Source organism: Pseudomonas sp. Irchel s3a12 (genome assembly GCF_900187485.1).
Lineage (GTDB): Bacteria > Pseudomonadota > Gammaproteobacteria > Pseudomonadales > Pseudomonadaceae > Aquipseudomonas > Aquipseudomonas neuropathica.
The window spans coordinates 227,813-342,595 of record NZ_FYDN01000003.1 but is presented as its reverse complement, the minus strand read 5'-3'; the positions used below and the strand labels follow the sequence as shown (position 1 = coordinate 342,595).

105 protein-coding genes and 1 pseudogene (2 of these 106 only partly in view) are annotated in these 114,783 nt (G+C 59.2%); 69 read left to right on the top strand and 37 right to left on the bottom strand.

Annotated elements, in window-relative coordinates; genetic code table 11:
• Positions 1-190: the 3' portion of a zinc ABC transporter substrate-binding protein ZnuA gene (locus CKW14_RS07755; RefSeq protein WP_095049677.1), read on the top strand. Its footprint begins 731 nt before the window's first position; 190 of the gene's 921 nt are visible here — the last part of the coding sequence; its start codon lies beyond the left edge, outside the window; its stop codon occupies positions 188-190.
• An 83-nt stretch (positions 191-273) separates the two neighbouring features.
• Here the strand turns inward: CKW14_RS07755 and CKW14_RS07750 are convergent, their stop codons facing one another.
• Together CKW14_RS07750 and CKW14_RS07745 are read right to left on the bottom strand one after the other, a co-directional pair.
• Positions 274-1,227: a homoserine kinase gene (locus tag CKW14_RS07750; RefSeq protein WP_095049538.1), complete on the bottom strand. Its 954-nt coding sequence runs from the start codon at positions 1,225-1,227 to the stop codon at positions 274-276.
• Between the two features lie 54 nt (positions 1,228-1,281).
• The gene (locus tag CKW14_RS07745; protein WP_064389732.1) at positions 1,282-1,572 is read right to left on the bottom strand and encodes a DUF2782 domain-containing protein; all 291 of its coding nucleotides are present in this window, start codon (positions 1,570-1,572) and stop codon (positions 1,282-1,284) included.
• 74 nt (positions 1,573-1,646) lie between these two features.
• Here CKW14_RS07745 and polA point away from each other — a divergent pair, with 74 nt between their 5' ends.
• Positions 1,647-4,451, top strand: a complete 2,805-nt coding sequence (polA, locus tag CKW14_RS07740; RefSeq protein WP_095049539.1) for a DNA polymerase I — start codon at positions 1,647-1,649, stop codon at positions 4,449-4,451.
• A 411-nt stretch (positions 4,452-4,862) separates the two neighbouring features.
• Here the strand turns inward: polA and yihA are convergent, their stop codons facing one another.
• On the bottom strand, positions 4,863-5,504 hold the full coding sequence (gene yihA / locus CKW14_RS07735; RefSeq protein ID WP_007911767.1) for a ribosome biogenesis GTP-binding protein YihA/YsxC: 642 nt from the start codon (positions 5,502-5,504) through the stop codon (positions 4,863-4,865).
• 191 nt (positions 5,505-5,695) lie between these two features.
• Between yihA and CKW14_RS07730 the strand changes: the two genes are divergently transcribed.
• From CKW14_RS07730 to CKW14_RS07700, 7 genes are all read left to right on the top strand, one after another.
• Complete coding sequence (locus tag CKW14_RS07730) at positions 5,696-6,001, top strand: cytochrome c5 family protein (RefSeq protein WP_095049540.1); 306 nt, start codon at positions 5,696-5,698, stop codon at positions 5,999-6,001.
• 30 nt (positions 6,002-6,031) lie between these two features.
• On the top strand, positions 6,032-6,643 hold the full coding sequence (locus CKW14_RS07725; protein WP_016986443.1) for a cytochrome c: 612 nt from the start codon (positions 6,032-6,034) through the stop codon (positions 6,641-6,643).
• A 187-nt stretch (positions 6,644-6,830) separates the two neighbouring features.
• On the top strand, positions 6,831-7,472 hold the full coding sequence (locus tag CKW14_RS07720) for a thiol:disulfide interchange protein DsbA/DsbL (RefSeq protein ID WP_095049541.1): 642 nt from the start codon (positions 6,831-6,833) through the stop codon (positions 7,470-7,472).
• A 14-nt stretch (positions 7,473-7,486) separates the two neighbouring features.
• A complete protein-coding gene (locus tag CKW14_RS07715) occupies positions 7,487-8,365 on the top strand; it encodes an endonuclease/exonuclease/phosphatase family protein (RefSeq protein WP_007911779.1) in 879 nt (292 codons plus the stop codon).
• Positions 8,362-10,440 (top strand): diguanylate cyclase, encoded by a 2,079-nt coding sequence (locus CKW14_RS07710; RefSeq protein WP_095125095.1) that lies wholly within the window; start codon positions 8,362-8,364, stop codon positions 10,438-10,440. The genes CKW14_RS07715 and CKW14_RS07710 overlap by 4 nt, the downstream gene beginning before the upstream one ends.
• 101 nt (positions 10,441-10,541) lie before the next feature.
• The gene (locus CKW14_RS07705) at positions 10,542-11,324 is read left to right on the top strand and encodes an N-acetylmuramoyl-L-alanine amidase (RefSeq protein WP_095049543.1); all 783 of its coding nucleotides are present in this window, start codon (positions 10,542-10,544) and stop codon (positions 11,322-11,324) included.
• A 76-nt stretch (positions 11,325-11,400) separates the two neighbouring features.
• Complete coding sequence (locus tag CKW14_RS07700; RefSeq protein WP_176471263.1) at positions 11,401-13,014, top strand: EAL domain-containing protein; 1,614 nt, start codon at positions 11,401-11,403, stop codon at positions 13,012-13,014.
• Here CKW14_RS07700 and CKW14_RS07695 read toward each other — a convergent pair.
• The gene (locus CKW14_RS07695) at positions 13,011-14,801 is read right to left on the bottom strand and encodes a KinB sensor domain-containing domain (protein WP_095125094.1); all 1,791 of its coding nucleotides are present in this window, start codon (positions 14,799-14,801) and stop codon (positions 13,011-13,013) included. The two genes, CKW14_RS07700 and CKW14_RS07695, sit on opposite strands and share 4 nt — an antisense overlap.
• 10 nt (positions 14,802-14,811) lie before the next feature.
• Positions 14,812-16,158 carry a sigma-54-dependent response regulator transcription factor AlgB gene (gene algB, locus CKW14_RS07690; RefSeq protein WP_095049546.1) on the bottom strand — a complete coding sequence of 449 codons (1,347 nt, stop codon included), beginning with the start codon at positions 16,156-16,158 and terminating at the stop codon, positions 14,812-14,814.
• A gap of 427 nt (positions 16,159-16,585) precedes the next feature.
• Here algB and CKW14_RS07685 point away from each other — a divergent pair, with 427 nt between their 5' ends.
• From CKW14_RS07685 to CKW14_RS07660, 5 genes are all read left to right on the top strand, one after another.
• The gene (locus CKW14_RS07685; RefSeq protein WP_093429512.1) at positions 16,586-16,870 is read left to right on the top strand and encodes a hypothetical protein; all 285 of its coding nucleotides are present in this window, start codon (positions 16,586-16,588) and stop codon (positions 16,868-16,870) included.
• Positions 16,871-16,942: 72 nt separating this feature from the next.
• Entirely contained in the window at positions 16,943-17,107 is a 165-nt protein-coding gene (locus CKW14_RS07680) for a DUF1328 domain-containing protein (RefSeq protein ID WP_003177151.1), read from the top strand.
• 2 nt (positions 17,108-17,109) lie between these two features.
• Entirely contained in the window at positions 17,110-17,574 is a 465-nt protein-coding gene (locus CKW14_RS07675; protein WP_095049547.1) for an inhibitor of vertebrate lysozyme family protein, read from the top strand.
• Between the two features lie 702 nt (positions 17,575-18,276).
• Positions 18,277-19,608, top strand: coding sequence for a glutamate/aspartate:proton symporter GltP (gene gltP, locus CKW14_RS07665; protein ID WP_034152229.1), 1,332 nt, complete (start codon positions 18,277-18,279; stop codon positions 19,606-19,608).
• A 217-nt stretch (positions 19,609-19,825) separates the two neighbouring features.
• A complete protein-coding gene (locus CKW14_RS07660; protein ID WP_095049548.1) occupies positions 19,826-21,055 on the top strand; it encodes a nucleoside recognition domain-containing protein in 1,230 nt (409 codons plus the stop codon).
• Between the two features lie 121 nt (positions 21,056-21,176).
• Here the strand turns inward: CKW14_RS07660 and CKW14_RS07655 are convergent, their stop codons facing one another.
• From CKW14_RS07655 to CKW14_RS07615, 9 genes are all read right to left on the bottom strand, one after another.
• Positions 21,177-21,800 carry an ABC-type transport auxiliary lipoprotein family protein gene (locus CKW14_RS07655; RefSeq protein ID WP_095049549.1) on the bottom strand — a complete coding sequence of 208 codons (624 nt, stop codon included), beginning with the start codon at positions 21,798-21,800 and terminating at the stop codon, positions 21,177-21,179.
• The gene (locus CKW14_RS07650; RefSeq protein ID WP_095049550.1) at positions 21,797-22,735 is read right to left on the bottom strand and encodes an MlaD family protein; all 939 of its coding nucleotides are present in this window, start codon (positions 22,733-22,735) and stop codon (positions 21,797-21,799) included. The genes CKW14_RS07655 and CKW14_RS07650 overlap by 4 nt, the downstream gene beginning before the upstream one ends.
• A 1-nt stretch (position 22,736) precedes the next feature.
• Positions 22,737-23,540, bottom strand: a complete 804-nt coding sequence (locus tag CKW14_RS07645; protein ID WP_095049551.1) for an ABC transporter ATP-binding protein — start codon at positions 23,538-23,540, stop codon at positions 22,737-22,739.
• Complete coding sequence (locus CKW14_RS07640) at positions 23,537-24,685, bottom strand: ABC transporter permease (RefSeq protein WP_095125093.1); 1,149 nt, start codon at positions 24,683-24,685, stop codon at positions 23,537-23,539. The genes CKW14_RS07645 and CKW14_RS07640 overlap by 4 nt, the downstream gene beginning before the upstream one ends.
• Before the next feature lie 54 nt (positions 24,686-24,739).
• Complete coding sequence (locus CKW14_RS07635) at positions 24,740-25,768, bottom strand: DUF5924 family protein (protein ID WP_095049553.1); 1,029 nt, start codon at positions 25,766-25,768, stop codon at positions 24,740-24,742.
• 178 nt (positions 25,769-25,946) lie between these two features.
• Entirely contained in the window at positions 25,947-27,338 is a 1,392-nt protein-coding gene (locus tag CKW14_RS07630; RefSeq protein ID WP_095125092.1) for a pitrilysin family protein, read from the bottom strand.
• 170 nt (positions 27,339-27,508) lie between these two features.
• Positions 27,509-29,167 (bottom strand): Na/Pi cotransporter family protein, encoded by a 1,659-nt coding sequence (locus CKW14_RS07625; protein ID WP_095125091.1) that lies wholly within the window; start codon positions 29,165-29,167, stop codon positions 27,509-27,511.
• Between the two features lie 433 nt (positions 29,168-29,600).
• Positions 29,601-30,368 (bottom strand): TerC family protein, encoded by a 768-nt coding sequence (locus CKW14_RS07620; protein WP_007911817.1) that lies wholly within the window; start codon positions 30,366-30,368, stop codon positions 29,601-29,603.
• Positions 30,369-30,453: 85 nt separating this feature from the next.
• Positions 30,454-31,761, bottom strand: coding sequence for a CitMHS family transporter (locus CKW14_RS07615; protein WP_095049556.1), 1,308 nt, complete (start codon positions 31,759-31,761; stop codon positions 30,454-30,456).
• Between the two features lie 322 nt (positions 31,762-32,083).
• On the opposite strand from CKW14_RS07615, the gene CKW14_RS07610 reads away from it, so the two are divergent.
• Positions 32,084-32,485 carry a GFA family protein gene (locus CKW14_RS07610; RefSeq protein WP_095125090.1) on the top strand — a complete coding sequence of 134 codons (402 nt, stop codon included), beginning with the start codon at positions 32,084-32,086 and terminating at the stop codon, positions 32,483-32,485.
• Here CKW14_RS07610 and CKW14_RS07605 read toward each other — a convergent pair whose 3' ends face one another.
• Complete coding sequence (locus tag CKW14_RS07605; protein WP_095049558.1) at positions 32,486-32,812, bottom strand: DOPA 4,5-dioxygenase family protein; 327 nt, start codon at positions 32,810-32,812, stop codon at positions 32,486-32,488.
• An 83-nt stretch (positions 32,813-32,895) separates the two neighbouring features.
• Between CKW14_RS07605 and CKW14_RS07600 the strand changes: the two genes are divergently transcribed.
• The gene (locus CKW14_RS07600) at positions 32,896-33,561 is read left to right on the top strand and encodes an NAD(P)-dependent oxidoreductase (protein ID WP_095049559.1); all 666 of its coding nucleotides are present in this window, start codon (positions 32,896-32,898) and stop codon (positions 33,559-33,561) included.
• An 81-nt stretch (positions 33,562-33,642) separates the two neighbouring features.
• On the opposite strand, the gene CKW14_RS07595 is transcribed toward CKW14_RS07600, so the two are convergent.
• Positions 33,643-34,593 carry a LysR family transcriptional regulator gene (locus CKW14_RS07595; RefSeq protein ID WP_095125089.1) on the bottom strand — a complete coding sequence of 317 codons (951 nt, stop codon included), beginning with the start codon at positions 34,591-34,593 and terminating at the stop codon, positions 33,643-33,645.
• 114 nt (positions 34,594-34,707) lie between these two features.
• Between CKW14_RS07595 and betC the strand changes: the two genes are divergently transcribed.
• From betC to CKW14_RS07580, 3 genes are all read left to right on the top strand, one after another.
• Positions 34,708-36,222, top strand: coding sequence for a choline-sulfatase (gene betC, locus CKW14_RS07590; protein WP_095049561.1), 1,515 nt, complete (start codon positions 34,708-34,710; stop codon positions 36,220-36,222).
• A 16-nt stretch (positions 36,223-36,238) separates the two neighbouring features.
• Positions 36,239-37,159, top strand: coding sequence for a choline ABC transporter substrate-binding protein (choX, locus tag CKW14_RS07585; protein WP_095049562.1), 921 nt, complete (start codon positions 36,239-36,241; stop codon positions 37,157-37,159).
• A gap of 255 nt (positions 37,160-37,414) precedes the next feature.
• The gene (locus CKW14_RS07580; protein ID WP_095125088.1) at positions 37,415-38,983 is read left to right on the top strand and encodes a SulP family inorganic anion transporter; all 1,569 of its coding nucleotides are present in this window, start codon (positions 37,415-37,417) and stop codon (positions 38,981-38,983) included.
• A 116-nt stretch (positions 38,984-39,099) separates the two neighbouring features.
• Here CKW14_RS07580 and aroE read toward each other — a convergent pair whose 3' ends face one another.
• Both aroE and hemF read right to left on the bottom strand, forming a co-directional pair.
• Entirely contained in the window at positions 39,100-39,921 is an 822-nt protein-coding gene (gene aroE / locus CKW14_RS07575; protein WP_095125087.1) for a shikimate dehydrogenase, read from the bottom strand.
• A 9-nt stretch (positions 39,922-39,930) separates the two neighbouring features.
• Positions 39,931-40,845: an oxygen-dependent coproporphyrinogen oxidase gene (gene hemF / locus CKW14_RS07570; protein ID WP_095049565.1), complete on the bottom strand. Its 915-nt coding sequence runs from the start codon at positions 40,843-40,845 to the stop codon at positions 39,931-39,933.
• A 150-nt stretch (positions 40,846-40,995) separates the two neighbouring features.
• Here hemF and CKW14_RS07565 point away from each other — a divergent pair, with 150 nt between their 5' ends.
• A complete protein-coding gene (locus CKW14_RS07565; RefSeq protein WP_095049566.1) occupies positions 40,996-41,973 on the top strand; it encodes an NADPH:quinone reductase in 978 nt (325 codons plus the stop codon).
• Between the two features lie 64 nt (positions 41,974-42,037).
• Here CKW14_RS07565 and CKW14_RS07560 read toward each other — a convergent pair whose 3' ends face one another.
• The 4 genes from CKW14_RS07560 to CKW14_RS07545 all read right to left on the bottom strand — a co-directional run bounded on the left by CKW14_RS07560 (position 42,038) and on the right by CKW14_RS07545 (position 45,772).
• Positions 42,038-42,712 (bottom strand): hypothetical protein, encoded by a 675-nt coding sequence (locus tag CKW14_RS07560; RefSeq protein WP_095049567.1) that lies wholly within the window; start codon positions 42,710-42,712, stop codon positions 42,038-42,040.
• A gap of 240 nt (positions 42,713-42,952) precedes the next feature.
• A complete protein-coding gene (locus tag CKW14_RS07555) occupies positions 42,953-43,510 on the bottom strand; it encodes an L-threonylcarbamoyladenylate synthase (RefSeq protein ID WP_093429535.1) in 558 nt (185 codons plus the stop codon).
• 55 nt (positions 43,511-43,565) lie between these two features.
• Entirely contained in the window at positions 43,566-44,666 is a 1,101-nt protein-coding gene (gene dprA, locus CKW14_RS07550) for a DNA-processing protein DprA (RefSeq protein WP_095049568.1), read from the bottom strand.
• Between the two features lie 80 nt (positions 44,667-44,746).
• The gene (locus CKW14_RS07545) at positions 44,747-45,772 is read right to left on the bottom strand and encodes a LysM peptidoglycan-binding domain-containing protein (RefSeq protein ID WP_095049569.1); all 1,026 of its coding nucleotides are present in this window, start codon (positions 45,770-45,772) and stop codon (positions 44,747-44,749) included.
• Between the two features lie 160 nt (positions 45,773-45,932).
• On the opposite strand from CKW14_RS07545, the gene def reads away from it, so the two are divergent.
• The 5 genes from def to CKW14_RS07520 all read left to right on the top strand — a co-directional run bounded on the left by def (position 45,933) and on the right by CKW14_RS07520 (position 50,609).
• Positions 45,933-46,439 (top strand): peptide deformylase, encoded by a 507-nt coding sequence (gene def, locus CKW14_RS07540; RefSeq protein ID WP_016984087.1) that lies wholly within the window; start codon positions 45,933-45,935, stop codon positions 46,437-46,439.
• Positions 46,440-46,496: 57 nt separating this feature from the next.
• The gene (gene fmt, locus CKW14_RS07535; protein WP_095049570.1) at positions 46,497-47,456 is read left to right on the top strand and encodes a methionyl-tRNA formyltransferase; all 960 of its coding nucleotides are present in this window, start codon (positions 46,497-46,499) and stop codon (positions 47,454-47,456) included.
• Complete coding sequence (rsmB, locus tag CKW14_RS07530; RefSeq protein ID WP_095049571.1) at positions 47,453-48,763, top strand: 16S rRNA (cytosine(967)-C(5))-methyltransferase RsmB; 1,311 nt, start codon at positions 47,453-47,455, stop codon at positions 48,761-48,763. The genes fmt and rsmB overlap by 4 nt, the downstream gene beginning before the upstream one ends.
• A gap of 22 nt (positions 48,764-48,785) precedes the next feature.
• Entirely contained in the window at positions 48,786-50,162 is a 1,377-nt protein-coding gene (gene trkA / locus CKW14_RS07525) for a Trk system potassium transporter TrkA (protein WP_064389689.1), read from the top strand.
• A 132-nt stretch (positions 50,163-50,294) separates the two neighbouring features.
• A complete protein-coding gene (locus CKW14_RS07520) occupies positions 50,295-50,609 on the top strand; it encodes a tetratricopeptide repeat protein (RefSeq protein WP_095049572.1) in 315 nt (104 codons plus the stop codon).
• Position 50,610: 1 nt separating this feature from the next.
• Here the strand turns inward: CKW14_RS07520 and CKW14_RS07515 are convergent, their stop codons facing one another.
• The 3 genes from CKW14_RS07515 to CKW14_RS07505 form a co-directional block, all read right to left on the bottom strand.
• Positions 50,611-50,850: a PilZ domain-containing protein gene (locus tag CKW14_RS07515; RefSeq protein ID WP_095049573.1), complete on the bottom strand. Its 240-nt coding sequence runs from the start codon at positions 50,848-50,850 to the stop codon at positions 50,611-50,613.
• Positions 50,851-50,923: 73 nt separating this feature from the next.
• Complete coding sequence (locus CKW14_RS07510) at positions 50,924-51,811, bottom strand: lysophospholipid acyltransferase (protein WP_095049574.1); 888 nt, start codon at positions 51,809-51,811, stop codon at positions 50,924-50,926.
• 40 nt (positions 51,812-51,851) lie between these two features.
• Positions 51,852-52,409, bottom strand: a complete 558-nt coding sequence (locus CKW14_RS07505) for a DNA-3-methyladenine glycosylase I (RefSeq protein WP_095049575.1) — start codon at positions 52,407-52,409, stop codon at positions 51,852-51,854.
• An 81-nt stretch (positions 52,410-52,490) separates the two neighbouring features.
• Here CKW14_RS07505 and glyQ point away from each other — a divergent pair, with 81 nt between their 5' ends.
• From glyQ to CKW14_RS07485, 4 genes are all read left to right on the top strand, one after another.
• Positions 52,491-53,444 carry a glycine--tRNA ligase subunit alpha gene (gene glyQ / locus CKW14_RS07500; RefSeq protein WP_003187265.1) on the top strand — a complete coding sequence of 318 codons (954 nt, stop codon included), beginning with the start codon at positions 52,491-52,493 and terminating at the stop codon, positions 53,442-53,444.
• Positions 53,441-55,495, top strand: coding sequence for a glycine--tRNA ligase subunit beta (glyS, locus tag CKW14_RS07495; protein WP_095049576.1), 2,055 nt, complete (start codon positions 53,441-53,443; stop codon positions 55,493-55,495). Before glyQ ends, glyS begins: the two co-directional genes overlap by 4 nt.
• Before the next feature lie 4 nt (positions 55,496-55,499).
• Positions 55,500-56,039, top strand: coding sequence for a D-glycero-beta-D-manno-heptose 1,7-bisphosphate 7-phosphatase (gene gmhB / locus CKW14_RS07490; RefSeq protein ID WP_176471260.1), 540 nt, complete (start codon positions 55,500-55,502; stop codon positions 56,037-56,039).
• An 83-nt stretch (positions 56,040-56,122) separates the two neighbouring features.
• Positions 56,123-56,902 (top strand): 1-acyl-sn-glycerol-3-phosphate acyltransferase, encoded by a 780-nt coding sequence (locus CKW14_RS07485; RefSeq protein ID WP_095049578.1) that lies wholly within the window; start codon positions 56,123-56,125, stop codon positions 56,900-56,902.
• Positions 56,903-57,070: 168 nt separating this feature from the next.
• Here the strand turns inward: CKW14_RS07485 and CKW14_RS07480 are convergent, their stop codons facing one another.
• Positions 57,071-58,603 (bottom strand): HAMP domain-containing sensor histidine kinase, encoded by a 1,533-nt coding sequence (locus tag CKW14_RS07480; RefSeq protein ID WP_095125086.1) that lies wholly within the window; start codon positions 58,601-58,603, stop codon positions 57,071-57,073.
• A gap of 169 nt (positions 58,604-58,772) precedes the next feature.
• Here CKW14_RS07480 and CKW14_RS07475 point away from each other — a divergent pair, with 169 nt between their 5' ends.
• Positions 58,773-59,492, top strand: coding sequence for a response regulator transcription factor (locus CKW14_RS07475; protein ID WP_034152192.1), 720 nt, complete (start codon positions 58,773-58,775; stop codon positions 59,490-59,492).
• 134 nt (positions 59,493-59,626) lie between these two features.
• Here CKW14_RS07475 and gyrB read toward each other — a convergent pair whose 3' ends face one another.
• The 4 genes from gyrB to dnaA are packed head-to-tail and all read right to left on the bottom strand — an operon-like array spanning position 59,627 to position 65,840.
• Positions 59,627-62,044, bottom strand: coding sequence for a DNA topoisomerase (ATP-hydrolyzing) subunit B (gene gyrB / locus CKW14_RS07470; protein WP_093429549.1), 2,418 nt, complete (start codon positions 62,042-62,044; stop codon positions 59,627-59,629).
• Between the two features lie 5 nt (positions 62,045-62,049).
• The gene (gene recF / locus CKW14_RS07465; protein ID WP_038359568.1) at positions 62,050-63,153 is read right to left on the bottom strand and encodes a DNA replication/repair protein RecF; all 1,104 of its coding nucleotides are present in this window, start codon (positions 63,151-63,153) and stop codon (positions 62,050-62,052) included.
• 14 nt (positions 63,154-63,167) lie between these two features.
• Complete coding sequence (gene dnaN / locus CKW14_RS07460) at positions 63,168-64,271, bottom strand: DNA polymerase III subunit beta (RefSeq protein ID WP_095125085.1); 1,104 nt, start codon at positions 64,269-64,271, stop codon at positions 63,168-63,170.
• Positions 64,272-64,310: 39 nt separating this feature from the next.
• Positions 64,311-65,840 (bottom strand): chromosomal replication initiator protein DnaA, encoded by a 1,530-nt coding sequence (gene dnaA / locus CKW14_RS07455; RefSeq protein WP_095125084.1) that lies wholly within the window; start codon positions 65,838-65,840, stop codon positions 64,311-64,313.
• Between the two features lie 566 nt (positions 65,841-66,406).
• Here dnaA and rpmH point away from each other — a divergent pair.
• The 24 genes from rpmH to CKW14_RS07330 all read left to right on the top strand — a co-directional run bounded on the left by rpmH (position 66,407) and on the right by CKW14_RS07330 (position 90,458).
• Positions 66,407-66,541, top strand: a complete 135-nt coding sequence (gene rpmH, locus CKW14_RS07450) for a 50S ribosomal protein L34 (protein ID WP_003213577.1) — start codon at positions 66,407-66,409, stop codon at positions 66,539-66,541.
• Positions 66,542-66,557: 16 nt separating this feature from the next.
• Complete coding sequence (gene rnpA / locus CKW14_RS07445; RefSeq protein ID WP_016984072.1) at positions 66,558-66,959, top strand: ribonuclease P protein component; 402 nt, start codon at positions 66,558-66,560, stop codon at positions 66,957-66,959.
• A complete protein-coding gene (gene yidD, locus CKW14_RS07440) occupies positions 66,952-67,197 on the top strand; it encodes a membrane protein insertion efficiency factor YidD (protein WP_010465488.1) in 246 nt (81 codons plus the stop codon). The genes rnpA and yidD overlap by 8 nt, the downstream gene beginning before the upstream one ends.
• A gap of 2 nt (positions 67,198-67,199) precedes the next feature.
• Positions 67,200-68,882 carry a membrane protein insertase YidC gene (yidC, locus tag CKW14_RS07435; RefSeq protein WP_095049582.1) on the top strand — a complete coding sequence of 561 codons (1,683 nt, stop codon included), beginning with the start codon at positions 67,200-67,202 and terminating at the stop codon, positions 68,880-68,882.
• 81 nt (positions 68,883-68,963) lie between these two features.
• Positions 68,964-70,334 carry a tRNA uridine-5-carboxymethylaminomethyl(34) synthesis GTPase MnmE gene (gene mnmE, locus CKW14_RS07430; protein WP_093429551.1) on the top strand — a complete coding sequence of 457 codons (1,371 nt, stop codon included), beginning with the start codon at positions 68,964-68,966 and terminating at the stop codon, positions 70,332-70,334.
• Positions 70,335-70,886: 552 nt separating this feature from the next.
• Positions 70,887-72,785 (top strand): tRNA uridine-5-carboxymethylaminomethyl(34) synthesis enzyme MnmG, encoded by a 1,899-nt coding sequence (gene mnmG, locus CKW14_RS07420; RefSeq protein WP_095125083.1) that lies wholly within the window; start codon positions 70,887-70,889, stop codon positions 72,783-72,785.
• Positions 72,782-73,426: a 16S rRNA (guanine(527)-N(7))-methyltransferase RsmG gene (gene rsmG / locus CKW14_RS07415; protein ID WP_064116544.1), complete on the top strand. Its 645-nt coding sequence runs from the start codon at positions 72,782-72,784 to the stop codon at positions 73,424-73,426. Before mnmG ends, rsmG begins: the two co-directional genes overlap by 4 nt.
• A gap of 18 nt (positions 73,427-73,444) precedes the next feature.
• The gene (locus tag CKW14_RS07410) at positions 73,445-74,242 is read left to right on the top strand and encodes a ParA family protein (protein ID WP_008084406.1); all 798 of its coding nucleotides are present in this window, start codon (positions 73,445-73,447) and stop codon (positions 74,240-74,242) included.
• Positions 74,243-74,251: 9 nt separating this feature from the next.
• Positions 74,252-75,124, top strand: coding sequence for a ParB/RepB/Spo0J family partition protein (locus tag CKW14_RS07405; RefSeq protein WP_095125082.1), 873 nt, complete (start codon positions 74,252-74,254; stop codon positions 75,122-75,124).
• Between the two features lie 148 nt (positions 75,125-75,272).
• Positions 75,273-75,680 (top strand): F0F1 ATP synthase subunit I, encoded by a 408-nt coding sequence (locus CKW14_RS07400; protein WP_003229783.1) that lies wholly within the window; start codon positions 75,273-75,275, stop codon positions 75,678-75,680.
• A 16-nt stretch (positions 75,681-75,696) separates the two neighbouring features.
• On the top strand, positions 75,697-76,566 hold the full coding sequence (gene atpB / locus CKW14_RS07395) for a F0F1 ATP synthase subunit A (protein ID WP_007911917.1): 870 nt from the start codon (positions 75,697-75,699) through the stop codon (positions 76,564-76,566).
• Between the two features lie 133 nt (positions 76,567-76,699).
• The gene (atpE, locus tag CKW14_RS07390) at positions 76,700-76,957 is read left to right on the top strand and encodes a F0F1 ATP synthase subunit C (protein ID WP_003097235.1); all 258 of its coding nucleotides are present in this window, start codon (positions 76,700-76,702) and stop codon (positions 76,955-76,957) included.
• Positions 76,958-77,016: 59 nt separating this feature from the next.
• Complete coding sequence (locus CKW14_RS07385) at positions 77,017-77,487, top strand: F0F1 ATP synthase subunit B (RefSeq protein WP_003229781.1); 471 nt, start codon at positions 77,017-77,019, stop codon at positions 77,485-77,487.
• Between the two features lie 12 nt (positions 77,488-77,499).
• Positions 77,500-78,036 (top strand): F0F1 ATP synthase subunit delta, encoded by a 537-nt coding sequence (locus CKW14_RS07380; protein WP_007911956.1) that lies wholly within the window; start codon positions 77,500-77,502, stop codon positions 78,034-78,036.
• A 21-nt stretch (positions 78,037-78,057) separates the two neighbouring features.
• Positions 78,058-79,602: a F0F1 ATP synthase subunit alpha gene (gene atpA, locus CKW14_RS07375; RefSeq protein ID WP_016984064.1), complete on the top strand. Its 1,545-nt coding sequence runs from the start codon at positions 78,058-78,060 to the stop codon at positions 79,600-79,602.
• Between the two features lie 50 nt (positions 79,603-79,652).
• Entirely contained in the window at positions 79,653-80,513 is an 861-nt protein-coding gene (gene atpG, locus CKW14_RS07370) for a F0F1 ATP synthase subunit gamma (RefSeq protein WP_007911960.1), read from the top strand.
• A 27-nt stretch (positions 80,514-80,540) separates the two neighbouring features.
• Positions 80,541-81,920, top strand: a complete 1,380-nt coding sequence (gene atpD, locus CKW14_RS07365) for a F0F1 ATP synthase subunit beta (protein ID WP_007911961.1) — start codon at positions 80,541-80,543, stop codon at positions 81,918-81,920.
• 45 nt (positions 81,921-81,965) lie between these two features.
• A complete protein-coding gene (locus tag CKW14_RS07360; RefSeq protein ID WP_007954164.1) occupies positions 81,966-82,391 on the top strand; it encodes a F0F1 ATP synthase subunit epsilon in 426 nt (141 codons plus the stop codon).
• A 118-nt stretch (positions 82,392-82,509) separates the two neighbouring features.
• Positions 82,510-83,877 carry a bifunctional UDP-N-acetylglucosamine diphosphorylase/glucosamine-1-phosphate N-acetyltransferase GlmU gene (gene glmU / locus CKW14_RS07355; protein WP_095125081.1) on the top strand — a complete coding sequence of 456 codons (1,368 nt, stop codon included), beginning with the start codon at positions 82,510-82,512 and terminating at the stop codon, positions 83,875-83,877.
• Between the two features lie 160 nt (positions 83,878-84,037).
• Complete coding sequence (locus CKW14_RS07350) at positions 84,038-84,814, top strand: DeoR/GlpR family DNA-binding transcription regulator (RefSeq protein ID WP_007911964.1); 777 nt, start codon at positions 84,038-84,040, stop codon at positions 84,812-84,814.
• Between the two features lie 2 nt (positions 84,815-84,816).
• Entirely contained in the window at positions 84,817-86,649 is a 1,833-nt protein-coding gene (glmS, locus tag CKW14_RS07345) for a glutamine--fructose-6-phosphate transaminase (isomerizing) (RefSeq protein WP_095049585.1), read from the top strand.
• Positions 86,650-86,723: 74 nt separating this feature from the next.
• A complete protein-coding gene (locus CKW14_RS07340) occupies positions 86,724-87,650 on the top strand; it encodes a LysR family transcriptional regulator (RefSeq protein ID WP_093429557.1) in 927 nt (308 codons plus the stop codon).
• A 105-nt stretch (positions 87,651-87,755) separates the two neighbouring features.
• Positions 87,756-88,382, top strand: a complete 627-nt coding sequence (locus tag CKW14_RS07335) for a glutathione S-transferase family protein (protein ID WP_095125080.1) — start codon at positions 87,756-87,758, stop codon at positions 88,380-88,382.
• Positions 88,383-88,427: 45 nt separating this feature from the next.
• A complete protein-coding gene (locus CKW14_RS07330; protein WP_095125079.1) occupies positions 88,428-90,458 on the top strand; it encodes a pyridoxamine 5'-phosphate oxidase family protein in 2,031 nt (676 codons plus the stop codon).
• A 209-nt stretch (positions 90,459-90,667) separates the two neighbouring features.
• Here the strand turns inward: CKW14_RS07330 and CKW14_RS07325 are convergent, their stop codons facing one another.
• The 5 genes and pseudogenes from CKW14_RS07325 to CKW14_RS30385 form a co-directional block, all read right to left on the bottom strand.
• Positions 90,668-92,032, bottom strand: coding sequence for a glycosyltransferase family 1 protein (locus CKW14_RS07325; RefSeq protein ID WP_095049588.1), 1,365 nt, complete (start codon positions 92,030-92,032; stop codon positions 90,668-90,670).
• A complete protein-coding gene (locus tag CKW14_RS07320) occupies positions 92,029-93,282 on the bottom strand; it encodes an ABC transporter ATP-binding protein (protein ID WP_095049589.1) in 1,254 nt (417 codons plus the stop codon). Before CKW14_RS07320 ends, CKW14_RS07325 begins: the two co-directional genes overlap by 4 nt.
• On the bottom strand, positions 93,282-94,079 hold the full coding sequence (locus CKW14_RS07315; protein ID WP_095049590.1) for an ABC transporter permease: 798 nt from the start codon (positions 94,077-94,079) through the stop codon (positions 93,282-93,284). The genes CKW14_RS07320 and CKW14_RS07315 overlap by 1 nt, the downstream gene beginning before the upstream one ends.
• Positions 94,080-94,238, bottom strand: a complete 159-nt coding sequence (locus CKW14_RS30390) for a hypothetical protein (RefSeq protein ID WP_371857735.1) — start codon at positions 94,236-94,238, stop codon at positions 94,080-94,082. It lies immediately after the preceding gene.
• A gap of 24 nt (positions 94,239-94,262) precedes the next feature.
• Positions 94,263-94,583 (bottom strand): annotated as a pseudogene (locus CKW14_RS30385) (NAD-dependent epimerase/dehydratase family protein); the annotation flags it as partial.
• Between the two features lie 415 nt (positions 94,584-94,998).
• Here CKW14_RS30385 and CKW14_RS07305 point away from each other — a divergent pair.
• From CKW14_RS07305 to CKW14_RS07280, 6 genes are all read left to right on the top strand, one after another.
• Positions 94,999-96,579 carry a glycosyltransferase gene (locus CKW14_RS07305; RefSeq protein WP_256587188.1) on the top strand — a complete coding sequence of 527 codons (1,581 nt, stop codon included), beginning with the start codon at positions 94,999-95,001 and terminating at the stop codon, positions 96,577-96,579.
• Positions 96,573-97,877 (top strand): glycosyltransferase, encoded by a 1,305-nt coding sequence (locus tag CKW14_RS07300; RefSeq protein ID WP_095049593.1) that lies wholly within the window; start codon positions 96,573-96,575, stop codon positions 97,875-97,877. Before CKW14_RS07305 ends, CKW14_RS07300 begins: the two co-directional genes overlap by 7 nt.
• Positions 97,874-98,803, top strand: coding sequence for a class I SAM-dependent methyltransferase (locus tag CKW14_RS07295; RefSeq protein WP_095049594.1), 930 nt, complete (start codon positions 97,874-97,876; stop codon positions 98,801-98,803). The genes CKW14_RS07300 and CKW14_RS07295 overlap by 4 nt, the downstream gene beginning before the upstream one ends.
• Complete coding sequence (locus CKW14_RS07290) at positions 98,793-99,944, top strand: acyltransferase (protein ID WP_095125077.1); 1,152 nt, start codon at positions 98,793-98,795, stop codon at positions 99,942-99,944. Before CKW14_RS07295 ends, CKW14_RS07290 begins: the two co-directional genes overlap by 11 nt.
• 143 nt (positions 99,945-100,087) lie before the next feature.
• Positions 100,088-101,272 carry a DUF3142 domain-containing protein gene (locus CKW14_RS07285; RefSeq protein WP_095125076.1) on the top strand — a complete coding sequence of 395 codons (1,185 nt, stop codon included), beginning with the start codon at positions 100,088-100,090 and terminating at the stop codon, positions 101,270-101,272.
• The gene (locus CKW14_RS07280; protein ID WP_095125075.1) at positions 101,259-103,397 is read left to right on the top strand and encodes a hypothetical protein; all 2,139 of its coding nucleotides are present in this window, start codon (positions 101,259-101,261) and stop codon (positions 103,395-103,397) included. Before CKW14_RS07285 ends, CKW14_RS07280 begins: the two co-directional genes overlap by 14 nt.
• On the opposite strand, the gene CKW14_RS07275 is transcribed toward CKW14_RS07280, so the two are convergent.
• Complete coding sequence (locus CKW14_RS07275) at positions 103,394-104,023, bottom strand: LysE family translocator (protein WP_095125074.1); 630 nt, start codon at positions 104,021-104,023, stop codon at positions 103,394-103,396. The two genes, CKW14_RS07280 and CKW14_RS07275, sit on opposite strands and share 4 nt — an antisense overlap.
• 144 nt (positions 104,024-104,167) lie before the next feature.
• Between CKW14_RS07275 and CKW14_RS07270 the strand changes: the two genes are divergently transcribed.
• Complete coding sequence (locus CKW14_RS07270; protein WP_095049599.1) at positions 104,168-104,641, top strand: Lrp/AsnC family transcriptional regulator; 474 nt, start codon at positions 104,168-104,170, stop codon at positions 104,639-104,641.
• A 132-nt stretch (positions 104,642-104,773) separates the two neighbouring features.
• Here the strand turns inward: CKW14_RS07270 and lpdA are convergent, their stop codons facing one another.
• Complete coding sequence (lpdA, locus tag CKW14_RS07265; protein ID WP_095049600.1) at positions 104,774-106,174, bottom strand: dihydrolipoyl dehydrogenase; 1,401 nt, start codon at positions 106,172-106,174, stop codon at positions 104,774-104,776.
• A 210-nt stretch (positions 106,175-106,384) separates the two neighbouring features.
• On the opposite strand from lpdA, the gene hflK (CKW14_RS07260) reads away from it, so the two are divergent.
• The 8 genes from hflK (CKW14_RS07260) to cfaB all read left to right on the top strand — a co-directional run.
• A complete protein-coding gene (hflK, locus tag CKW14_RS07260) occupies positions 106,385-108,346 on the top strand; it encodes a protease modulator HflK (RefSeq protein WP_095125073.1) in 1,962 nt (653 codons plus the stop codon).
• Entirely contained in the window at positions 108,343-109,389 is a 1,047-nt protein-coding gene (hflC, locus tag CKW14_RS07255) for a protease modulator HflC (protein WP_095049602.1), read from the top strand. Before hflK (CKW14_RS07260) ends, hflC begins: the two co-directional genes overlap by 4 nt.
• Entirely contained in the window at positions 109,386-110,435 is a 1,050-nt protein-coding gene (hflK, locus tag CKW14_RS07250; RefSeq protein ID WP_095125072.1) for a protease modulator HflK, read from the top strand. Before hflC ends, hflK (CKW14_RS07250) begins: the two co-directional genes overlap by 4 nt.
• On the top strand, positions 110,432-112,339 hold the full coding sequence (locus CKW14_RS07245; RefSeq protein WP_095125071.1) for a heavy metal translocating P-type ATPase: 1,908 nt from the start codon (positions 110,432-110,434) through the stop codon (positions 112,337-112,339). Before hflK (CKW14_RS07250) ends, CKW14_RS07245 begins: the two co-directional genes overlap by 4 nt.
• A gap of 110 nt (positions 112,340-112,449) precedes the next feature.
• A complete protein-coding gene (locus tag CKW14_RS07240; protein ID WP_095049605.1) occupies positions 112,450-112,701 on the top strand; it encodes a hypothetical protein in 252 nt (83 codons plus the stop codon).
• Between the two features lie 65 nt (positions 112,702-112,766).
• Positions 112,767-113,612 (top strand): DUF692 domain-containing protein, encoded by an 846-nt coding sequence (locus CKW14_RS07235; RefSeq protein WP_095125070.1) that lies wholly within the window; start codon positions 112,767-112,769, stop codon positions 113,610-113,612.
• Entirely contained in the window at positions 113,603-114,391 is a 789-nt protein-coding gene (locus CKW14_RS07230) for a DNA-binding domain-containing protein (protein WP_095125069.1), read from the top strand. Before CKW14_RS07235 ends, CKW14_RS07230 begins: the two co-directional genes overlap by 10 nt.
• Positions 114,392-114,476: 85 nt before the next feature.
• Positions 114,477-114,783: the beginning of a C17 cyclopropane fatty acid synthase CfaB gene (gene cfaB / locus CKW14_RS07225; RefSeq protein WP_095125068.1), read on the top strand. It continues 881 nt past the right edge of the window; only the first 307 of its 1,188 coding nucleotides appear in the window; it begins with the start codon at positions 114,477-114,479; the stop codon falls past the right edge of the window.

The following is a 114,783-nucleotide window of genomic DNA, read 5'->3' as shown; positions in this document are numbered from 1 at the left end:
GGGCAAGACCTGTGTGTTCAGTGAGCCGCCATTGCGTCCGCGTCTGGCCGAAACCCTGGTGGCGGGTTTGCCGGTGAAACTGGCTGAGCTGGATGCGTTGGGCGGGTACACCCCGGCGACGGCTCAGGGCTATGAGCAAGTGCTAGAGAAGTTGGGCAATGATCTGGCGGGATGCCTGGAATCTCTGTAGCCGCATAGAAAAAGATCGCAGCCTTCGGCAGCTCCTACAGGTAATCCCATGTAGGAGCTGCCGAAGGCTGCGATCTTTTGATATTAAAGCGCGAAAGGCAAAGGTGTATTGACCTGCTGCCGCTGCGCCAACCGCTGTTCAAACTCTTTCGGATCGTGAATCAACACGTCCTGCCCGGCGAACTGCTCCGCCGCGATCAACCGCGACAGCCAGAACCGCACACAGGCTACACGCAGCATCGTCGGCCACAACTCAGCCTCCGCCGCCGTGAACGGTCGCAACGCCGCATAGGCGCCGAGAAACGCGCGGGCACGCGGCCCGTCGATTAAACCGTCCTCGTCCGAGCACCAGTCATTCAAGGCGATCGCCACGTCATAGAGCATCGGCCCTGAGCAGGCGTTGTAGAAGTCGATCAAACCGGTCAGGTGCGTGCCTTCGAACATCGCGTTATCGCGAAACAGGTCGGCGTGGATGTTGGCGCGAGGCAGCGCAAGAATCTTGTCTTTGCGCTCGGTGATCTCGTTCAACGCCTTTTGCAGCAGCGCACGCGGCTCATCGCTCAGGTGCGAAAGAAACTCCGTGCCCTCTTCCAGCATCCAGTCCAGACCACGGTCGGTCTTGCGCTTGATCATGCGCTCGTCCTGGGTCGCCAGGTGCAGGTGCGCCTGCAACTCGCCGACCTGCGCGCAATGCTGAGCATTAGCGACCTTGATGTGCTTACCGGAAAGGCGCGGTTGCAGCAGTGCCGGTTTGCCTTTCAGCTCACGCAGCGCCACGCCGTCGGTGGTGCGAAGTGCGTACGGCACCGGCAGATCGGCTTCATGGAGCACATCGAGCAGGTCGATGAAAAACGGCATCTCCTGCACCGGGCCGCGCTCGACCAGGGTCAGGACGAATTCGCCCTGCTCCAGGCTGATAAAGAAATTGGTGTTTTCGCTGCCGGCGGCGATCCCCTGGAAATCAAGCAGACGGCCAAGCCCGTAAGGGGCGAGAAAGGTTTCCAGCTCGGGCCGAGCCAGGGGAGTGAACACAGACATGTTTTAACTGCCAGTACGGGCGCCGCCAGTCGCGGCGCCGGGTGAATTAAAAATCTACTTCCATTCGAAAATCTTCCACGACGGAATCAGCATATCCGGCTGATCCGAGCGAATGAAGTTTGCATCCGTCCCGTCTGCACGCACCAGAAAGTACGGCGGCGCGCCCTTCGGCGTGACTTTGATCGCGTACAGGAAGCCGTTTTGCCGGTACTCCTGAATCGTCTTGTCGCCTTCCGTGCGAATGGTTACTTCAGGATCCCCTGACGGCGCATCATCCGCCGCCATCGCGGCCAACGGTGAGGCAGCAATCAGACCGACCAGCAGCAAGCGATTTAACGTACGCATGATAACCTTGTCCCTTTGTCGTCAACGGTCCCGCTATTCTAGCGCCGGACCCGCCGAAAAGGTTGATCCTGCTCATGAGCCAAGCCCCCCTCGTCCTGGTGGACGGTTCGTCTTACCTGTACCGCGCGTTTCACGCGCTGCCACCACTGACCACCTCCAAAGGCCTGCCGACCGGTGCGGTCAAAGGCGTGCTGAACATGCTCAAGAGTCTGCGCAAGCAGTACCCGGACAGCCCGTTCGCCGTGGTGTTCGACGCCAAGGGCGGGACATTTCGCGATGAAATGTACGCCGAATACAAAGCCAATCGCCCGAGCATGCCCGACGACATGCGCGTGCAGATCGAGCCGCTGCACCAGAGCGTGATCGCCCTCGGTTTCCCGCTGCTGTGCGTGGAAGGCGTCGAGGCTGACGACGTGATCGGCACCCTGGCGCGCAGCAGCGCGGCGGCGGATCGCCCGGTGATCATCTCCACCGGCGACAAGGACATGGCGCAACTGGTCGATGGCCACATTACTTTGGTCAACACCATGTCCGGTAGCTCGATGGACGTGGAGGGCGTTAAGGAGAAATTCGGCGTCGCTCCGGAGCAGATCATCGATTATCTGGCGCTGATGGGCGATTCGTCCGACAACATTCCGGGCGTTCCCGGCATCGGCCCGAAGACTGCGTCCGGCCTGTTGGTCGGCGTCAACGGCGGCCTCACCGAGCTGTACGCCAATCTCGACATCGTGCCGACCCTGCCGATTCGCGGCGCCAAGACCCTGCCGGCCAAGCTTGAAGAGCACAAGGAGATGGCGTTCCTCTCCTATCAACTGGCGACCATCAAGGTCGACGTGCCGCTGGACGTCGAACTCGACGACCTGCAGATGGGCGCCGAAGACCCGGCCAAGCTCTACGAGCTGTACTCGCTGCTGGAATTCAAAAGCTGGATCAATGATCTCGATCGCGACGCCAAACGTCTGGAACTGAGCGCAGCCAGCGAACCTGCGCTGGCCGGCGATCTGTTCAGCGCACCAGCGGAAGAAGCGCCTGTCGCTCCCGCCGAAGCTGCCTACGAAACCATCCTTGATCAGGCGCGCTTCGACGTCTGGCTGGAAAAACTCAACAACGCCAAGCTGTTCGCCTTCGACACCGAAACCACCGGCATCGACGCGCAGCAAGCGCAGCTGGTCGGCCTGTCGTTCGCCGTGCAGGCCAACGAAGCCGCGTACATTCCGCTGACTCACTCCTACATCGGCGTGCCGGAACAGCTGGATCGCGACACCGTGCTGCGCGCACTCAAGCCGATTCTCGAAGACCCGAGCAAGCTGAAGGTCGGCCAGCACGCCAAGTTCGATATGAATATTCTGGCCAACTGTGCCATCGGCGGCGATCAGAGCCAAGGCATCAACGTGCGCGGCATCGCCTTCGACACGATGCTTGAGTCCTACGTGCTCAACTCCACCGCCACCCGCCACGACATGGACAGCCTCGCGCAGAAGTACTTGGATCACACCACCGTGAGCTTCCAGGACATCGCCGGCAAAGGCGCCAAGCAGCTGACTTTCGACCAGATCGCTTTGGAACAGGCCGGGCCGTACGCCGCCGAAGACGCTGATATCACCCTGCGCCTGCACCAGACGCTGTTCGAAAAACTCAGCGCCATCCCGAGTCTGGCCAGCGTTTTGACCGACATCGAGATTCCGCTGGTGCCGGTACTGGCGCGCATCGAACGCCAAGGCGCGTTCGTTGATGCCGAACTGCTCGGCATTCAGAGCATCGAACTGGGCAACAAAATGGTCGCACTTGAGCGCGAAGCGTTCGAGATCGCCGGGGAAGAATTCAACCTTGGCTCGCCGAAGCAGTTGGGCGTGATTCTCTACGAGAAACTCGGCCTGCCAGTATTGAAGAAGACCGCCAAGGGCCAACCGTCCACCGCTGAAGAAGTGCTAGCGAAGCTCGCTGAAGACGATCACCGCTTGCCGAAGGTGCTGATGGAGCACCGGTCGATGAGCAAGCTGAAAAGCACCTACACCGATCGCCTGCCGGAGCAGATCAATCCGCGCACCGGGCGTGTCCACACCTCGTATCACCAGGCTGTGGCATCGACCGGGCGTTTGTCCTCGAGCGATCCAAACCTGCAGAATATCCCGGTGCGCACCGCGGAAGGCCGGCGCATCCGTCAGGCGTTCGTCGCGCCAAAGGGCTACAAACTGCTGGCGGCGGACTATTCGCAGATCGAACTGCGGATCATGGCGCACCTGTCCAAGGACGAAGGCCTGATGAATGCCTTCCGCAACAATCTGGACGTGCACACCGCCACCGCTGCCGAAGTGTTCAAGGTCGAACTCAACGAAGTGACCTCCGACCAGCGCCGTGGCGCCAAGGCGATCAACTTCGGCCTGATCTACGGCATGGGCGCACAGAAGCTCGGCAAGGACATCGGCGTCGACACCAAGACCGCCAAGGCTTATATCGACACCTACTTCGCCCGTTATCCGGGGGTTCGCGAATACATGGATCGCACCCGCGCACAGGCGGCGGATCAGGGTTATGTCGAGACCTTCTTCGGTCGTCGTCTGTACCTGCCAGAAATCAACTCGAACAAGCCGCAGGAACGTGCCGCTGCCGAGCGCACAGCGATCAACGCGCCGATGCAGGGCACGGCTGCCGACATCATCAAGAAAGCCATGGTGGCGGTGGATAACTGGTTGGCGACATCCGGGCTGGACGCCAAAGTCATCCTGCAGGTGCACGATGAACTGGTGCTGGAGGTTCGTGAGGATCTGGTCGAACAAGTCAGTGCCGAGATTCGCGTGCACATGAGCGAGGCGGCGAAACTGGATGTGCCGCTGCTGGTCGAAGTGGGTGTGGGCAACAATTGGGATGAGGCTCACTGAGGCTTTTGAACACGGTTTGCCGCGACCTGTTGTCGCGGCAGCGCCAGTAAAACCTGCTTATTTCGAAAAGCGCTTGGGATTATTCCAAAGCTTTTTGAAAAAAATCTGAACTAATCTGGAAGGACACCACTCAGAGATACTGAATGGCTGGTGAAGCCCTTCGATGCTCCTATGTTGTGTTAAGTGTTGGCAGATATCTGAACCCCGCCCTAGCGGTTCGGAACTTAAACCCCGGAACTTCTCCCTCCCCAATGAAGTCCGGGGCTTTTTTTGCCCGAAAATTGGCTGTGGCACGCTCAGACTGCGTTGAAAGCACAGCTAAAAATGCTCATTTAGGTAACCTAAACTCCGCTTTTTAGCTGTGCTTTCGCCTTGCCTGAGCGCACCACAGCCAATTTTCTAATCCCTGTTTTACTCAGCCGCCTCGGCGCCTTTGTCTGCCAGTTCCATCCAGCCGGCCAGTACAGTGTAGGCCTCTTCCAGGCCCATGCGTTTTGGCGCCGAGAACAGCTGGATGGTGACCAGGTCGCCCCAACCCTTGCGGATTTCCGACTGCACTTTGAGCAGGGTGTTCTTGGCTGCGCCGTAGGTCAGCTTGTCGGCCTTGGTCAGCAGGATGTGCATTGGCATGCCGGCCGCAACGGCCCAGTCGAGCATCAGCAGGTCGAAGTCGGTCATTGGATGACGGATGTCCATCATCAGAATCAGCCCCTTCAAACTCTCGCGGCCACCGAGGTAAGCCTCGAGGTGACGCTGCCAGTGCATCTTCAGCGGGATCGGTACTTTTGCGTAACCGTAGCCCGGCAGGTCGACCAGACGACGATCTTCGTCTAGCTTGAAGAAGTTCAACAGCTGTGTGCGACCTGGGGTTTTCGAGGTGCGCGCCAGACTGGCGTGAGTCAAAGTGTTCAGTGCGCTGGATTTGCCGGCGTTGGAACGACCGGCGAACGCTACTTCGAAGCCTTCGTCGTCAGGGCATTGATCGACTTTGGCGGCACTGAGCATAAACGTGGACTGTTGGCACAGGCCGAGGATGGGATTCTTGAGTTGCATGGGATTTCCGATGTGGGCGGCGCCGGGATTGGGCGCGGAACGCGGTGTCGCTTCCGTTTCAGTGACGCCAGTATATAATGCCGCAGATTTTGTGTGTGCTTTGTCCCAGCGTAGGATGAAGTTCACGAGAGCGACAGACCTTGATTGCGCATTAGAACGCAGAACGCTCTCAACCCTGAAAAGGTCGTTTTATGACGAAATGGCTGCTGGCTGCCGGAGTCTTGATGCCGCTTTACAGCGCACAGGCTACACAGGATCCGGAAGCTGTGTACAACCGTGTTTGTGGTGCCTGTCATTCCGGCCAACTACCCATGGCGCCCGAAAGAGGCGATCAGGAAGCTTGGACGCCGAGGTTGGCGAAAGGTATGGAGACGCTGGTGCAACACGTGACCCAGGGTTTCAAGGCGATGCCGCCGCGTGGTTTGTGCATGGACTGCAGTGCCGAGGATTACCAAGCCATCATCCTGTGGATGAGCGCGAGTAAGCCCGGTCCATAACTTAACCCTTAGCCGTAGTTGGATTAGCTGATGAACAAATTGATCGTGAGTCTGCTGTTGACCGTGGGAATCTCAGGCTTCGCCCATGCTGCCGGTGATGCCGCAGCAGGCCAGGCAAAAGCCGCCGTATGCGGAGCCTGCCATGGCCCGGACGGGAACAGCATGGCGCCAAACTTTCCGAAACTGGCCGGTCAAGGTGAACGCTACCTGACCAAGCAATTGCACGACATCAAGTCGGGCAAGCGCACCGTTCTGGAAATGACCGGATTGCTGACCAACTTGAGCGATCAGGACCTGGCCGACATCGCCGCCTACTTCGCCAGCCAGAAAGGCAGCGTCGGCGCCGCCGATCCGAAGATCGTCGCTCGCGGTGAGGCCCTGTTCCGTGGCGGCAACCTGGCCAAGGGCCTGCCAGCTTGCACCGGCTGTCACTCACCGAACGGCGCTGGCAACGCCGCGGCAGGCTTCCCGCACCTGGGTGGCCAACACGCTCAATACATCGCCAAGCAACTGACCGATTTCCGCAAGGAAGAAGGCGGCCGCAACAACGACGGCGACACCATGACCATGCAGACCATCGCCAAGCGCCTGAGCGACGAAGATATTGCTGCGGTCTCCAGCTACATTCAAGGTCTGCACTAAGCGCATTTGGCAGCGATAGATCTCGCGCAACGTTAACGCTCGATTAATCCGTCGCAGCAAGTATAAAAAGGGTGGCTTTGGCCGCCCTTTTTTGTGGCCGCTGCCGTTACACTACAGAACTCATGCCCGCCAGGATCTGTCTGAAAACAGGTCGCGCGAGGCGACCCAAATTGTCCAGGAGTAAAGCATGCGTAATCTGATCATCAGCGCCGCCCTCGTCGCTGCCAGCCTGTTCGGCGTGACCGCTCAAGCAGCCGAAACCCCTGCCGCACCGTATGTCGAACTGGCCAATCCGGTGCCGGTGGCAGAGCCTGGCAAGATCGAAGTGGTCGAGCTGTTCTGGTACGGCTGCCCGCACTGCTACGCCTTTGAGCCGGTGATCAACCCGTGGGTTGAAAAACTGCCATCCGACGTCAACTTCGTGCGTATTCCGGCGATGTTCGGCGGCCCATGGGACGCTCACGGCCAGATGTTCCTGACCCTCGAAGCCATGGGTGTCGAGCACAAGGTTCACAGCGCCGTGTTCAACGCAATCCAGAAAGAACACAAGAAGCTGACCGACAAGAACGACATGGCTGACTTCCTCGCCACTCAAGGCGTGGACAAGGACAAGTTCCTCGCCACCTTCGACTCGTTCGCCATCAAAGGCCAGATCGTCAAGGCCCGTGAACTGGCCAAGAAGTATGAAATCACTGGCGTGCCAACCATGATCGTCAACGGCAAGTACCGCTTTGACATCGGCTCTGCCGGTGGTGCCGAACAAGCGCTGCAACTGGCTGACCAACTGGTCGCCAAAGAGCGAGCGGCAACCAAGGCTGCAGCCAACTAAGCGCCGCCCCCGCCATGCGCCGCTGGAAGTCTGAACGCATCGTTGGCCTGCATGATCCGCAGGTCAACGAGCATCACCTGGAGTCCACGGGCCTGCCCGCAGACCAACGTCTGCGCCTGCTCAGTTTCAATATCCAGGTGGGCATCAGCACCGAGCGCTATCGGCATTACCTGACCCGTAGCTGGCAGCACCTGCTGCCGCACAACGGTCGCTCAGGCAATCTGCAAAAGATCGGCGACTTGCTCGGCGACTTCGATCTGGTCGCCTTGCAGGAAGCCGATGGCGGCAGCCTGCGTTCGGGCTACGTCAATCAGGTCGAACACCTTGCCCAGCTCGGCGCCTTCCCTTACTGGTATCAACAACTCAATCGCAATCTCGGCCGACTGGCCCAGCACAGCAACGGCGTGCTGAGTCGTCTGAAACCGTCGGCGATTGAAGATCACCCGCTGCCAGGCCCGAAAGGTCGTGGCGCGATTCTGCTGCGCTTCGGCGAAGGTCCGGAGGCGTTAGTGGTGGTGATGATGCACCTGGCCCTTGGCGCGCGAACCCGCAGCCTGCAACTGGCCTATATTCGTGAGCTGATCGGCGGTTACAAACACCAAGTGTTGATGGGCGACATGAACACCCATGCCAGCGATCTGCTGCAACATTCTCCGTTACGCGATCTCGGCCTGCTGGCCCCGCAGGTGGAAGCGACATTCCCCAGCTGGCGTCCTCAGCGTTGCCTTGATCATATTTTGCTCAGCCCGACCCTGACGCTGGAAAAGGTCGAAGTGCTGGCACAACCGATTTCCGATCACCTGCCGGTCGCGGTAGAGATTCGTCTGCCGGGTTCGCTCACGGCCGATGCATTGCCCGCGTTGAGTCCTGCCCCTCGCGGAACCCCTGAATGAGCGACGACGCCCAGCGCTGGAAAGAGAAGTACCTCAAAAGCATCGAACAGCAAGACAAGCTTGAGCGGCGCTGGGCCGCCAGGCTCGACTTGCTGCGGCGCGGTCTGGTGCGCAGCACACTAGCGGCTGAAGGCACCGATAAAGTCGTCGATCAGTGCATGAAAGAGATGCGCGACGTGGTGCGCACCGACGACATGGACGCCGGCCTCGCCGCCCTGTTGCCGCGCTTGGAAAAAGCCGTGCTCGATTCCGAGCAGCGCCGCGAAACCCGCATCGATCAAGTCAGTACCGCGCTGACATCGCTGGTCACTCAGTTGCAGGCTTTGCCGTTGCCGCGTGAAGTCGCTCAGCCACTGAAGAAATTCGCCAAACAACTGGATAGCCGCGTCGGTTCGGCGCGGGAAATGCCACTGTTGCTGAGTGAACTCAGCGGCTTGCAGGGCAAGGCTTTGAGTCAGCTGGAAACGCCAGCCGAACCGGGACGCCCAGGATTGTTGCAGCGTTTGTTTGGTAGCCGTGACAGCGAAGAAGCGCTAGCGACACAATCCCCCGCGCAGGTTCCAGCCTCGCCGCCAGAGCAACCACTGGCTGCACCGTCAACCACAGCGGAAACCGCACAGCTCGCGCCTGTCGCGGCGGCTGAGCCGGTACCGGCAGCGCCTGCCAGCAAAGCACTTGCGCCTGTTGTCGAACCACCCACGCCAGCCGCTCCAGCCCAGTTGGAACCGGCAAATGTAGTGGCCTTCGTACCGCCAACGGTCATCAGCGAAGTTATCAGTGAACCGCTCGAACCGGAGGCAGAGCGCTTCGAGCCCGAGCCTGTTTTCGCCCCGGCTTCAGCGCCGGCTCAAGCGCCGATCACCGCTGAGGCGGTCAATCCCGATGAACTGATCCACCCCGGTGATCCATCACCACCGATCATCGACAGCCTGCCCCTGCCCGAACCGATTGCTCAGGCGCTGGCCGCCATCGACCCGGAACAGCCCGAGCACGACATCCTGTTCGCCCTGCCGGACACCCCGGAGCCGTCTTACAGTTCCGTGGCCAAGCACATCGAAGACACCCTGATCGGGCTGCTCGACGACCTGACTCTGCCGGAACGCCACCGCCCGCAAGCCGAAGCCATGCGTGAGCGGCTAAAACACGGTTTGAACTGGTACGAACTGATCCCTATTCTCGACGATCTTGCAACGTTGATGCTGGCGATCACCGACAGCGGCCAGCACGAATTCGAAGCCTATCTGCAACAGCTCAATGAACGCCTCGAAGCGTTTCAGAGCAATCTGCAAGCCGCCAGCGAGGGCCATGCCGACAACAGCTCGGCGGCGAAAGCCATGGACACGCAGATCCGTGAGCAAGTCGACGGCCTGCAGACCAGCGTGCAGGAAGCTGCGGATCTGGAAGACCTCAAGCACGTGCTGGAAAATCATCTTGAAGGCCTGCTCGGCACCATGGACCAGCATCAGAAGCAGCGCGACGCCCGCGAGCAGGAAGTCGCCACGCGGCTGAAAAGCCTGTCCGAACGCGTGGCGCATATGGAGCAGGAAGCCCAGGGTTTCCGCGAACATCTTGAAGTACAACGGCAGAAAGCACTGATCGACCCGCTCACCGGCCTGCCGAACCGCGCCGCGTGGAGCGAACGCCTTGAGCATGAAATCAAACAGTGGCAACTGCACGGCAACACGCTGAGCCTGGCCATGCTCGACCTCGATCACTTCAAGCGGATCAATGACAACTACGGCCATCTGGCCGGCGACAAGGTGCTGAAAATCATCGCCACCGTACTGCGCAAGCGTCTGCGCGGCACCGATTTCATCGCCCGTTTCGGCGGTGAGGAGTTCGTTCTGTTGATGCCGGCGACGCCGCCAGCGGTCGGCGCAAAACTGCTGGAAACCCTGCGCGCCGCTATCGAAGCCTGCCCGTTCCACTTCAAGGGTGAACGAGTGACCATCACCATCTCCATGGGACTGGCGACATTCCGTGCCGGAGAACACAGCGATCTTGTATTGAAGAGAGCCGATCAGGCGTTATACCGAGCGAAAAATGCGGGGCGCAACAGGGTCGAGCTGGGCTGAGCAAATTGTTCCATTTTGTTTAAATCCGCCCACTGACCGTCGAGACGCGAGGCAGTACGTTACACTGTTGCATTACTGTCTTGCGTGTACTGCCTTCTGCCATGAAATTCTTTACCCTCCTCGCTTCGCTGCTCGTTCTGGCCGGTTGTGCCAGCGGCCCGCGCTACAACACCAGCCATCCTTCGGCCAATTACGACAGCCGCATTCAGTTTGTGGTTGTGCATTACACGTCGGCCTCGCTGGAGCGCTCGCTGCAACTGCTGACCCATGGCGAAGTCAGCAGCCATTACCTAATCGGCGACGACAAGAGCGGCACCATCTACAAGCTAATGGACGAAAACCAGCGCGCCTGGCACGCCGGCGAAAGCCAATGGCAGGGCCGTACCTGGCTAAACTCAAGCTCGATCGGTATCGAAATCGTCAATCCGGGCTTCAAGGACACCCCGACCGGCCGTCTGTGGTATCCGTACAGCGAAGCGCAGATTCAATCGTTGATCGTCCTGCTCAAGGACATCAGCAAGCGCAACGGCATCAGTCCGCGCCACATCATTGGCCATAGCGACATCGCGCCATTGCGCAAACTCGATCCGGGCCCTTTGTTCCCGTGGAAACGTCTCGCCGCCGAAGGCTTGGGCGTATGGCCGAACGAACAGGCAGTAGCGCGCCAGCAAATGCTGTTCAACAGCAGCGAACTGCCGAGCATCAGCTGGTTCCAGGCACAGTTGGCGCACTTGGGTTATGACACACCGCAGACCGGTGAGCTGGACGTTGCCACACGCCACGTCCTCGCCGCCTTCCAGATGCACTTCCGCCCTTCGCGCTTCGACGGCACGCCGGATGCACAAACGGCAGCGTTGTTGCTGGTACTCAATCAGACAAAATAATGACGCCCGCCCGACGGTCAGGGCGAAATTGCAATCAGCAGCTATAACTCATTGGTAATTCTTCGGATATTCCATGATGGTTGCTACCCGAGAGACGCTGCGTAGCTGGTTTTATCGCCCCTGGTTTTTGGCGATGATCGCGGCTGTCCTCAGTGCCTGCCTGCTGATCGCCGGCGGTATGTTCGTGGCGATGCGTCAGGTCGAGCAAAACGAAAGCCAACAAATGAACGCACAAGGCGAACGTTTCCTGGCCCGCCTCGAACAATTGTTTGGCCAGTTGCGTGAAAGTCTCGATGACCTGGAAGCGCAGCCCTTGCGCAGTTGTGACGATGAAATGATCGCCACCCTGCAGCAAGTCACCTTCAACTATCGCTTCGTCTATGAAGCGGCTTACATGGACGCTTCGCGGATCTGCTCCAACCGTCCGCGCCAGGAAGGCCTGTCGGTGGTCCGCGCGCCAGACATCAAAGGCCCGACCTACAGCTATTGGCTGAACACCACCACCGAACCTGATGAAAACCGCGCGGCGCTGATGCTGGGGCGCGGCAATTTCCGCGTGGCCACCTCGCGCGGGCATCTGACCGACATGGTCGATTTGTCCCCCGGCAGCAGCCTGCTGGTGGTGCTCGATCATGGCACCCGTGCTATCCCGGTGCTTGGCACGGCGCAAGCCTGGCCACCCACGGAACACTGGCCACCGAAAAGTCGCGATGCCCTGCAAGTTACGCAAACCCGGCTGATCTACCGCATGCCCACGGATAATCCGGAGTATCAGTTGGTCCTGATCACACCCAGAACCGGCATGCACATTCCGGCTGTCTGGTGGTGGATCATCCCGGCGTGTCTGCTGCTCGGCGCCTTTGTCGGATTTTTCGTGTTCTTACTGGTGCGCCAGCGTCAGTCTCTGGATGCCGAACTACACGGTGCAATTCGCCGTGGCGAGCTGCAGGTGCTCTATCAACCGATCTTCGACCTCGACAGCCGCAACTGCGTCGGTGCCGAGGCCCTGCTGCGCTGGCGCCGCCCCGACGGTACGCTGACCAGCCCTGACCTGTTCATCCCCATGGCAGAAAACACCGGGCAGATCCGGCAGATGACCGACTTCGTCCTGCAGCGCCTGCTGGAGCAACTGGGCCAGTTGCTGCGCGCCAATCCGCAGCTATACATCTCGGTCAACCTGGCAGCCTGCGACGTGATGGTGCCACGCATCGGCCAGGTCATGGCGCGGCTGCTCACACTGCATCGCGTGGCGGCGCGGCAGATTGCCTTCGAGGTCACCGAACGTGGCTTGATTGATGTGGTGGTGGCACGGGAAAACCTGCAAGCGCTGCGCGATGTTGGCCATCAGGTGCTGATCGACGATTTCGGCACCGGCTATTGCAGCCTCGCCTACTTGCAAACCTTGCCAGTGGACTGCTTGAAGATCGACAAAGCATTCATTGATGCACTGGGCCATGACGCGGCCAGCAGCGGCGTCGCCCCGCACATCATTCACATGGCCCAGGCGCTGGATTTGAAGGTGATTGCCGAAGGCATCGAGCTCGAATCCCAAGCGCAATTGCTCAGCAGTGAAGGGGTGAAATTCGGTCAGGGCTGGTTGTTCGCCCATGCGCTGAGCGCGGTGCAATTCATCGAACTGATTACCCGTGGCCGGCGCCTTGCCGGTCGACGCATGGATGATGAAGCCTAGACAGCGAGCGCCATATAAAACTGCGTGCCCTGCCCCGGCCGTGAGTAAACGCCCATGCGTCCACCATGCAACTGGACGATTTCCTTGCACAACGCCAAGCCCAAACCGGCACCGCCCTTCTTGCGCCCTACCTGCACGAAAGGTTCGAAGATCCGCCCCTGCTGGCCGTAGGCAATGCCTTCGCCGTTGTCTTCGACGCTGATAATCAGCCGCTCGCCATGCCGACGTGCCTGCAAGCGGATCTGACCGTCGCGGGCGGTATGGCGCAAGGCGTTGTCGATCAGGTTATCCAGCACACGATCGAGCTGTGCCTGATCGGCCTGCAAACGTGGCAACGGTCCCTGCACTTCGACATGCAGGGCGATGCCCTTGGCCGCCGCCGAATCGGCAAAGCGCAGTTGCGCCTGCTCCAGCAAATCCTCGATGGAGCATGGTGCCAGCGTGAGTTTCTGCAGGCCATTCTGATAACGCGAGAAGTTGAGCAAGTCGTTTATCAACTGCATCAAGCGCTGCATCTCTTCGTTCACGGTGTCGAGCAAATCGGCTTCGCGCGATTCCGGGGCGTACTTCGCTCGTTCGCGGAACAGCCCGAAGGCCATGTGCATGCCGGTGACCGGCGTGCGCAGCTCATGGGAAGCGCGCAACACGAATTCGCTGCGCACCCGCTCGAAGGCGCGTTGCTCGGTCACGTCATGCAAGACCATCACCGCGCCAAGGATATGCCCCTGCGTGTGGCTGACCGGCGTCAGGCTGTAGGTCAGCAAACGAGATTCGCCGTCGACCTCGATGCTCAGGTCTTCCGGTGCGCGCTCAAGCGAGCCACCGCGCAACACCAGTTGCAACTGCGCATCCAGCTCCGGCCGCTCCAGCGCGGTGCCCAAGCCTTGGCCGAGGCGATCATCTTCCCAACCCAACTGGCGCTGAGCCACCGGATTGAGGTGTTCCAGATGCCCCTGGCGGTCGATCATCAGCAAGCCGTCGTCGATACTGTCGAGCACCGCTTGCAGCCGCTGCTGACCGGCGAACAATTCGTCGACGTTGGTCGCCTGATGTTCCCGCAGGGCCTCAGCCATCAGGCCGAAACGCTTGGTCAGCAGGTTCATTTCCATCGCGGAGGAAATCGGCAGGGTCACTTCAAAATTGCCTTGGCCGATATTGTCCGCCGCCTGCGCCAGCGCCTCGATCGGCGCGCCGAAACGCCGGGCAATCCCGTGGGCCGTGATGAAGCCGATGATCAACACCGCCAGCCCGACAAATCCCAGCAGACCGGCGATCAACAATGCCCGGTCGCGCGCTTGATGCTGAACCGCGTTAATGTTGTCCAGTGCATGCTTGTGTTCAGTGATCAAACCGTTGCGCAGCGTGTTGAAGCGCTCTCGGAGGTTGGCGTTGCTGCTCAACGCAGCCGCCGGATCACGGGGCACATCAAAGGCCTGAAGAAAACTCAGGTAATCAGCCTTGGCCTGACTGAAACCATACTGGCGGCCATCGCCAATGTGCTCTTGGGCGATACCGTCATCAAGCAACTTGAGATACTGCTGCTTGGACGCCTCGAACGCGACCGGATCGGGTTCTTCGGCGAGCATGAGGACCAGTTGATCACCCAGGGTTTGTCGCAGCTTGAGGCCCAGATCGAGAGTGACGAAGTTGTTACGCAGCGTCGTTTCCTGCGAGCCAGCCATTTGCATCACGCTGACCAGCCCGAGCAACAGCCCGAGCAAGGCCACGGTGATGAGAGCGGAAATGCTCAAGAACAAACGGGTCCGCAACTTCATCGCCAATTTCATCGTCGGGCACTCACAGGTTGTACTGCTTGCGCTTGCGATACAGGGTCGAGGCATCGATGCCGAGCGTTTTCGCCGCTTGGTCCAAGGTGCCGGCGGTGGCGAGGACGGCGCCGATGTGCGCCTTCTCCAACTCATCGAGACTCAACGCGGCACCGACTCGTGGCGCGTTGTTGGCCGGTTGTTCGGCCATGCCCAGGTGGCTGATCTCCACGCGTTCCTGCGGGCAGATGATGCTCGCCCGCTCGACCACGTTGCGCAACTCGCGAATGTTGCCCGGCCAGCGATAGCCGAGCAGTGCCTCGCGAGCCTCGTCGCTGAAGCCACGTGCCGGACGCGCATACTCTTTGACGAAGCGGGCGAGGAAGCGGTCGGCCAACGTCAGGATGTCCTCGGCACGCTCGCGCAGAGGCGGCAGGTGCAGAGTAATGACGTTGAGGCGATAGAGCAGGTCTTCACGGAAACGCCCGTCACGGACCATGTCTTCGAGATTGAGATTGGTCGCCGCTAGAATGCGCACGTCGGCGCGGCGGGTGACCGGATCCCCTACCCGCTCGTATTCCTTGTCCTGAATGAAACGTAGCAACTTGGGTTGTAATGTCAGTGGAAAATCGCCGATCTCGTCGAGAAACAGAGTGCCGCCGTCAGCCTGATTGACTCGACCCAACGTGCTTTCGCTGGCCCCGGTAAAGGCGCCACGACTGTGACCGAACAGCTCGCTTTCCATCAATTCCGCCGTCAGCGACGGGCAGTTGATGGTCACGCAGGATTTTTTCTCGCGCTTGCTCCAGCCGTGAATCGCTCGGGCTAGCTCACCTTTACCAGTGCCGGACTCGCCGAGGATCAGAATGTTGGCGTCGGTGCCGGCGACCTGACGTGCAGTTTCCAGTACGACTTTCATCGCCGGGCTGTGGGAATCGAGACCGTCCTTCGGTTTGCGGATCTCGCCTTCGAGGGCCTCGAGGCGCGCCGACAGTTGGCGCACTTCCAATTGCTTGGCAGTGGCCAGACGCAACTGATCCGGGCTGCACGGTTTGACCAGATAGTCGGCGGCGCCGGCCTGGATCGCGTCGACGGCGGTATCGACAGCCGAATGCGCGGTGACAATCACCACTCGCATCCATGGTGCCTGAATGCGCATCTGTGCCAGTACGTCGAGGCCGTTGTCTTCTCCCAGACGTAAATCAAGGAAGCACAGATCGAAGACCTGGCGTTGCAGCAAGGTGTCGGCCTGAGCCGCGCTGTTGGCTGTGGCAACCGTATAGCCTTCATCTTCGAGGCAATAACGGAAAGTACGCAGGATGGCGGATTCGTCGTCCACCAGCAGAATGCGGCCTTGATGCTCAGTGGCAGATTCCATTTTTCCTACGCTCCATAGTGATTGGTCTTGGGTTAGTCCCGGAAAAATCGGGCAAGTTGCATGGTTGATTCTGAACGATGCCAGCCATAGGAGGGTAGCTCTCTCCTGCCTTTACGGCCAATACGTTGATTTTGTTGGTTTTTTAAACAAATGCCGATTTGCAGGGCATTCCCTGCGTACTTTTCTGACATCTGCGCCCTGCTCTCAATTCCATAAGAATGAAATCTCCTACGAAAAAATCGTGCATTGCGCACGATCCCAGATGCCCCATCGTGCAGGATGCGTCGCGAAAGTTTTCTACCGCGCCTATAACCAATTGATTTTATTGAATATTTTTCAATTAAAAAACTGGCATGCAGGCTGCAATACCTCATTCAGCCCGGGCAGAAATGAACTGCCCCAACCGAATAAGAGTGAGGAACCCAGGATGACTCGCCAACGTGCCGCCCAAGTGCGTATCTCGCCACTGCATATTCAGCAAGGTCTGTTTGGCGTACTGGCGCTGTTGATCACCCTGATCGCCTGTCAGCAATACCTGCGCTGGGAAAACAGCCAGCAGGTTGAGCCGCTGATTTCGATCCAGCACAACACGCAAACACACTTCAGCGCCGTCAGCAGCAGCCAGGCCGAGAGCGCCTCGATGCGCATGATGGATGTCGATCAGGCGCAGCCGCTGGATCAACTGCCACGTGAAGAGCGTTGGGTTTTCTAAAGAACAGATGAATTCGGGCGCGCAGCGCCAGAACACGTAACACCCCTAAATAGAGAAGTAAGGAGAATCACCATGTTGAGCTGGGCAATTACATTCTTGATCATTGCCATCATCGCTGCAGTACTGGGCTTCGGTGGTATCGCGGGCACCGCCACGGGTATCGCCAAGATTCTCTTTGTCGTGTTCCTGGTGATGTTCATCGCTTCCTTCTTCTTTGGCCGTCGCGGCCGAGGTTAACGATGACTGTGTTAAAGACACTGGCAGCCGCCCTGCTTCTGGGCGGCAGTGCCATGGCGATGGCGGCCAATGACGGCCAGGCGCGGGTCAACGAACTATTGAGTTCCGACCCGCAGTATCGCGAAACCTGGGAAGGCGTGGTGAAGAAGGAAGAACGCCTGCCGGAATGGGTGATGAACCTGTCCGGCACGCCTGACCAGCAGATGAATGCCGTGACTGAAGATGGCGACCAGTATCTGGTCGGCCCGCTCTGCGAATCCGCAGACAAGTGCCTGAACCACCGCTTGATCGTCGCGTTCAGTTTCGACAAGAAAGACGCATACGCCATGCTCGTGGATGTGCCCGAAGGACTGCCGGCCGACAAGTCGCCAACGCGACATGCCACCTACCGCTTCCTCGGCAAACCCGATCAGGGCATGCAGGATCTTTTGATGGAAACCCTGAAGAAAGATCCGAAGTGGTACTGATTTGAACATGAAGGCAGCAGCCCTGCTGCCTTCCATTGCGCCCACCTGAGGAAGGCAGGCGCATGACCAAGGGGCCGGGACGTTCTGACTGTTGCAGGGTCGGAGTGACCTACGGGGACAGGGAGTGCCTGCGCAAGGGCCGGGTCAGGGTAAAAGCTGCGCCGCAGGTTCGCCGACCCGTAGTGGCTCGACGGACTTGCGCTGAGCTTTCCAACACGCAAAACATTGATCCAGAGCGTCTAGCTCATCCTTTTTATCGCTGACACTGCGCGCGAAAACATTACGCGGTGTTTCATGGCGACCGTATATCGACAAAGAGACCACTTAAACAGTAGGACTTCTAGTCTTCCTGCGTAGGCTTTTTCCTAAATATTTCGTCGATTTTTCTCGTTCAAAAAACAACCAACCTAGGCTGTGATGGCCGGTTCACGGCACTTATGCCGGCCGAAATGTCACAATCGAACCGGTTGGGACGCCAGTTTCATTTAAAAAAGCTCATGCCGATTCGGCATAGGGTAGGCGTTTACGGCATTAGACGGCGCAACCTTGCATCGGAATAGTTGCGCCTTTTTTCGCCTGCCGAAGAGCCGTAAATACGCGCTTCGGGGCACCTTATACGGAGGCAGATGCACAGACTTTTCCGCTAAAGAGCGTTCCAGTTCCTGCATGTGCCTGAGTCAAACGCAAGTAAGGGTAAAGATAATGAAGAAGGCAAAAATCAGCCTCGCCTGGCAGATCCTCATCGGTCTTGTTCTAGGGATTGCAATTGGTGCGTTGCTCAATCACTTCAGTGCCGAGAAGGCTTGGTGGATCAGCAACGTCCTGCAACCGGCAGGCGATATCTTTATCCGTCTGATCAAGATGATCGTGATCCCGATCGTCATCTCTTCCCTGATTGTCGGCATTGCCGGCGTGGGCGACGCCAAGAAACTCGGGCGGATTGGCCTGAAGACGATCATCTATTTCGAAATCGTCACCACCATCGCCATCGTTGTCGGCCTGCTGCTGGCCAACCTGTTCCACCCGGGTACCGGCATCGACATGAGCACCCTGGGCACGGTGGACATCTCGAAGTACCAGGCGACCGCCGCCGAAGTGCAGCATGAACACGCGTTCATCGAGACCATCCTCAACCTGATCCCGTCGAACATCTTCGCGGCCATGGCCCGCGGCGAAATGCTGCCGATCATCTTCTTCTCCGTGCTGTTCGGTCTCGGTCTGTCGAGCCTGCAGTCGGACCTGCGCGAGCCGCTGGTGAAGATGTTCCAGGGCGTCTCGGAAAGCATGTTCAAAGTCACCCACATGATCATGAACTATGCGCCGATCGGCGTGTTCGCACTGATCGCGGTGACCGTGGCCAACTTCGGCTTCGCCTCGCTGCTGCCGCTGGCGAAACTGGTGATCCTGGTTTACGTCGCCATCGCCTTCTTTGCCTTCGTGGTGCTGGGCCTGATCGCCAAGCTGTTCGGTTTCTCTGTGATCAAGCTGATGCGCATCTTCAAGGATGAGCTGGTGCTGGCCTACTCCACCGCGTCTTCGGAAACCGTGCTGCCACGCGTGATCGAGAAGATGGAAGCCTACGGCGCACCGAAAGCCATCTGCAGCTTCGTGGTGCCTACCGGTTATTCGTTCAACCTCGACGGTTCGACCCTGTACCAGTCGATCGCCGCCATCTTTATTGCCCAGCTCTACGGCATCGACCTGTCGATCAGCCAGCAGCTGCTGCTGGTCCTGACCCTGATGGTCACCTCCAAAGGCATCGCCGGTGTACCGGGCGTGTCCTTCGTGGTACTGCTGGCCACTCTGGGCAGCGTCGGCATTCCGCTGGAAGGCTTGGCGTTCATCGCCGGTGTCGACCGCATCATGGACATGGCGCGTACCGCTCTGAACGTGATTGGTAACGCCCTGGCGGTACTGGTTATCGCACGTTGGGAAGGCATGTACGACGATGCCAAGGGCCAGCGCTACTGGAACTCCCTGCCGCACTGGCGCAGCAAGGAAAAACTGCCGGCAGGCGAAATCTCGAAGAACTGACACACCCCTGTAGGAGCTGCCGCAGGCTGCGATCTGTTGATCTTGCTTTTTAAAAACAAAATCAAAAGATCGCAGCCTTCGGCAGCTCCTACAGGAGATTGAGGTCAACCCGGTAAATGGGGTGGCAGCAGGTACACACAAACCCCGGAGAAATCCGGGGTTTGTCGTTTCTGGCGACCCCGCTATCATTCGCGGCATTCTTCGGGGGATTTGACTGATGCTTAATGGCCTGTGGCTTGGCTTCTTCATCGTGGCAGCCGTATCGGCGCTGGCGCAGTGGCTGATCGGCGGCAACGCCGGGATCTTTGCGGCGATGGTGGAAAGCATTTTCGCCATGGCCAAGCTCTCGGTCGAAGTCATGGTGCTGCTGTTCGGCACCCTCACCCTGTGGCTGGGCTTTCTGCGCATCGCCGAGAAGGCCGGGATCGTCGAGTGGCTGGCCAAGGTACTCGGCCCCCTGTTCCTGCGGCTGATGCCGGAAGTCCCGGCCGGTCACCCTGCCCTTGGCCTGATCACTCTGAACTTCGCCGCCAACGGTCTGGGCCTCGACAACGCGGCCACGCCCATCGGCCTGAAAGCCATGAAGGCGCTGCAGGAGCTCAATCCCAGTGCCACCATCGCCAGTAACGCGCAAATCCTCTTCCTGGTGCTCAACGCCTCCTCCCTGACCCTGCTGCCGGTGACGATCTTCATGTACCGCGCCCAGCAAGGCGCGCCAGATCCGACGCTGGTGTTCCTGCCGATCCTGCTGGCAACCAGTTGCTCGACGATCGTCGGCTTCCTCTCGGTGGCGTTCATGCAGCGCCTGCGGATCTGGGATCCAGTGGTGCTGGCCTATCTGGTACCGGGTGCGCTGTTGTTGGGTGGCTTCATGGCGTTGCTCGGCACCCTTTCAGCGACGGCTTTGGCGGGATTGTCGTCGATCCTCGGCAATCTCACGCTGTTCGGGTTGATCATGCTGTTTCTGATCATCGGCGCGTTGAGGAAAGTGAAGGTTTACGAGGCGTTCGTTGAAGGCGCGAAGGAAGGCTTCGACGTCGCGAAGAACCTGCTGCCGTATCTGGTGGCGATGCTCTGTGCGGTCGGCGTACTGCGTGCTTCCGGGGCGTTGGACTTCGGTCTGGATGGCATTCGTCATCTGGTCGAGTGGGCGGGTTGGGACACACGGTTTGTCGATGCGTTGCCGACGGCGATGGTCAAGCCGTTCTCCGGCAGCGCAGCGCGGGCCATGCTGATCGAGACGATGAAGACCTCGGGCGTCGACAGCTTCCCGGCGCTGGTCGCGGCGACGGTGCAGGGTAGTACCGAGACGACGTTCTATGTGCTGGCAGTGTATTTCGGCGCGGTGGGCATTCAGCGGGCGCGGCATGCGGTGGGGTGTGCGTTGCTGGCGGAACTGGCGGGTGTGCTCGGCGCGATTGGCGTGTGCTACTGGTTCTTCGGCTGATCACACATCAAAATTGTAGGAGCGAGTCTGCTCGCGATAGCGGTTTATCAATCGCCATCATCGGTGACTGATACACCGCTATCGCGAGCAGGCTCACTCCTACAGGGGTTGTGTGTCGGGCTTAAGGTTTTGGGGGGGCCAGTTTCTGGCCTTGTTCGACAGCCCAAGCGACGATTTTGGCGGTCAGGCGATCACTGGCCTGGCCAAACCCGGCCACCACCGCCGGCACCTGTACATCGTTCAGAGGCTGGCGCTCTTCAAAGCGGCGACTGGCCAGAATGCGCTGGTCATAACCGCGCACCAGCAACGCATCGACGCGCACCACAACGCTGGCCTGTGAGCCTTGGTATTCGGTCTGAAACGCCTGCAAACTCCCGCCCAATTCCAGATCCGCCGCAAAGTTGCTGTCATCGGTACTAAGCAACGTCACCCGACCATCACGCTGAAACCCATCGAGCAAGCGATTACGCACCAGCACCGGCGCCGGATCACTCCAGCGCGAGCCCTTGTAACTGCTGATCACGTCGCCCTGCGGAATCACCGCAATCGTCGGCCGGTTCAACGCCTCACTGGCCTGCAACTTGTTCAGCCGCAACGACCAAGATTGAGTCGCCGCTGAACTGGCCGAGGCGGGCGCCTGTGCGGCCGGCAGGCGATAGACATCCGACGGCTCGGACTGGGGCAGAATCGAACAGGCGCTGATCAGCGTGAAGCCGGCGAGGAGGGCAAGTCGAGTCAGCTTCATGGCGTGAATTCCTTGTTCTTGTCACGGCCCAGCAGGTAGCCGCTGGGGTTGGCCTCAAGGCGTTGGGAGATGGCGCGCAGCGAGGTCAGCGTCTCGCGCAGTTCGCGGATCGCCGGGGCCAGGCCATTAAGGCCCTGCATGCCGTTGTCGAGGGAGTTTTCGTTTTTGTTCAGCAGGGTGCTGATCGTCGCGGTACTTTGCTCCAGCGACTTCATGGCTTGTTCGGCACTGCCCAATGCCTGTTTGCCCTGATCGTTGATCAAGCCGTTGGCATTGCGCATCAATAACGAGGTCTGTTCGAGCATGCTGCCGGCCTGTTTGCCAACGCTCGCCAGTTGTTGCATGGCTTGCTTGATGTCACCGCGCTGATCGTTGATGGTGCCGGTGGTCTGCTCCAGATGGGCGAGGGTTTTGCTCACACGCTCGACGTTCTCGGCAGAAAACATCTGGTTGGCGTTCTGCAGCAGCGCAGTGATGCCGGTCATCAAATCGTTGCTGTCATTGAGCAAGCGCGAAATAGGCGAGGGCGAGGCGACGATGGTCGGCAGATTGCCGTCATGCCCACGCAGTTTCGGGCTTTCGGGTGTACCACCGCTGAGCTGGATGATCGAGGTCCCCGTGATCCCGGCCAGCGCCAGTTTGGCCTGGGTGTCCTCCTTGACCGGCGTATCACCGGCCAGACGAATCCGCGCCAGCACCCGCCGCGGATCCTTTGGATCAAGGCGCAGGTTGATCACATCGCCGACCTTGATCCCGCTGTACTGCACCGGGCTGCCCTTGGACAAGCCACTGACCGCCTCGCTGAAGACAATCTCGTAATCCTTGAACTCGGTGTCGACACTGGACTTTGCCAGGAAAAGACCGAAGAGCAGGGCACCTGCCACCACAATCACGGTGAACAGGCCGATCAACACATGATGCGCTCGGGTTTCCATGTCAGACCTCGTTGAGCAATTTGGCGGCGTCCAGCGCCGAGCGGCCACGCGGACCGTGGAAGTATTCGTGAATCCATGCGTCGTCGGTTTCCGAGACGACGTCGATCGGGCCGGCGACCAGCACTTTTTTCTGCGCCAGCACCGCCACGCGGTCGGTGATGGTGTAGAGCGTGTCGAGGTCGTGGGTCACCAGAAACACGCTGAGACCGAGCGCATCGCGCAGGGTCAGGATCAATTGATCGAACTGCGCCGCACCAATCGGATCGAGGCCGGCGGTGGGTTCATCGAGAAACAGGATGTCCGGGTCCAGCGCCAGAGCCCGGGCCAGAGCAGCGCGTTTGATCATGCCGCCGGACAGCGATGCCGGGTATTTGTCCGCCGCCGACAGCGGCAACCCGGCCAGCGCCAGCTTCACCGCAGCCAAGTGCTCGGCGTCGTTGCGGCTGAGGCCGGCGTGTTCGATAAGGGGCAGGGCGACGTTCTCAGTAACGGTCAGCGAGGAGAACAGCGCGCCTTTCTGAAACAGCACACCAAAACGGCGTTCGATAAGCGAGCGCTCATGCTCGGACAGGCTCGGCAGGTTCTTGCCGAACACTTTGACGATGCCTTCGCTGGGCCGGCGCAGGCCGACGATGCTGCGCAGCAACACCGATTTGCCGCTGCCGGAGCCGCCGACCACGGCGAGAATCTCGCCTTTGTACAAATCCAGGTCGAGGTTCTCGTGCACGCTCTGGCTGCCAAAGCGATTGCACAGGCCACGGACTTCGATCACCGCCTCCGAGGGCGCGCGGGGTAGACGACTCACCAGCCCATCTCCATGAAGAACAGCGCGGCCACCGCGTCGAGCACGATCACCACGAAAATCGATTGCACCACGGCAGACGTAGTGTGGGCGCCGACCGACTCGGCGCTGCCACTGACCTTGAAGCCTTCCAGGCAACCAATTGCAGCAATGATGAAGGCGAAGATCGGCGCCTTCACCAAGCCGACCAGAAAGTGCTGCACGCCGATATCCGACTGCAACAGCGTCAGGAACATCGCCGGCGAGATATCCAGCGACACCGCGCAGACCACGCCGCCGCCGATTATCCCGCAGAGCATCGCCAGGAAGGTCAGCATCGGCAACGCCACCAGCATCGCCAGCACGCGCGGCACCACCAGCAGCTCCATCGGATCAAGGCCGAGGGTGCGAATCGCATCGATTTCCTCGTTGGCCTTCATCGAGCCGATCTGCGCAGTGAAGGCACTGGCAGTGCGCCCGGCCATGAGGATTGCCGTGAGCAGCACACCAAATTCGCGCAGGAACGAGAAGCCCACCAGGTCCACGGTAAAAATCGTCGCACCGAAACTGGCCAGCACCGTGGCGCCGAGAAACGCCACCACCGCACCCACCAGAAATGTCAGCAATGCCACGATCGGCGCGGCATCGAGGCCGGTCTGCTCGATGTGCGCGATCATTGGCGTGATGCGCCAGCGCTTGGGCCGTAACAGGTTGCGAGCGATGGTTTCCATGATCAGGCCGACGAAACCGAGCAGTTGCAGAGTGTCCTGCCAGACGGTGTCGACGGCGCGACCAATGCGCGTCAGCAGTTGCACACTGACGCTGATTTCCGGCTCTTTGATCGGCACGCAGAAATCGGTCATCGAGCAGTACACGGTTTGCAGCAGCGCGCGGTCGGCGGAGGTCAGGGTGCAATCGGGGTGTTCGGCGGATTTGCCCAGGCGTTCGGAGCCGAGCAGTTCGACCAGCAACGAAGCGCCAGCGGTGTCGAGGGCGCCGAGGCTGTTGAGGTCGATCGGGGTGTTGGCATCGTACTGACCGTGGAGCTTTTCGCTCAGTTGCTTGAGCTCGGCGTAATGGGCAAGCGTCCAGTCCCCCGTGACCCGCAGGCGGGCAGGGGTTATCGACGTGTCCAGTTGAGCATTACCGCTGATCGAGCTGCTGGTCATAAGCTCCGTGCTTGTTCGGCCTTTATGCGAACTAACGTAATAGCACGAACCGGATTACTTTTCTTTGATCGCTGTGCTGTCCGTGACTTCGAAACGCAGCACGCCGATCACCTGGCCATCCTCGGTCAACACCCGCACTTGCCACTTGCCCGCCGGGTTGCCGGGGAAGTTCTGCTTGTGCGTCCACGCACGGTAGCCTTCCTTGCGCCCGCCATGGATGTCGAGGGCGATGCGGTCGACCTCTTTGCCGTTGAATTGCCAGACGTGATAAATCCGCTCATCCAGCCCGCGCGGCGCGTTGATAGCGGTATAGGCATAAAGGCCATCGCCACGAATCTGCTCGGCGCTGACCGTGTCGAGGCTGGCGCCTGGGGTGCGGTCCTGCATTTGCGTGCTGATCGCCACGTCGGTCATCCACAGCGTCGCCGGTGGCACCCACGAACGCAGCGCCCAACCCACGCCACCGATGCCGACCGTGATGCACAGGATCGCCAGGGCATTGCGCAGCGTGCGGATCGGGAAGATCGACGCCAGACTCGGGAACGACAACAACACGGCAATGCCAAGCGCCCACTTGAAGCTTTGCGCGGTGGTCAGGTGCATGATCACCGGCAACGCGGTGAGCAGGGCGGCGAACAGGGTCAGAGTGTGCAGCGCGAGAAACGCCCAGCGCCGTGGCGCCAGCCATTTGTAATAGAGCGGATCGACGATGGAAATCAGTGCCGCGACGCTGAGCAGGCCGGTGAAAAACAGCTGTCCGCTATTCCACGTCGTGGTGATGAAAAAGAACGGCAGGACGAAAAACAGGCTTTCCTGATGGATCATCTGCGTCGCGTAACGCAGCAGCGGCTGGGGAATCTCGCGTTTGAACACGCGGGTGAAGAGGCCGGTGAGGGTGTTTTCCAGCATCAGCCAGATCCAGCTGAGCAGCATGATCACGGTGATCCAACTCGCCAGGCCCTGCTGACGATCGACCATGATGAAACTGCCGACCCCGGAGATGAACCCGCCAAGCGCAATGACCCCGGGATAGCGCTTCATCAGTTCGAGAATGCGCTGGATCAGGAGCTGTATTTTTGGCATTTGGGCGGTTCACGACTTGAGGGGAAAAAACCTCGACAGAGTAGCGCTGGCAAGGCTGATGGTCACTTAAAACCAACGCATTTCATTGTAGGAGTGAGCCTGCTCGCGATTGCGGAATATCAGCCGAAGAAATGGTGACTGAAGGACCGCTATCGCGAGCAGGCTCACTCCTACAGGATTAGTGCTCGGCCGGCCGGCGGCGGTGATGCAAACGCCAGCCGATCAGGACCAGCAACACCAGACCCAAGCCACCCGCACTCAACCACAAAACCTGATCATCACTGATCAACGGCTTCTCGATCCGCAGATACCCCGGTTGCAACAGCAACTCACGCATGGCCTTGTTCGCCGCTTCCAGCGTCACCCCTTGCAGCTCGCGCGCGGGGTTGGCAAAACGGCCGTCCTGGTAATCACCGAGGGCGCTCCAGTAGTAATCCGCCATCGCGCTGTTGCCCTGTACCGCCCAAGCCTGATGGGCGATCGAGGCCTGTTTGATCCGCGCGAAAGTATCCGGGTCTAGGCCGTTTTTCAGCAGATCAGCCTTGAGGTCCTCCAGCACCTGAATAGCTTCGTCGACGTCATCACGATCCAGATCGGCATTCAGGCTCATGAAACCGACGCCGCCAAATACCTCACGCTCGGCCCACGGCCCATAGGACAAACCGTGGTTGAGACGAATCTGCCGATACAGCGCCCAATCCAGATAATCCTTGAGGATATCGAACGTCTCATCGTACTGATCGTTCAGCACCGGTTCCGGCACCAGCCAGTGCAACTTGGCGCTGTCGCCGATAAAGCCACGGGTGAGGGTGCGCTCATGGGCGGCGCTAGTGCTGATGTCCGGCAGTGCACGGTGCTCGCTCGGCTCGACCGCTTCGAGCGCGCCCCAGGTGCGTTCCAGATAGGCCGGCAGCAGTTTGTCGAGTTCGCCGACGACGATCAGGGTCATGTTGTTCGGCGCGTACCAGGCCTCGCGCACCTTCTCCAGTTGTTCCTGAGTCAGGTGACCGACCTCGGCGCGCTGCGGGCATTTCAAGCCCAGTTCGACGGCGAGCTGATTGCTCGCGGTGTGGCCAAGGTCCTGACGATCAAGGAAGCGCTGCAGGCGTGTGTAATGGCCGCCGTCCTCGCGCTCGACCACACGTTTGGCGGCGTTGATCGCGTTGTCGTCGATGCGCGTTTGCGTGAGCAGAGCGAGCAGCAGGTCGAGTACCTTGCGCTGGTTTTTCGCCGGCGCTTCGATGACAAACGTGGTGTCGGCGTTACTGGTGAACGCATTCCAGTCACCACCCAGCGCTTGCATACGTTCCTCTAAACCGCCTTCGCCGGTCGCATCGATGCCGCTGAACAACAAATGCTCAAGCAGGTGCGGCAACTCCTTGTCATCGCAATCGAAATCATCAAGGCCGACGCCCACTACCAACCGGATCGCAACATGCCCGCGCTCGGTGCCGGGCTTGAGCAGCAACTGCAAACCATTGGGCAGCGCATAGCCTTCAACCTGAAAACGATCCAGGGCGAAGGCGGGCAGGGAACCGAGCAACAGACAGGCGAACAACAGGCAACGCATAACAGGCTTCCATACGGCTGATTTGGAGATCCGTGTCGTCAGTCAGATCGCCTTCGCGAGCAAGCTCGCTCCCACATTTGAAATGCATTCCCCACTGTAGGAGTGAGCCTGCTCGCGATAGCGGCCTGAAGGCTGAATCAATGTAACTGACTAAACCAAGCCCCAGTCGTTCAAGGCGAATGCGTAATGTCGGCAATATCATCCGCCGCCAGCGCCCCGGTATCCGCCGTTTCCAGCACCACATACGCACTGCCGCAAAACAGCGAATTGAGCCGCTTCATGTCGGCAATCAACTCCAGATGCAGCGAACTGGTCTCGATACTCTGCACGATCTTGCGTTGCAAACGGCTGACATGCGCATGGGCCAGACGACGTTCCTGCGCGCGAAAGCGGCGTTTCTCGCGCAGTAGCTGGCGGGCGCTTTCGCGGTCACCACTGAGGAACACCGACAGCCCCAACCGCAGATTAGCGATCAATTGCTGCTGCAATCCGGCCAGATCCTCCAGACCTTCCTCGGAAAACGAGCGCCGCTGCGAGGTTTTCTGCTGCTGGATCTTGCGCAGCATGCGTTCGATCAGGTCGGCGGCCAGTTTCAGATTGATCGCCAGCTCGATGATCTCGGCCCAGCGCCGACTGTCCTGCTCGCCGAGGTCTTCGCGGGGCATCTGCGCCAGGTACAGCTTGATCGCGCTGTACAGCGCCTCGACGTCGTCGGTCAATCGGCGCATTTCCTGGGTGACGGCGGTCTGCTTGCCGCGCAGCACATCGAGGGTGGCGTCGAGCATGTTGTCGAGCAGATCGCCCATGCGCAGAGTTTCCCGCGCGGCGTTGGCCAACGCCAGGCTCGGCGTGACCAGTGCCGTCGCATCGAGGTGACGCGGTTTGGCAGTGCCGTTGACCTCCGGCCGTTCCGGCAGCAGCCACGCGCAGAGGCGCGCCATCGGCCCCACCGACGGCAGCAGAATCAGGCAGCGCGCAGTGTTGTAGAGCAAGTGGAAACCGATGACCATTTCCTGCGGGCTGAAATCGAGGCTGTCGATCCAGTGCACCAGCGGATCGAGTACCGGAATGATCAGCAGCAGGCCGATCAGTTTGTACAGCAGACTGCCCAGCGCCACTTGCCGCCCGGCCGCGTTCTGCATGCTGGTGCTCATGAAAGCGAGAATGCCGCTGCCGATGTTGGCGCCGATCACCAGACCGATCGCCACCGGCAAGCTGATCACACTGGCGCCAGCCAGTGTCGCGGTGAGCAACACGGCGGCGAGGCTCGAGTAGGAAATCATCGCGAACAATGCGCCGACCAAGGCGTCGAGAAGGATATCGCCGGTCAGCGAGGCGAAGATCACCTTGACCCCTTGAGCGTGAGTGATCGGCGCAGCGGCCTCGACGATCAATTGCAGCGCGAGAATGATCAGCCCCAGACCGATGCTGACCCGGCCCATCTGCCCGAGCCGCGTCTGTTTGCGCGACAGAAAGAAAATCACCCCGAGGAAAATCAGCAGCGGCGACAGCCACGACAAGTCAAACGTCAGCACCCGCGCCATCAGCGCGGTACCGACGTCGGCGCCGAGCATGGTCGCCAGCGCCGGGGTCAGCGCCATCAGGCCCTGGCCGACGAAAGAGGTCACGAGCATGGCCGTGGCATTGCTGCTCTGCACCATCGCGGTAACGACGATGCCGGCGACAAAGGCCAGCCAGCGCTTGGACATGTTCTGGCCAATCACATGGCGCAGGTTGGTGCCGTACACCCGCAGGATGCCGGTTCGAACGATGTGCGTGCCCCAGATCAGCAGGGCGACGGCGGAAAGCAGATTGAGCAGGGTGAGCATGCAGACCCCCTGTAATAGCAGTGCCTCAGAGAGGCAAGTTGACGGTACCGCGCGGTTTCTACGTTTTTGATACTTAAGCTGTAGTTGGCTAACGGTCTGGGCGCCAGCATTGCACAGCTAAAGTGTCGATTGAAACAAAAGTGTCATGAAAAGCGCTTCATACACTCCCTTTAAATCAACGCCGTCTCCTGTGGGAGCTGGCTTGCCAGCGATGGCGTCGGCACAACCAACATTGATGTCGCCTGACACTCCGCTATCGCTGGCAAGCCAGCTCCCACAAGGTCCGCAGTGACTGAATGTTGCACAAACAAATGTGGGAGCGAGCCTGCTCGCGAAAGCGGTGAATCAGCCAACATTTTTGTCGACTGACACTCCGTCTTCGCGAGCAGGCTCGCTCCCACAGGGGGGTATTGCGTGCGTCTGGATTACCGGGTTACTGGCCCGGGATGTCCTTGCGCAGTTTCACCGGATCTTGCTGCTGTCTCTTCTTGGCCATCGCGCCGCGCAGCTTGATGTTGATCGCTTCCACCGCCAGCGAGAACGCCATGGCGAAGTAGACGTAGCCTTTCGGTACATGCACGTCGAACGACTCGGCAATCAGCACGGTGCCGACCACCAGCAGGAACGACAGCGCCAGCATCTTCAGCGACGGGTGCTTGTCGATGAACTCGCTGATCTTGCCCGAGGCCAGCATCATCACCAGCACCGCCACGACGATCGCCGCGACCATCACCGGCACGTGGGACACCATGCCCACGGCGGTGATCACCGAATCCAGCGAGAAGACGATGTCGATGATCGCGATCTGGATGATGGTGTAGAGGAAGTTGCCACCCTTGCCGCCCGGGGTTTCGTCGCTTTCGTCTTCGCCTTCCAGCGCGTGGTACATCTCTTGCGAGCTCTTCCACAGCAGGAACAGACCACCGAAGAACAGGATCAGGTCACGGCCGGAAATGCCTTGGCCGAACACCTCGAACAGGTCGGCGGTGAGGCGCATGACCCAGGTGATCGACAGCAGCAACAGGATGCGGGTGATCATGGCCAGGCCGAGACCGAAGATCCGGGTGCGCTGCTGCATGTGTTTGGGCATGCGGCTGACCAGGATCGAAATCATGATGATGTTATCGATGCCGAGGACGATTTCCAGGGCGGTCAGGGTGAAGAAGGCAACCCAGATTTCGGGGTTGGTCAGCCATTCCATGTGTATTCCTTTGAGCGATTGTTAAACCGAAAAAGGTCCGGGCTTCAAACAGCGAAGCCAGGACCCGAAACGGTGAGTCGTGGGCTTATAGAGTGCTGAACACCGGGAAAGTCCCCAACAGCAGTGCAGCAATCAGGATGCAGATACAAACCAGGATCGCCCATTTCAGGGTGAAACGCTGGTGGTCACCAAAATCGATGCCGGCCAGGGCCACCAACAGATACGTCGATGGCACCAACGGGCTCAGCAAGTGGACGGGCTGACCGACGATCGAGGCACGGGCCATTTCCACTGCGGTGATCCCGTAGTGGCTGGCGGCCTCGGCCAACACCGGCAACACGCCATAGTAGAACGCATCGTTGGACATGAAGAAGGTGAACGGCATGCTCACCAGCGCCGTGATCACGGCCAGGTACGGGCCGAGAAAATCCGGAATCACCGCCAACAGGCTCTTCGACATCGCATCGACCATGCCGGTGCCGCTCAGGATACCGGTGAAGATACCCGCCGCAAAGATCAGCCCGACCACTGCCAGCACGCTGCCGGCGTGAGCGGCGACACGATCCTTTTGCATCTGCAGGCAAGGGTAGTTGACGATCATGGCAATACTGAACGCCACCATGAACAGCACCGGCAACGGCAACAGGCCGGCGATCAGCGTGCACATCAGGCCGAAGGTCAGGGCGCCGTTGAACCAGATCAGTTTCGGACGGCGGGCATCCGGGAATTGCGACACGCTGATTTCGCTGTGATCGATATCATCGCCAACCAGATGCAGCTCACCGAGACGCGCACGCTCACGCTTACCGTAAAAGTAGGCGATGACCAGGATCGCCAAAACACCAGCCGCCATCGCCGGAATCATCGGCACGAAAATGTCCGATGGATCGACGTGCAGCGCACTGGCGGCGCGGGCAGTCGGGCCGCCCCATGGGGTCATGTTCATCACGCCACCGGCGAGGATGATCAGACCGGCCATGATCCGCGGGCTCATGCCGATGCGGCTGTACAGCGGCAGCATGGCGGCCACGCAGATCATGTAAGTGGTCGCGCCGTCACCATCGAGGGAAACGACGAGCGCCAGTACGGCGGTGCCGACCGAAACTTTCAGCGGGTCGCCCTTGACCAGTTTGAGGATCTTGCGCACGGCCGGGTCGAACAGGCCGGAGTCGATCATCAGGGCGAAATAGAGAATGGCGAACATCAGCATCACGCCGGTCGGCGCGAGCTTGGTGATGCCTTCGAGCATCATCGGACCGATCTTCGGTGCGAAACCGCCGAACAGGGCGAAGACGATCGGGATGATGATCAGAGCGATCAGCGCGGACAGGCGCTTGGTCATGATCAGGAACATGAACGTGATGACCATGGCGAAGCCAAGGAAAGTCAGCATGGGAATACTCCAGGCGTAGCGTGGCTAGTTAAATGAGCAGATCGGGCCGATCAGCGCAGAACGGGAAGCACGAGACGTACGGGAGGAGTGACAGCGCGAAGGCGGGCTACAGAGGACATCAGAATCACCATTGTTGTTGTTAATTGGGCCGTTCGTGCGGGGTATCACACGCATTGGCCGACCGGTCTGTTGCCGGAAGTGGAGGCGATCCTAATCGCGGAAGCTTTCAGCTACCTTTCGCTGAAGAAAGCTTTGGGTGAACGGTCAACCGGCCGTCGGATGCGAACCAGAGTCAATAAACACGGGAAGGAGGGCTTTGATCATGAGCCAATTGCACAGCGGCGGCTGCCATTGCGGACACATTCGTTATCAGTTCAGCGGGGCGTTGCAGGATATCGCCCATTGCCATTGTTCAATCTGCCGCAAGGTCAGCGGCGGCATCGTCACGACGTGGATCACAGTGCCAGGCTCCAGTTTCCAATGGCTGGCCGGTACGCCGTCGCGTTACGACTCGTCCGCCAGTTGTGCGCGGTTCTTTTGCCCGCAGTGCGGCGCGCAAATGGCGCTGGTGACGTTGCTCAGCCCTGAAAGCATCGACGTGACCATCGCCACACTTGATCACCCAGAGCAGGCACCCGCCGAGCGACACATCTGGACGGACAGCCAATTGCCCTGGCTGCACCTGGACGAGCATCTGCCGGGCGAAGCCGAAGAAACGCTGTGATCAGAAAACAGACAGATCCAGCGACCGCATCGCGCCCATCCAGATTGCGTGTTCGGTGTGGTCGAGCAGGTCATCACCGGTGTCCGGGTGCAGGAATACCACCAGACCTTTGCGGTTCAGCGCCAGCCACGGCAGCACATCGCTGATCAACTCGGGGCCGAAGGCCAACTGGCAACTCCAGTCCGGATGCGGGCCGACCGGGCGTTCGTGGACGCGGCCCATTTTCAATGGAAACAATTGCGCGGCTTTCTCACACAACGCGCGCGCCTGATCGATGGTGTCGGCGTCGAAATAGACGTGGGCGTGGTAGCCCTTGATCGCTTGCATCGCAAACCCTCGGAAATCGGTTCGAACCCTCAGCGTTACCCGTATGTCACACGCCATACAAGGTATAAGAAAAGGGATCAGCCATGAAAAATGCCGAAACCCCGGCGGTAAAAGTGGTGCTCTATGGTGCCATGAGTAGCCTGGGCAGCGCGTTGATGGCTGAGTTGCTGCGTCGTCAGCATGAAGTCATCGCCATTCTCGACGATCTGACCGCACTTGCGCCGCGTCCGGGCTTGCGTACCAAAACCGGTGATTTGTTCGACTCGGAGCGGATCAATCAGAGCGTGGCCGGCAGTTCGGCAGTGATCTGTTTATTGGATGCACCGGGGTTGCCATTCAGTAGCGATCAAATTGAACGCTCCGTTGTGCTCGGACCGGTCGAGCAGGTACTGGCCGTCGACGCACTGGTCGATGGCCTGCAAGCGGCCAATGTGTCGCGGCTGTTTCTGGTGGGGGATTTTGCCGTACTCGATGAGCGGGACGTCGATGATCGCCTGCAACGCCATGCCGCCGAAGAAATTCGCGAAGCCGTGCAAAGCAGTCCGCTGCACTGGACACTGGTCAATGCGCCACACGGCGTGGCCGGGTTGACCATTGAGCATTTCAGCCAGGTCGGCGGCAATCTCGAACCGGGACTGGCCGAGCCACTGGAGCGGCTGAACCGCGTGGCGGTGGGGATTGCCGATGAGCTAAGGCTGAATTTGCATGTAGGGCAGCATGTGAATTTCGTTGCGGCTTCAGATTCGTAAAAGATCGCAGCCTTCGGCAGCTCCTACAGGGGGACCGCGCTCCAGATGTAGGAGTTGCCGCAGGCTGCGATCTTTTGACTTTCAAACCGCGATCGAAGGCAGTGCGAGTCCATTAAGCGACTCAGCACTGCTCGCCTGTTCCGCCATCAACCAATCGACAAACTGCTGAATCAGCGCGCCCCGACGTTTGCGTTGCGGCAGCACCACGTAATAACCCAACCGCGACAGCGTCGTTTCAGCAATCGGGCGACACAACAGACCTTGCGTCAGCAAGTTATCCACAAGGTGCCGCCAACCGATCGCCACGCCCTGGCCGCCAATCGCCGCCTGAATCAACAGCGTGTAATTGTCGAAACGCAATTGCCCCGGCGCCGGCGGTGTAGTGATGCCCAACTCGCGAAACAGACCGCTCCAGTCAAACCAGTTGCTGCTGTTCTCCCCACGCAGGTGCAGCAACGGGAACTCCAGCAGCGCGTGAGCAGGCAAGGGCAGGGCGCGGTCCTTGAGCAATTGCGGACTGCACACCGGGAACACTTCTTCGCTGAACAGCCAATGGCTTTCGCCCTGCTTGAAACGCCCGTCGCCAAACAGGATCGCCACATCGATATCGGTGCGCAGCATGTTGTGGTTGCGTTCGCTGGTCACCAGGCTGACGTCGACCTGCGGGTTGGCTTCATGAAAGCGGTGCAGGCGCGGCATCAGCCAATAAGCAGCGAAGGCAAAGTCGGTGGCAACTTGCAGGACTTCATGCTGCTGTTGTGCGCTGATCGCGCTCAATCCTGCATCGATATTCTGCAAACCGAGAGTAACTTGCTCAAACAGTATCGCGCCGACTTCGGTCAGCTCGATCCCACGGTAAATGCGATCAAATAGTCGCGTACCGAGTTGTTCTTCCAGCCGTTTGATCTGCTGACTGATCGCTGGTTGCGTGGTGCCAAGCTCTACCGCCGCTGCGGTAAAGCTGCGCTGGCGGGCTGCCGCTTCGAAGGCACGCAGCAGGTCGAGGGACAGATCACCCAAGGCTTCATACATAAGCTGTGCTTATCCTAGTCATTGTCCGGCGCGGGCTTTACCGGATAAAGCATGGACTCCATGCTCGATCGCAGCAATGTCGCATAAATATTCACTATGGAATGCCGCGATCACATGAAGCGCAAGAATATTCTTTTCATCATGGCCGATCAGATGGCCGCGCCAATGTTGCCGTTTTACGGCCCATCGCCGATCAAACTGCCGAATCTTTCCCGCCTCGCCGCCCAAGGCGTGGTGTTCGACGCCGCTTACTGCAACAGCCCGTTGTGCGCGCCGTCGCGGTTCACCCTGGTCAGCGGCCAGTTGCCGAGCAAGATCGGCGCCTACGACAACGCCGCCGATTTCCCTGCCGACATTCCGACCTACGCGCACTACCTGCGCCGCATGGGCTACCGCACCGCGCTATCCGGCAAGATGCACTTCTGCGGTCCGGACCAGTTGCACGGTTATGAAGAACGCCTGACCAGTGATATCTACCCGGCCGATTACGGTTGGGCCGTGAACTGGGATGAGCCGGATGTAAGGCCGAGCTGGTACCACAACATGTCTTCGGTGCTGCAGGCTGGGCCATGTGTGCGCACCAATCAGCTGGATTTCGATGAAGAGGTGGTGTTCAAGGCGCAGCAATATCTGTTCGATCACATCCGCGAGGACGGCGACCAGCCGTTCTGCCTGACAGTATCGATGACTCACCCACACGACCCGTACACCATTCCCAAGGCGTTCTGGGATTTGTACGACGATGCCGATATCCCGTTGCCTACAACTCCGGATCAACACGAACTCGATCCGCACTCGCAGCGGCTGCTCAAGGTTTATGACCTGTGGGATAAGCCACTGCCTGTGGATAAGATTCGCGATGCACGCCGGGCGTATTTCGGTGCCTGCAGCTATATCGACGCCAACGTCGGCAAACTTCTGCAAACCCTCGAAGAAACCGGGCTGATCGATGACACAATTATTGTCTTCTCCGGTGACCACGGCGACATGCTCGGCGAAAAGGGCCTTTGGTACAAAATGCATTGGTACGAAATGGCGGCGCGCGTCCCCCTGTTGATAAGTGCTCCAGGCCAGTTCGATGCCGGGCGTGTCAGCGCTGCCGTATCGACCGCAGACCTGTTGCCAACCTTCGTCGAATTGGCCGGCGGCACGCTGGAACCCGGCTTGCCACTGGATGGCCGCTCACTGGTTTCGCACCTGCGAGGGCAGGGCGGTCATGACGAAGTGTTCGGTGAATACATGGCCGAAGGCACCATCAGCCCGCTGATGATGATCCGTCGCGGCGCCTACAAATTTATCTACAGTGAAAGCGACCCTTGCCTACTTTTCGACGTAGATAACGATCCGCGTGAACTGGAAGAACTCAGCCAATCGCCGCAGCATCGCCCGCTGTTCGACGATTTTCTCGCCGAAGCACGGGTCAAATGGGACATTCAGTCGATTCACCGGGAGGTCCTCGCCAGCCAGCGCCGCCGCCGATTTGTCGCCGACGCGTTGACCATCGGCAAGCTGAAGAGCTGGGATCACCAGCCACTGGTTGACGCCAGTCAGCAATACATGCGCAACCACATCGACCTCGACGATCTGGAACGCAAAGCACGTTATCCACAACCCTGCCAAAACCAATAATGTTAAGGGGAAGTCCATGCGTAAGTTATCCACAATAGTGACGGTCGGCCTGTTCGCGCTGAGCAGCGCCTCGGCTTTCGCCGAGCAAAGCTGCGACACCGTGAAAATGGCCGATCCGGGCTGGAGCGACATCGCCGCGACCAACGCCATCACCGGGTTTCTGCTGGATGGCATGGGCTACAAGGCCAAGGTCGACACCCTCGCGGTGCCGATCACCTTCGGTGGTTTGAAGGACGGCCAGGTGGACGTGTTTCTCGGCAACTGGATGCCGGCGCAGCAGGGTTTCTATGACAAGTTCGTCGCCACCGGCGATGTCACGCAACTGGCGAAGAACCTCGACGGCACAGAATTCACCCTCGCCGTGCCGGACTACGTGTGGGACGCGGGTGTGCATAACTTTGCCGACCTGAACAAATACGCGGACAAGTTCGACCGTAAGATCTACGGCATCGGTTCGGGTGCGCCGGCGAATATCTCGCTGCAGGAAATCATCAAGAAGAACGACTTCGACATGGGCCAGTGGAAGCTGATCGAATCCAGCGAACAGGCGATGCTGGCTGAAGTGTCGCGGGCGGTGAAGAAACAGAAATTCGTCACCTTCCTCGGCTGGACGCCGCACCCGATGAACGTGCAGTTGAAGATGCATTACCTCAAGGGTGGCGAGAAGTACTTTGGCGACACCGGCAGCGTGTTTACGTTAACGCGCAAAGGCTACGCCGAGGCGTGTCCGAATGTGGGCAAATTGCTGACCAATCTTTCGTTCACTCAGGAGATGGAGAACAGCATCATGGCTGAGGTGGTGAACAAAAAGGTCAGCAATACCGAGGCGGCGAAGGCTTGGATCAAGGCGAATCCGGCGGTGTTGGATAAGTGGCTGGATGGCGTCAAGACGGCTGACGGAAAGGATGCGTTGGCGGCGGTGAAAGCGAAGCTTTGATCGTGGGGCTGTTGGAATTGTGCCCGGCTTGAGATTGTTGCCCCCTCACCCCAGCCCTCTCCCCCAGAGGGGCGAGGGGGAAAGGGAGCCGATATCTGTTGGATTCAAAACTTGCGCTCAACTCTGAAATCGCAGATCGGTGAATCTCTGACAAACACCACGGTCAGTCCCCTCTCCCTCTGGGAGAGGGTTAGGGTGAGGGGCCTTTGCCCTGGCACCCTGATAACCTTGAACAAAACCCAACCGCGAGGACCCATGGCCTTCCCCAGCCGCCACTCTCTCTTGCCCTTCCTCACCTGGTTGCCGCGACAAACCCGCGCCAGCGTCGGACGGGATCTGATCGTCGGCCTCAGCGGGGCGATTCTCGCCTTACCCCAGTCGATTGCCTACGCATTGATCGCCGGTCTGCCACCTGAGTACGGCCTCTACGCCGCGATCATCCCAGTGCTGATCGCCTGCCTGTGGGGTTCGTCGTGGCATTTGATCTGCGGTCCGACGGCAGCGATTTCGATTGTGCTGTTTGCCAGTGTCAGCCCCTTAGCGGTTCCGGCCTCGCAGGACTACATCACCCTGATCCTGCTGCTGACCTTGCTTGCGGGGATATTCCAGTGGCTGCTCGGTTTGCTGCGCTTTGGCGCGCTGGTGAATTTTGTCTCGCATTCGGTGGTGCTGGGGTTCACCCTCGGCGCGGCGGTGGTGATTGCTATCGGGCAATTGCCAAACCTGCTGGGCCTGGAGTTGCCGGCAAAAGCCACTGCGCTGGCCAGTTTGATGGATCTGCTGCAACACCTGCGGGCTGTGGATAAACCTTCGCTGGTATTGGGTTTGACCACGGTGGTCGTCGGTCTGCTGCTCAAACACCTGTTGCCGCGCTGGCCGACGCTGTTGATCACGCTGGTGCTGGCCAGTTTGCTGGTGTGGTTGTGGCCGGGCGTGTTCGGCCATGTGCATCTGGTCAGCGCGTTTGTCGGGCGTTTGCCGCCGTTCAGTGGATTGCCGCTGGATCTGGATTTGATCCTGCGGTTGCTGCCAAGCGCTGTGGCGGTGGGCATGCTCGGCCTGGTTACCAGTCTGTCGATTGCCCGCTCGATTTCGGCGCGGTCGCAGCAATTGCTTGATGCCAATCAGGAAGTCCGTGCGCAGGGCTTGTCGAATATTGTCGGGGCGTTCTTTTCCGGGTCGCTGTCGGCCGGGTCGTTCACCCGCTCGGGCCTAAGTTACGAGGCGGGCGCTTGCTCGCCGCTGGCCGGGGTGTTTTCAGCAATCTGGGTGGCGTTGTTCGCAATTTTTGGTGCGGGGCTGATTGCGCACATTCCGATCCCGGCGATGGCTGGGAGCATTCTGTTGATTGCCTGGGGGCTGGTCGACCACCGAGGCATTCGCTCATTGCTGCGCGTCAGCCGCGCCGAGTTCGTGGTGATGGCGCTGACCTGCCTCGCGACTTTGCTGCTGGAATTGCAGACGGCGATTTATGCCGGTGTGCTGGCCTCGCTGTTCTTCTACCTCAAGCGCACTTCGCAACCGCGCGTGCAGCACTGGCGCGACGGCGAAGACGATGTGTTGCGTGTCGGCGGATCGATCTTTTTCGGCGCCAGCCATTACCTGCAAGTACGTCTGCAGCGCATGCACGGCGCACGCGTGGTGATTGAGGCGCAGCAGATCAACTTCATCGACTATTCGGGCGTGGAGATGTTGCATCAGGAGGCGCGACGCTTGCTTGGCCAGGATCGCAGCCTGACCTTGCGCCGGGCGCGGCCGCAGGTCGTAGAGGAGTTACGCAAACTGGAAGGGCCAGAGAAATGCCCGATCCGGTTTGAGGATTGATTGGCGATCAAGGTAATCCTTGTGGGAGCGAGGCTGCTCGCGAAGACTGCGGCACATCCAACATTGATATGTCAGACAAACCGCTTTCGCGAGCAGGCTCGCTCCCACATGGGTATTTATTGCGCCAGTTGGCGGCGTAGTTCGGCGAGTACCGGAGCGGTATCAGGGCGCACACCACGCCACAGGAAAAACGCCTCAGCCGCCTGCTCCGCCAACATCCCCAAGCCATCCATCGCCACCGCCGCGCCATGTTCACGGGCCCAGCGGCAGAACGCCGTCGGCTCCTTGCCGTACATCATGTCGTAGCACAGGGTCTTGCCCGGCTCGATCAGGCTTGGCGCAATCGGCGGCACGTCGCCGCTCAGGCTGGCCGATGTGGCATTGATGATCACGTCCACCGGCTCGCGCAACCAGTCGAAACCACTGGCCGAGACCGGCCCGAGGTCGCAGAACAACTCCGCCAGCAACTCAGCCTTGTCCACCGTACGATTGGCGATGATCACCGAGGCCGGTTGTTCCGCCAGCAACGGCTCCAACGCCCCGCGCACCGCACCACCGGCACCGAGCAGCAAAATGCGTTTGCCGGTCAGGCTGAACCCGGCGTTCACCGTCAGATCGCGCACCAGTCCGGCGCCGTCAGTGTTATCACCGAGCAGTGAGCCGTCGGCCAGTTTGCTCAAGGTGTTCACCGCGCCAGCCCGTTGTGCACGCGCGGTCAGGCTGTTGGCCAGACGATAGGCATCTTCCTTGAACGGCACAGTGACGTTGGCGCCGCGACCCTCCTGGAAAAACGCCGTGGCGCAGCCGGCGAAATCGTCGAGCGGCGCCAGCAAGGTGCTGTAGTCGAGGTGCTGGCCGGTCTGCTCGGCGAACAGCTTGTGAATCATCGGCGATTTGCTGTGGCCGATCGGGTTGCCGAAAACGACGTAACGATCCATCAGATGTCCTCAGGCCTCAGCCAGCCAGTCGCGGTCTTGCAGGAAGTACTCGGTCAGGCGTGCTTCTTCGCTGCCAGGCTCGGCTTTCCAGTCATAGCCCCAGCGCACTTGCGGCGGCAACGACATCAGGATCGACTCGGTGCGCCCGCCCGATTGCAGACCGAACAAGGTGCCACGGTCGTAGACCAGATTGAACTCGACGTAACGGCCACGGCGGAATTCCTGGAACTCTCGCTGCCGGGCAGTGAAGGCATCGTTCTTGCGGCGCTGCACGATCGGCAGATAGGCGTCGATGTACGCATCGCCGATGGCGCGCATAAAGGCGAAGCTGGTGTCGAAGTCCCATTCGTTCAGGTCATCGAAAAACAGGCCGCCAATGCCACGCGGTTCGTGGCGATGCTTGATGTGGAAATAGGTATCGCACCAAGCCTTGTAGCGCGGATAAACGTCTGCCCCGAACGGCGCGCAGGCCTGCTCGGCGATGCGGTGCCAGTGAACGCAATCTTCTTCATTGCCGTAATACGGGGTCAGGTCGAAGCCGCCGCCGAACCACCAGACCGGCTCTTCACCCTCCTTCTCGGCGATGAAAAAGCGCACGTTGGCGTGGGACGTCGGCACATGCGGGTTGTGCGGGTGGATCACCAGCGACACGCCAAGGGCTTCGAAACCGCGGCCAGCCAATTCCGGGCGATGGGCGCTGGCCGACGGTGGCAGACCACTGCCGAAGACGTGGGAAAAGTTGACACCACCCTTTTCGATTACCGTGCCGTTCTCGATCACGCGAGTACGACCGCCACCGCCGGCGGGCCGGGTCCAGGCGTCTTCGACGAAGCGCGTGCCGCCGTCTTCGGTTTCGAGAGCCGCGCAGATGCGGTCTTGCAGGTCGAGCAGATAGGCCTTTACGGCGTCGGTGCGGGTCGTCATGGCTTCACCTTGAATCGGGCGGCGCCCCGGCAGACGGGCGACGCAAATGGGCGCGTAGCATACCACCGCACAACAGCCCGCCGCAGTTGACGAAGATCAAGCATGGGAGTTGGATAGGGGGCTCACAAAAGACCCAAGGAGAGCAGGCAGATGGCAAAGCGTATCCAGTTCCGCGCCCATGGCGGCCCCGAAGTGCTCGAATATGTTGATTACCAACCCGCCGCGCCCGGCCCCAATCAAGTCCGCGTGGCGAACAAGGCGATCGGCCTGAACTTCATCGACACCTATTACCGCAGCGGTCTGTACGCACCGCCCGCCTTGCCGTCCGGCCTGGGTGCTGAAGGTGCGGGGATCGTCGATGCCGTGGGCAGCGACGTCACCCGGTTCAAGGTCGGTGATCGCGTGGCCTATGGCAGCGGCCCGTTGGGGGCCTACAGCGAATTGCATGTGCTGCCCCAGGATAATCTGGTGCATCTGCCCGACGAAATCAGTTTCGAAACGGCTGCCGGGGTCATGCTCAAAGGCCTGACTGTGCAATACCTGCTGCGCCAGACCTATGAGCTCAAGGGTGGCGAAACCATTCTGTTTCATGCCGCTGCCGGGGGTGTCGGTTCGCTGGCCTGCCAATGGGCCAAGGCACTGGGCGTGAAGCTGATCGGCACCGTCAGTTCCAAAGAGAAAGCTGAACTGGCAAAGGCCAACGGCGCGTGGGCGACGATCGATTACAGCCACGAAAACGTTGCCCAGCGCGTGCTGGAATTGACCGATGGCAAGAAAGTCCCGGTGGTCTATGACGGTGTCGGCAAGGACACCTGGCTGACGTCCCTCGACAGCGTTTCGCCGCGTGGCCTGGTGGTGAGCTTCGGCAATGCCTCCGGTGCGGTGGACGGCGTGAATCTGGGGATTCTCTCCGCCAAGGGTTCGCTGTACGTGACCCGGCCGACGCTGGCGACTTATGCCAACAACGCCGAAAACCTGCAGCGAATGGCCGATGAGCTGTTCGAGATGATCATCAGCGGCAAGTTGAAGGTGGATGTCAGCCAGCGTTATCCACTGGCTGATGCGGCGAAGGCGCAAACCGAGCTGTCGGCGCGGCGCACTACCGGTTCCACCGTCCTGCTGCCTTGATACCTCCGGGCGTCCTGCCAGTCAGGGTTTCAGAACCATGACTGGCAGGACGCTTCGAGCGCGTTCAGTACTGCGGTGGATGAGCCGCCAACGGTCTTGGCGCCCAATGACCGACCGTCGCGGAATCAGGCTGTTGCAAAGCGGCGAGGATTTGCCGCCACTCGGCTGACAACACCCAGTAATCCCCGCGTGCGCGCTGTTCGATATGCAAGGGATTGGAGGCGACCGGCATCAGACCGAAACGCTGGTACAGGCGTAGCTGCGATGCCCTGCACAACGCTGTGACACCTTGATAGCCCTGTTTTATGGCCCACTCGGCAGCGGCCGCCAGCAGACTGTCGACGGCAATGGGCTGTTGGCTGGGCGCGTACGAGATCAAGCGACTGAGTTCGACATGGCGTGACAACGCCACCGTGGGCGAAACATGTTGCTGCGCCAGTGATGCCCACTCGAACGGCGCCGGAGTGGCCCTCAATACCGCCAGCAGTTGCTCGTGCCGATACAGCAGAAAATGGGTACTGCGCGACCGTGTCGCCAGTCGGGTTTCGAGCATCCGCGCCCTGGACGTCAGCATGTAATGCTGCAGCCGAAGCCGAAATTGCCGATCGATAAACCGATCGAACACCTGGGTATCCGACCCCGCTTCAAGCATCACGATACGGCAACCCTCCTGATGACTGTTTAACGTCACCTGGAGCGCCTGCAGGTAATCCGTGAGTTGCAAATCCGTAGTGTCCATTCTTTCTCCGCAGACCTTAACTTATCGAAGTGTTTCGAGTGCAGGGAAAGGATGGTTGCTTTTGGCGATACCGCCACGAAATGCGGTCTGATAATCAGGTGGGAAAATTCAGTTGATTCAAATAGTTGACGATTTTTCCGACGCAACAACCAGCATCATTGCAGGATAAATCGCAGACACCTGTAGTACTCCTCGCCATCAAGGCGAGGAGTACTCACGTTACAAATGTTCGAGGCTGGATCAGTCGGGACGAATGACTTTGCCGGTCGCCAGATCACGAATCACGCTGGGGTTCTTGCGCCCACCCAGTTGCCCGCCCAGTATCAGATCGATCTGCCCACGGAAATACTGCTCGACACGCAATCGCGTGCGCGCCGCCGGGCGGCCCTGCGGGTTGGCTGAGGTCGAAATCAACGGCCCGACCATCGAGCACAGATCGCGTACTTGCGGATGATCACTGACCCGCAGCGCGACGGTATCGTGCATGCCGGTCACCCATTCCGGGAGCAAGCCTTGATGCGGCACCAGCCAGGTGTTCGGCCCCGGCCAGGTGCTGGCCATGCGGTCGATCCATTCTTGCGGGAAGTCTTCGAACAGAAAGTCGAACTGGCGAATGTTGTCGGCAACCAGAATCAGGCCTTTGACCACCGAACGATTCTTGATCGCCAGCAAACGATCCACGGCCTCTTCGTTCCATGGGTCGCAACCCAGCCCCCAGACGGCTTCGGTTGGATAGGCAATCACCGCCCCGGCGCGAATCTCTCGTGCGGCTTGTTGCACACGCCAACTGTTAACCATGAAAAAACTCTCCGCAAACAGGTTTCGCGCAGTTTACCGATCTTCCTTGTAAAACCTAGCGTGTCCTGGCCAACCAGCGACCGTTTTCGCACACTGCACGGCCATCCATTTCCAGTTCGGTGAGTGCCGCCAGCACTTTGGGCAACGTCCAGCCGCTGCTGTCAGCCAAGCCTTCGCTGGTGTGCGGGGCGGCATGGAGCAGGATGAGCAACGGGTGATCGGCTTTCGCCGTGTCAGTGGATAGCGGCAGATGCTGCCAACCACGCAAGGCTTCGAGGATGTGCTCAATGGTTTCCACCAGCACCGCGCCATCGCGGATCAATTGGTGACAGCCGCGCGCGCCGGGATGATGGATCGAACCGGGAATGGCATAAACCTCGCGCCCCTGTTCTGCTGCCAGCCGCGCGGTGATCAGCGAACCGCTGGCCACACTGGCCTCGACCACCAGTACACCAAGGGACAAACCGCTGATGATGCGGTTACGTCGCGGGAAGTTGCTCGCCGTTGGTCCGGCGTCCAGCGGAAACTCGGAAAGCACTGCGCTGCCGGACGCAATCATCGCGTCAGCCAGGCGGCGGTTGCGCTGTGGATAAAAATTTTCCAGCCCCGTGCCGAGGACACCGACCGTCAACCCGCCAGTATCCAGCGCGGCCTGATGCGCAGCGGCATCGATGCCTAGCGCCAGGCCGCTGGTGATGACGAAACCGGCCCCGGCGAGACTGCGGGAAAATGCCACTGCGGTGTCCATGCCCGGACGCGATGCCCGGCGACTGCCAACCATCGCCAGTTGCGGTTTTTCCAGAATCTGCGGATCACCGGCAACAAACAATAGTGGTGGCGGATCGGGAATCTGCGCCAGCAACGCCGGGTAATCCGGCTGATCCCACATCAGCAAATGATGCTCCGGGCGCTCTAGCCAGCGCATTGCATGGCTGGCGCCGTCGCGAACCTCGGGACAGCGCCGCGCTTCGGCACACGTCGCCGGCAAACCCAGCGAACGCCAGGCGCTGGCCGGTGCGCTGATGGCTTTGGAGGCCGAGCCGAAAGCCTCGAGCAATTTGGCAAAGCGCTTGGGGCCGACATCGGGCAAGCGGTGCAGGCGCAAACGCGCTTCCAGTTCCGCCGGGGAAACTGGTGTACAGACAGGCAACATGATGGATCATCCTTGATCGTTATAAGCCCCGAACCATTCGGAACAAGCTGTGGATAACTCTGTTGGTAACTTGTGAAGCACGCTTACGGATTTCGCACCTTGTCGAGCACCGCCAACGAGCGCGATGCGTTGAGGACGAGGCCGTAGCTGAGTTTGTCGTAAGTGCGGAACACCATCAGCAACCCGGCGCGTTCATCGGGAATCTTCAGTGGCTGGCCGGTGATGCGGTCACGCACGGTTTCGCCGGTTTTCATCACCACCAGCACGTTGCCTTCGGCCAGACCGTCGCGCTTGCCTTTGTTCAACGTGACCACGTCCATCACGCCAATCTGGGTGACGCCGCGCGGTACATCGATGATCACGCCGTTGATACTGGTGGTTGGCGCGCTGGGCATGAAGGTCGAGTTGATCGAGCGCTCTTCGCCGCTGAACAAACGGTCGCCGAGGCGCACTTCCTGGGTGGTGCGTTGCAGGGCGAGGGTGGCGACGTCGCCTTCGGTGGCGACGATTTCGCCGCCGCCGATGTCGTCGGCGTTGATCCCGAGAAACTCCTGGGTCTGTGGATCGGTGTAGACCTTGCCCTGACGGAAGATGCCGTAGACCGGTTGATCGGGATCGAAATGGCCGCGAGCGAAGATCCGGTCGCCAGTGCCGCTGAGCACGCGTTCGGCGTCACCCGCGACGATGTACGGCGCCTTGTCGAAATCCTCGACCTTGTCGACGATGCGGTTGCTCAGCAAAAAGCTGTTGATGGATTTCAGCGGAATGCTCGGAATCGCCTCGGCCACCGGGCTGGTGCGAATGCGTGGCGAGAGCTTGATGGTGCCGCGCGACTCGCCGCGATTAAGGGTCAGACGTGGCTGGCCATCGACATAACTGAGCGTCAGCGTGTCGCCGGGATAGATCAGGTTGGGGTTTTCGATTTGCGGATTGGCCCGCCACAGTTGTGGCCACTGCCAGGGCTCGCGCAGGTATTTGCCGGAAATGTCCCAGAGCGTATCCCCCGAAACCACCGTGTATTGCTGTGGAAAACCATCCCTGAGTTGCACTTGCCCTTGCGCCACGCCGGCCGAGGCCAACAGCAGCAGGGCGAGTAGTGTTTTCCTCATGCAGTGAATCCCTTTATCATGTGCATTCGCGTGAACCGTCAGAGCCCCCGTGGCTCGCTTGTGCAAAATGCACAAGCTACGCTTCACAACGGTAGCCTGCATCTTCGGACCTGCCAGGCCATCGCCCGACTTTACTCAACGTGTGCAGCAATCAAAGCCTATGGCCATTTTAAACATCCTCGAATTCCCGGACCCGCGTCTGCGCACTATCGCCAAGCCTGTGGCTGTAGTGGACGACGAAGTGCGTCAGTTGGTCGATGACATGTTTGAAACAATGTATGAAGCGCCGGGCATCGGCCTTGCCGCGACCCAGGTCAACGTGCACAAACGTATCGTCGTGATGGACCTTTCCGAAGACCGCACCGAACCGCGGGTGTTCATCAACCCCGAGTTCGAATCGCTGACCGACGAAATGGACCAATACCAGGAAGGTTGCCTGTCGGTACCGGGTTTCTACGAAAACGTCGACCGCCCGCAAAAGGTCAAGATCAAGGCGCTGGACCGCGATGGCAAGCCCTATGAACTGATCGCCGAAGGCCTGCTCGCGGTGTGCATCCAGCACGAATGCGACCACCTCAACGGCAAATTGTTCGTCGATTACCTGTCCACGCTCAAACGCGACCGGATCAAGAAGAAACTGGAAAAGCAGCACCGCCAGAACGCTTGATGCCCCTCTTCAAAGGCTTGCTGCGGCAAGCCTTTTTCTTTTTATGAGACTCCCTTCATGACTGAGCCACTGCGCATCGTTTTTGCCGGCACCCCCGAATTCGCCGCCGAACACCTCAAGGCCCTGCTGAACAGCCCTTACGAGATCGTTGCGGTCTATACCCAACCGGATCGTCCGGCCGGTCGCGGGCAAAAACTGATGCCAAGCCCGGTCAAACAACTCGCCCTGGAAAACCATATTCAGGTGTTGCAGCCGCCGACCTTGCGCAACGCTGACGCTCAGGCTGAACTGGCCGCACTGAAGCCGGATTTGCTGGTAGTGGTCGCCTACGGCCTGATCCTGCCGCAAGTGGTGCTGGATATCCCGCGTCTGGGCTGCATCAACAGCCACGCCTCCTTGCTGCCACGCTGGCGCGGTGCGGCGCCGATTCAGCGCGCCGTCGAACACGGTGACGCGGAAAGCGGCGTGACCGTGATGCGCATGGAAGCGGGCCTGGATACCGGACCGATGCTGCTCAAGGTGGTGACCCCGATCAGCGCTGACGACACCGGTGGCAGCCTGCACGACCGCCTCGCCGAAATGGGCCCGCCCGCCGTGGTCCAGGCGATTGCCGGTCTGGCTGCAGGCACGCTGGAAGGCGAAGTGCAGAACGATGAGTTCGCCACTTACGCGCACAAGCTGAACAAAGACGAAGCACGCATCGACTGGAGCCGTCCGGCCGTTGAGCTGGAACGCCTGGTGCGCGCCTTCAACCCATGGCCGATCACCCACAGCACCCTCAACGGTGAAGCGCTGAAAGTACTGGCGGCGACACTCGCCGAAGGTAAAGGCGCGCCGGGTGAAATCCTCAGCGCCAGCAAGGACGGTTTGGTCGTCGCTTGCGGCGAGCAGGCGCTGTGCCTGACCCGCCTGCAACTGCCCGGCGGCAAGGCGCTGAACTTCAGCGACCTGTTCAACAGCCGTCGAGAGAAATTCGCTGTCGGCACCGTGCTCGGCGCAGCGGTGGACGCGCAATGAACCCGCGCCTGGCCGCCGCCAAGGCACTCGCCGCCGTGCTCAGCGGCAAAGCCTCTTTGAACAGCTCCCTGCCGACGCAACTGGACAAAGTCGAGGATCGTGATCGCGGCTTCACTCAGGACCTGGCCTTCGGCACTGCGCGCTGGCAGCCACGCCTGTCGGCACTGGCCGAGAAGCTGCTGCAAAAGCCGTTCAAAGCCGCGGATGCCGACGTCGAGGCGTTGCTGCTGGTCGGTCTCTATCAATTGCTCTACACCCGCGTGCCGGCCCACGCCGCCATCGGCGAAACGGTGGGTTGCGCGGACAAGCTGAAGAAGCCGTGGGCCAAAGGCCTGCTCAACGCGGTGCTGCGTAACGCCCAGCGCGAAAGCGAGACGATTTTCGCTGAGTTGGAACGTGATCCGGTGGTGCGTACCGCTCACCCGCGCTGGCTGCAAAAATCCCTGAAGGCCTTCTGGCCGGAGCAGTGGGAAGCCATCTGCGCAGCGAACAACGCACATCCGCCGATGATCCTGCGGGTCAACCGCCGCCATCACAGCCGCGACGCCTACCTCGGCTTGCTGACTGAAGCCGGGATTGCCGCGACGCCGTGCGTTTACAGTCGCGACGGCATCATTCTCGAAGCCGCTGCCGACGTACGCAGCCTGCCAGGTTTCGCCGAAGGCTGGATCAGCGTGCAGGACGAAGCGGCGCAACTGGCCGCCGATCTGCTCGATCTGGCGCCGGGCCAACGCGTGCTCGACGCCTGCTGCGCGCCGGGCGGCAAGACTTGCCACATCCTCGAAGCCGAACCGGCGCTGGCCGGTGTAGTGGCGGTGGATCTGGAAGCCAAGCGTCTGGTGCGAGTGAAAGAAAACCTCGAACGCCTTGGTCTCAACGCCGAACTGATCGCCGCCGACGGCCGCGATACCGCGAAATGGTGGGACGGCAAACCGTTCCAGCGCATTCTGCTCGACGCACCATGCTCCGCCACCGGTGTGATTCGCCGTCATCCGGACATCAAGCTGACCCGTCAACCGGACGACATCGTCGCCCTCGCGCAACTGCAAGGCGAGTTGCTCGACGCGATGTGGAAAACCCTCGAAGTCGGCGGCATCCTGCTGTACGCCACCTGCTCGACGCTGCCGACCGAGAATACCGAAGTCATCGCTGCGTTCCTTGAGCGTACCCCCGGCGCCCGCGAACTGGATCTGGCCACGTCGGCCGGGCTCAAACAGCCCCATGGTCGCCAACTGCTGGCCCAGCAAGGGGGCCATGACGGGTTCTACTACGCCAAGCTGATCAAGATCGCTGCAGCGCGCAGCTAAACGGATTTAACGGAGTGACTGGATGAAAATCATCATCCTCGGTGCGGGACAGGTCGGCGGTTCGCTGGCAGAACATCTGGCCAGCGAGGCCAACGATATTACGGTAGTCGACACCGACGGTGAGCGCCTGCGCGACCTCGGCGACCGCCTCGACATCCGCACCGTGCAGGGCCGGGGCTCACTGCCGTCGGTGCTGCGTCAGGCCGGAGCGGACGACGCTGACATGCTGGTGGCGGTGACCAATAGCGACGAAACCAATATGGTCGCCTGCCAGGTCGCCCACACGCTGTTCCACACGCCGACCAAGATCGCCCGGGTGCGCGAAGCGTCCTACCTCAATCGCGAGGAGCAACTGTTTCAGAACGAAGCGATTCCGGTCGACGTGCTGATAAGCCCCGAGCAGGTGGTGACCAACTACATCAAGCGCCTGATCCAGCATCCGGGCGCCTTGCAGGTGATCGACTTCGCCGAGGGTGCAGCGCAACTGGTGGCGGTGCGCGCCTATTACGGCGGTCCGCTGGTGGGTCAGCAACTGCGGCAGTTGCGTGAGCACATGCCGAATGTCGAGACTCGCGTCGCCGCAATTTTCCGCCGTGACCGGCCGATCCTGCCCCAGGGCGATACGGTGATCGAGGCGGATGACGAAGTCTTTTTCATCGCCGCCCGTGAGAATATTCGCGCAGTGATGAGCGAAATGCGCCGCCTCGACGAAACCTACAAACGCATTGTCATTGCCGGTGGCGGGCAGATCGGTGAACGTCTGGCCGAGGCCATCGAAAGCCGTTATCAGGTGAAGATCATCGAGATGAATCCGGCGCGTTGCCGTTATCTCTCCGACACCCTCGACAGCACCGTGGTGCTGCAGGGCAGTGCATCAGATCGTGATTTACTGCTGGAGGAGAACATTGCCGACGCCGATATCTTCCTCGCCCTGACCAACGATGATGAAGCCAACATCATGTCGTCGCTGCTGGCCAAACGGCTGGGGGCGAAGAAGGTCATGACGATCATCAACAACCCGGCCTACGTCGATCTGATTCAGGGCGGCGATATCGACATCGCCATCAGCCCGCAACTGGCGACCATCGGCACCTTGCTGGCGCACGTGCGTCGTGGCGATATCGTCAGTGTGCACTCACTACGCCGCGGTGCGGCAGAAGCCATCGAGGCGATTGCCCACGGTGATGCGAAGTCGAGCAAGGTCATCGGCAAACCCATCGAGAAGATTGGCCTGCCGCCGGGCACCACCATTGGCGCGGTCATTCGCAACGAGCAAGTGATCATCGCCCACGACGACACGGTGATCGAAGCAGGCGACCATGTGATCCTGTTCCTTGTGGATAAAAAGCATATTCGCGATGTGGAGAAGCTGTTCCATGTGGGGTTGAGCTTCTTCTGAGGTTGATCGTTCCCACTCTCTGCGTGGGAATGCAGCCCGGGACGCTCTGCGTCCCAAGAGCGGACGCAGAGCGTCCATTGAGGCATTCCCACGCGGAGCGTGGGAACGATCACTGAAACGAGGGTGCAAAAAATGCTCGAATCCCTGGAAAAAATGCTCGCCAAGGGTGTGGATAACTCCCTGCTGCGCTTCGGCCTGGGAAAGGGTTATCTGGATCTGGGTGAAAACGCCAAGGCCGCCGAGCACTTCCAGCGATGTGTTGGTTTCGATCCGAAGTATTCGGCGGCATGGAAACTGTTAGGCAAGGCGCATCTGGCGCTGGGCGATCACGCCGCCGCACGTCTGGCGTGGGAACACGGTCTGGAAGCGGCTCGCGCCCATGGCGACAAGCAGGCCGAGAAGGAAATGACTGTGTTTCTGAAGAAGCTTGATCGTCAGGCGCTATAAGTCAAAGGTAGCGAAGACCGATACCATCGGCATCTACCGTCACCACTTCCATCCGCACCCGCGGCGCGCCTGTGGGTAAACCCTGCACCTCGCCGTAAACCACTGCGCCTTTGGGCAAAGAAGCCAAAACCGGATGCTGCACAAACACCCCGGTAGGCGACAAGTTGCGCGTCTGCCCGAGGCATTCGCCAAAGCTGTCGTGGGTAATCTTGATGCGGAAGGATTTGCGTTGTTCGGACATCTTGTTGCGCCCTTTGATGAACGGTTGTGGATAACCTCGCTAGTGAGGTTATCCACAGATCATGCCAATCAGCTCAGTACCAGCGCTCTTCGCCCGGCGGACGCTTCTTGAAGCGCTTCATGCTCCACATGTACTGACTCGGGTACGCGGCGACGTAACGCTCGACGACTTTACTCATCGCGGCGCAGGATTCGGCGGTATCGGTGCTGTACATGGCTTCTGGCGCGGCTTCGAGGATCACTTTGTAGCCAGAACCGTCGGGCAGGCGCAGCGCATGCAGGAATACACCGACCGCTTTACCACCCGCCAGCATGTTCGGCACGAATTTGCTGGTCAGCGCCTGGGTGGCGAAGAACGGCACGAAGATCCCGGCGGATTCGGCCGGTTCCGGGTCAGCAGGAATGCCCACTGCACCACCTTTGCGCACTTCCTTGATCACACTGAGGATGCCTTCCTTGGTGGAAGCAGCGACTTTGTTGCCCAGTTGCACGCGCTGTTTGCGCAATAACTCATCCACAGCCTTGAGCTTCGGCGGACGGTAGAAAATGATCGGTTTGCACTGGCTGCAATAGAAGTGATTGAGCACTTCCCAATTGCCTAAATGGCTGGTGATGCCGACCACGCCTTTGCCCGAGGCCAAGGCATCCTTGAGGATGTCGAGGCCTTCAACTTCACGCACCAGGTCGATCGAGCGCTGCGCCGGCCAGATCCACGCGCAGGCGCTTTCGGTCAGCGACTTGCCGATGTCTTTCAGGCTTTGGCCGACCAGACGTTCACGTTCGGCGGCATCCATCTGTGGAAAACATTTCGCAAGGTTGATCCGCACCACTTCGCGGGAACGGTTGGGGGTTTTCCACATGATCCAGCCGATCGCCGAACCTACGGCCTGCACGGCCCGCCATGGCAGCAGGGCAAACAGCCGCAGAGCGCCTACCAGCAAGGCGCCTTTAAACTTTTCCACAGGTCACTCCTGATCTTGTGCGGTGCGCGAGGCGGCCATTCTAACCGCCGTTGACGAGCTGCGCGTAGCGGTCGCAATCCTGAGTGTGATCCATGACCATGCCCGAGGCCTGCATCAGTGCGTAGCAAATGGTTGGGCCGACGAACGTGAACCCGGCCTTTTTCAGGCCTTTGCTCATGGCAACGGCTTCGGGGGTGATCGCCGGGACTTCGCTGCGATCCTTGAAATGATTGATGAGCGGTTGATCACCGACGAACGACCAGAGAAACGCCACCGGGTCCTCCAAGGCCAGCCAGGCCTGGGCATTACGCCGGGCGGCGTTGAGTTTCAGGCGGTTGCGGATGATCCCAGGATCGAGCATCAATTCGTCGATTTCGGCGTCGCTCATCTGCGCCACGCGCTGTACGTCGAAGCCGAACAACACCTCGCGATAACGCTCGCGCTTGCGCAACACGGTGATCCAGGACAGCCCGGCCTGGAACCCTTCGAGCAAAAGCAACTCGAACAAACCCTGCGCATCGCGTAGCGGCGTGCCCCACTCCTGATCGTGATAAGCCATGTACAGCGGATCTTCGGTACACCAAAAGCAGCGTGGCATAAGGCTCCAGGGGGTGGAGGTGCGACTGAATCGGGTATACTCCCGCTCTTTAAATCGCAGCCCAAGAAACAGGTGAATTTCGTGAGCCAGCCTACGCCAGCCGTGCGTACCTTCCAAGACTTGATCCTCGCGCTCCAGCAATACTGGGCCGAGCAAGGTTGCGTGGTACTTCAGCCCTACGATATGGAAGTAGGCGCCGGCACTTTCCACACCGCGACCTTCCTCCGCGCCATCGGCCCGGAAACCTGGAACGCCGCCTACGTACAGCCAAGCCGCCGTCCGACTGACGGCCGTTACGGCGAAAACCCGAACCGTCTGCAGCACTACTATCAGTTCCAGGTCGTCCTGAAACCGAACCCGGACAATTTCCAGGAACTGTATCTGGGCTCGCTCAAGCATGTTGGCCTGGACCCGCTGGTCCACGACATTCGCTTCGTCGAAGACAACTGGGAATCGCCGACTCTCGGCGCCTGGGGTCTGGGCTGGGAAGTCTGGCTCAACGGCATGGAAGTGACTCAGTTCACTTACTTCCAGCAGGCGGGCGGCATCGAGTGCTACCCGGTGACCGGCGAGATCACTTACGGTCTCGAGCGTTTGGCCATGTACCTGCAAGGCGTGGATTCGGTCTACGACCTGGTCTGGGCTGACGGCCCGTTCGGCAAAGTGACCTACGGCGACGTGTTCCACCAGAACGAAGTGGAGCAGTCCACTTACAACTTCGAACACGCCAACGTCGACAAGCTGTTCGAACTGTTCGACTTCTATGAAAGCGAAGCCAAGCGCCTGATCGAACTCGACCAGCCGCTGCCGTTGCCGAGCTACGAAATGGTGCTGAAGGCGTCGCACACCTTCAACCTGCTGGATGCGCGCCGGGCGATCTCGGTGACCGCGCGTCAGCAATACATTCTGCGCGTACGCACCCTGGCGCGTTCCGTTGCGCAAGCCTACCTGCTGGCGCGCGCCAAGCTGGGCTTCCCGATGGCGACCCCGGACCTGCGTGACGAAGTACTGGCCAAGCTGGAGGCTGCACAATGAGTGCGCAAGATTTTCTGGTTGAACTGGGCACCGAAGAACTGCCACCGAAAGCCCTGAACACCCTGGCTGAAGCGTTCCTCGCCGGTATCGACAAAGGCCTGCAAGCCGCTGGCCTGAGCTACGAGACTAAAACCGTCTACGCCGCACCGCGTCGTTTGGCCGTGCTGATCACTGCACTGGCCACTCAACAGCCGGATCGCAGCATCAACCTCGACGGCCCACCACGTCAGGCGGCGTTCGACGCTGACGGCAATCCAACGCAAGCAGCACTGGGCTTCGCCAAGAAGTGCGGCGTCGATCTGAGCGAAATCGACCAGAGCGGCCCGAAACTGCGTTACAGCCAGAGCATCGCCGGCAAGCCGACCGCGAGCCTGCTGCCGACCATCGTCGAAGATTCGCTGAACGATTTGCCAATCCCGAAACGCATGCGTTGGGGTGCGCGCAAGGAAGAGTTCGTGCGTCCGACCCAATGGCTGGTGATGCTGCTCGGTGACCAGGTCATCGACTGCACCATCCTCGCGCAGAAGGCTGGCCGTGATTCCCGTGGTCACCGCTTCCATCACCCGCAAAGCGTGCGCATCGGTTCGCCGTCGAGCTACCTCGCCGACCTGCGTGCCGCTTATGTATTGGCCGATGCCAATGAGCGTCGCGAGATCATCAGCAAGCGCACCGAAGAGCTGGCCACCCGTCAGGAAGGAACGGCAATCGTTCCGCCGGCGCTGCTCGACGAAGTGACCGCCCTGGTTGAATGGCCGGTGCCGCTGGTGTGCTCGTTCGAGGAACGTTTCCTCGACGTGCCGCAAGAAGCGCTGATCACCACCATGCAGGACAACCAGAAGTACTTCTGCCTGCTGGATGCCGACGGCAAGTTGCTGCCACGTTTCATTACTGTGGCCAACATCGAAAGCAAAGACCCGCAACAGATCATCGCCGGTAACGAGAAAGTGGTTCGTCCACGCCTGACCGACGCCGAGTTCTTCTTCAAGCAAGACAAGAAGCAGAAACTCGAAGCCTTCAATGATCGCCTGAAGAACGTGGTGTTCCAGGAAAAACTCGGCAGCGTCTACGACAAGGCCGAGCGCGTTTCCAAACTGGCTGCGTACATCGCCGCACGCATCGGTGGCAACGCCTCGTGGGCTGCCCGTGCAGGCCTGCTGTCGAAGTGCGACCTGGCGACTGAAATGGTCGGCGAGTTCCCGGAGATGCAAGGTGTCGCCGGTTACTACTACGCACTGAATGACGGCGAGCCGGAAGACGTCGCGCTGGCGCTCAACGAGCAGTACATGCCACGCGGTGCCGGTGCGGAACTGCCAGCCACCCTGACCGGTGCAGCCGTCGCGATCGCTGACAAGCTCGACACCCTGGTCGGTATCTTCGGTATTGGCATGCTGCCAACCGGCAGCAAAGACCCGTATGCCCTGCGCCGTGCGGCCCTCGGTGTGCTGCGCATCCTGATCGAGAAAAAACTCGATCTGGACCTGAACGACGCCGTGGCTTTCGCCGTGACTGCGTTCGGCGCCAAGGTCAAGGCTGCCGGCCTCAACGAAGCCGTGCTGGAGTTCATCTTCGATCGTCTGCGTGCACGTTACGAAGACGAAGGCGTCGATGTTGCCACTTACCTGTCGGTGCGTGCCCTGAAGCCGGGTTCGGCGCTGGACTTCGACCAGCGTGTGCAAGCAGTGCAAGCCTTCCGCAAACTGCCGGAAGCAGCAGCGCTGGCGGCGGTGAACAAGCGTGTGTCGAACCTGTTGAGCAAACTCGAAGGCGCGGTACCGACCGAGGTGCAAGCCAAGTACTTCGACAACGCCAACGAGTTCTCGCTGTACTCGGCGATCCAGCAAGCGGATCAAGCGGTGCAGCCAATGGCGGCAGCGCGTCAGTACAACGAATCGCTGGCACGCTTGGCGGCATTGCGTGAACCGGTGGATGCGTTCTTCGACGCGGTGATGGTCAATGCCGACGACGCCAATGTGCGGGCCAACCGTTACGCGCTGCTGGCGCGTCTGCGTGGTCTGTTCCTCGGTGTTGCCGACATTTCGCTGCTGGGTTGAGGGATTGCTGTTGAAACTGCTGATTCTCGATCGGGACGGAGTGATCAATTACGACTCCGACGCTTACATCAAGTCGGTAGAGGAGTGGATTCCGCTGCCCGGCTCGATCGAAGCGATTGCGCAGTTGAGCAAGGCCGGCTGGACGGTGGCGGTCGCCACCAACCAGTCGGGCATTGCTCGCGGCTACTACGACCTCGCCACCCTCGATGCCATGCACGCGCGACTGCGTACGCTCGTGGCGGAGCAGGGCGGTGAAGTCGGGCTGATCGTGTATTGCCCGCATGGGCCGGACGAAGGCTGCGATTGCCGCAAGCCGAAACCGGGGATGTTGAAAACCATCGCCGCGCATTACGACGTCGAACTGAACAATGTCTGGTTCGTCGGCGACAGCCTTGGTGACCTGGAGGCCGCCAAAGCCGTCGATTCACAGCCAGTTTTGGTAAAGACCGGAAAAGGCGCAAAGACTCAGGGCAAAACCCTGCCGGTTGGCACTCTGATTTTTGACGATCTGGCGGCGATTGCCGCAGAACTTATCCACAACTAGAGTACTTCTGAAGTTCCTGACCAGGGATTGATCGGGAGTGCGCTTGAACATTCGGGCATTGCCCCGTAACGGTAAACGTCACTATGTCGATACTGCGGGCCATCAGGATTTTTCTCTTTTACCTGCTGCTGGGCACCACCTCCCTGCTGTGGTGCAGCTTGAGTTTCTTTATCGCGCCATTTTTGCCGTTCAAGGCGCGCTATCGTTTTATCAACGTGTACTGGTGCCGCTGCGCCTTGTGGTTGACCAAGGTGTTTCTCGGTATCCGTTACGAAATCAAAGGCGCGGAAAACGTACCTGATCGGCCCTGCGTGATTCAGTCGAACCACCAGAGCACTTGGGAGACGTTCTTTCTCTCCGCTTATTTCTCGCCGCTGAGCCAGGTGCTCAAGCGCGAATTGCTTTATGTGCCGTTCTTCGGCTGGGCGATGGCCATGTTGCGGCCGATCGCGATTGACCGCGACAACCCGAAAGCCGCGCTGAAACAAGTCGCAGCGAAGGGTGATGAACTGCTCAAGGACAACGTTTGGGTGCTGATCTTCCCTGAAGGTACACGCGTTCCTTACGGCACTGTCGGCAAGTTCTCCCGCAGTGGTAGCGCTTTGGCAGTGAATGCGGCGCTTCCGGTACTGCCGATTGCACACAATGCCGGCAAGTTCTGGCCGAAAATCGGCTGGGGCAAGAAGTCTGGGGTGATCACCGTGGTCATCGGTGAGCCGATGTATGCCGAAGGCACAGGGCCTCGCGCCATTGCTCATCTGAACGACCGCGTACAAGCGTGGAACGAGAAGACTCAACGGGAAATGGGCTCACTGCCACCTGCTCCGCAGGCACCGGCTGCAAATGATCAGATCGCTGTCTGAGATTTTGTGGATAACCTGTGTACGGTTTTGTTGAAAAAGCCTGAATATTGAAATTAAGTTATTGATTTACTTATATATTTCTCAAGCTCATAAAACACCGTAAAAGGTGCATAAGTTTTTTTCGGAAGTAAAAAAACCGGCTGATATAGCCGGTTTTTTTGTGCCTGATCATTCGGGGATCAGCGGTAACTCAAGCAGGAAGGTGGTGCCTTGATCAACCACGCTGCGGCATTCAATTTTGCCGCCGTGATGATCGAATACCGCTTTGACCATCGATAAGCCGAGGCCCACGCCGTCGATGCCCTGTGCGGAAGAAAAACGTCGGTATTGACTGAACAGGTCGGGCAATTCATCAGCGGCGATGCCCTTGCCTTGATCGATCAATTCACAGTGCAACCATTCCTCACGGCAACTGACGCGCAGGGTGATAGTGGTATCTGCCGGGCTGTACTTGATCGCGTTCTCCAGGAGGTTGAACAGCGCGCGGGTCAGCAAGCCCTGATCAGCATTGATCAGACGTTCCTGCGACTCTTCATCCATGTCATGCAGCAGCTCGATACGTTTCTGCTGGGCGATGGGCAACGCTTGATCCAGCACGTCCAGCACCAGCATCGCGAACAGCGTCGGTTGAAACTGATAAGCCTCGGATTCGGCCCTCGCCAACAGAACAAATCCATCGGTCAGGTCCAGAGCGCGACGTACCTGGCGTTCGATTTGCTCGAACAACGGTGAATCCGCCCCGGCCTGATGGCGGTGAACGTCCAGCAGCGCAAGAATCGCCGAATGGGGTGCGCGCAGGTCGTGGGACAGAAACCGCAGTAACACGCTGCGTTGCTCCTCGGCGGCACGTTCGGCGCTAAGGTCCGTGAGGCTGAGCAGCCAACCGATCGGCGTGTCTCCATCCACCGGCAGTAAAGCCGCACGCTCCAGCCGCAAGCTGCGTTCCTTGTAATCGCGAAACTCCAGCAGCGGCATGGCCGACAGTGGCGGCCGTTGCTCTGTGGACAACTCCGGATAACCGAGTCGAGCCAGTTGATCGAGAACGTCGTCACCTACCAGATTGTTATCGAAGAGCTGACGAGCTTTGCGATTACCCAGCAGGATCTGCCCTTTGGGATCGCTGATCAGCGTGGCGACGGGCAGGTATTCCAGGCCATCGGCGATGAACCGCCGCGTATCGCGGGTACGGCTCATGGCCTGTTCAAGCGCCATGATCTGGCCCTGCAAGCGATCGGCGCCAGTAAATTGCGAACGACGGCGCTCGGGGAACACCTTCGGTTCACCGTCCAGCCGCGCCAGTTCCCAACCGAAATAGGTCAGCACCACACTCAGGCGCCGCCAGTTCCAGATCAGATAACCGAACAACATGCCCAGCACTGCCGGCGTCGGCGACCACCAATGGCGCATTTCTGCCAGACCCGTACTGGCCAGCAGTGCGCACGCCATGCCGATCAACGTGACCCAAAGCGCCCAGCGCGGGCGCCATAACAGCAGCCCTAGACTGCCTGCCACCCAAACGACCGACAATAATGCGCCCATCGCCGGATGCGCATCGTGCAGGTTGATCTGCGCGCGATAAGACAGCAGCGCAGTCAGCGGCAACAGCACTAGACTTATCCACAACCATTCACGCACCAACTGTCGAAACAGTCGCTGCACCTGACTTGGCTCACGGCTTTCGCGCCGGCGCTGATTATTCATGGGGAAAAAGGGCAGGGCAGGATGAATGCTTTCATAGGTCACAGGTCTGAGACGTAGACTCGAAGAATCATAGCGGACGTCGACCAACGGCGGGCCGCTTACTTTCAAGGTGATGACCAAGCGACTATGGTTGACGCCCAACTGCCCAAGCAACAAGGAACCACCGCGTATGCGCGTTGCGATATTGGACGACGAACCCGCCGAACTGCGCCGGGTCGAGCAAACCCTGCAGCAAATGGCCGATGCCGGCGAACAGCCGTGGTCACTGCACAGCTTCGAGCGTGGCGAAGACCTGTTGCGACAGCTACGCCGGGAAACCTTCGACCTGCTGATCCTCGACTGGCAACTGCCCGACCTCACCGGCCTGGCCCTGCTGCGCTGGACCCGCGAACACATGGAAGCGCCACCGGCGGCGATCATGCTGACCAGCCGCGATGGCGAAAGCGATATCGTCCAGGCGTTGAATGCCGGGGCTGATGATTACGTGAGCAAGCCATTCCGGCCGAATGAACTGAAAGCGCGTGTGGCTGCGGTGTTGCGTCGGCATAGCCAGCAACGTGCGGCGGCGACGGAAGTGCTGAGCTTCAACGACCTGACCTTCGATGACGCCGAACTGACTGTTACCCGCGAGGGAAAGCCGATCGTCATGACCGAGCGTGAATATCGGCTGGCGCGGTGTCTGTTCAGCAATCTGGGCCGGCCGTTGTCGCGGGATTATCTATATGAGCGGTTTTGGCCGCATGAAGAGATGGCGTCGTCGCGACCGTTGGATACGCATATCTACCGGTTGCGGAACAAGCTCGGGCTGACGGCGGATCGAGGGTGGCAGTTGCTGACGATTTATGGGTATGGGTATCGGTTGGAGAGTGTGTCTGCAGCATCCGAGTAAAAAGAGCAAAAGATCGCAGCCTACGGCAGCTCCTACACCTATCTCTGTAGGAGCTGCCGTAGGCTGCGATCTTTTGATCTGCCAATAAAAAGGCCAACGCAATGCGTTGGCCTTTTGTTTGACGCAAACCGGGATCAGAAATCCAGGTTCGAAACCGCCAGCGCATTGCTCTCGATGAAGTCACGGCGAGGTTCGACCGCATCACCCATCAGGGTGTTGAAAATCTGGTCTGCGCCAATGGCGTCTTCGATGGTGACTTTCAGCATGCGGCGCACGCTTGGGTCCATGGTGGTTTCCCACAGCTGATCCGGGTTCATTTCGCCCAGACCTTTGTATCGCTGAATGGTGTGGCGCTTGGTGCTTTCCGCCATCAGCCAGTCCAGGGCTTCCTTGAACTCGGTGACTGCCTTCTTGCGCTCGCCACGCTGGATGTACGCGCCGTCGTCGAGCAGGGTGCTCAGTTGAGCGCCAAGGGTGACGACGGTTTTGTAGTCGTTGCTGCCGAAAAAGTCGCGGTTGAAGGTGACGTAGTTCGACAGGCCGTGGGAGATCAGTTCGACCTCCGGCAGCCACACACCACGTTCACGGTCTTCACGCAGGCTGGCCTTATAGACCAGACCGGACTTCTCGACGGTGCGCAGACGGACTTCGTACTGGGCCAGCCAGTCCTGCATCTTGGCGTGGTCGCCAAGCATTTCCAGGCTCACGGCCGGCAGGTAAATGAAGTGCTCGGTCAGTTCCTGCGGGTACAGGCGCGACAGACGCTTGAGGGTCTTCATCACCATGCGGAAGTCGTTTACCAGACGCTCGAGTGCTTCACCGGAAATGCCCGGGGCTTCTTCGTTCAGGTGCAGGCTCGCATCTTCCAGAGCCGACTGCGTCATGTACTCTTCCATGGCGTCGTCGTCTTTGATGTATTGCTCTTGCTTGCCTTTCTTGACCTTGTACAGCGGCGGCTGGGCGATGTAGATGTAGCCGCGCTCGATCAGCTCCGGCAACTGACGGAAGAAGAAGGTCAGCAGCAGGGTACGGATGTGCGAACCGTCGACGTCAGCATCGGTCATGATGATGATGTTGTGATAACGCAGCTTGTCGATGTTGTATTCGTCGCGACCGATGCCGCAGCCCAGTGCGGTGATCAAGGTGCCCACTTCCTGGGAAGAGATCATCTTGTCAAAACGCGCTTTCTCGACGTTGAGGATCTTGCCCTTCAACGGCAGGATCGCCTGGGTCTTGCGGTTACGTCCCTGCTTGGCAGAGCCGCCCGCGGAGTCACCTTCCACGAGATACAGTTCGGACAGCGCCGGGTCTTTTTCCTGGCAGTCAGCGAGCTTGCCCGGCAGACCGGCGATGTCCAGCGCGCCTTTGCGGCGGGTCATCTCACGGGCCTTGCGCGCCGCTTCGCGGGCACGGGCGGCGTCGATCATCTTGCCGACGACCAGCTTGGCTTCGTTCGGGTTTTCCAGGAGGAAGTCGGAGAAGTACTTGCCCATCTCCTGCTCGACCGCAGTCTTCACTTCGGAAGACACCAGTTTGTCTTTGGTCTGCGAGCTGAACTTCGGATCCGGCACTTTTACCGAGATGATCGCGGTCAGGCCTTCACGGGCATCGTCGCCGGTGGTGGCGACTTTGTGCTTCTTCGCCAGACCTTCCTGCTCGATGTAGTTGTTCAGGTTACGCGTCAGAGCGGAACGGAAGCCCACCAGGTGGGTACCGCCGTCGCGCTGCGGAATGTTGTTGGTGAAGCACAACAGGTTCTCATTGAAGCTGTCGTTCCACTGCAGGGCGATTTCCACGCCGATACCGTCTTCACGCTGGATGTTGAAGTGGAACACCTGGTTGACCGCAGTCTTGTTGGTGTTCAGGTATTCAACGAACGCACGCAGGCCGCCTTCATACTTGAACAGCTCTTCCTTGCCGCTGCGCTCATCCTTGAGGACGATGCCGACACCGGAGTTGAGGAAGGACAGTTCACGAATGCGCTTGGCCAGGATGTCCCAGCTGAAGTGAATGTTCTTGAAGGTTTCGCTGGAAGCCTTGAAGTGGATCTGGGTACCGGTGGTTTCGCTGTCGCCAACGATGGCCATCGGAGCCTGAGGTACGCCGTGGACGTAGGTCTGTTCCCAGATCTTGCCGCTGCGGCGAACAGTCAGTACCAGCTCCTCGGACAGTGCGTTCACTACCGACACACCTACACCGTGCAGACCGCCGGATACTTTGTAGGAGTTGTCGTCGAACTTACCGCCAGCGTGGAGGACGGTCATGATGACCTCGGCGGCGGAAACGCCTTCCTCTTTGTGCACGTCTACCGGGATGCCACGGCCGTTGTCTTTAACGGTGATGGACTCATCCGGGTGGATAATGATGCTGATGTCATCGCAGTGGCCGGCGAGGGCTTCGTCGATCGAGTTGTCGACCACCTCGAACACCATGTGGTGCAGACCGCTGCCATCGTCGGTGTCACCAATGTACATACCGGGACGTTTGCGTACGGCATCCAGGCCTTTCAGCACTTTAATGCTCGTTGAGTCGTACGTATTTTCTTCGCTCAATGCCTTCACTCCCGATGGTCGTGGGTCTGGGTGATACGGCCCTGTTCCACGTGGAACAGAGCGACTGGCGTTTCCGTCTGCCAGCCTTCCCTCAATAATTCGTGATCTACACAGGTGATAAATACCTGGCAGCGTAAGTCTTCCAGCAAGCGGCACAGCGCGCGACGGTGGCCCTCGTCCAGCTCGGACGGCAAGTCATCCACCAGATAAATACACTGACCGCGACGGGCCTGGCTGACCAAATGCCCTTGGGCAATCCGTAGTGCACAGACCACTAACTTCTGCTGACCCCGGGACAAGATGTCCGCGGCGTTGTGAGCGCCCAATCTAAGACGCAAATCAGCCCGTTGCGGTCCGGCCTGGGTATGACCCATTTGCTGATCCCGTTGCACGGATCCAGCCAGTACGGCGCTCAATTCCCGGTCTTTGTCCCAGCCTCGGTAATAGCTGAGCGTCAAACCTTCAAGCTCAACCAGTTCGCTCAAGGTTTGTTCAAAGACTGGTTTCAAGGCTTTGATGTAGGCGCGGCGGTATTCATCGATTTCAGCGCTGGCCTGGCACAGTTCCCTGTCCCAAACCGCTTGCGAAACGGCGTCAAGTGTACCATGTCGCAGCCAAGAGTTTCTCTGGCGCAGGGCCTTCTGCAACCGCTGCCAGGTGGCCATAAAGCGCGGCTCGACGTGGAACACGCCCCAGTCGAGAAACTGTCGACGAATCTTCGGCGCACCTTCAAGCAAGCGGAAGCTGTCGGGGTTGATCAACTGCAGCGGCAGGATCTCCGCCAGTTGCGCAGCACTGCGGGCGTTCTGGCCGTCGATGCGGATCTGGAACTCGCCCTGACGATCGCGCGAGATCCCCAACGCACTGTGCCCACCCTCAGCCAATTCGACCTGACCGAACACGGTGCAGGCGAGTTGCTCGTACTGAATGACAGGTAACAGCCGCGTGCTACGAAACGAACGGGCAAGCCCCAGCAGATGAATGGCTTCCAGAACACTGGTTTTGCCGCTGCCGTTGGCGCCGTAAAGAATGTTGATGCGGGGGGAGGGGGAGAAGGTCACCGGGTGCAGATTGCGCACCGCGGTGACCGAAACACGACTTAAGGACATCCAGGGTCAGCTAATTACAGACGCATCGGCATGACAACGTAAGCCGAATCGTCGTTGTCGGACTCTTGCACCAGTGCACTGCTGTTGGAGTCGGACAGGATCAGACGAACCTGCTCGGTGGTCATCACGCCCAGCACGTCGAGCAAATAGCTCACGTTGAAGCCGATTTCCAGAGAGCCGCCGTTGTATTCAACGCCCACTTCTTCTTCCGCTTCTTCCTGCTCCGGGTTGTTGGCCTGGATCTTCAACTGACCGCTGGCCAGTTGCAGACGGATACCACGGTACTTCTCGTTGGACAGAATCGCGGTACGGCTGAACGCTTCACGCAAGGCCTGGCGATCGCCCAATACCAGCTTGTCGCCGCCCTTTGGCAGAACGCGCTCATAGTCCGGGAACTTGCCGTCAACCAGTTTCGAGGTGAAGGTGAATTCGCCGGTAGTGGCGCGGATGTGATGTTGACCCAGCACGATGCTGACATTGCCGTCCGGCTCGGTGAGCAGACGCGCCAGTTCCAGAATACCTTTGCGCGGCACGATCACCTGATGGCGATCCGGCTGGCCGATATCGGCCTTCATCGAGCACATGGCCAGACGGTGACCGTCGGTGGCCACAGCGCGGATGATGCCTTCGGACACTTCCAGCAGCATGCCGTTGAGGTAATAACGCACGTCCTGCTGGGCCATGGCGAAGCTGGTGCGTTCGATCAGGCGACGCAGTTTGCTTTGTTCAAGAATGCAAGTCAGCGAGCCCGGACCTTCTTCAACGGTCGGGAAATCGTTGGCCGGCAGAGTCGACAGGGTGAAGCGGCTGCGGCCTGCCTTCACCACCAGCTTCTGCTCGTCGACCTTGATGTCGATCAGCGCGTCGTTGGGCAGGCTTTTGCAGATATCCATCAGCTTGCGCGCAGGCACGGTGATGGAACCTGTCTCAGCCGGCTCTTCAAGTTGCACACGACCGACCAGCTCGACCTCGAGGTCGGTACCGGTCAGCGACAGTTGCTGGCCTTCGACAACCAGCAGCACGTTGGAGAGTACCGGCAAGGTCTGTCGGCGCTCGACGACGCCTGCGACCAGTTGCAGGGGTTTCAACAGGGCTTCGCGTTGAATGGTGAAATGCATGGTCTAGTCCCTTGCCTTAATAAGCTGCGCTGGTGTTCATCAAGTGGTCAGTGTACGCAGCAGGTTCTTGTAGTCCTCGCGGATGTCCGCGTCGGATTCCTTAAGTTCGTTGATCTTGCGGCAGGCGTGCAACACCGTGGTGTGGTCGCGGCCGCCGAACACATCGCCGATTTCCGGCAGGCTGTGGTTGGTCAGTTCCTTGGACAAGGCCATGGCGACCTGACGCGGACGAGCCACCGAGCGCGAACGGCGCTTGGACAGCAGATCCGAGATCTTGATCTTGTAGTACTCGGCGACGGTGCGCTGAATGTTATCCACAGAGACCAGTTTGTCCTGCAACGCCAACAAGTCTTTCAGGGATTCGCGAATCAGCTCGATGTTGATGTCGCGGCCCATGAAGTGCGAGTGGGCGATCACGCGTTTCAGCGCACCTTCCAGCTCACGGACGTTGGAGCGAATGCGCTGGGCAATGAAGAACGCGGCGTCATGCGGTAACTCGACTTTGGCCTGGTCGGCCTTCTTCATCAAGATCGCCACGCGGGTTTCCAGTTCCGGCGGCTCGACGGCAACCGTCAGGCCCCAGCCGAAGCGGGATTTGAGGCGTTCTTCAAGGCCTTCGATTTCTTTCGGGTAGCGGTCACTGGTGAGAATGACCTGCTGGCCACCTTCAAGCAGGGCGTTGAAGGTGTGGAAAAACTCTTCCTGCGAGCGCTCTTTGCGGGCGAAGAACTGAATATCGTCGATCAGCAACGCATCCACTGAACGGTAGAAACGCTTGAACTCGTTGATCGCGTTCAGTTGCAGTGCCTTGACCATGTCGGCCACGAAGCGCTCGGAATGCAGGTACACAACCTTCGCATTCGGGTTCTTCTTTAATAGATGGTTACCCACCGCGTGCATCAAGTGGGTCTTACCCAGGCCGACGCCACCATAAAGGAACAGCGGGTTGTACCCGTGCTTGGGGTTGTCCGCCACTTGCCAGGCGGCCGCGCGGGCGAGCTGGTTGGATTTACCTTCGACGAAGTTTTCGAAGGTGAAGGTGCGGTTCAGGTAGCTGGTGTGCTTGAGCGCACCTTCGACCTGCACGGTGCGCTGTTCGGCGCGAACCGGGGCTTGCTGCGAAGCGGCACCGGACATCGGATCGAAACTGTCGCGAGACGGTTCATCGCTGACTTCAGGACTTTTCTGCGTCGAGCGCTTGGCCGTCGGTGCGGGCGTCTGCGTCGGTGCCTGCGTACTCACAGGCGTGGCATTTGCCTGGGCCTGCTGGGAAACCTGCGCGGCTGCAAGCGGCGCATTCGGTGCGGCACGCGGAGCGGAACTGCGTTTGCTGCCTATTAATAAGGAAAGCGCCGGCGCCATGCCGTTGCCATGCTCATCCAGCAGTTCAAGGACGCGGCCCAGGTACTTTTCGTTGACCCAGTCCAGCACAAAACGGTTCGGTGCGTAGACGCGCAACTCGTCGCCTTCGGCTTCGACCTGTAGTGGACGGATCCAGGTGTTGAATTGTTGGGCAGGCAGCTCCTCGCGCAAAAGCTCCACGCACTGCTGCCAAAGTTCCACTGACACGGATATCCCCTAAGTTGAAAGCCGGTGAGGCAAAAACAAGCGGCCATTGTAGCGGCGAGCCGTCCACTTATCCACATGCAGGTTGCCCGGTGACCATGATTTATCAATGCGTTAAATCGGAAAAAGGCGACCAACGGTGTGTGAATAAGCTCTGTGGATAACCGCCTCTAAGGGCACTGGACAACTGGGGGTTGAACTCGGTGGATAACCTGCCTGTGGATAACAGGCCATTCCACACACAGGTTATCCGACAGCGCAGCACAGGCTGAACACGGTTTTCCACTGTAGTTGTCATTCTCTGTACATCACGTCAGACAAGGCCTAATGCTACTTATCCACAGAAGAAGGTGTGCCTAGCTTTTATAAGCTTTACAGAAAAGCTTTAAATAATTCCCTTCTTTATTTTTATGTATGGCAAGCAGGTGATCAGGCAAAGAACACCTAGATATCTATTTATAAGGAAACGCTGGTTGGAAATTGACCTGAAGGCTTGCTTTCTCTAGAATCCCCGGTCTCTTAAAACGGGGGCCATTCCGGCCCGTTGTGGACGAACCAGGTAACACGACATGAAACGTACTTTCCAACCAAGCACTATCAAACGCGCCCGTACCCACGGTTTCCGTGCTCGCATGGCTACCAAGAACGGCCGTGCTGTCCTGTCGCGTCGCCGCGCCAAAGGTCGTGCGCGTCTGGCAGTTTGATAATCCGGTACTGGAGGTGAGTCAGGACTTCAGTCGGGAAAAGCGTCTGCTTACTCCCCGGCATTTCAAGGCAGTCTTTGACTCCCCTACCGGCAAGGTTCCGGGGAAAAATCTCCTGCTCCTTGCACGCAACAACGATCTTGATCACCCCCGTCTCGGGCTGGTTATCGGGAAAAAGAGCGTAAAGCTCTCCGTTGAGCGCAATCGCCTCAAACGTTTGATGCGCGAATCATTTCGTCTGCACCAGGATTCACTGGTCGGCTGGGATATCGTTATCGTCGCGCGCAAAGGTCTGGGCGATGTAGAAAACCCCGAATTGATTCAGCATTTCGGCAAGCTCTGGAAGCGTCTGGCACGCAGCAAGCCAGTTCCAGAAGTCAAAACCGAAACTGTAGGGGTAGACAGTACCGATGCGTAAACTGGCCCTCGTTCCGATCCAGTTTTATCGCTATGCCATTAGTCCTTTGATGGCCAGCCACTGTCGTTTCTACCCCAGTTGTTCCTGCTACGCGTATGAAGCCATCGAAAATCATGGCCTTCTGCGCGGTGGCTGGCTGACCTTTCGTCGTTTAGGTCGCTGTCATCCGTGGAATCCCGGTGGTTATGACCCGGTTCCACCTATCCCTACCTCCCGTTCTTCTTCGATGGCCGAGTAATCATGGATATCAAACGCACGATCCTGATCGTCGCCCTGGCAATCGTGTCCTACGTTATGGTTCTTAAATGGAACCAGGACTATGGCCAGGCTGCCCTGCCGACTCAGAATGTTGCTTCCAGTACGACTACATCCGGTTTGCCGGACACCGCCACTGGCAATAATGCTGCCGCCAGTGACGATATTCCGCGCGCCGCTAGCGATACCAGTGCACCTGCCGAAACTCCGGTAGCCGCCAGCAAGGATCTGATCCAGATCAAAACCGACGTGCTCGATCTCGCGATCGATCCACAAGGTGGTGATGTTGCTCAACTGACCTTGCCTTTGTATCCACGTCGTCAGGATCGTCCTGATGTACCGTTCCAGCTGTTCGATAACGGCGGCGAACGTGTTTATCTGGCCCAAAGCGGTCTGATCGGCACCAATGGCCCGGATGCAAATCCGGCCGGTCGTCCGGTCTACTCTTCGGAGAAGAAGACTTATCAACTGGCTGACGGTCAGGACCAACTGGTCGTCGACCTGAAGTTCAGCAAGGACGGCGTCAATTACATCAAGCGTTTCACCCTGAAACGCGGCCTGTATGACGTAGCCGTTTCCTACATTGTGGATAACCAGAGCGCTCAGCCCTGGAACGGCGCAATGTTTGCTCAGTTGAAGCGTGATAACAGCGCTGATCCTTCGTCCACTACTGCTACTGGCACCGCGACTTACCTGGGCGCCGCCCTGTGGACAAGTTCGGAGCCGTACAAGAAAGTGTCCATGAAAGACATGGACAAGGCGCAGTTGAAAGAAACCGTCACCGGTGGCTGGGTAGCCTGGCTGCAACACTACTTCGTGACCGCGTGGATTCCGGCCAAGGGCGAAAACAACATCGTCCAGACCCGTAAAGACAGCAAAGGCAACTACATCATCGGCTACACCGGTCCTACACTGACCGCTGCTCCGGGTGCCAAAGTTGAAACCAGCGCTGTGCTGTACGCCGGTCCGAAAAGCCAGGCTGTATTGAAAGAGTTGTCCCCAGGTCTGGAACTGACCGTCGACTACGGCATTCTGTGGTTCATTGCCCAGCCAATCTTCTGGCTGCTGCAACACATCCACGCCATTGTCGGTAACTGGGGCTGGTCGATCATCTTCCTGACCATGCTGATCAAGGGTATTTTCTTCCCTCTGTCGGCTGCCAGCTACAAATCGATGGCGCGCATGCGTGCTGTCGCGCCGAAACTGGCTGCTCTGAAAGAGCAACATGGCGATGACCGGCAGAAAATGTCGCAAGCCATGATGGAGCTGTACAAGAAAGAGAAGATCAACCCGCTGGGCGGCTGCCTGCCGATCCTCGTACAGATGCCGGTTTTCCTTTCGCTGTACTGGGTTCTGCTGGAAAGCGTGGAAATGCGCCAGGCGCCGTTCATGCTGTGGATCACTGACCTGTCGATCAAGGATCCGTTCTTCATTCTGCCGATCATCATGGGCGCAACCATGTTCATCCAGCAGCAGCTGAACCCGACTCCGCCGGATCCGATGCAGGCGAAGGTCATGAAAATGATGCCAATCATCTTCACCTTCTTCTTCCTGTGGTTCCCTGCTGGTCTGGTGCTGTACTGGGTTGTGAACAACTGCCTGTCGATTGCACAACAGTGGTACATCACGCGTAAGATCGAAGCGGCGACGAAAAAAGCCGAGGCGTAACTTGCACTGTGGATAACACCACTCAAAACGCCCCCTAGTGGGGCGTTTTGCTATCTGCCACTTTTGTCTGGATTCCGGTTTATGAGCACACCTCGTGAAACCATCGCCGCCGTCGCCACCGCTCAGGGTCGCGGCGGTGTGGGCATTGTTCGTATTTCCGGGCCGCTGGCCAGCGTTGCAGCCAAAGCTATAAGCGGCCGCGAACTGAAACCGCGTTACGCCCATTACGGGCCATTTTTCAGTGATGACCAGCAAGTGCTCGATGAAGGTCTGGCGCTATATTTCCCGGGGCCAAACTCGTTCACCGGCGAAGACGTTCTGGAATTGCAGGGCCACGGTGGGCCGATCGTTCTGGACATGCTGCTCAAACGCTGCCTGGAACTGGGCTGCCGTCTGGCGCGTCCGGGGGAGTTCAGCGAACGCGCGTTCCTCAATGACAAACTCGACCTGGCCCAGGCCGAGGCGATTGCCGATTTGATCGAGGCGAGTTCTGCACAAGCGGCGCGCAATGCCCTGCGTTCTTTGCAAGGCGCGTTTTCCCAGCGTGTGCATAACTTGACCGAACAGCTGATAGGTCTGCGCATCTACGTCGAAGCCGCCATCGACTTCCCGGAAGAGGAAATCGACTTTCTTGCCGATGGCCACGTGCTGAGCATGCTGGACAAGGTCCGTGATGAATTATCCACAGTACTGCGTGAAGCCGGACAGGGCGCGTTGTTGCGCGATGGTATGACCGTGGTGATTGCCGGTCGTCCGAATGCCGGCAAGTCCAGCCTGTTGAATGCGTTAGCCGGTCGGGAAGCGGCGATCGTCACCGAGATTGCCGGCACCACCCGCGATATTTTGCGTGAACATATCCACATCGACGGTATGCCGTTGCACGTTGTGGATACCGCAGGTTTGCGTGATACCGAAGACCAGGTGGAAAAGATTGGCGTTGAACGCGCACTGAAAGCCATCGGCGAAGCGGATCGCGTCCTGCTGGTGGTCGATGCAACCGCTCCAGAAGCACTGGATCCGTTTGCCTTGTGGCCTGAATTCCTCGAAACCCGCCCGGATCCGGCCAAGGTTACGTTGATTCGTAACAAAGCAGACCTGACTGGTGAATCCATTTCCTTGGAAGTCAGTGAAGATAGCCACGTGACGATCAGCCTGAGCGCCAAATCTGCAGGTGATGGTCTGGAACTCCTGCGTGATCACCTCAAGGCCTGTATGGGCTACGAGCAGACTTCGGAAAGCAGCTTCAGTGCTCGTCGTCGCCATCTGGAAGCGTTGCGCCATGCCAGTGCAGCCCTTGAACACGGTCGTGCACAACTGACTCTGGCGGGTGCGGGCGAGTTGCTGGCCGAAGACCTGCGTCAGGCTCAGCACTCTCTAGGGGAAATCACCGGGGCATTCAGCTCTGATGATCTGCTGGGACGGATCTTTTCCAGCTTCTGTATCGGTAAATAACCCCTCCGCTTTCCAAAGACAGGTCCATTCGCGACCTGTCTGCGCCTCCTCTTTCTCAAACCTTTCTCCAGTGCCGGGCAGATTTCGTCTCCCTGAGCAGATTTCTCGTGCCCGTTATTTCTTCATTCACCGCATTTCCGTGGATTAAGCCCTGTGAATAACTGCCACTAAGGGCAGTTGATAACAGGGCCTGAAAACTGGATATAACCCACGCTGTGGATAACCACCCCTTTAATCCACAGGCTTAAACCGGTTATCCAAGGCCCTTATTGACACATGATCACAGGGTTTTGAAACTCTGTACATATTGAATATAAAGGCTTGTAGCAATCTATCCACAGAAAGTATGCTCAGTAAGAATAAACATAAAAACAAAGGTTTTATAAATTTCTCTCTTTTTTATTCTTTTAACCTCGAGTTCTCCACAGCTGGTTAAATTTTGTGCAAAGGGTTCTTTAGGAAGGGCGAAGTCCCTATACTTGTCGACCAGGTTCAGAAACCTGATCTCAAACTATTCCTGAATTACCTACTTAAGCAGGCACGAGGTGCGTGGTGGATTTCCCTTCCCGTTTTGAAGTGATCGTCATCGGCGGCGGTCATGCCGGTACCGAGGCAGCACTGGCCTCAGCACGTATGGGGGCAAAAACCCTGTTGCTGACGCATAACGTGGAAACCCTCGGTGCCATGAGTTGCAACCCGGCCATCGGTGGCATTGGCAAAAGCCATCTGGTCAAGGAAATCGATGCCCTCGGCGGCGCGATGGCCACCGCTACCGATTTCGGTGGCATCCAGTTTCGCGTGTTGAACAGCCGCAAAGGCCCCGCCGTTCGGGCGACCCGTGCGCAAGCTGACCGGATTCTGTACAAAGCCGCTGTCCGCGAAATTCTGGAAAACCAGCCGAACCTGTGGATATTTCAACAAGCTGCTGACGACCTGATCGTCGAGCAGGAACAAGTCCGTGGTGTTGTCACGCAAATGGGTCTGCGTTTTCTCGCCGATTCCGTGGTGTTGACCACCGGTACGTTCCTCGGCGGACTTATCCACATCGGTTTGCAGAATTTTTCCGGCGGTCGCGCCGGTGATCCGCCGTCGATCGCCCTGGCTCACCGTCTGCGTGAACTGCCCCTGCGTGTCGGTCGCCTGAAAACCGGTACGCCGCCGCGTATCGACGGCAAGTCTGTGGATTTCTCGGTGATGACCGAGCAACCAGGCGATACGCCGATCCCGGTGATGTCGTTCATGGGCAACAAAGAACAGCATCCACGTCAGGTCAGTTGCTGGATTACTCACACCAACGCCCGCACCCACGAAATCATTGCCGCGAACCTCGATCGTTCGCCGATGTATTCCGCTGCCGGTGAGATCGAAGGCATTGGCCCGCGCTACTGCCCGTCGATCGAAGACAAGATCCACCGCTTTGCCGACAAGGAAAGCCATCAGGTGTTTATCGAACCGGAAGGTTTGACCACCCATGAGCTGTACCCGAACGGAATATCCACAAGCCTGCCGTTCGACGTGCAATTGCAGATCGTGCAATCGATTCGCGGCATGGAAAACGCGCACATCGTGCGTCCGGGTTATGCGATCGAGTACGACTACTTCGATCCGCGTGACCTGAAGTACAGCCTCGAGACCAAAGTCATCGGCGGTCTGTTCTTCGCCGGGCAAATCAACGGCACCACAGGTTACGAAGAAGCTGGCGCCCAAGGTTTGCTGGCCGGGGCCAACGCCGCACTGCGCGCCAAGGGCAAAGAAGCCTGGTGTCCGCGTCGCGATGAAGCGTACATCGGTGTGTTGGTCGACGACCTGATCACCCTCGGTACCCAAGAGCCGTACCGCATGTTCACTTCCCGTGCCGAATACCGCCTGATCCTGCGCGAGGACAACGCCGACCTGCGTTTGACCGAAAAAGGTCGCGAGCTCGGTTTGGTCGATGACGCACGTTGGGCAGCCTTCTGCAAGAAACGCGAAAGCATCGAACTCGAAGAACAGCGCCTGAAAAGCACTTGGGTTCGCCCGAATACGCAGCAGGGCGATGCGATCGCGGAAAAATTCGGCACGCCGCTGACCCACGAATACAACTTGCTCAACCTCTTGAGCCGTCCGGAAATCGACTACGCTGGTCTGGTCGAAGTGACCGGCAACGGCGCCGAAGATCCTCAGGTCGCCGAGCAGGTTGAAATCAAAACCAAGTACGCCGGTTACATCGACCGTCAACAGGACGAAATCGCCCGTCTGCGCGCCAGTGAAGACACGAAATTGCCTGTGGATATCGATTACACCAACATTTCCGGTCTCTCCAAGGAGATCCAGAGCAAGCTCGGTGCCACGCGTCCAGAGACGCTGGGTCAGGCTTCGCGGATCCCGGGTGTGACCCCGGCAGCGATTTCGCTGTTGATGATTCATTTGAAAAAACGCGGCGCGGGCCGTCAGTTGGAGCAAAGCGCTTGAGTTCTAAGGTCACTTCGCAACACGCCGAAGAGTTATCCACAGGAGCCCGCGAGCTCGGTGTCCATCTCACTGAAACCCAGCACGAATTGCTGCTGGGTTATCTGGCCCTGTTGATCAAATGGAACCAGGCCTACAACCTGACTGCGGTGCGCGATCCGGACGAAATGGTTTCGCGACACTTGCTCGATAGTCTGAGCGTGATGTCGTTCATCGAAAACGGTCGCTGGCTCGACGTCGGCAGTGGCGGCGGCATGCCGGGAATCCCGTTGGCGATTTTGTATCCTGACTCGCAAGTGACCTGCCTGGACAGCAACGGCAAGAAAACCCGCTTCCTGACCCAGGTTAAACTCGAACTCAAACTGGATAACCTGCAAGTTATCCACAGTCGTGTCGAAGCGTTCCAGCCTGCGCAGCCGTTCAACGGGATCATTTCCCGGGCGTTCAGCAGCATGGAAAACTTCACCAACTGGACTCGCCACCTCGGCGATGCCGATACACGCTGGCTGGCAATGAAGGGCGTTCATCCGGCCGATGAGCTGGTAGCATTGCCGGCAGACTTCAAACTCGATAGCGAACACGCCCTGGCCGTACCCGGTTGCCAAGGCCAACGCCATCTGCTGATACTGCGCCGCACGGCATGATTGGGAACACAAGCAAGAATGGCTAAGGTATTCGCGATAGCGAACCAGAAGGGTGGTGTGGGCAAGACCACCACCTGCATCAACCTCGCAGCATCCCTGGTCGCAACCAAGCGCCGGGTGCTGTTGATCGATCTCGATCCACAGGGCAACGCCACCATGGGTAGCGGTGTGGATAAACACGGTCTGGAAAATTCGGTCTATGACCTGCTGATCGGCGAGTGCGATCTGGCCCAGGCCATGCACTATTCCGAGCACGGCGGTTATCAACTGCTGCCGGCCAACCGCGATCTGACGGCGGCCGAAGTCGTGCTGCTGGAAATGCAGATGAAGGAAAGCCGTCTGCGCAGCGCGCTGGCGCCAATCCGCGAAAACTACGATTACATTCTGATCGACTGCCCGCCGTCGCTGTCGATGCTTACGCTGAACGCTTTGGTGGCCGCCGATGGGGTAATTATCCCCATGCAGTGCGAGTACTTTGCGCTCGAAGGCTTGAGCGACCTTGTGGATAACATCAAACGAATCGCTGAACTGCTGAATCCGAACCTGAAAGTCGAAGGTTTGCTGCGGACCATGTATGACCCGCGCCTGAGCCTGATGAACGACGTTTCGGCGCAGCTCAAGGAACACTTCGGCGATCAGCTGTACGACACGGTGATCCCGCGCAACATCCGTCTGGCCGAAGCGCCGAGCTACGGCATGCCGGCGCTGGCCTACGACAAGCAATCGCGCGGCGCCCTGGCTTATCTGGCCCTGGCCGGCGAGATGGTTCGTCGTCAGCGCAAAAACTCACGTATCGCCGCTGCTCAGGCAACTTAAGGAATCCCCATGGCCGTCAAGAAACGAGGTCTCGGACGTGGACTGGATGCACTGCTGAGTGGTCCGACCCTCAGCGCGCTGGAAGAACAAGCGGCGCAAGCTGACACCCGCGAACTGCAGCACTTGCCGTTGGATCTGCTGCAGCGCGGCAAATACCAGCCGCGCCGCGACATGGATCCGCAGGCGCTGGAAGAACTGGCAGCGTCGATCAAGGCGCAAGGCGTGATGCAGCCGATCGTGGTGCGCCCGATTGGCGGTGGCCGCTTCGAGATCATCGCCGGTGAACGTCGCTGGCGCGCGAGTCAGCAAGCCGGGCAGGAAACCATCCCGGCGATGGTCCGCGATGTGCCGGATGAAACCGCAATCGCCATTGCGCTGATCGAGAACATCCAGCGCGAAGACCTCAACCCGATCGAAGAAGCGGTGGCCCTGCAGCGTTTGCAGCAGGAATTCCAGCTCACACAGCAACAAGTTGCCGAGGCTGTGGGTAAGTCCCGCGTCACTGTGGCTAACCTGTTACGGCTTATTGCATTGCCGGAAGTCATCAAGACCATGCTGTCCCATGGCGACCTGGAAATGGGCCATGCCCGTGCTTTGCTCGGTCTGCCGGACAATCAACAGGTTGAAGGGGCGCGACATGTTGTCGCACGCGGTCTCACCGTGCGCCAAACTGAGGCACTGGTTCGCCAGTGGTTGAGTGGCAAACCGGAGCCTGTGGAAGCGACCAAACCCGACCCGGATATCGCCCGTCTCGAACAGCGTCTGGCCGAGCGCCTAGGCTCTGCGGTGCAGATTCGCCACGGCAAGAAGGGAAAGGGGCAGTTGGTGATCGGTTACAACTCCCTAGATGAGCTTCAAGGTGTGCTCGCACACATCCGCTGAAACATTTCCTCATGTAGCGCGCAGTCGGAAATCACTACCTGACAGTTGAATAGGGGCAGAACCGCCCCTATACTCTGCGCGCATTTTGTCGGCACAAATTATGCCAAGTTATTGAATTCTGGCAGCCGACCATTGGAGAGCAAACGTGATGGAAACCCGCAAGCCAAACCGCCTGCCGTTCCATCGCCTGGCGGTTTTTCCGGTGTTAATGGCTCAATTTGTCATTTTGCTCATTGCCGCTTTGGCGCTCTGGCAATGGCACGGAGTCGTTGCCGGATACTCGGGACTTTGTGGAGGCCTGATAGCCTTGCTGCCCAATGTTTATTTTGCTCACAAGGCATTTCGGTTTTCCGGCGCCCGAGCAGCCCAGTCCATCGTCCGGTCATTTTATGCCGGCGAGGCAGGCAAACTGATTTTGACGGCAGTGCTCTTTGCACTGGTGTTTGCAGGTGTGAAGCCACTGGCGCCGATAGCTGTATTCGGCGCGTTCGTGCTGACTCAGTCGGTCAGCTGGTTCGCTCCCCTGCTGATGAGAACAAGACTTTCGAGACCTTAGGGCGTTTGAGGCAACCATGGCAGAAACAACCGCTTCGGGCTATATCCAGCACCACTTGCAGAATCTGACCTTCGGTCAGCTACCTAACGGCGGCTGGGGCTTTGCCCACACCGCAGCAGAGGCCAAAGAAATGGGCTTCTGGGCTTTCCACGTCGATACTCTCGGCTGGTCGGTCGCGTTGGGTCTGATCTTCGTTCTTCTTTTCCGCATGGCGGCAAAGAAAGCGACTTCGGGTCAGCCGGGTGCTTTGCAGAACTTCGTTGAAGTATTGGTCGAATTCGTCGATGGCAGCGTGAAAGACAGCTTCCATGGCCGTAGCCCGGTGATTGCACCGCTGGCACTGACCATCTTCGTCTGGGTGTTCCTGATGAACGCCGTCGACCTGGTACCGGTCGACTGGATTCCTCAGCTGGCCATCCTGATCTCCGGTGACCACCACATCCCGTTCCGCGCCGTGTCGACTACCGACCCGAACGCGACCCTGGGCATGGCGTTCTCGGTTTTCGCACTGATCATTTTCTATAGCATCAAGGTCAAGGGCTTCGGCGGCTTCATCGGCGAACTGACCCTGCACCCGTTCGGCAGCAAGAACATCTTCGTTCAAGCCTTGCTGATCCCGGTGAACTTCCTGCTGGAATTCGTGACCCTGATCGCCAAACCGATCTCTCTGGCTCTGCGACTGTTCGGCAACATGTATGCCGGCGAGCTGGTGTTCATTCTGATCGCTGTGATGTTCGGCAGCGGTCTGCTCTGGCTGAGCGGCCTGGGCGTTGTTCTGCAGTGGGCGTGGGCTGTGTTCCACATCCTGATCATCACGCTGCAGGCGTTCATCTTCATGATGCTGACCATCGTCTACCTGTCGATGGCGCACGAAGAAAACCATTAAGACCAGTCTCGACTAGTCTGATGTCCTTCCCGGTCAAACGGGAAGGGGCTCTTCACAGGGCACCTGAAACGATTTGTTTTACCGCTTTAATCTAAAAAACCTAAACCATACGACGTAAAAGTCGGGAGGAAAGATGGAAACTGTAGTTGGTCTAACCGCTATCGCTGTTGCACTGTTGATCGGCCTGGGCGCACTGGGTACCGCAATTGGTTTCGGCCTGCTGGGCGGCAAGTTCCTGGAAGGCGCAGCGCGTCAGCCAGAAATGGTTCCAATGCTGCAAGTTAAAATGTTCATCGTTGCCGGTCTGCTCGACGCCGTAACCATGATCGGTGTTGGTATCGCTCTGTTCTTCACCTTTGCGAACCCGTTCGTTGGTCAGATCGCTGGCTAATTACCCGGATTCTTCCGAGTAATTTGATGTGATGGACAACGTAACTGCGAGGTGTTGGCGTGAACATTAATGCGACCCTGATTGGCCAGTCCGTTGCGTTCCTGATTTTTGTACTGTTCTGCATGAAGTATGTATGGCCTCCGGTCATCGCTGCTCTGCACGAACGTCAAAAGAAGATCGCTGATGGTCTGGACGCTGCCAGCCGTGCAGCTCGCGACCTGGAGTTGGCCCAAGAGAAAGCGGGTCAGCAACTGCGCGAAGCGAAAGCTCAGGCAGCTGAAATCATCGAGCAAGCCAAGAAACGCGGTAACCAGATTGTCGAAGAGGCCGTTGAAAAGGCCCGTGTCGACGCTGACCGTGTGAAGGTTCAGGCTCAAGCCGAGATCGAACAGGAACTGAACAGTGTCAAAGACAAGCTGCGCGCCCAAGTGGGTTTGCTGGCTGTCGGCGGCGCCGAGAAGATCCTGGGTGCCACAATCGATCAAAACGCGCACGCAGAGCTGGTTAACCAACTGGCTGCTGAAATCTAAGCGAGGGCGATCATGGCAGAACTGACCACGTTGGCCCGACCTTACGCTAAGGCGGCCTTCGAGCACGCTCAGGCCCACCAGCAACTGGCCAATTGGTCAGCCATGCTCGGCCTGGCTGCAGCGGTGTCGCAAGACGACACCATGCAGCGCGTGCTCAAGGCCCCGCGACTGACGAGCGCAGAAAAGGCCGCCACGTTTATTGACGTGTGCGGCGACAAGTTTGATGCCAAGGCACAGAACTTCATCAATGTCGTTGCCGAAAACGACCGTCTCCCGCTTCTGCCGGAGATTGCCGCTCTTTTCGACCTGTACAAGGCCGAACAAGAGAAGTCGGTAGACGTTGAAGTGACCAGTGCTTTTGCATTGAACCAAGAACAGCAAGACAAACTCGCCAAGGTTCTCAGTGCACGACTCAACCGGGAAGTGCGCCTGCAAGTTGCGGAGGATGCTGCCCTAATAGGTGGTGTCGTTATCCGCGCCGGCGACCTGGTTATCGATGGCTCGATTCGCGGCAAAATCGCGAAACTTGCCGAAGCATTGAAATCTTGAGTTTGAAGGGGCAGCAGAGCAATGCAGCAACTCAATCCTTCCGAAATAAGTGAAATTATCAAGGGCCGCATCGACAAGCTCGATGTGACCTCCCAAGCCCGTAACGAAGGCACTGTCGTCAGCGTATCTGACGGCATCGTGCGGATTCACGGTCTGGCCGACGTTATGTACGGCGAGATGATCGAGTTTCCGGGCGGCGTCTACGGTATGGCCCTCAACCTGGAGCAAGACTCCGTAGGTGCCGTTGTACTGGGCGCTTACCAGTCTCTGGCTGAAGGCATGAGCGCCAAGTGCACTGGCCGCATCCTCGAAGTTCCGGTTGGTAAGGAACTGCTGGGTCGCGTAGTCGACGCACTGGGTAACCCTGTTGACGGCAAAGGTCCACTGGGCAACACCGAGACCGACGCGGTCGAGAAAGTTGCACCGGGCGTGATCTGGCGTAAGTCGGTAGACCAGCCTGTACAGACTGGCTACAAGGCTGTCGATGCCATGATCCCTGTCGGCCGTGGCCAGCGTGAGCTGATCATCGGTGACCGTCAGATCGGTAAAACCGCTCTGGCGATCGACGCGATCATCAACCAGAAAGACAGCGGCATTTTCTGCGTCTACGTAGCTATCGGTCAGAAGCAATCGACCATCGCCAACGTGGTTCGCAAGCTGGAAGAAAACGGCGCCCTGGCCAACACGATCATCGTGGCTGCCAGTGCTTCGGAATCTCCTGCGCTGCAATTCCTGGCACCGTACTCCGGTTGCACCATGGGTGAATTCTTCCGCGACCGCGGTGAAGACGCGCTGATCGTTTATGACGATCTGTCCAAGCAAGCAGTGGCTTACCGCCAGATTTCCCTGCTGCTGCGCCGTCCACCAGGCCGTGAAGCTTACCCAGGCGACGTGTTCTATCTCCACTCCCGTCTGCTGGAGCGCGCATCCCGCGTTTCGGAAGAATACGTAGAGAAGTTCACCAACGGCGCAGTGACCGGCAAAACCGGTTCCCTGACCGCACTGCCGATCATCGAAACTCAGGCTGGCGACGTTTCCGCGTTCGTTCCGACCAACGTGATTTCCATCACCGACGGTCAGATCTTCCTGGAATCGGCCATGTTCAACTCGGGCATCCGCCCTGCAGTGAACGCCGGTGTTTCGGTATCCCGTGTGGGTGGTGCCGCTCAGACCAAGATCATCAAGAAGCTCTCCGGTGGTATCCGTACCGCTCTGGCTCAGTACCGTGAACTGGCGGCATTCGCCCAGTTCGCTTCTGACCTGGACGAAGCGACCCGTAAGCAACTTGAGCATGGTCAGCGCGTTACCGAGCTGATGAAGCAGAAGCAATACGCACCAATGTCGATCGCTGACATGGCGCTGTCGCTGTATGCCGCTGAGCGTGGGTTCCTGACTGACATTGAAATCGCCAAGATCGGCAGCTTCGAACAAGCGCTGATTGCTTTCTTCAACCGCGATCACGCCGATTTGATGGCCAAGATCAACGTTAAAGGTGACTTCAATGACGAAATCGACGCTGGCATGAAAGCCGGTATCGAGAAGTTCAAGGCCACCCAAACCTGGTAAGCCGCAGCGGGAGCCGCGAGGCTCCCGCTTGCTAACCTGATAGGTGTTACATGGCAGGCGCAAAAGAGATTCGCAGTAAGATTGCGAGCATCAAAAGCACGCAAAAGATTACCAGCGCCATGGAAAAAGTGGCGGTCAGCAAAATGCGCAAGGCACAAATGCGCATGGCTGCTAGCCGTCCTTATGCGGAGCGTATCCGCCAGGTTATTGGGCATCTGGCCAACGCCAACCCGGAATACCGCCACCCGTTCATGATCGACCGCGAAATCAAGCGCGTTGGTTATGTTGTGGTGAGCAGTGACCGTGGTCTGTGCGGCGGCTTGAACACCAACCTGTTCAAGGCCCTGGTCAAGGACATGGCGGTAAACCGCGAAAACGGCGTCGAGATTGATCTGTGTGTCGTTGGTAGCAAGGGTGCGGCCTTTTTCCGCAACTTCGGCGGTAACGTCGTTGCAGCTATCAGCCACCTGGGTGAAGAGCCGTCGATCAATGATCTGATCGGCAGCGTCAAGGTGATGCTGGATGCCTACCTGGACGGCCGTATTGACCGCCTGTCCGTGGTGTCCAACAAGTTCATCAACACCATGACGCAACAGCCTACCGTGGAGCAGTTGATTCCACTGGTGGCAACCCCGGATCAGGATCTCAAGCACCACTGGGACTATCTCTACGAACCGGATGCCAAAGAGCTGCTTGACGGCTTGATGGTCCGCTACGTTGAGTCGCAGGTCTACCAGGCGGTGGTCGAGAACAACGCGGCTGAACAAGCTGCGCGGATGATCGCGATGAAGAACGCTACCGACAACGCCGGTGATTTGATCAGCGATTTGCAGCTGATCTACAACAAGGCGCGTCAGGCTGCGATCACCCAAGAGATCTCGGAAATCGTCGGCGGCGCTGCCGCGGTTTAACGGTTCAAATATTCAGAGGATCCAGCTATGAGTAGCGGACGTATCGTTCAAATCATCGGCGCCGTTATCGACGTGGAATTTCCACGCGACAGCGTACCGAGCATCTACAACGCGCTGAAAGTAGTGAGCGCGGCTGAAACCACTCTGGAAGTTCAGCAACAGCTGGGCGACGGCGTGGTTCGCACCATTGCGATGGGTTCCACCGAGGGCTTGAAGCGCGGTCTGGAAGTTACCGACTCTGGCGCAGCCATCTCCGTACCGGTCGGTAAAGCGACCCTGGGCCGGATCATGGACGTCCTCGGTAACCCGATCGACGAAGCTGGCCCGATCGACACCGAAGAGCGTTGGGGCATTCACCGTCCAGCGCCTTCGTTCGCTGAGCAAGCAGGCGGCAACGACCTGCTGGAAACCGGCATCAAGGTTATCGACCTGGTTTGCCCGTTTGCCAAAGGCGGTAAAGTCGGTCTGTTCGGTGGTGCCGGTGTAGGCAAAACCGTAAACATGATGGAACTGATCCGTAACATCGCCATCGAGCACAGCGGTTATTCCGTGTTCGCCGGTGTGGGTGAGCGTACTCGTGAGGGTAACGACTTCTACCACGAGATGAAGGATTCCAACGTTCTGGACAAAGTGGCACTGGTTTACGGTCAGATGAACGAGCCGCCGGGTAACCGTCTGCGCGTAGCACTGACCGGCCTGACCATGGCCGAGAAGTTCCGTGACGAAGGTAACGACGTTCTGCTGTTCGTCGACAACATCTATCGTTACACCCTGGCCGGTACTGAAGTATCCGCACTGCTGGGCCGTATGCCTTCGGCAGTAGGTTACCAGCCGACCCTGGCTGAAGAGATGGGCGTTCTGCAAGAACGTATCACTTCGACCAAGGAAGGTTCGATCACTTCGATCCAAGCGGTATACGTACCTGCGGATGACTTGACCGACCCGTCGCCAGCGACCACCTTCGCCCACTTGGACGCCACCGTCGTTCTGTCCCGTGACATCGCTTCCCTGGGTATCTACCCAGCGGTAGATCCACTGGATTCGACTTCGCGCCAGCTGGACCCGAACGTAATCGGCCAGGACCACTACGACACCGCTCGCGGCGTTCAGTACGTTCTGCAACGTTACAAAGAGCTGAAGGACATCATCGCGATCCTGGGTATGGACGAGCTGTCGGAAGCCGACAAGCAGTTGGTAAACCGTGCTCGTAAGATCCAGCGCTTCTTGTCGCAGCCGTTCTTCGTGGCTGAAGTCTTCACCGGTGCTTCGGGTAAATACGTTTCCCTGAAAGACACTATTGCTGGCTTCAAAGGCATCCTCAATGGTGACTACGACCACCTGCCAGAACAAGCGTTCTACATGGTTGGCGGCATCGAAGAAGCGATCGAGAAAGCCAAGAAACTGTAATCCCGGCGCCCGGCAACGGGCGCTAATTTAGGTTGAGGCAATCAGATGGCTATGACAGTCCATTGCGATATCGTCAGCGCGGAAGGGGAAATCTTTTCCGGCCTGGTCGAGATGGTGATTGCGCACGGTGCACTGGGTGATCTTGGTATCGCTCTGGGTCACGCGCCGCTGATCACTAATCTGAAGCCAGGTCCGATCCGCCTGATCAAGCAAGGCGGGGAAGCCGAGGTGTTCTACATCTCCGGTGGTTTCCTCGAGGTTCAGCCGAACATGGTCAAGGTGCTTGCCGATACCGTGCAACGCGCCGCCGACCTGGATGAAGCTCAAGCCCAGGCAGCTCTCAAGGCTGCCGAAGCTGCTCTGCACGAGAAGAGCGCAGATTTCGACTACGGAGCTGCGTCCGCACGTCTGGCCGAGGCTGCAGCTCAGCTGCGCACCGTCCAGCAGATCCGCAAGAAGTTTGGCGGTTAATCCGTCAGCCGCTTGTTGTGCGATTGATAAAAAAGGGTAGCCTCGGCTACCCTTTTTTCTTTTCCGAATTCCCGAAACCCGGTCGCAGTTGCTGACCACCCAGGATTGGTAGCCAGTCATGTCTCTTGAAATCGTTATCCTCGCGGCCGGTCAAGGCACTCGTATGCGTTCGGCACTGCCGAAAGTGCTGCATCCGATTGCCGGCAACTCCATGCTGGGTCATGTTATCCACAGCGCCCGGCAACTTGATCCGCAACGCATTCATGTGGTGATCGGTCACGGCGCCGACGTGGTGCGCGAGCGACTGGCTGCCGACGATCTGAATTTCGTCCTGCAGGACAAGCAACTCGGCACCGGCCACGCCACCGCTCAAGCGGTGCCGTTCATTACTGCCGACACCGTGCTGATCCTCTACGGGGACGTGCCGCTGATCGAAGTCGAAACCCTGCAGCGTCTGCTCAAGCACGTCGTGCCTGGACAGATGGGCTTGCTCACCGTCGAGCTGGATGACCCGACCGGTTACGGCCGCATCGTGCGCGATATCGACGGTAAGGTGGCCGCAATCGTTGAGCACAAAGATGCCAGCGAAGCGCAACGCGCAATTACTGAAGGCAACACCGGCATTCTTGCTGTCCCGGCCAATCGTCTGGCTGACTGGATGAGCCGTCTGTCGAACAACAATGCGCAGGGCGAGTACTACCTGACCGACGTGATCGAGATGGCTGTCAGTGATGGTCTGGTGGTCGCCACCGAGCAACCGCACGACCCAATGGAAGTGCAGGGCGCCAACGATCGCAAGCAACTGTCTGAGCTGGAGCGTCATTACCAGTTGCGCGCTGGTCGTCGGTTGATGACGCAAGGCGTCACCCTGCGTGACCCGGCGCGCTTTGACGTGCGTGGTGAAGTGACCGTCGGTCGCGATGTGCTGATTGACATCAACGTGATCCTCGAAGGCAACGTTGTCATCGAAGATGACGTGGTGATCGGCCCGAACTGCGTGATCAAGGACAGCACCCTGCGCAAAGGCGTGGTCATCAAAGCCAACAGTCATATCGAAGGTGCCGTACTGGGCGAGGGCAGTGATGCCGGCCCGTTCGCGCGTCTGCGTCCAGGCACCGTGCTTGAAGCGGGCGCACATGTGGGTAACTTCGTTGAGCTGAAAAATGCCCGCATGGGCGAAGGCGCCAAGGCGGGACACCTGACTTATCTGGGCGATGCCGAGATCGGTGCCCGTACCAACATCGGCGCCGGCACCATCACCTGCAACTACGATGGCGCCAACAAGTGGAAAACCGTGCTGGGTGCAGATGTGTTCATCGGTTCCAATAATTCGTTGGTCGCGCCTGTGGATATCTCCGACGGTGCATCCACGGCGGCCGGCTCGACGATTACGCAGAATGTGGATAACGCGCAGTTGGCCGTGGGCCGAGCGCGGCAGAGAAATATCGACGGCTGGAAGCGGCCGGAGAAGATCAAGAAGAGCTGAGTTATCCACAGCGGTTTTTTGAAGATCAAGAGATCGCAGCCTTCGGCAGCTCCTACGGGAATGTTGAAGGCTGCGATTTTTTTTGGGTGACAGCTTGACGATTTAGAGCCGATAGGTTTTGATTGCTTCCGTTATCTTTCGAAACGAAACTTAAGTCGCCATGTCGAAACGCAATACGCCGCAACGCCGCCACAACATCCTCGCCTTGCTCAACGAGCAGGGCGAAGTCAGTGTGGATGAACTGGCCAAGCGCTTCGAAACCTCGGAGGTTACGATTCGCAAGGATCTCGCCGCGCTGGAAAGCCACGGTCTGTTGCTGCGCCGCTACGGCGGGGCGATCACCATGCCGCAGGAACTGGTCGCGGAAACCGCGCAGAGCGTTTCCAAGTACAAACAGGCCATCGCCCGCGCGGCGGTGAAACGCATCCGCGAGCACGCGCGCATCATCATCGACAGCGGCAGCACCACTGCCGCGATGATCCCCGAACTTGGCCAGCAGCCGGGTTTGGTGGTGATGACCAATTCCCTGCACGTCGCCAACGCCCTGAGCGAACTCGAGCACGAACCGGTGCTGTTGATGACCGGCGGCACCTGGGATCCGCATTCGGAATCCTTTCAGGGCCAGGTCGCCGAGCAGGTACTACGCTCTTACGACTTCGACCAGTTGTTCATTGGCGCCGACGGTATCGATCTGGTGCGCGGCACGACGACTTTCAATGAATTGCTGGGACTTAGCCGGGTCATGGCCGAGGTGGCGCGAGAAGTCATCGTCATGGTCGAGGCCGACAAGATCGGTCGCAAGATTCCCAATCTGGAACTGCCGTGGAGCAGCGTCCATACCCTCATTACCGATGATCGCCTGCCTATCGAAGCGCGCGATCAGATACAGGCCCGCGGTATCACCGTGATTTGCGCGGCTGTCAGTCAGGAGAAATAAGCATGTGTGGAATTGTCGGCGCAGTTGCTGAACGTAATATCACCGCCATCCTGCTCGAAGGCCTCAAGCGCCTTGAATACCGCGGCTACGACAGCGCCGGTGTCGCGGTCTTCACCAACGACGAAACCCTCGAGCGCATGCGTCGTCCGGGCAAGGTCAGCGAACTCGAAGCCGCATTGGCCGAGCATCCGTTGGTTGGCCGTCTCGGCATTGCTCACACCCGCTGGGCCACCCACGGCGCACCGTGCGAGCGTAACGCGCACCCGCATTTCTCCGGCGACATCGCGGTGGTGCACAACGGCATCATCGAAAACCACGAAGCCCTGCGTGAACAACTGAAAGCGCTGGGTTACGTGTTTACTTCGGATACCGACACCGAAGTTATCGCCCATCTGCTCAACCACAAGCTCAAGGATCAGCCAGACCTGAGCGTTGCGCTTAAAGCGACGGTCAAGGAATTGCACGGTGCTTATGGTCTGGCGGTGATCAATGCCAAACAGCCTGATCGTCTGGTCGCCGCGCGCAGTGGCAGCCCATTGGTGATCGGTCTGGGTCTGGGCGAGAATTTCCTCGCCTCTGACCAATTGGCCCTGCGTCAGGTCACCGACCGGTTCATGTATCTGGAAGAAGGCGATATCGCCGAAATTCGCCGCGATAACGTGCAGATCTGGGACATCAACGGCAATGCCGTCGAGCGCCAGACCGTGCAGTACAGCGATGGTGCTGAAGCTGCCGACAAAGGTGAATACCGCCACTACATGCTCAAGGAAATCCACGAGCAACCGGCCGTTGTACAACGCACCCTCGAAGGTCGCCTGAGCAACGATCAGGTGCTGGTGCAAGCGTTCGGCCCACAAGCGGCCGAACTGTTCGCCAAAGTCCGCAACGTGCAGATCGTCGCGTGCGGCACCAGTTATCACGCGGGTATGGTCGCGCGGTACTGGCTCGAAGAATTGGCCGGCATTCCGTGCCAGGTCGAAGTCGCCAGCGAATTCCGCTACCGCAAAGTGGTGGTGCAGCCGGACACCTTATTCGTGACCATCTCGCAGTCCGGCGAAACCGCCGACACCCTGGCGGCGCTGCGCAATGCCAAGGAACTGGGCTTCCTCGCCAGCCTGGCCATCTGCAACGTTGGCATCAGCTCGCTGGTGCGCGAATCCGACCTGACCCTGCTGACCCAGGCCGGCCGCGAAATCGGCGTCGCCTCGACTAAAGCCTTCACCACGCAACTGGTCGGCCTGTTGCTGCTGACTCTGTCGCTGGGTCAAGTACGCGGGACGTTAGCCGAGGGCGTTGAAGCGCGTCTGGTCGAGGAACTGCGTCGTCTGCCAACCCGTCTCGGTGAAGCATTGGCCATGGACAGCACCGTGGAAAAAATCGCCGAGCTGTTCGCCGAGAAGAACCACACGCTATTTCTCGGTCGTGGTGCGCAATTCCCGGTAGCAATGGAAGGCGCCTTGAAACTCAAGGAAATCTCCTACATCCACGCCGAAGCCTACCCGGCCGGCGAACTGAAACACGGCCCGCTGGCGCTTGTGGATAACGATATGCCGGTGGTTACCGTCGCGCCGAACAACGAACTGCTGGAAAAGCTCAAATCCAACCTGCAGGAAGTCCGTGCCCGTGGCGGTGAACTGATCGTATTCGCCGATGAGAAAGCCGGGATGACCAACGGCGAAGGCACCCACGTGGTGCAGATGCCGCACATCCACGACATCCTCTCGCCGATCCTCTACACGATTCCGCTGCAGTTGCTGTCGTACTACGTGGCGGTACTCAAGGGCACGGACGTCGATCAGCCGCGTAACCTGGCGAAGTCGGTGACGGTGGAATAAGTTATCCACAGCTGACCTACGCACAAAAAATCGCAGCTTCGGCTGCGATTTTTGTATCTGACTCGAGAGGCACCATGGATCGCTTCCAGGAAATGCACATCTTCACCACCGTCGCCCAAGAGCAAGGCTTTTCCTCTGCCGCGCGGCGTCTGGGTTTGTCAGCGGCCAGCGTCACGCGTGCGGTGGCGGCGTTGGAGTTGCGCATCGGCACGCAGTTGCTGATTCGTACTACGCGCAGTGTGCATTTGAGCGAAGCCGGGCAGCGTTATCTGGAGGATTGTCGGAGGATTCTCGCTGAGGTGCAGGAAGCCGAGGATTCGGCAGCGGGCAGTCATGCCGAGCCGCGTGGGCAACTGACGGTCACAGCGCCGGTGTTGTTCGGTGATTTGTTTGTGACGCCGCTGATGGCGCGTTATCTGGCGCAGTATCCGGATGTCACGATCAATGCGGTACTGGTCGATCGGATCGTCAACATGGTCGAGGAGGGCATCGATGTGGCGGTGCGCATCGGTGATCTGCCGGACAGCAGTCAGCATGCTGTTCGCGTGGGTGAGGTGCGTAGGGTCATTTGCGGCTCGCCGGACTACTTTGCCAAATATGGCCGACCGGCTCATCCCCACGCGTTGGCGGGCGCGCCAGTGGTGGCGACTTCAGCGATTGGCCAGCAACGCAGTTGGCCGTTTCTCGACGCGGGTGAACCGCTTAGCGTGCGTCCTGAGCCGCGTCTGATCGTGACCGCCAATCAGGCAGCGATTACCGCAGCCTGCATGGGGCTGGGCTTGACTCGGGTGCTGTCTTATCAAGTTGCCAGCAAAATCGCGACCGGTGAGCTGGAAATCGTCCTCGCTGAATTTGAACTGCCGACATTGCCGATCCATGTGGTGTATCAGGGAGGGCGCAAGGCGCCGGCGCGGATCCGCAGTTTTGTCGATTTCACCGCCAACGCTTTGCGCGAACATCCTGCTTTGAAAGGCGCTGCGTTATTGCACCCGATGAAATAATCGATTGCAGTTGCTGGTGATTCTGTTGTTTTCGCGATCAGCGCAAGATGGCCTCCATCGGCGCTCTCATCCTCGCAGCGGCGCCACTGTTCAGCGGAGTCGACCATGCAAGCGATCAAACTCTACAACTTTCCACGTTCCGGCCACGCCCACCGTGTCGAGCTGATGTTGTCCCTGTTGCAACTGCCGACCGAGCTGATCTTCGTCGATCTGGCCAAAGGTGAGCACAAGCAGCCGGCGTATCTGGCGATCAACAGTTTCGGCCAGGTGCCGGCCATCGATGACGACGGTGTGGTGCTGGCCGACTCCAACGCGATTCTAGTGTACCTGGCGCAGAAATACGGCAACGGCCGTTGGTTGCCAACGGACCCGGTCGGCGCCGCACGTGTGCAGCGCTGGTTGTCGGCCGCCGCCGGACCGATCGCTTTCGGGCCCGCTGCAGCGCGACTGGTCACGGTGTTTGGCGCACAACTGAATGCGGACGAGGCAATCACCCGGGCGCACAACCTGCTCAAAGTGATGGACATCGAGTTGGGCAAAACCGCGTACCTGGCCGGCGACGAACCGACCATTGCCGACGTTTCTGCCTACAGTTACATCGCCCACGCACCGGAAGGCAACGTGTCACTGGACGATTACGGCAACGTCCGCGCCTGGCTGGCGCGGGTTGAAGCCTTGCCTGGTTTCGTCGGCATGCCGCGTACGGTTGCCGGTCTGCAAACCACTGCCTGATTTTCGCAATCGACACTGCGCCGACGGTGCAGGGGAGAGGTCGTGATGGAACGTTCACCGTGGCACGCTGGCGAACAGCAATTGCAGGCCCATGTCGGCGTTGCCGATCGTATGGAAGCCTTCGGGCGTAAGGTGATTCGCACCTGGATGCCGGATCAGCACCGAGAGTTCTATCAGCAACTGCCTTTCATGCTGTACGGCGCAGTCGATGCGCAGGGGATGCCGTGGGCCAGTGTGCTCGAAGGTGCGCCGGGGTTTGCCCGTTCGCCGGATCCCGAGCATTTGCATTTCGCCAGCCAGCCTGCTGCCGATGACCCGGCGCAACTGCGCAATGGCGAGCCGATCGGTTTACTCGGCATCGAATTGCATACCCGCCGGCGCAATCGCCTCAACGGCCATGTCGGCAATCTGAGCGCTGATGGTTTTGAAGTAAGCGTGGATCAGGCCTTCGGCAACTGCCCGCAATACATTCAACTGCGTCAGTTTCAGCGGGTGCCGCTGACGGATCCGCAGACACGCCCGGCTGAGCATCTGCACGGCCTCGATGACGCGGCCGTTGCGCTGATCACTGGCGCCGATACGTTTTTTGTTGCCAGTTATGTGGATGTCGACGGCCAGCGTGCGGTGGATGTTTCCCACCGGGGTGGCCAGGCCGGTTTCGTCCGTGTGAAAGGCAATCGTCTTACCATCCCTGACTTTGCCGGCAATCTGCATTTCAACACCCTCGGCAATCTGCTGCTCAATCCCAAGGCCGGCTTGCTGTTCATCGACTTTTCCACAGGTGATCTGCTGCAACTCAGCGGGCGTACCGAGATCCTTCTCGATGACCCGCAGATCGAAGCCTTTCAAGGTGCGGAACGGCTGTGGACATTTGAGGTGGAAAAACTGGTGCGGCGTCCGGCCGCTCTGGCGTTACGCTGGCGCTTCGACGGCATGTCGCCGACCAGCCTGCTGACCGGCAATTGGGCCGAGGCGGACGCGCGTTTGCAGGCGCAGGCACTGGGTAATCAATGGCGGCCGTTGCGCGTGGCGAAGATCGAAGCAGAAAGTCGCAGCATCCGTTCAATCTATCTGGAGCCAACCGATGGCGCCGGGTTGCCAGTGTTTCTCGCGGGTCAGCATTTGCCAGTGCGTTTCACTATTGATGGCGAGGTGCATATCCGCACCTACAGTCTTTCGAGTGCGCCATCGGATGGTTTCTACCGGATCAGCGTGAAGCGCGAAGGGCTGATTTCCTCGCACCTGCATGAGCAGATTCGCGTTGGTGATGTGCTCGAGGCGCGGGCGCCGCAGGGGCATTTCACCGTGGCGCCGCTGGAACAGCGACCGTTGGTGCTGCTGGCTGCCGGGGTCGGCATCACGCCGTTGCTGTCGATGTTGCGCGAGGTTGTGTACCAGGGCTTGCGCACGCGGGGGATTCGTCCGACGTTGTTGCTGCAGAGTTCGCGCAGTCTGGCGGATCAGCCATTTCGAAAGGAGCTGGATCGTTTGCTCGAAACCGCAGGCGATTCTGTACGAGTGCTGCGTTTGCTCAGCCAGCCGGAAGCCGATCTGCAAGAGGGCGAGGATTTCGATGTGCATGGGCGCATCGACGGCGCGGTGCTGAGGAACCTGCTGGAGGCCGAGGATTTCGATCAGCTCGACTTTGTGCTCTGTGGCCCTGGTGGTTTTACCCAAGGGTTGTACGACACTCTGCGCGAACTGGATGTGCGCGACGCGCAGATTCACGCGGAAACCTTTGGCCCGTCGACGCTGAAACGTCAGGCCGATCCGGATGCGATCGTGATCGAGCAACCGCCCGCAGCAGCCACGTCGGTGCCGGTGGTGTTTGAGCGCTCGGCGAAAGAGGCACGTTGGCAACCCGATGGCGGCAGTTTGCTGGAGTTGGCGGAAAGCCGCGGATTGCGTCCGGAGTTCAGTTGCCGCGGTGGTTCGTGCGGTACCTGCAAGACCCGGCTGGTCAGTGGTGCGGTGAATTATCCACAGGTGCCGGCGGATATTCCGGAAGCGGGGCACGTGCTGATTTGTTGTGCAGTTCCGGCACAAAGCAATCAGCCGCTGGTACTGGATCTGTAGCTACTTTCCTGCGACGAATTTTTGCGGATTTCGAATCAGTCGTTTTCACCACTGACAGGCATCTTGAATCTGTCGCAGCAGTGGCATCAATTGCCGATAGCCTTGCAGGCAGCTTCCGCCAGCGTTGAATCCCGGCATCAGTCGGGGAGCGACGCTTTCGCCGACGGTTTCGCTACGAGAGAAGTTGAGCAGTTCGTCTCCGTAATGGCCTATGCCCGTGCTCGGCGTCTTGTTGGCTTCGCACGAGCTCCCACGATATTTCGCACGCTGCGTTCGACCAGTTGCAGGCTGGCCTCACGCCAATTGATCCACTGCCAGTCGGCAATATTGCGGGCGGCGGGGAACTTCCCGCTGCGTTGGAAGCCATTGATCAGGTCGGCAAGGCTTTGCGGATCCTGCAAGTCGAAATACGCCATGAACTCGCCGGCAATTTCGCGGAACACTGCAATATCGCTGCCCATCGCCGGCAGGCCGCGTTGCATGGCTTCCACCAGCGGCAAACCAAAGCCTTCAACGAACGAGGGGAACACCAACGCGCTGGCGTGGGCGTAGGCATGTTCGAGGCTGGTGTCGCTGAGGTCGTTGAACATGAACAGGCGCCGGTTAAGCTCTGGATGATTGCTCACACGGGCAAGCAGGGCATCGCACTTCCAGCCGACCTGCCCGGCGATACACAACCGTGCCGTGGAACCGGCGGCCCAGGCGCGTTCTAAGGCGTCGAGCAGATACGCATGGTTCTTGCGCGGCTCAATGGTGCTCACCATCAGGAACACCGGATCGGTTGTCATAAACAACTTCTTCAGGCGCGGCTCGACGGTTCCTTCGGTGTTTCGCAGATCAAGTTCGGAGCCAAGGTGAAAAAAATCGAACCAACATTTGTCGGTCCGTTCGGTACCGATTCGGTACTTCAACTCCTCACGCAGTTGATCGCGTACCGTTGCGGAAATCGCCATGTAGCCATCGGCCGTGCGGGTGATCCAGTCGAACCACTCGCTGAAAACCCCAACCAGCCGGGATTCGTAAAACTGTGGATGAGTCAGCGGAATGAGGTCGTAGATCACCGCAATCACACCGACGCCGTCGCGTTTGATTCGCTCGACCTGGGCGAAAAAGTCCGAGTGCCAGGACGAGTCCAGCAACAGCAGTTGATCCCCCGGCTGGTGTTGGAGCGGGGTGCAACGTTTAAGCAATTGCGAGCGATTGATCCGTCGAATCAGGCGCAGTTGCAGGCCGAACGCGCCGAAGCTGGTCAGCCGGTAGCCGACATACAAAATCCGTCGCGTCAGTTTCGAGGTGCATTGTGCATCGCGCCGCTCATGCCATTGGCAGAGGCGATGGGCCAGGCGCTCCAGGCGTTCTCCGAAGTTTTCAAGTTTATTGAAGAATGGCGTATTGAGCGGTGCGAGTTGCAGCACGCGATAGAGTTGGCCATTGAGCAACACCACCGGCATGCATTCGATGCCTTCGGTGCTGGCGGGCAATTGATTAATGACGTTTCGCACTACACGCTGAATACCCGAGTTGACCATCGGGTGTTTAAACACATGGGTGCATTCCACTAGCAAGCGGTTCATGGTGTGCGCTCGAGCAGGCTGACTTCGGTATGCCGGTTGATCGTGGTCTGAGCATTGAGCCACGAGCAACCAACGAAATCTTCGCGTCGATTGTTGATGACATGAAACACCAGACCAAGATCCCGCCATTCGTAATTGCGGTCCAGGTGCGAGTCGAGCCGCGACAGGCTAAGGGCCACGGAGTAGTTGCCTTTGCCCAGCCCCATGACAAACGCGAAGCGATAGGTGATGCGCTCGCCGGCCCGCACGTTTTCCAGTGCCTGGTTCTGGCGATGGGTGTTGATGCCGTACATGGGCTGGCCGAGGCGATCCTTGATCATGAACCCCAGGACCAGACGTTCGAGGTCCTGACGCACTTCGACATCCACAGCCAGTACCACGGGTTGGCCGACTTCGGCGACTTCGATGGAACGGTCGGATTCATCCAGCAGGCGCACGCGCAGAATGCCGGCCTCACCGGTGCCCGACACAGTTTGTACCTGGCCGCCGCTGAGTATTTCCTGGCGAACGGTCTGGCCCTCACGTTCAGCGAGCAAGGCGTTGTAGTAGTCCATCACTGCTTCGGGCGTGTCGTGCATGGCCATGCGGCCACCATCGAGCAGAATCGCCGAATCGCAGATCGATTGAATCGCCGAGCGGTCGTGGGACACGATCAGCAGGGTGGTGCCGGCCGCGCGGAAGCCGCGGATGCGTTCAAAACTCTTATGCTGGAAGTAGGCATCGCCCACGGACAACGCTTCGTCGACGATCAGAATATCGGGTCGGCGTGCGGTGGCGACGCTGAACGCCAGCCGCATCTGCATGCCACTGGAGTAGGTGCGCACTGGATGATCAATCGCCTCGCCGATTTCAGCGAAGCTCTCGATCTGTGGCATCAATGCGTTGATTTCCTCGAGATGCAAGCCGAGCAACTGCCCAGCCATCACAGCGTTTTGCCGGCCAGTAAAGTCTGGGTGAAATCCCATGCCCAACTCAAGTAGTGCAGCCACCCGACCCGAAAGCTCAATGGTGCCGCAAGTCTGGCGATTGGTGCCGGTGATCATCTTCAGCAGCGTACTCTTGCCAGCGCCATTAACCCCGACGATGCCCACGGCTTGGCCGGCAGGAATCTCGAACGTGAGGTCCTTGAGTACCCAATGCTGGCGGTGATGAAGCGTTGAAAAAGGAGTCATCCATTCGGCCAGACGGCTCCAGCGACTGGGGTATTGCTTGAAGGCTTTACCTAGCCCGGTCACACGAATATGTCCCATCAGAGCTCATCCTCCATTGCACCGACCTGACGGCGAAACAGACACAGACCGATTGCGCAGAACGCGGCGCCAATCACGAAGGTCGGAAGCAGCGAACTCCAGATTGGCCATTGGCCGTACACGAACACATTCTGGTAGCTAGCCATCAGGCTGGTCAGAGGGTTGAATTGCAGCAGGCTCTGCAGCCGCTCCGGCAATATGGTGATGGGGTAAATGATCGGGGTCAGCCAGAACCAGAACTGGAGACAGATACCGAACAGTTGGCCGACATCGCGGAAGAATACGTTGAGTACGCCCAACATCATGCCGAGTCCTGCGCAGAGCATCATTTGCAGGGCAACCAGTGGTACCAGCGCCAGCAATGCCATACCCGGCCAGCGTCCGGTAATGAGCAGAAAACCCAGAAACAAGCCGATGATGATGGCGAAATTTATCGCCGCATTGAGTAGCACGATCACCGGCAAACAGACCTTCGGAAAACTGATCTTCTTCAGCAGATTCGCGTTGTCCAGAAACATGTTCTGGCTGCGCAGCGTGATTTCGGCAAACAGCCCCCACGCCAGTAGACCTGCGCATAGATAAATGCTGTAGGCCATGCTGTCGTCCACGCCCGGTAAGCGGGTGTGCATGATGTGGGAAAAGATCACGGTGTAGATGACGATCATCGACAGCGGATTGAAGATCGGCCACAGGGCGCCGAACAGTGAATTGCGATAACGCGCCTGGAACTCTCTCTGCACGCTGCCGAGGATGAAACCTCGGTAGTCATGCAGTGATCGATAAACGGAAAGCAGCATTTAAGTCGTCCTGCTGTATGGTTTTTTGAAGCGGACGACGTTGTCCTCTCCCCGGTATTCGCCGCCTCGTATTCCTATGCTCGATACACCGATCACATGGGAGTTTTCCTGGCGATGCTTGTGGCCGGCGGCGATGAAGGTCGATTTGGAATTGGCCAGATATGAGCCGTTCTGGACGCAGGCGTCAGCGGAACTGGCAGGCAGGAATGTGCCGGCACGGCCGCGCGTTTTGGGGCGCTGCAACAGGGTGAGCGTACCGAGCAGATTGATCTCGGGCGTACGTGCCGGATCGCGGAAGGCTTCGGAGGCGAGGGGCTGCCCGGCCAATTGAATGACTGCGTCAGGCAGTGGCGACCACAGATTGGTGTGGCTAAGCGAATGGATAAGTTCGCAGGTCGACGCGGCAGGCAGCAAATCCCACGACCAACCCGACGATGCCAGACGCGACCGGATATGTTGTCCAACGCATCCACTCGGATCCGTGACGAACAGACGCTTTTTCAAACAGCGACCCCTTGGTCTTGAACTTGCGCCTCCTTCCCACAGGCCTTGAGGAAAAGTCTGTCAGACCGAAAGAAAAACCGGGTGAAAGGCAGGCGAAGTCAGTTGTTGTAGTTGTTTGTGACCAATCTGTGCCAATTGCGCAGCAATTTCAACAGGGCAAACCGTGACCGGTCAGTTCTCGTCAGCGTAGTCGATTAATTCTCGCCGGGCGGTTCACGAACCCTTCGCGGATGTGTTTAGAATGCGCCTTGTCACGATTGGCCGGGCTCGTCGGCATCGTCGTGAAAAAAGGTGAAACTGACCACTAAAACAAGAACAAGACGGGACCGAAGACGGAGGACGGATATTGATCCGATCCAACGCTTTGCCGTCATAGTGTGAGGCTGCCGGGATGGCAGTTTCATTGTGGAATGCCATGAATTTCATTCTTTATTCGGACATCAACGACAGTTCAATCAGCCAGAATCTTGGGCATCCCGATGCCAGTCACTACTTTGTGCTGAAGGCCTATGTGCCGTTGCTCGAAACGCTCGGGCGAGTGCACCTGGTCAGTGCTGTGACAGAGGTAGATCCGCTCTACCGACAGTTGCTCGCCGCTGGCCAGGAGAGTGTTTTCCTCTCGTTCACCCGGCCGCAGAAAACCCTGACCGATCTCCAATGCCCGACCGTTTGTGTTGTGACGTGGGAGTACGACTCCATCCCCAACGAGCAGTGGGGCAACGATCCACGCCAGGACTGGACGCGCATGCTGGCCAAACATGGCCGCGTGATCACACTGTCCAGCTACACCGCCCGAGCGATCCAGCGCACCATGGGCGAAGACTTTCCGGTGTTGGTCTTGCCAGCCCCGCTGTGGGAGCACTTTGCAGCGATTCGTGAGCAACACGTTAGCGCGCCGGTCAATGCGGGTACGACATTGACGGTCAAAGGTTGCATCTTTGATTCTCGCCAAATGAACCTGCATCCGGATAATCTGCTGCCCGAGCCGCTGACCCCCGAAGAGCTGGCCGAAATCGAGGCACAGCTGGAGGCCTTGCGTCCACCACCGCTGACCTTGAAGCGGCGCTTTATCATTGCCCGACATTTCCTGCGGTTGTGGTTGCTGAATCTGGGCCACGAGCAGGAGCCGCCAGTGCCACGCGTGAGGTTTCTGCAGAACTGGTACTGGGAAGGGATTCGCGATCTGGTTCCAGAGACTTTGCATGACTGGCTCGGCAAACGTCTGCCAAACATCGCAGGCCCACAGCCTTTACCGGTAGCCGTCCAACCGCCACCCCGAGATATGCCGGACAGTTCATTAACGGTGCAAACCCGTGTGGACGGTGTGGTCTACGTGACGGTGTTCCGCCCCGATGACGGGCGCAAGAACTGGCTACAGATCCTGACGGCCTTTTGCGCAGCGTTTCGTGACACCCCCGACGCCATACTGGTGATGAAATTTACCCAGAGTGATCTGGCGGCGGTGTACGCACACTTGATGACACCGCTGGCGCAACTGGCACCATTCTCCTGCCGGGTCGTGATGATTCACGGCTATCTGGACGATGCCGAATACGCACGGCTTTACCAGTCCGCAAATTTTTACGTCAACGCTTCGCATTGCGAAGGCCTGTGCCTGCCGCTGATGGAGTTCATGGCGAGCGGCAAACCGGTGATCGCTCCCGATCACACGGCGATGCAGGATTATATCGATGAGTCTGTGGCGTTCGTGGTCGGCTCCAGCGTAGAGGCTTGCACCTGGCCCCATGACCCGCGAATGCTGTTTCGCGCACAACGGCATCGACCGGACTGGGGGTCATTGAAGAAGGCCTACGAAAACAGCTATCGGATGGCCAAGACACAACCCCAGGAGTATCAGCGCATGTCGCTGGCGGCGATCGAACGCATGCACGATTACTGCGCGCAACCGGCGTTGCAAAAGCGTGTCGCCGATTTTTTCGGGCTGGCATCACCGGTCGACAACGTTGCCCCGATTACGGATAACGCCTCATGCTGATCATCATCCATTCGGAAACCAACCAGCACACCATCAGCCGTAACCTCGGGCGTTCGGAGTACAGCTATTACTTCGTTCTCAAGGAGTATCGGCCGGTCCTGGAGCGACTCGGGCGGGTGATCGAGGTCATGGACCCGAACACTGAAGTCGATGCGTTGTACGCCGACTGCCAGTCCCGTGACGAGCCGTGTGTATTTCTCTCGTTCTCGCCACCGCACCGCACGCCGGTGCATCTGGCCTGCCCGACGTTGCCTGTCTTTGCCTGGGAATTCAGCACCATCCCCAACGAGCCATTTGCCGGCGATCCGTTGAACGACTGGCGCACTGCACTCAAGGCCTGCGGTGCCGCGATCACCCATTCCAGTTACACGGTCGATGCGGTGCGCGAAGCGATGAGCATCGGTTACCCGATTGTTGCCGTACCCGCCCCGGTCTGGGATCGATTCGCCGCGCGTGGCGTTCAGTTGCAGGGGCAACCTGTGGTCGATTCGGTACGTTTGACGATCAAAGGGCTGGTGGTCGACAGCCGTGAGGTCGATCTGGATGCCTTTGGTCCGGTTCATCTGCGCAGTGGCCCGGGTATCGACTTCCTCGCACCGGTCACCGAGCAGACGTTGTTGCTCGAAGGCGTGGTCTACACCTCGGTGTTCAATCCGCGCGACGGCCGCAAGAACTGGGAGGACATGATCAGTGCCTTCTGTGCGACTTTTCGCGAGAACGATGACGCAACGCTGGTGCTCAAACTCACTCACCACGATGCCGAAGAGGCGCTCACCGATATCCTTCATCACCTCTACAAAAACCAGCCTTATCGCTGCCGTATCGTGCTGGTCTATGGCTATCTGGCGGACGCGGATTACGAACGGCTGGTGCAGGCGACCCGTTACGTCGTCAATACGTCCTACGGCGAAGGCCAGTGCCTGCCGCTGATGGAGTTCATGTCTTGCGGCAAACCGGCCGTGGCGCCGTGCACGACGGCGATGATCGACTATCTCAATATCGATAACGCGTTTCTGATCGAGGCGACCGAGGAGTTTACGGCCTGGCCGCACGATCCGCGCTCGGCCTACCGGACCCTGCGCTACGCGGCCAATTGGGCGTCGATTTGCGCGGCCTACCGAGCCAGCTACGCGGTGGCCAAAAACGATCCGCAGCGTTACGCGCACCTTTCGGCGCAAGCCGTGGAGAGTCTGCGAGGGTTTTGCAGTCAGGCTGTGGCTGAACAGCGCTTGCAGGCATTTTTTGCGCAACTGTTCGAGCGCCGCGCTGAACTTGCCATGGAGGCTGCCGGAGCATGATACGTCGATTGTTCCAGCGATTTTTAGCCGAGCCGCAAGCGCCGCAAGCCGTTGAACCCGTCGACGAACCCGTGGTTGATCCGACACCTGAATCCGAACCGGAGCCCTTGTTCACCTGGTCGCCGCGCGACGTCGGTTTGCGTGATGCGGTTCTGGACGGCTGGTTTCTCAATGACAGCGGCGAATTGCTCAAGGGCTTCGCCATAACGCCTGAAGACACCTTGCTTGATGTCGGTTGTGGCGAGGGTGCCGCGACGTTGTTTGCGGTACGTCAGGGCGCATCGGTGATCTTCACCGACAGCGAGCACGACAAAGTGAGCGAGCTGGCGCGTCAGGTTGAAGCCAAGAGCTCCAGGCCGAGTCTGGGGCTGGTCAGCAACAGCTTGCCCTTGCCTCTGGCGGACGGTTGCGCGAGCCGAGTGGTGTGTATGGAGGTGTTGGAGCACGTCGACGAGCCTGAGTCGTTCATGGCCGAACTGGCGCGTATGGGGCGGCCCGGTGCGTTGTATCTGCTCAGCGTGCCGGCACCGGTTGGCGAGCATCTGCAGAAAGGTATCGCCCCCGCGAGTTATTACCAGTCTCCCAATCATGTACAGATTTTCACCCCGGAGCGCTTCGAGGCGATGGTCGAGGATGCCGGGTTGGTCATCGAACATCGGCAAGCCACCGGGTTCTTCTGGGTGATGGGGATGATTTTCTTCTGGGCCAGCGAAAAGGCTGCCGGCAAGGATCCGGGCGGTGCGGTGCGCGATCGCATTCAGGCACCGTTCCCGCATTTGATGGGCGGGTGGGCGAGAACCTGGGAAGAGATGCTCGACCGGCCCGACGGGCTTGCGATCAAACAGATCCTCGACCAGTTCATGCCCAAGAGCCAGGTGATCATTGCCCGTAAACCACTGGATGCGGGGAGACCGGATGATCAGTAAACGCATCATGGATATCGAGGTGCTGCGCGCCATTGCAGTGCTCGGGGTGCTGTTTCATCACCTGTCCGGCAATCTGTTCCAGGATCCTGTGCCGCTGCTCGAATCCATTCACGCCTGGGCGCAGCCGTGGTGGGGGGTCGATCTTTTTTTCGCGATTTCCGGATTTGTCATCGCCCGTAGTCTGATTCCTGCGCTGCGCGGTTGCAGCAACCGTCAGGAGTGCTGGGAGCAAACGCGTAACTTCTGGTTGCGTCGAGTCTTTCGCCTGTTGCCATCGGCCTGGTTATGGCTGGCACTGGTGTTATTGCTGTGCATGTTTTTCAACCGCTCCGGGGCATTCGGAACGGTACAGGCCAACCTGCAGGCCACGCTCGCGGGGGTATTGCAGTACGCCAATTTCCGCTTTGCCGACGCCTTCTTTCGTTATGAGTACGGCAGCAGTTTCGTCTACTGGAGTCTGGCGCTGGAGGAACAGTTCTACCTGCTGTTTCCGCTGCTGATTCTGCTCTGTCGCAAACACCTGGTGTGGGTATTGCTGGCGCTGGTGGCCGTGCAACTGTTGCTGGTGCGTACGCCGTTGCTGATGGTCGTGCGAACTGACGCGCTTGCCCTTGGCGTGTTATTGGCAATGTGGAGTGTTCAACCGAGCTATCAACGCTTTCAACCGACTTTTCTGCGGCGTCCCTGGGTCGGGACTTCAGCACTGATCGTCATCGGATTACTGATGAGTTACCTGGCCACCGACCCTTTTTCTGCCAGTCACTATCGCATCGGCGCTATCGCGATACTCAGTGCCTTGTTGGTGTGGATCGCCTCCTACAACCGGGATTATCTGTTGCCGGCCGGACGCTTGCAGCGGTTGATGGCGTGGGTGGGCAGTCGTTCCTACGGCATCTACCTGATCCACATTCCGGCGTACTTCCTGGTGCGCGAAGTGATTTTCCGTTTGCAGGGAGCAGGACTGCCGAGCCCGGCGGGACACCCGATCGTTACCTTGCTGTTGGCATTCGGTCTGATCGTATTGCTCAGCGAACTGAATTATCGCTTCATCGAAATGCCGATGCGCGACCGTGGCACCGCACTGGTGAAACGCCTCGCAACGTCCCGAGCGAAGGTAGCGCCTTCTGAAGTGACCTCTTGATCGACGTGTGGGAGCGAGCCTCCTCGCGAAGAGGCCGGGTCAGTCACACAGCTTTCGGCTAATACACCGCCTTCGCGATCAGGCTCGCCCCCACGCGGATTTGTGTAACCTTGCAGCCTTGTGGTGTCAGGGATCTGGAAGGTATGCGGTTTATCGTCGGTCTGTTTGCTTTGATCGTGCTGTCTGCTTGCAAGCAGCAGGACGCGCCATCCCTCGACCAACAGCTCTATATCTGGCAACGTCAGTGGACTCCGGCCCACACGGCAGCGCTACATGACAGCCGCGATGACTTCTCGACGCTGCGGGTGCTGGCGCTGCAGGCCTTTCCGAACGCGGGATGGAGTCGGGCGCGGATCGATGCGCACTTATTGAAAGCCGATGGTCGTCCGTTGATTGCGGTGATTCGTCTCGACGGCCAACTCAAGTCGCTGGATCAGGATCAGGTCACCGCGCAGATTCTGCAGGTGCTTGCCGATTGGCAGGCGCAAGGCCTGACGCTGAGCGGTGTCGAAATCGACCACGACGCGGGCAATGCGCGGTTGCCGGCGTATGCTGAATTTCTCAGACATCTGCGCTCGGCCTTACCGACGAATCTACCCTTGAGCATCACGGCACTACCGGCCTGGCTCGGCAGTGTGCAATTGCCCGAACTTCTGCAAACCGTCGACAGCAGCGTGCTGCAAGTGCATGCCGTCAGCGATCCACGCCGGGGTTTGTTCGATCCTGATCAGGCGTTGAAATGGGCCAAGGCCTGGGCGCGCATCACCGAAAAACCGTTCTATCTCGCGCTGCCGGCTTACGGCGTGGCGCTGCTGCCGGATGACGGCGGTGCGCCGGTGGTGGAGAGCGAGGTGCAACTTGAACGGGATGGTGAGCGCCGCGAGTTGCTGGCTGATCCGCTGCAATTGAGCCAACTCGGCAAGGCCTTGCGCGAAGACCCGCCGGCGCATCTGGCCGGATTGATCTGGTTTCGCCTGCCGCTGGCTAATGACCGCCGCGCATGGAGCCTGACCACCCTGCGCGCGGTGGCCCGGGGTGATCAACTCGTCAGCCAGCTCGGCGTGACGTTCAGCGAACACGACGGTCTCTACGACATCAAACTCGAAAACCCCGGTAACCTCGACAGTGCCTGGCCTGCGCAAATCACCTTGAAGGCGCAAAGCTGTGAAGGCGCCGATGCGCTCGCCGGTTACTCGTTGCAACAAGGCCCGGATCTGCTTACCTTCACCCGCCTGCGCGACGGCCGTTTGCCGGCGGGTGGGCAACGCGCCATCGGTTGGGCGCGTTGCGCCAATATTGATCAAGGAGGTTCGCATGTTGACCCGTAACTGGCCCCGCCATCTGCTCTGCCTGAGCCTCTGCCTGCCGCTGGGTTCGGCGCTGGCCTGCGGACCGGATTTCCCCATGCGCCTGCTCGACAATCGCGGGCAAACCCTCGCGGATCTGCCTGAGGGCAACTTCAACTTCGAACTCAGTCGTCTCGGCAAAGCCATCGCCGGGCTGAAGAATGTCACCGCGGCAACGCACAATCCGAACGATATGTACGGCGAGGAAAACGCGGCCGCCGAGGCACGGGAGAAGGCCGAGCAGGCCGGACTGAGCGCCGAGCAGCAAGCGTTGGTCAAACAACTGCGTGGCCTGACCGATGCGCGTCAGGTCGAGGTGCTGGGCGCCAGTCTGCCGACGGAAATCCGTTTGTACGTGGCCGGTGCGGTGGCGTTTGCCACAGGCGATCATCAACTCGCCGTCGAGTATTTCAACAAGCTGCTGGCGCTGCCGGCAGATCAGCGTCCGTTGCGCAGCACGTGGGCGGCGTATTCGATGGGCCGTACCTGGTTTGCGATGAGCAGCGAAGGAGGGGATGCGGTCGAGGCGCTGGAACAATCGCGTGATGCGTTCCGCCAGGCCCGGCAACTGAGCATCGACGGTTTCAGCGATCCGCTGGAGTTGGGTGTTGCCAGCCTCGGTGAAGAGGCGCGGGTGTTGCGCTCGGCAGGCGACTGGAGCGGCGCCATCGAATTGTATGAAGCACAGAATCTGCACGGTTCGGCCGTGGGTTACACCTCGCTCAAGCAATTGATGAATGAACTGGCGGAGTTGCCCGAGGCCGAACTGGCCGAGCTGCTGCAACACAAAACCGTGCAGCAACTGGTCACGGCATTGCTGGTCAGCCGTCAAGGCTGGTCGTTTGGCGATGAGCCGCCGAACGAGAAGAAACTGGTCAAGCTGCTGCAAAACAGCACCCGTGGCAGCCTCGACAACGCTGATCGTCTGGCGGCAATGAGTTATCAACAGGGTGATTACGCTGGGGCCAAGGCTTTTCTCGAGAACGCCGGCGACGACGGATTGGCGTGGTGGCTACGGGCGAAACTGGCGGTGCGTGACGGCGATAAAAATGCCGCGGCCGCCGCCTATTCGAAAGCCGCGCAGGCCTTCCCGCAGAGCGAAGACTGGGGTTACCGGCGCACCCCGGACTGGGCGTATGAAGCCGTTCAGCCGAAGTGCCGGGTCGAGGGCGAAAGCGCGATTCTCGCCTTGCAGCGCGGCGAATACCTGCAAGCCTTCGTGCAGTTGTATCGCAGCAACAGCACCTATTGGTTCGACGCTGCGACCGTGGCCGAACGCGTGCTGACGGTCGAAGAACTGAAAAAATACGTCGACGACAACGTCCCGGCGCCGCCGGCGTTGACCCAGCAGGAGCGTGACAACTACGTGCCGCTGCCGGTCGCCGCCAGCCTGCGCAATCTGCTTGGTCGACGCTTGTTGCGCGAAGGGCATTACGCCGACGCGGTGGCTTATTTCGACAATCCCGACCTGCAAAACAAGGCCCGACTCTACGGCGAACAACGGCTGAAGGCCGATGCCGCGTGGTGGCCGACCAAACGCGCCAGTGCCTTGTACAACGCGGCGTGGACAGCCCGCGAGTGGGGCATGGATATTCTCGGTTACGAGATGGCGCCGGACTACGCCACGTTCGGTGGCAACTACAGTCTGGAAAGTACCGAGCTGAAAGTCGGTCCGCTGGTGAGCGAAGCCGAAGTGCAACGTCAGGTCGCCAGCGAAGCGAAACCGGATCAGCGCTATCACTACCGTTTCGTCGCCACCGCGCTGGCCGGGCGCGCCGCTGACAACCTGCCGCACACCAGTCAGGCGTTTGCCGCAGTGCTGTGCCACGCCGCTGGCTGGAACAGTAGCCTGGAAGATCAGAGCGCGCTGTATCAGCGTTACATCAAGGAAGGTCCGTTTGTGCCGTGGGCGGTGGATTTCGGCAATCAGTGCCCGTACCCGGATTTCGAAAACGCCAACAAGCGTTACGTCACCCAGGTCACCGATGCTGTGCGCTCGTCGCTGCGGCCGTATAAGTGGCCGGTGCAGATCGGCGCGGTCGCGTTGGTCGCAGCCGCCGCGTTGCTGTTGATCAGCCGTCGCCAGCGCAAGGTCCGTAAAGGCTAAGCTTGCTGGACGAAGGTCAGGCGCACGGCGAAACCGATCAGCAAGCTGCCGAACAACCATTGTTGTACGCGTTGGGCCGTTGGACTGTGTTGCAGCCAACGACCCAGCGCGGCGCCGGTCAGCGCGTAAGCGCTGTCGAACAGCAGGCCGACGCCGACCAGCAGCACGCCGAGCACGGCGAATTGGCTCAGTACTGGTGCGCCGTCATTGACGATGAATTGCGGCAGCAACACCGAACAGAACAGCAGCGCTTTGGGATTGAGCAGGTTGGTCAGCAAACCGCGTCGGACGGCTTCGCGCCATTGCCCGTGTGCGTCGTCAGCTTCACCGGTATTCAGGTTCGGCAGCAGGGTGCTGCGCAGGCATTGAATGCCGATCCACAGCAGATACGCCGCCCCCGCCAATCGCACCACCTCGAACGTCCACGGCGCCGCTTTGAACAACGCCGCCAGCCCCAACGCCGCCAGGGCCACGTGACAACCACGGGCGATGCCCAGACCGACAGCGGTGGCCAGCGCCGCGCCGCGTCCCTGCCGAGCGCCGGTTTGCAGCAGCAGGATCATGTCCGGGCCGGGCAACAGATAGACCACCGCCAATGCCAGGAAGAACAGCCAGAGACTCGCCATGTTGCAGCCCTTTCGTTGTCGATTCGGTGCGCCAAGTCTAGGCCCGAAAGGTGAGGCAGGTGCTTGCGTAGTCCGCTTCAAAAGCCTGCTGCTTTGGCATAACCTGCTGGTTTTCAACGACCCGACTATCAGGATCTGCCAATCATGAAACTCGACGCCTTTGATCGCAAGATTCTCACGGCCCTGCAACGCAATGGACGCCTGAGCAATGTCGAGCTGGCGGACGAAATCGGCTTGTCGGCCTCACCGTGTCTGCGCCGGGTGCGGATGCTCGAGGAGGCCGGGGTGATTCGCGGTTATCAGGCCAATCTCGATCGCGATGAAGTCGGGCTGGGACTGACGGTGTTTGTCGGGGTCAAGGTCGAGCGCCACAACGATGAACAGGCCGAGGCGTTTTACACCGCAGTGACGGCATTGCCGGAGGTGATTTCAGCATTTCTGGTGTCTGGGGAATCGGACTTTTTGCTGCAAGTGGTGGTGCCGGATTTGCGTGCGTATGACCGTTTTCTCAGCGGCTGCCTGTTGAAACTGCCGGGGGTGAGTGACATCCGCAGCAACTTTGCGATTCACACGGTGAAGACGCCGGGGGCGTTGCCGCTGGGGCATCTTCCGGCTTGAGACCGAGTTGTCCCCATTCGCGAGCAGGCTTACTCCTACAGTTGATCGCGGTGCTTCTGAACAAACGCGATCAACTGTTAGGAGTGAGCCTGCTCGCGATAGCAGACGCCCAGTCACCAGATAATTTTTTGCTTACATCTGCGTCGCCATCCCCTCTACATTCATCGCCGCCTGGCGCAACGCTTCCGATCGCGTTGGATGTGGATGGCAAGTCAGTGCGATGTCCTCAGCCGAAGCACTGAACTCCATCGCCACGCAAAACTCGCCAATCATTTCACTCACGCTCGGACCGACCAGGTGTACGCCGAGTACTTCATCAGTGCGCTCGTCGGCGATGACTTTGGCAAACCCCTCGGTCTCGTGGTTGATCTTCGCCCGGCTGTTGGCGGTGAACGGGAATTTGCCGACCTTGTAGGCGCGTCCTTCAGCCTTGAGCTGTTCTTCGGTTTTGCCGACGCTGGCCAGTTCCGGTTTGGTGTAGATCACGTTGGGGATCAGGTCGTAATTGACCTCGCCGGCCTTGCCATGGATCTGCTCGACGCAGACCATCGCTTCGTCTTCAGCCTTGTGTGCGAGCATCGGCCCGGAGGTCACATCGCCGATCACCCAGACTCCGGCGGCTTCGGTGCGGTGCTGTTTGTTGGCGAGCATGCCGCGTTTGTCGGTGCTCAGGCCGACGTTCTCCAGACCGAGGCCCTGGGTGTACGGGCGACGACCGATGGCCACCAGCACGTAATCGGCTTCCAGCAACTCGGCAGTGCCGCCAGCGGCCGGCTCGACGCTGAGTTGCACACCGTTGGCGGAAGCGGTGGCGCTGGTGACTTTCGAACTCAACTTGAACGCGATGCCCTGTTTGCTCAGCGAGCGTTGCAGGGTTTTGCCGGCCTCGCCATCGACGCCCGGGCAGATGCGGTCGAGGTATTCGACCACGGTGACCTGCGCGCCGAGCCGCCGCCATACCGAGCCCAACTCCAGACCGATCACACCGGCACCGATCACCACCAGGTGTTTGGGCACTTCACTCAGGGAAAGCGCACCGGTCGAATCAAGGATACGTTTGTTGTCGATCTCGACACCGGGCAGGGGAGTGGGCTCGGAACCGGTGGCGATGATGATGTCCTTGGCGGTCAGTTCGACTTTGCCGCCATGATCGTCGGTCACCGTGACCTTGCCGGGGCCGTCGATGTGGCCCCAGCCCTTGATCCAGTCGACCTTGTTCTTGCGAAACAGAAATTCGATGCCTTTGGTCAGGCCAGCCACGCTTTCGTCTTTCTGTTTCATCATTTGCACAAGATTTAGCGTCGGTTTGACCTCGATGCCGAGGTTGGCGAATTCCGCACCCATCGCCGCATCGTAAAGCTCTGATGCATGCAGCAAGGCTTTGGACGGCATGCAACCAACGTTCAGGCAGGTGCCGCCGAGGGTTGCCCGGCCTTCGACGCAAGCGGCCTTGAGGCCCAACTGGCCGGCGCGGATCGCCGCGTTATAACCACCCGGGCCGCCGCCCAGAATCACTACGTCATAGTTGCTCATGTGCTTGCTCCTGATGGATGGATGCAGATCGCTAACGGTAGTTTCGGATAAAAATTACGAACGTAATATGTGCGTTTGCGGACATTTCGGTCAAGGCTTCAGCCAAGCGACAGGTTGGGCATCTTTGAATAAGCGTAATTGTGTACGAATATTTCACGCTTTTCGTTATATCGTAACGATATGCAGTGTTGGCTAATGAAATGGGGTGATATGCAAGTCGATCTGGAGGTGGATGGCAAGCACGTGACCGGACTGCCGCGTTTTCAGCAGGCGGCCGTGCAGAGCCGGCGTCTGCGCCGCTGGGCGATCGGCTTCGGCGGATTGGCCGGGGCAGGGTGGGTGCTGGCGTTCTTTGTCGGGCTGTTTGCCGCGCAATCATTGTGGCTGCCGCTGCTGGTCAATCAGAGCGCCGCCCTGCTGGTGCTGGTTGCCGGGTTGCAATCGGCGTGGTGGGTGACACAGTGGCGCGCACGGGTGATCAATCCTGTGGTGCTGGCGCCGCTTGCTGGGGAGGAACAATCTCCGCCGCAGGGGTGGTATGAGCGGCTGCTGGACCGGTTGAGTGAGCGCAGTCTGCATCTGCTTGGCCAGATCGGCGCGGCGACGCTGTGGTTGGGTGGCTGGGCGCTGCTGGCGGTGCTGAGCATCGAGCAGGTTTGGAATCTGACTTTGCCGCCTGCTGCGGTGGGTTTATCGGCAACGGTGGGCGCAGCGTTGGCATTGTTGTTGGCGTTCGGTCTGCTGGTGCTGGAGCGGCAACTGGCCCAGGAAAACCCGGCGCAATGGCCCGAAGCGGTTTCACTCGCGCAACTGACGCGTGTGGCGATCATCAGCCTGGTGCTGGGCGCACTGTGTTTGTTGTTCGCTGGCGAGAATGCGGTGTGGCCAATTCGCGTCGCTGTCCTGCTCGGTATCTTGCCGGGATTGGTCGCGATCGAGTTGTTATTGCGCGCCGTTCTTTCAGTGTTCAGCCCTCGTCGCGAACAGCTTGAGCCGCGCCTGCTGGCGCGCAGTTTTGTCGCCGAGATGCTGCGCTGGCCGCCACAACCTTTACTCGCGTTGCAGCATGAATTGCACAACCGTTTTGGCATCGATCTGCGCCAGATCTGGGCGTTCAGCTACATGCGCCGTGCTTTTCTACCAGTGCTGGTGCTAGTAGCCGCAGTGGGTTGGTTGCTCACCGGGATCCATGAAATTCCGCTACAGGGACGCGGTATTTATGAGCGCTTTGGCAAACCGGTGCAGGTATTCGGCCCAGGTTTGCACAGCGGCTTACCTTGGCCGCTGGGGCGGGTGCGGATCATCGAAAACGGCGTGGTGCATGAACTGGCCACCAGCGTCGGCGAAAACCCGGTCCCGCTGCAAGCCAACCCTGCTGAGGGGCCGGCACCGATGACCGCCAACCGTTTGTGGGACGCCAGCCACGTCAACGACAAATCGCAAGTGATCGCCAGCAGCCGTGGCGATCAGCAGAGCTTTCAGATCGTCAACATGGATGTGCGCTTCGTCTATCGCATAGGCCTCAGCGATCAGGCCGCACTGGCGGCGACGTATAACATTGCGGATGTGCCAACGCTGATTCGCAGCACCGCCAGCCGGATTCTGGTGCACGACTTCGCCTCGCGCACGCTGGACGGCTTACTTGGTCAAGACAGGGTAGGGCTGGGCGATGAGATTGGTCGCGCGGTGCAGCATGATCTACAAACACTCAACAGTGGCGTGGAGATTCTCGCCACGGTCGTCGAAGCCATTCACCCGCCGGCCGGTGCCGCCAATGCCTATCACAGCGTGCAAGCCGCGCAGATCGGCGCGCAGGCATTGATCTCCCGCGAGCGTGGCGCGGCAACTGAAGCGAGTAATCAGGCGCAATTGCAGGCCAGCCTGGCTCGCGATCAGGCCAGCGCCAATGCGCGGGAAATCAATGCTACGGCGCAGGCGGCGGATCTGAAATTCAGCGCCGAGCAAAAAGCTTACGCCAGTGCCGGCCAAGCTTTCGTGCTGGAGCAATATCTCGGTCAGCTCAGCCAAGGGCTGAGCAAGGCCAAGTTGCTGGTACTCGACCATCGTCTCGGGGGCAGCAGCAATGCGCCGACCATCGACTTGCGGACCTTCACGCTGCCGGCTGACCCGACGCCCGCGCGTACCACCGCTCAACCAGGAGTCGCCCATTGAGCCAGTCGCATACTCACGAACCGCATGATCACAGCGGCCACGATCATGGCAACGGCGGACATCACCATCATCATGGGCATCATCACCATCACCACGGTGCGCCGGAAGAGGCAGGGCCTTTCCCGTGGCGACGCATGAGTTGGGCCCTATTGCTGGTGGCGTTCGCCATCGCGGCGGCGAGCCTGGTGCAAGTGCGCTCGGGCGAGGCCACGGTCATCACGCGTTTTGGTAACCCTGCGCGGGTGTTGCTTGATCCGGGTTTGAGCTGGCGTTGGCCGGCACCGTTCGAGGCGGCGATTCCGGTCGACTTGCGTTTGCGCACGACGTCCAGTGGCTTGCAGGATGTCGGCACCCGTGACGGCTTGCGCATCATTGTGCAGGCCTACGTGGCGTGGCAGGTGCAGGGCGATGCGGACAATGTGCAGCGTTTCATGCGTGCGGTGCAGAATCAGCCGGACGAAGCGGCGCGGCAGATTCGTACCTTTGTCGGCTCGGCGCTGGAAACCACCGCGAGCAGTTTTGATCTGGCGAATCTGGTGAACACCGATGCCAGTCAGGTGCGTATCGCCGATTTCGAAGCGCAGTTGCGCCAGCAGATCGATCAGCAATTGCTCGCGACGTATGGCGTGCGGGTTGTGCAAGTCGGCATCGAGCGTTTGACCTTGCCGTCGGTGACACTCACTGCCACGGTCGATCGCATGCGCGCCGAGCGTGAAACAATTGCCACTGAACGCACGGCGATCGGCAAACGTGAGGCCGCGCAAATCCGTTCCGCAGCTGAGCGCGATGCGCGAATTGTGCAGGCTGACGCGACGGTAAAAGCGGCAGAGATCGAAGCGCAGTCTCGTGTCGAAGCGGCGCAGATTTATGGCCGTGCTTACGCCAGTTCACCGCAGCTTTACAACTTGCTGCGCTCGCTCGACACCCTCGGCACCATCGTTACGCCGGACACCAAACTGATTCTGCGTACCGACGCCGCGCCATTTCGAGTATTGGTCGACGGCCCGCCGACACTCGACAGCAAATCCGGATCGCAGCCATGAATGATGAAGTTCCACGTGGAACATCTTCGCTGAACAGTCCATGGATTCAGGCGGGGCGTTTGGCATTTTTTGCCTTGTACGCGGTGACGATCCTGGCTGCATTGGTCTGGGTGTTTTCCAATGTGCGGCAAATTGATCCGCAAAATCGTGCCGTGGTTTTGCATTTCGGCGCGCTGGATCGCATCCAGAATGCCGGTCTGCTATTGGCTTGGCCGCAGCCATTCGAACAGGTGATTTTGCTGCCGGCAGCCGATCGGGTGATCGAGCGTCGTGTCGAGAATCTGTTGCGCAGTGATGAGGCGCTGAAGGCCGATCGGGTCGCTTCCTTTGCCACCCCCCTGAGTGATGCGCTGGCCGGATCCGGTTATTTATTGACCGGTGATGCCGGCGTGGTGCAACTGGATGTGCGGGTGTTCTACAAAGTCACTGACCCTTACGACTTCGTGTTGCAGGGCGAGCATGTCTTGCCGGCGCTGGATCGTCTGGTGACACGCAGCGCGGTGGCGCTGACGGCCGCACGCGATCTGGACACCATCCTGGTCGCCCGCCCGGAGTTGATCGGTGCCGACAATCAAGCCGCAGAACGTCGTGAAAAACTACGTGGCGATCTGGTGCAAGGCATCAACAAACGCTTGGCCAATTTGAAGGCAAGCGGGCAGGGCATCGGTATCGAAGTGGCGCGGGTCGATGTGCAATCGAGTCTGCCCGATCCGGCGGTCAGTGCTTTCAACGCGGTATTGACCGCTAGTCAGCAAGCCGACAAAGCTGTGGCCAATGCACGCACCGACGCCGAGAAACTCACCCAGACCGCCAACGAACAGGCCGACCGCACGCTACAAGTCGCTCACGCGCAGGCTGGCGAGCGCTTGGCCAAAGCCTCTGCCGATACGGCCACGGTGTCGAGTCTGGCCAAAACTACCGACCCGCAAATGTTCCTGCGCCTGTACCGCGAGCGCATACCGAAGATTCTCGGTCAGGCCGGATCGGTGACCACGGTCGACCCGAAAGACGATTCCCGCCTGATCATTCAGGGAGCCAGTAAATGACTGCGACGACCGCCGCACCGAGCCTGTTGTCTTCGGCCGAACAACGCCGTGCTGCACGGCAACTGACCTTGGCCATGCTTGCGCTGGGCCTGCTTGGTCTGGGTCTGATCTGGCGCTGGCAGATGCCTGAGCAAACCGGTGTCAGTCAGTTGCTGCTTGGGTTTGCATCTTTATTGGTTGGCGTGCCGGTAATGCGCTCGGCGTGGTACAGCCTGCGCTATCCGAGCTTGCACGGCATCACCGATCAACTGATTGCCCTGGCTATGCTCGGTGCATGGGCGACTGGTGACTTGCTGACAGCGGCGTTGCTGCCGATCATCATGATCTTCGGCCATGTGCTGGAGGAGCGCAGCGTCATCGGCTCGCAAGAGGCGATCCATGCCCTTGGCCAACTGACGCGCAGCCATGCGCGCAAGGTGCAAGTGGATGGCTCGATCATCGAAGTGGACAACGGCACGTTGAAAGCCGGCGACACCGTTGAAGTGCGCGCCGGTGATCGGATTCCCGCAGATGGTCGAGTGTTATCCGGTCAGGCCAGTCTCGACACTGCATCGATTACCGGTGAATCGGTGCCGGTCGAGGCGGGTGTCGGTATGTCGGTGTTCGGCGGTGCGATCAACCTCGACGGTCTGTTGCGTATTGAAGTGACGCGCACCGGTGGCGAGTCGACACTGGGCAAGGTCATCGCGTTGATGCAGAACGCCGAGCGCTCGAAACCGCCAATCACCCGGTTGCTCGAACGTTACGCTGGCAGCTATATGGTGCTGGTCTTGCTGCTGGCGGCAGTGACCTGGTTTATCACTCACGATGCGCAAGCGATGCTTGCGGTATTGGTCGCCGCTTGTCCGTGTGCGTCGGTGCTGTCGGCTCCGGCCACGGCGATTGCCGGTGTGGCGGTGGCCGCACGTCACGGCATACTGATCCGCAGTTCGGCGTTCCTTGAAGAACTGGCCGACCTGACTTCGCTGGTGGTCGACAAGACCGGCACCCTGACTTTCGGCACCCTGCGCCTACAGTCGATCAATAATCCGTGTGCAGATTCGTCCGTGATCATCGCGCTTGCCGCCAGCCTTGGCGCGGCAAGCAGTCATCCGGTCAGTCGTGCGCTCGCAGGGTTGGTCAGTCAGGAAGAATGTTTGGCACTCAGTGATATCCACGAACGTCAGGGCCTCGGTGTGGTGGCCATGACCGCGCAAGGCGAAGCCGCGTTGGGCCGACCGGAGTTGTTCGCGCAACTGGGCATCACCACGACGACGGTTCCCGATCACGACGGTCCCATCGCCGGGTTGGCATTGAACGGTGCATTCCTCGCCTGGTTGTTGCTCGCCGACACCGTTAAACCGGAAGCCCGTTTTGCCCTCGACGAATTGCGCGAGTTGGGTCTTGGCCGGCAATTGCTGCTAACCGGCGATCGCCAAAGCGTGGCGCAATCGCTGGCCAGCGAGGTCGGCTTGCATGAGGTGCAAGCCCAAGCCCTGCCCGAGGACAAACTCAATCACGTACTCAAGGAAATCAACAATGGTTTTCGGCCGATGGTAGTCGGTGACGGTATCAACGATTCCCTCGCACTGAAGGCGGGCGTGGTCGGTGTAGCGATGGGCGCGGGCGGAGCGGACATCGCGCTGGCCTCGGCCGACATCGTCTTGATCGGCAGTGACCTGCGCCGTCTCGGTACATGTGTGCGGCTTAGCCGCCAGTGCCGCAGGACGTTGCAGGTCAATGTGATCATCGGCCTGGGCTGGACGCTGGCCATTGTCGTGTTTGCCGCTTTCGGTTGGCTGGGTGCCGCCGGGGCGATGATCGCCGCGCTGCTGCACAACCTCAGCACGTTGCTGGTCCTCGGGAATGCCGGGCGCTTGCTGCGCTTTCAGGAGCCGTTGCTCAAGCTCAAGAACGATCTTTGAAATTATTTTTCGATCCTCTGTAACGCCGTCGGGGCCGCTCTCTCTAGTGCTATGTCGGGACTGAACAACCTTCCAGCCGACACCCCTGACGATTACCGAGGATAAGAAAAATGACCATCAAGACCGCTGCTGCTGGTGCCGCTCTCGCTTTGGCTGCCGCCACAATGTTTGCCGGTGTTGCCTCCAACGCGATGGCCGCCGATGCCAACGTTCACTGCTACGGCGTGACCTCTTGCAAAGGCCAGAACGACTGCAAAACCAAAGACCACGCCTGTAAAGGCATGGGCGCCTGCAAAGGCCAGGGCTTCAAGGCAATGACTCAGGCGGCGTGTGAAAAAGCCGGTGGCAAGGTCGGCGAATAACTGACCGGCAAGTGTTGCCGCAGTGGTTTGCGCCACTGCGGCCACTTTTTATCAGGAGTCCGCACATGTCCGCCTCTTTTCCTTTTCTGGGTTATGGCCTGGGTTTACGCAGTGCTTATTATCAACAGATCCTTGAGCAGTCGCCGGATGTCGACTGGTTCGAAGTGGTCTCGGAAAACTTCATGGTGCAGGGCGGCAAGGCTCTGTATTACCTCGATGCCTTCGCCGAGCGCTATCCGTTGGTGATGCACGGCGTATCGTTGTCCATCGGCGGGCCGCATGCCCTCGATCCTGAGTACCTCAAACAACTCAAACAATTGGCCGAACGCGTCCGACCGGCATGGATCTCTGATCACCTGTGTTGGAGCCGCGGCAATGCCCATCAGCTACACGACTTGCTGCCGTTGCCTTACACCGAAGAAAGCCTGGTTTACATTGCTGCTCGGGTGATGCAGGTTCAGGATATTCTGCAGCGCCCGTTGGTGCTGGAAAACGTCTCCAGTTACGTGCGCGGCGCCTCGGACGAATTCACCGAGTGGGAGTTTCTCGCTTTGCTCAGCCATGTGAGCGGCTGCGAATTACTGCTGGACGTGAACAATGTCTACGTCAGTTCACGTAATCATGGCTTCGATCCGTGGGCCTTCATCAGCAGCCTGCCCGTTGATAAAGTCCGCCAACTGCATCTGGCGGGGCACAGCGATTACGGCGATTACGTGATCGACACCCACGACCATCCGGTGAGCGATCCGGTCTGGGCGCTCTATCAACGCACACTCGAACATTTCGGCCCGGTGGCGACGTTGCTGGAACGCGACGATCATTTTCCGCCCTTAGAAGCGCTGCTTGATGAACTGCAAACGGCCCGTCAGCTCGGGAACAATGTTCTTGCGCGGAGGCAGCCATGCTCCTGAAAGAGTGGCAACTGGCGTTTGAAGCGTTTCTGCTCGAAGAAGACCCCAACGCGAATCCGACGTTGAGCGAGAGCCTGATCGGTGGCCCGACACTGGATGTCGGCACGGGACTGGCGATCTACCACAATGCTTACAAGGCGCGTTTGCTGGACGTGTTGCGCAATGACTTTCCGACGAGCCTGCACTGGCTGGGCGATGAGGAATTCGACCGCCTCGCAATGGCTTACATCCAACGGTATCCGTCTGCGCACTTCAGCCTGCGCTGGTTGGGCAGAGGCTTCGAAGGCTTCGTCCGCGAGCATCTGGTGCCGGAACAGAGCGCGCCGCTGGCTGAGTTGATTGCGCTCGAATGGGCCTTCACCCTGGCTTTCGATGCACCTGCCGCTGAGCCGCTGACAATTGAGGCCATGGCGGCTTTGGCTCCGGAGGAGTGGCCCGAATTGCGCGTCAGAGCGGTACCGTCCATGCAATGGCTGGAGTGCCGTTTCAACAGCCTTTCTTTATGGCGTTCGGTAAAGGAGGAATCGGAATTCCCTGGCAACATGCCGTTCGAAATCCCACAGATCTGTCTGATCTGGCGCAACCAGTTGATCTGCAGTTACCGCAGCCTGGATCCAGCCGAAGCTTCAGCTCTCAAGGGCATACTCAACGGTGGCTGGAATTTCGCCGAACTGTGCGCCGAGTTAGCAGTCACTTATGGTGAGGGCGCGCCACTTCAAGCCGTGACCTGGCTTAAACAGTGGATTCAGGAAGGTTTGCTGGAGCGTCTGCAACGATAGACAAGGCTAATCAAATCGATAGCCTGCTATTTTTCCGGGATGGTCTACCCTCAGATCTGACGTCTGAAACAAGGGGGGATTTTCCATGCTCGCGCAACTTCCACCGGCCTTACAGAATTTGCAGCTTCCGCTGCGCCTGCGACTCTGGGATGGCCATGAGTTCAATCTGGGGCCGGCGCCCAGCGTCACCATCGTGGTCAAGGACCCGACGATGGTCAGCCAGTTCACCCATCCAAGCCTTGATGCGCTCGGAGCGGCATTCGTTGAAGGCAAGCTGGAACTGGAGGGCTCGATCAGCGAGGTCATCCGGGTCTGCGACGAATTGAGCAACGCTCTGCTCGGCGAAGATGACGACAGTCAGCCAGTGCGTACCTTGCACGACAAGGAAACCG

Bases quoted from the DNA above. Each gene is read 5' to 3' on its own strand.
- CKW14_RS07750 (WP_095049538.1), bottom strand. From the start codon at position 1,227: ATGTCTGTGTTCACTCCCCTGGCTCGGCCCGAGCTGGAAACCTTTCTC.
- CKW14_RS07745 (WP_064389732.1), bottom strand. From the start codon at position 1,572: ATGCGTACGTTAAATCGCTTGCTGCTGGTCGGTCTGATTGCTGCCTCA.
- polA (WP_095049539.1), top strand. From the start codon at position 1,647: ATGAGCCAAGCCCCCCTCGTCCTGGTGGACGGTTCGTCTTACCTGTAC.
- yihA (WP_007911767.1), bottom strand. From the start codon at position 5,504: ATGCAACTCAAGAATCCCATCCTCGGCCTGTGCCAACAGTCCACGTTT.
- CKW14_RS07730 (WP_095049540.1), top strand. From the start codon at position 5,696: ATGACGAAATGGCTGCTGGCTGCCGGAGTCTTGATGCCGCTTTACAGC.
- CKW14_RS07725 (WP_016986443.1), top strand. From the start codon at position 6,032: ATGAACAAATTGATCGTGAGTCTGCTGTTGACCGTGGGAATCTCAGGC.
- CKW14_RS07720 (WP_095049541.1), top strand. From the start codon at position 6,831: ATGCGTAATCTGATCATCAGCGCCGCCCTCGTCGCTGCCAGCCTGTTC.
- CKW14_RS07715 (WP_007911779.1), top strand. From the start codon at position 7,487: ATGCGCCGCTGGAAGTCTGAACGCATCGTTGGCCTGCATGATCCGCAG.
- CKW14_RS07710 (WP_095125095.1), top strand. From the start codon at position 8,362: ATGAGCGACGACGCCCAGCGCTGGAAAGAGAAGTACCTCAAAAGCATC.
- CKW14_RS07705 (WP_095049543.1), top strand. From the start codon at position 10,542: ATGAAATTCTTTACCCTCCTCGCTTCGCTGCTCGTTCTGGCCGGTTGT.
- CKW14_RS07700 (WP_176471263.1), top strand. From the start codon at position 11,401: ATGGTTGCTACCCGAGAGACGCTGCGTAGCTGGTTTTATCGCCCCTGG.
- CKW14_RS07695 (WP_095125094.1), bottom strand. From the start codon at position 14,801: ATGAAATTGGCGATGAAGTTGCGGACCCGTTTGTTCTTGAGCATTTCC.
- algB (WP_095049546.1), bottom strand. From the start codon at position 16,158: ATGGAATCTGCCACTGAGCATCAAGGCCGCATTCTGCTGGTGGACGAC.
- CKW14_RS07685 (WP_093429512.1), top strand. From the start codon at position 16,586: ATGACTCGCCAACGTGCCGCCCAAGTGCGTATCTCGCCACTGCATATT.
- CKW14_RS07680 (WP_003177151.1), top strand. From the start codon at position 16,943: ATGTTGAGCTGGGCAATTACATTCTTGATCATTGCCATCATCGCTGCA.
- CKW14_RS07675 (WP_095049547.1), top strand. From the start codon at position 17,110: ATGACTGTGTTAAAGACACTGGCAGCCGCCCTGCTTCTGGGCGGCAGT.
- gltP (WP_034152229.1), top strand. From the start codon at position 18,277: ATGAAGAAGGCAAAAATCAGCCTCGCCTGGCAGATCCTCATCGGTCTT.
- CKW14_RS07660 (WP_095049548.1), top strand. From the start codon at position 19,826: ATGCTTAATGGCCTGTGGCTTGGCTTCTTCATCGTGGCAGCCGTATCG.
- CKW14_RS07655 (WP_095049549.1), bottom strand. From the start codon at position 21,800: ATGAAGCTGACTCGACTTGCCCTCCTCGCCGGCTTCACGCTGATCAGC.
- CKW14_RS07650 (WP_095049550.1), bottom strand. From the start codon at position 22,735: ATGGAAACCCGAGCGCATCATGTGTTGATCGGCCTGTTCACCGTGATT.
- CKW14_RS07640 (WP_095125093.1), bottom strand. From the start codon at position 24,685: ATGACCAGCAGCTCGATCAGCGGTAATGCTCAACTGGACACGTCGATA.
- CKW14_RS07635 (WP_095049553.1), bottom strand. From the start codon at position 25,768: ATGCCAAAAATACAGCTCCTGATCCAGCGCATTCTCGAACTGATGAAG.
- CKW14_RS07630 (WP_095125092.1), bottom strand. From the start codon at position 27,338: ATGCGTTGCCTGTTGTTCGCCTGTCTGTTGCTCGGTTCCCTGCCCGCC.
- CKW14_RS07625 (WP_095125091.1), bottom strand. From the start codon at position 29,167: ATGCTCACCCTGCTCAATCTGCTTTCCGCCGTCGCCCTGCTGATCTGG.
- CKW14_RS07620 (WP_007911817.1), bottom strand. From the start codon at position 30,368: ATGGAATGGCTGACCAACCCCGAAATCTGGGTTGCCTTCTTCACCCTG.
- CKW14_RS07615 (WP_095049556.1), bottom strand. From the start codon at position 31,761: ATGCTGACTTTCCTTGGCTTCGCCATGGTCATCACGTTCATGTTCCTG.
- CKW14_RS07610 (WP_095125090.1), top strand. From the start codon at position 32,084: ATGAGCCAATTGCACAGCGGCGGCTGCCATTGCGGACACATTCGTTAT.
- CKW14_RS07605 (WP_095049558.1), bottom strand. From the start codon at position 32,812: ATGCAAGCGATCAAGGGCTACCACGCCCACGTCTATTTCGACGCCGAC.
- CKW14_RS07600 (WP_095049559.1), top strand. From the start codon at position 32,896: ATGAAAAATGCCGAAACCCCGGCGGTAAAAGTGGTGCTCTATGGTGCC.
- CKW14_RS07595 (WP_095125089.1), bottom strand. From the start codon at position 34,593: ATGTATGAAGCCTTGGGTGATCTGTCCCTCGACCTGCTGCGTGCCTTC.
- betC (WP_095049561.1), top strand. From the start codon at position 34,708: ATGAAGCGCAAGAATATTCTTTTCATCATGGCCGATCAGATGGCCGCG.
- choX (WP_095049562.1), top strand. From the start codon at position 36,239: ATGCGTAAGTTATCCACAATAGTGACGGTCGGCCTGTTCGCGCTGAGC.
- CKW14_RS07580 (WP_095125088.1), top strand. From the start codon at position 37,415: ATGGCCTTCCCCAGCCGCCACTCTCTCTTGCCCTTCCTCACCTGGTTG.
- aroE (WP_095125087.1), bottom strand. From the start codon at position 39,921: ATGGATCGTTACGTCGTTTTCGGCAACCCGATCGGCCACAGCAAATCG.
- hemF (WP_095049565.1), bottom strand. From the start codon at position 40,845: ATGACGACCCGCACCGACGCCGTAAAGGCCTATCTGCTCGACCTGCAA.
- CKW14_RS07565 (WP_095049566.1), top strand. From the start codon at position 40,996: ATGGCAAAGCGTATCCAGTTCCGCGCCCATGGCGGCCCCGAAGTGCTC.
- CKW14_RS07560 (WP_095049567.1), bottom strand. From the start codon at position 42,712: ATGGACACTACGGATTTGCAACTCACGGATTACCTGCAGGCGCTCCAG.
- CKW14_RS07555 (WP_093429535.1), bottom strand. From the start codon at position 43,510: ATGGTTAACAGTTGGCGTGTGCAACAAGCCGCACGAGAGATTCGCGCC.
- CKW14_RS07545 (WP_095049569.1), bottom strand. From the start codon at position 45,772: ATGAGGAAAACACTACTCGCCCTGCTGCTGTTGGCCTCGGCCGGCGTG.
- def (WP_016984087.1), top strand. From the start codon at position 45,933: ATGGCCATTTTAAACATCCTCGAATTCCCGGACCCGCGTCTGCGCACT.
- fmt (WP_095049570.1), top strand. From the start codon at position 46,497: ATGACTGAGCCACTGCGCATCGTTTTTGCCGGCACCCCCGAATTCGCC.
- rsmB (WP_095049571.1), top strand. From the start codon at position 47,453: ATGAACCCGCGCCTGGCCGCCGCCAAGGCACTCGCCGCCGTGCTCAGC.
- trkA (WP_064389689.1), top strand. From the start codon at position 48,786: ATGAAAATCATCATCCTCGGTGCGGGACAGGTCGGCGGTTCGCTGGCA.
- CKW14_RS07520 (WP_095049572.1), top strand. From the start codon at position 50,295: ATGCTCGAATCCCTGGAAAAAATGCTCGCCAAGGGTGTGGATAACTCC.
- CKW14_RS07515 (WP_095049573.1), bottom strand. From the start codon at position 50,850: ATGTCCGAACAACGCAAATCCTTCCGCATCAAGATTACCCACGACAGC.
- CKW14_RS07505 (WP_095049575.1), bottom strand. From the start codon at position 52,409: ATGCCACGCTGCTTTTGGTGTACCGAAGATCCGCTGTACATGGCTTAT.
- glyS (WP_095049576.1), top strand. From the start codon at position 53,441: ATGAGTGCGCAAGATTTTCTGGTTGAACTGGGCACCGAAGAACTGCCA.
- CKW14_RS07485 (WP_095049578.1), top strand. From the start codon at position 56,123: ATGTCGATACTGCGGGCCATCAGGATTTTTCTCTTTTACCTGCTGCTG.
- CKW14_RS07480 (WP_095125086.1), bottom strand. From the start codon at position 58,603: ATGAATAATCAGCGCCGGCGCGAAAGCCGTGAGCCAAGTCAGGTGCAG.
- CKW14_RS07475 (WP_034152192.1), top strand. From the start codon at position 58,773: ATGCGCGTTGCGATATTGGACGACGAACCCGCCGAACTGCGCCGGGTC.
- recF (WP_038359568.1), bottom strand. From the start codon at position 63,153: ATGTCCTTAAGTCGTGTTTCGGTCACCGCGGTGCGCAATCTGCACCCG.
- dnaN (WP_095125085.1), bottom strand. From the start codon at position 64,271: ATGCATTTCACCATTCAACGCGAAGCCCTGTTGAAACCCCTGCAACTG.
- rpmH (WP_003213577.1), top strand. From the start codon at position 66,407: ATGAAACGTACTTTCCAACCAAGCACTATCAAACGCGCCCGTACCCAC.
- yidD (WP_010465488.1), top strand. From the start codon at position 66,952: ATGCGTAAACTGGCCCTCGTTCCGATCCAGTTTTATCGCTATGCCATT.
- yidC (WP_095049582.1), top strand. From the start codon at position 67,200: ATGGATATCAAACGCACGATCCTGATCGTCGCCCTGGCAATCGTGTCC.
- mnmE (WP_093429551.1), top strand. From the start codon at position 68,964: ATGAGCACACCTCGTGAAACCATCGCCGCCGTCGCCACCGCTCAGGGT.
- CKW14_RS07410 (WP_008084406.1), top strand. From the start codon at position 73,445: ATGGCTAAGGTATTCGCGATAGCGAACCAGAAGGGTGGTGTGGGCAAG.
- CKW14_RS07405 (WP_095125082.1), top strand. From the start codon at position 74,252: ATGGCCGTCAAGAAACGAGGTCTCGGACGTGGACTGGATGCACTGCTG.
- CKW14_RS07400 (WP_003229783.1), top strand. From the start codon at position 75,273: ATGGAAACCCGCAAGCCAAACCGCCTGCCGTTCCATCGCCTGGCGGTT.
- atpB (WP_007911917.1), top strand. From the start codon at position 75,697: ATGGCAGAAACAACCGCTTCGGGCTATATCCAGCACCACTTGCAGAAT.
- atpE (WP_003097235.1), top strand. From the start codon at position 76,700: ATGGAAACTGTAGTTGGTCTAACCGCTATCGCTGTTGCACTGTTGATC.
- CKW14_RS07380 (WP_007911956.1), top strand. From the start codon at position 77,500: ATGGCAGAACTGACCACGTTGGCCCGACCTTACGCTAAGGCGGCCTTC.
- atpA (WP_016984064.1), top strand. From the start codon at position 78,058: ATGCAGCAACTCAATCCTTCCGAAATAAGTGAAATTATCAAGGGCCGC.
- atpG (WP_007911960.1), top strand. From the start codon at position 79,653: ATGGCAGGCGCAAAAGAGATTCGCAGTAAGATTGCGAGCATCAAAAGC.
- atpD (WP_007911961.1), top strand. From the start codon at position 80,541: ATGAGTAGCGGACGTATCGTTCAAATCATCGGCGCCGTTATCGACGTG.
- CKW14_RS07360 (WP_007954164.1), top strand. From the start codon at position 81,966: ATGGCTATGACAGTCCATTGCGATATCGTCAGCGCGGAAGGGGAAATC.
- glmU (WP_095125081.1), top strand. From the start codon at position 82,510: ATGTCTCTTGAAATCGTTATCCTCGCGGCCGGTCAAGGCACTCGTATG.
- CKW14_RS07350 (WP_007911964.1), top strand. From the start codon at position 84,038: ATGTCGAAACGCAATACGCCGCAACGCCGCCACAACATCCTCGCCTTG.
- glmS (WP_095049585.1), top strand. From the start codon at position 84,817: ATGTGTGGAATTGTCGGCGCAGTTGCTGAACGTAATATCACCGCCATC.
- CKW14_RS07340 (WP_093429557.1), top strand. From the start codon at position 86,724: ATGGATCGCTTCCAGGAAATGCACATCTTCACCACCGTCGCCCAAGAG.
- CKW14_RS07335 (WP_095125080.1), top strand. From the start codon at position 87,756: ATGCAAGCGATCAAACTCTACAACTTTCCACGTTCCGGCCACGCCCAC.
- CKW14_RS07330 (WP_095125079.1), top strand. From the start codon at position 88,428: ATGGAACGTTCACCGTGGCACGCTGGCGAACAGCAATTGCAGGCCCAT.
- CKW14_RS07325 (WP_095049588.1), bottom strand. From the start codon at position 92,032: ATGAACCGCTTGCTAGTGGAATGCACCCATGTGTTTAAACACCCGATG.
- CKW14_RS07320 (WP_095049589.1), bottom strand. From the start codon at position 93,282: ATGGGACATATTCGTGTGACCGGGCTAGGTAAAGCCTTCAAGCAATAC.
- CKW14_RS07315 (WP_095049590.1), bottom strand. From the start codon at position 94,079: ATGCTGCTTTCCGTTTATCGATCACTGCATGACTACCGAGGTTTCATC.
- CKW14_RS07305 (WP_256587188.1), top strand. From the start codon at position 94,999: ATGAATTTCATTCTTTATTCGGACATCAACGACAGTTCAATCAGCCAG.
- CKW14_RS07300 (WP_095049593.1), top strand. From the start codon at position 96,573: ATGCTGATCATCATCCATTCGGAAACCAACCAGCACACCATCAGCCGT.
- CKW14_RS07295 (WP_095049594.1), top strand. From the start codon at position 97,874: ATGATACGTCGATTGTTCCAGCGATTTTTAGCCGAGCCGCAAGCGCCG.
- CKW14_RS07290 (WP_095125077.1), top strand. From the start codon at position 98,793: ATGATCAGTAAACGCATCATGGATATCGAGGTGCTGCGCGCCATTGCA.
- CKW14_RS07285 (WP_095125076.1), top strand. From the start codon at position 100,088: ATGCGGTTTATCGTCGGTCTGTTTGCTTTGATCGTGCTGTCTGCTTGC.
- CKW14_RS07280 (WP_095125075.1), top strand. From the start codon at position 101,259: ATGTTGACCCGTAACTGGCCCCGCCATCTGCTCTGCCTGAGCCTCTGC.
- CKW14_RS07275 (WP_095125074.1), bottom strand. From the start codon at position 104,023: ATGGCGAGTCTCTGGCTGTTCTTCCTGGCATTGGCGGTGGTCTATCTG.
- CKW14_RS07270 (WP_095049599.1), top strand. From the start codon at position 104,168: ATGAAACTCGACGCCTTTGATCGCAAGATTCTCACGGCCCTGCAACGC.
- lpdA (WP_095049600.1), bottom strand. From the start codon at position 106,174: ATGAGCAACTATGACGTAGTGATTCTGGGCGGCGGCCCGGGTGGTTAT.
- hflK (WP_095125073.1), top strand. From the start codon at position 106,385: ATGCAAGTCGATCTGGAGGTGGATGGCAAGCACGTGACCGGACTGCCG.
- hflK (WP_095125072.1), top strand. From the start codon at position 109,386: ATGAATGATGAAGTTCCACGTGGAACATCTTCGCTGAACAGTCCATGG.
- CKW14_RS07245 (WP_095125071.1), top strand. From the start codon at position 110,432: ATGACTGCGACGACCGCCGCACCGAGCCTGTTGTCTTCGGCCGAACAA.
- CKW14_RS07240 (WP_095049605.1), top strand. From the start codon at position 112,450: ATGACCATCAAGACCGCTGCTGCTGGTGCCGCTCTCGCTTTGGCTGCC.
- CKW14_RS07235 (WP_095125070.1), top strand. From the start codon at position 112,767: ATGTCCGCCTCTTTTCCTTTTCTGGGTTATGGCCTGGGTTTACGCAGT.
- CKW14_RS07230 (WP_095125069.1), top strand. From the start codon at position 113,603: ATGCTCCTGAAAGAGTGGCAACTGGCGTTTGAAGCGTTTCTGCTCGAA.